Source organism: Halanaerobium saccharolyticum subsp. saccharolyticum DSM 6643 (genome assembly GCF_000350165.1).
Lineage (GTDB): Bacteria > Bacillota > Halanaerobiia > Halanaerobiales > Halanaerobiaceae > Halanaerobium > Halanaerobium saccharolyticum.
Genome location: NZ_CAUI01000023.1, coordinates 288,357 through 403,699, shown reverse-complemented (window position 1 = coordinate 403,699; position 115,343 = coordinate 288,357). Strand labels below are relative to the sequence as shown.

Below are 115,343 nucleotides of genomic sequence, written 5' to 3'. Positions count from 1 at the left end.
TTGGCGGGTATATTTTGAAGAAGGTCTTTTAGTTAATGAGGAGCAGCTGATTTTTTATCCGGCAGAAGGAGAGGCATTTATCTTTGAGACAGAGGCTGAACCGAAGATTGAAACTGGGATTAATCTGCCGCCAACAGCTATGTTTTATAATGAGCTTTCTCATTTTGTTAACTGTGCAGAAAAAGGTGTTTATTCAGACAGAATAACTAAAGAACAGTTAATTACAACTGCTGGAATTTTAGAAGAAATTGCCGGCTTATAATTTAGCTTATTATTAAAATTAGCTTTTGAATTTTCATTTAATATGGCATCAACAGCGGTTTTGATTTTTAAACTGCTGCTTAAGTTGTAGATTATAGTCAACTAAAATGAGGAGGAAATTTTTTATGAGAAAATCTTTAGTTTTTTTAATTATGGTTTCCCTGCTGTTAACTCTTGTTTTTGCCAGTGGAGTCAGTGCTCAAGATAAGCATAAGGTTGGGATTTTAGCGCCTGCAGTTACTCACGGTTGGGTAGCAGCTGTAGCTTATCATGCTGAAGCACGGGCGGAAGAGCTTTCTGATCAAATTGAATATAGAATTCAGACCAGCAGTAATGCAGCTGAGATGACTTCTCAACTTGATGATCTAAAAACCTGGGGAGCAGAGGCAGTAGTTGCTTTTCCTCAGTGGACCGGGATGGAAGTACCGATAAGAATGGCTATTCAGGATGGTATTGAAGTAGTCAACTTTGATATTGAAATTGACGTAGATGGTGTTTATCGTGTTGCTGGTGATAACTATGATATGGGAGTTCAGGGAGCTCATTATATTTCCGATAAAATTGGTAAAGAAGGAACAGTTGTTATTCTCGAAGTACCAACAGCTGGCTCAGTTTCTGAACTACGGAAAGAAGGATTTTTAGACACCTTAGATGAAATTGGTGCTGATTATGAACTCCACACCTATGCAACTCAATTTACCAGAGAAGCAGGATTAAATGATATGTCAGATATTTTAATTAGACATGATCACATTGATGCTGTATATTCCATGGATGATGAAACTTCAATTGGAGTAGTAAAAGCAATAGAAGAAGCCGGCCGTGAAGATATTAAGGTAGTAACTGGTGGTGGCGGAATGCAGGAGTACTTCGAAATGATGCCTAAATATGATGACATCTGGCTGCAGTCAGCTCTCTATTCTCCAGCAATGGTTAAGGATGCAGTTGATGTAGCAGTTAAGTTATTAGATGGTGAAGAAGTACCTCAAGAAACAATTATTCCTACAACAATAGTTGATCGCACAAATTATAAAGAATTCTTAGATCCAAATTCTCCATATTAAAAATGATTTCTCAAATTAATCTAATGCAGATTAAATGTTTATAATTGAGAAATTAAATAGACAACAAATTCAGAGGTTATGGTTTCCATAGCCTCTGATTTGAATTGATGGGATGTGATTTGATGAAAATAGAAATGAAGAAGATCTATAAAAGCTTTGGTGCAATTGAAGCTGTTAAAGATGTCTCTTTTTCAGTTGAAGGGGGAGAAGTCTGTGCCCTGATCGGTGAAAATGGTGCTGGTAAATCTACTCTGATGAATATCTTAGGTGGAGTCCTGCCTGCTGATAAGGGAGAAATATTAATTGATGGACAAAAAGTAAGCTTTGAGCAGCCAGCTGATTCTTTGAGTTCTGGTATAGCTTTTATTCATCAGGAATTGAATTTGATCAATGACCTTCCAATTTATGAGAATATGTTTATCGGCAGGGAGTTAAAGAAAAAGGGTGGAATTCTAGATTTAGAAAAGATGATTGAAAAAACTCAAGCGGTTTTTGATGAGATGGAAATTGGATTGGATCCTAAAACAATGGTCAGAGATCTTGATACTTCTTATAAACAAATTGTTGAGATTTCGCGGGCTATTATGATGGATGCTTCTATTATTATTATGGATGAACCGACAACTTCGCTTACTGATCAGGAAATTGAGCGAGTTTTTGAAATGATGGAAACCTTAAAAAGACAAAATGTAGGTATAGTTTTCATCTCTCATAAATTAAATGAGGTAATAGAATTTTGTGATTGCTATACAGTTTTAAGAAATGGAGAGCTGGTCGCTGAAGGAATGGTCAAAGATGTTGATGTAGATCAATTGGCCAGAGATATGGTTGGCCATGAGCTGACACAAAGATCTTTAGAAAGAGAAACGCAGCCGGGAAGGGAAGTACTTAGAGCAGAGAATTTAAGCTATAATAATGATTTTAAGGATATTTCATTTGCCGTTCATCAGGGAGAAATACTTGGAGTGACAGGTCTTTTGGGAGACGGTAGAAAAGAACTATTCCAGGCTATATTTGGCAGGGGTGAAATTGAATCTGGGAAATTATATTTAAATGAGCAGGAGGTTAAAATTAAAAATACTACTGATGCTCTGGAGAAGGGAATCGGTTATTTGCCGAGAAATCGAAAAGAAAATGGAATAATAAAAGATATGGACATTTTTGATAATGCTTCAATAGTTACCTGGCCTCTTTTTGATCAATGGGGAGTTATTGATCAGGAAAAGCAGGAACATAAGTTTGAGGAACAGGTAGAAAAACTCAGAATTGTAATGGGTAAGAAAACTGATTCCATCAACAGTTTATCTGGTGGAAATCAACAAAAGATTGTTTTAGCAAAATGGTTAACTGCTAATCCAGACATTTTTATTTTAGATAATCCGACTCAAGGAGTTGATGTTGGAGCTAAAGAAGATATTTATGATATTATTTTAAAACTGGCAAAAGAAAATATAGCAGTTGTGATTTTATCAAGTGAGGCTAAAGAAATAATTAGAATTTGTGATCGAGCTTTGGTAATGTATCATGGAATAATTCAGGGAGAACTAAGTCGAGATGAAATGACAGAGCATGAGATTATGCGGCTGGCAACTGGTGCCAGAGCAAATTCAGGTCAGGAGGGGGCATAAGATGCAGAATAAAGAAAAAGAAAAAAATATAGGATTTAAGGATTGGTTTCTAAATAATTGGACAAACAAGCCAATTTTTAGCACCAGTATTGCCTTATTAGTAATGATAATATTACAGACCTGGAGTCTTGGTTTTGATTATGACTCTGTTGGCAGCTGGTTTTTTACCTGGACTAATAACTGGATAAATATTTTGAGAAATAACGCTGGAGTTGGTTTAATTGCTCTAGGAATGTCTTTTGTTATTATGTCAGCGGGGATTGATCTTTCTGTTGGATCAACTATGGTTGCTGTTGGAGCAGCTTTAATGATGCTGCTTGATAGAGGCCCCAATGGGCTCTTAATAAATTTAGGAATCGAAGGTATTCCAGCAATTTTAATTGCAGTTTTGCTCTCACTGGCTTTTGGCTATTTTTTAGGTAATTTAAATGGCTTATTAATTACCAGAGGAGGAATTCCTCCTTTTGTAGTAACCCTGGCAACTATGAAACTGTACCGCAGTGTGACTCAGCATTTTATGCAGGGTTATAACCCCAGAGTACCGTTAGAGTTTTTGCCGATTTCTAATTTTCAGATCGGACCTTATCGAATGATGCCAATTATTTACTGGCTTTTAATTGCAGCTGTATTATATTTTATGTCAAAAAGAACAACCTTTGGCCGCCAAATTATTGCTGTCGGCTCTAATGAGCGTTCAGCCAATCTTTCGGGAGTTAATGTCAAAAAGGTAAAGCGCAGAGTTTATGCAATCACCGGTTTTTTAGTTGCCTGTGCAGCAATCATTCAGGTTTCTCGCATTGGTTCTATGGATTATGCCAATGCCGGCAGCGGTTATGAGATGGAAGCAATTGCAGCTGCTGTTGTTGGTGGAACCAGTATGAGTGGTGGCCGGGGAACAGTTATCGGTACTTTGCTTGGAGTTTTAATTATTGCAGTTATGAATAATCTGCTTAACTTAATGGGAGTACCACCATTCTTAAGAGAGGCTTTTAAAGGCTTAATCTTAATTGGAGCTGTTCTAATGCAGAAAAAACAAAAATCAGTGTAAATTTTTTATAGAATAAAAGAATAAATGAAAATGGAAAAGGAGTGGTTTGATGGCTAAATTAAAAGCAGGAGTCATTGGTACTGGTTTTGTTGGCGAAGCTCATGTTGAAGCTTTAAGAAGGTTGCATAATATAGATGTTAAAGCTGTTGCAGCCAGCAGCCTCGAATCTTCAAAAAAAGCTGCAGCCAAATTAAATGTTCCCAATTATTATGCTGGTTATGAGAAAATGCTGGCTCAAGAAGATTTAGATGTAGTTCATAATTGTACTCCAAACAAGCTTCACTTTCCAATTAACAAAGCCTTTATGGAGGCTGGAGTTCATGTTTTTTCCGAAAAGCCCCTAGTGATGAATAGCAGTGAAGGAGAAAAACTTCTAAAAATTGCTGCAAAAAATAATGTATATACAGGAGTAAACTATAATTATCGCCATTATCCTTTAGTTAAAGAAATGCAGAATAAGGTGCGGCAGCAAATTGGACAACTTTTTCATATCCGTGGTTACTATCTGCAGGACTGGATGCTTTTTGATACTGATTACAGCTGGCGCATTGATCCAGAAAAGGGTGGTAAATCTAGAGTTGTAGCAGATATTGGTTCTCACTTTTGTGATTTGCTGCAGTATTTAACAGGTCAAAAAATTAGCAGATTAACAGCTGCTACAAAGATTGTACATCCAGAGCGCAAAAAACCAGTTTCAGAAACCAAAACCTTTACTCAGAGTGATCAGAATCAAGAATATGAAAAATATGAAGTTGAAACTGAAGACTATGCTGCGGTACTTTTTGAACTGGAAGACGGAACAGCAGGTAGTTTTACAGTTTCGCAGGTTGATGCCGGCCACAAAAATGATCTATTTATAGAAATCAGCGGCAGCGAAAATAGTTTAAGCTGGTCCCAGGAAAATGCCAACCAATTATTTATCGGTTATCGAGATCAGGCAAATCAGAATTTAACTCGTGATCCTGCTCTTTTAGAAGGAAAAGCAGCTGAGCGCTGTTATTATCCTGGTGGACATATTGAAGGCTGGTCAGAGGGATTAAAAAATTCAATTAAAGATTTTTATGATTGTATTTTACAAAAAGGAGATCCAGCTAATTATGATTTTGCTACTTTTGCAGATGGCCAGCAGGAAGTTAAAATTACAGAGGCTATTTTAAAAAGCTCTCAAGCAGAAAAATGGGTTGAAGTATAAAATTTTATTTAAAGGGGTGTAGAAAATGGGTCGAAAGGTAACTATTTTTACAGGACAATGGGCAGATTTATCCTTTGCAGAAGTGGCTCAAACAATGGACAAAATTGGTTATGATGGTTTAGAGATTGCCTGTTGGGGTGATCATTTAGATGTTAAAAAAGCAGCAGAAGATAGTTCTTATGTTGAAAAAAAGCTTGAAATATTAGCTGAAAATAATTTGCAAGTTTGGACTATTGGTAATCATCTTGCCGGTCAGTGTGTTGGTGATCGCTATGATCCCAGACTTGATAATTTTGCTCCAGAAAAATATGCAGGTCAGCCTGATGAAATTAGAAAATGGGCGATAGAAGAGATGAAACTAACGGCCGCTGCTGCTAAAAATTTAGGAGTTGAGGTAGTAACAGGATTTACTGGTTCACCAATTTGGAAGTTTTTTTATTCATTTCCTCAAACTACAGAAGCAATGATTGAAGAAGGATTTGATCAAATAGTAGAACTCTGGAATCCTATTTTAGATGTTTTTAAAGAAAATGGGGTTAAATTTGCTTTAGAGGTTCATCCAACTGAAATTGCCTTTGATTTCTACACTACAAAAAAGCTTTTAGATAAATTTGACTGGCGGCCTGAATTTGGGATTAACTTTGACCCCAGCCATTTAATCTGGCAGGGAATGACTCCCTATTTATTTTTAAGAGATTTTAGTCAAAGAATTTATCATGTTCATATGAAAGACGCTGCTGTAAGCTTAAATGGACGGGAAGGAATCTTAGGTTCTCATTTACCCTTTGGTGATCGCCGTCGGGGTTGGGATTTCAGGTCTTTAGGACATGGAGATATAGATTTTGATGAGATTATAAGAGAGTTAAATAAAATGAATTATACTGGCCCCCTTTCTGTTGAATGGGAAGATAGTGGGATGGATAGAATGTATGGAGCTGAAGAAGCTCTTAACTTTGTTCGTAATGTTGATTTTGCGCCATCCAATCTGGCTTTTGATGATTCTATGGAAAAATAATCAATTAGTATTATAATAGGTAAAATTTAAATTAGAAGTTTTAAACTCTGGCTGTTTCTTAAATAAGAAACAGCTTTTTTCTAGTTTGCTTTAGCTAAGATAAATAATAAAATCACAAAAAATTATAAAAGTACTGAAAATACAGCTGTATACATGTATACTTTTCTAAATTAAATTGATAATTCCTTGACTCTAAACTTAATAAGTTCTAAAATATTATCAAGAATCATTAAATAATATGTAAAATTTGAAAGAGGAGGTGAAGAAAGTTATTAGTTTTAAAGTTAGACTTAAAGTAGAAGTTAAGCAAAATTAGCTAAACTTTTAGGTAATTATTTTTTAATTATTAAAAATATGAGAAGTTAAAGAATTGAGGAGTGTTATTAAGATGGCAAAAAATAAAGAAAAGCAAGCAGAAATTAGGCAGGGAAATGATTTTAATTCTTTTTTAAAATTATTTATCTCAGTGCTGCTGATTGTTGCAGCGACTGAGCTTTTCGGCACAAAAACCTTTAAGCTTGGACCTGGTCAGGTAGTCTTACTGCCAATGTTATTTGCTGTGATTATTGGAATGTTAATTACACCTGATCTTTTAGGTAGTAAAATTAAAGCTCTTAAAAAAGTTATTTCGATGCAAGAAGTTGAGAATGCAGGCACATACGTAATGATAGCTTTATTACCTTTAGGAGTAAAATATGGAACCCTTGTAGGACCAAATATTGTGGAAGTAGTAAAAGCTGGACCTGCATTCTTACTGCAGGAGTTAGGTAACTTAGGTACAATATTTATTGCTTTACCTCTGGCTTTGCTTTTAGGAATGAAAAGAGAAGCTGTTGGTGCTACTGCCAGTATTTCCCGCGAACCTACCCTTGGGGTAATTGGAGAAAAATATGGAATTTCATCTCCAGAAGGTACAGGAGTACTCGGTACTTATTTAATGGGAACAGTTTTTGGTACAATTTTCTTCGGCCTTTTAGGTGGTATATCAGCAGCAACAGGTCTTCATCCTTTAGCACTTGCAATGGCAAGTGGAATGGGAAGTGGATCGATGATGGCAGCTGCTTCTGGTGCACTTGCGGAATCAGTACCAGCAATGAAAGATGAAATCTTAGCTTATGCAGCTACCAGTAATATGCTGACTGGAGTAACTGGATTATATTCTGTTATATTCCTGGGACTACCGTTAGTTAATTTCCTTTATGATAAGCTCAGTCCTATTTTGTCCAAAAAAGATAGAGGTGATGAATAATGAGCCTTAATTTTGATAGAAGTTTAGAATATTTAAAGATGCTGATTGTTGTTGGAGTCCTAATCTTAATTGGTCAGAGACTGGGTTATGGAATTCCTATTTTACCAGCCCTACCGGGAATGGTATTAGTTATTTTAATTTCTTTTTTAGCACTGACTATTAAAGATAGTTTTCCTAAGCTGCAGTTTCCGGCATTTGCCTGGGCATCATTAACTGCTTTAATTTTAAGTATGCCTTTTATGCCAACAGCAGACCTGTTTTTAAAGTATACAAACGAGGTTAATTTTTTAGGTACAACAACCCCGATCTTGGCTTTTGCAGGGATTTCTGTTGGAAATAAGATTGAGAAATTAAAAAAATTGAGCTGGAAAGTATTTATTATTGCTATTGCAGTATTTATTGGTACATATTTTGGTTCTGCAATCGTAGCCCACATAGTCCTTAAAATGCAGGGTATTATTTAATTAAAGTTAAAAAAGGAAGTGTTAACTTTGCAGAAAAACGAAATAAAAGCAAAGATAATCGAAACTATTGAAAATAATCGCAGTAAAATTGTTGAGCTCGTTGATGAGATTTATAAAAATCCAGAGCTTGGCTATAAAGAAGAGAAGACCACTAAAATAATAGCAGAGGCTTTTTCTGATTTAGAAATTGATTTTAAAGAACATCAGAATTTAAGTGGGATTAATGCTCTACTGGAAATGGAAAATCCGGGGCCTAAAATTGCTGTTCTGGGAGAACTAGATGCAGTTACTTGTTCAGAACATCCTGATGCCGATCCAGAAACTAATGCTGTCCATGCCTGTGGTCATAATATTCAACTGGGAGTAATGTATGGAGTTGCAGCTGCTTTTAAAAAAGCAGGAGTAGAGTCTGAACTAGCTGGTACTCTTAATTTTATCACTACTCCAGCCGAGGAATTTATTGAACTGGAATACCGGGATCAACTTAGAGAAGCAGGTAAAATAAATTACTTTGGTGGTAAACAGGAATTAATAAAAAGAGGTAGTTTTGATGATGTAGATATCTCAATCATGATGCATGCTCTTGATTTAGGTTCCAAAAAGGCTTTAGTTGCTCCTAAGGGAAATGGCTTTGTCGGTAAAAACATTAGATTCATTGGTCAAGAATCTCATGCAGGCTCAGCTCCGGAAAAAGGAGTCAACGCTTTAAATGCTGCTGTTTTAGCAATGAATAATATTAATGCCCAGCGAGAAACTTTTGCTGAGGCAGATAGAGTTCGAGTTCATCCAATAATTACTAAAGGTGGAGATATAGTTAATATTGTTCCGGCAGATGTGAGGATGGAAAGTTATGTTCGGGCTCGAAATATTGAAGCCATTAAAAAAGCAAATGAAAAGGTAGATCGTTCTCTTAAAGCAGGAGCAATGGCAGTTGGGGCAGATGTAAAAATTACTGATATCCCTGGTTATCTACCCCTTTTAAATAATGAAGGCTTAGATTCAATTTTAGAGTCAAATCTTTTAGAGTTAGTAGATGAAGCAGAAATTACAGTTGGTGGTGATTTTACGGGTTCCTTTGATTTTGGAGACGTATCGCATTTAATGCCTGCTCTACATCCATTTTTCGGTGGAGTAGCTGGAGATCTTCATACCAGGAACTTTAAAACTAAGAATAAAGATGATGCCTATATTTTACCAATTAAAGCTCTGGCAATGACAGTTGTTGATCTTCTTTATGATAATGCTGCTGAAGCTAAAAAAATAATTAAAGATTTTAAAGCACCACTAACAAAAAAAGAATACCTTGAATTAATGGAAGAGTTTACAGAAGAAATAATTTATAAAAATTAATAATAAAATTTAAGAGCAGTTAGCTGATTATTTTGCTAGCTGCTTTTACTATCTAACTTCAAATAAGCTTTAAAGTAAAAGTTAATTGTGCTAGATATTAGAACTACAGGATAAAAATAATTAATTAAAGGATATTTCATAAATTTAGTGAATTATATAATGATAAGGGAATTTAGGTTGATAACGTCAAACGAAATTATTTTAAGATTGGAGTTTTTTTTATGCATAGACTTTTTAATAAATTAAAAAATATTTTTGCTATAATCATTGTTATAATAATTTTTGCATCTTATTTTGGCGTGTATATTCCTTTAAAAAATGAATTAGAAGATTCACTACATCAAGGTTTTAAAAATATGGTTTCTAATGCTGAAATCACTTTAGAAAATCATTTAAATAGGGCTTTAGAAGGTGCAGAGAGTTTATCAAGCAGGACAATGATTAGAAGAGAGCTAGAAAAATATCAGGCGGGGGAAATTAATTATCAGGAACTCCAGGAATATACTCAGCCTAAATATGAGGATGGAGCTGCTATTCATAAACATTTACTTGCAGCTTATAGATTTGTTGATGGTAGAATTTTAGCTAATTATGGAGGAGATTATTTAGAGCTGCTGGCTAATAATGGCTTTCTAGAAAGTGAAGCTGATAATTTACTGGTCACCGCTGATCAAAGATATATTATTGTTAAGTCATCTATCTTAACTGATGCGGGAAATCGACTGGGTAGTGATTATATAATTTATGATTTAAATGCTATACTTTCAGAATTAAGACAGTTAAATCCTGAAGAAATAGACTATAATATTCTAAGGGGAGAGCCTGTACTGAATAGTGGAATTAAAGCAGATAAGATCATTGAAATAAGAGAATTAAATAACACTGATTATTTTTTGCAAGCAGAAACTTCCGCTTCTTTGATTTATGATACGATTGGTAGAATCTCATATAAGATAATACTTGTGGTTTTATTAACTGTTTTGGCGATTGCATTTCTTGTAACTAAAGTATTGCATAATACATCTAAAAATATAGTTAAAAATTTAAGAAAAGAATTAAAAGAAAAAACCATCTTGTCAGAAACCGATAAAATGCTTGGAATTTATAACAGAGCTAAATTTAACCAAGAATTAGAAAGAGAAATAGACCGGGTTAAAAGATATAAAAGCAAGCTATCTTTAATAATGATTGACATTGATTATTTTAAAGAATTTAATGATAATTATGGTCATCATGTAGGAGACCAAATCTTAAAAAAAATAGTATCGATAGTTGAAGAAAAGATTAGAAAACATGATATTTTAGCTCGTTATGGTGGAGATGAATTTATGATTATCTGTCCTGAAACTAGTTTAAAAGATGCTGAAAAGCTTGCTCAAAGATTAAATGAAGCTATTGATTATTATAACTGTAGTGAAGATAATAATTTAAGCTGTAGTTTTGGAGTGGCAGAATATCAAGATGATGAAGATGATCTAATGTCTTTAATTAAAAGAGCAGATCAGGCTTTATATCAAGCCAAAGAAAATGGACGCAATCGAGTCTGTAGAAATATTAATTAATCTCAAATAGATTAAGGGGCTGATATGTTGAAATTAAAAGAAGAAGTTAAGATAGTAATGATTTATTTGCTGATTGGCTTTGGCTGGATATATTTTTCAGATAAAATTTTGCTGCTTTTTATTGGAGATAGTGTTCAACTAAATCAGCTGCAGACATATAAAGGTATTTTCTATGTAATTGTTACTGCTATTATATTTTACTTTTTATTTAAAAAATATTTAAATGATCTAAGAAAGCAGCACCAAAAACTAGAAGCAAAAAATAAAAAATTAATTGAATCTAATAAAAAAATAGATACTATAAATCAGGAACTTGATGCTTCCTTAAAATCTTTAGAAAAATTAAATAAGAGATTTGTTAAAATGATTAGTTTTGTTTATAGTTTGAATGAAAAATCAAATTTAAATGAAGAAGAATTTTTATCAGACTTACTGTATAATATAATCGAAATTATACCAGAGGCAGATTATGGAAAAATATACCTGATCGAAAATGGACAGTGCAATTTTATAGAAGCTGTTGGTCATGATATAGATGCTCTGAAGCAAATTAATATTTTTGAAAAAAGTCTTTTGGATTTTGATAGTGAAGGCGTTAATTTTTCAAAAAATTATTCAGTGAATATTGATGATTTAACTTCAGCTAAAAAAAAGGATTTCAAAAAAGCTCTAAAAAATATTAAAGAATCAATGTATATTGATATTAAAGTAAAAAATAGAGTTGTAGGTAGGATTTCACTTGATATTGCTGAAAATAGTGAGCAAAATTTTAATCAGGGAACTACTCATATTTTAGAATCATTTTCAACTCTCGCTTCCTCCTTTTTTGCTTATAAGAGATTTGATCGACTGCAGGGGAAGTTTACTAAAGAGTTGATTTCTTCTATTATAAAAATTTTGGAAATCTATGATGAATATACTAAAGGTCATTCCGAAAATGTCGCTAATTTATCAATGCTAATTGCAGAAGAAATGGGTTTATCCGAAGAAACTGTACTTGATACTTACTGGGCCGGTATGGTACATGATATCGGTAAACTGCTGGTACCAGTGCAAATTTTAAATAAGACTGAGCGGCTTGAAGAATTTGAATATGATATTATAAAAAAACATCCTGTTTGGAGCAGTAGAGCCCTTGCTGACTCTGAAACTTTAAAACATATTTCTAAATATGTGCTCTATCATCATGAGCGCTGGGATGGATACGGTTATCCAGAAGGTTTAGCTGCTGAGGATATTCCGCTTGTCTCTCAAATTATTGCTGTTGCTGATGCCTGGGATGCAATGACTTCTAACCGTTCTTACAGAGATTCACTTTCTAAAGAAGCAGCAATAAAAGAGATTAAAAATAACAAAGGAAGTCAGTTTTCACCTCGGGCTGCTGCGGCTTTTTTAAGACTTATTGATAAAAAGGAATTAGAGGCTGTAAAAAATAAATATGAAAACTATAAAGGAATGATTTGATTCCTTTTAAATAAAAATTAATTAACATAAAAATTTAGAGAGTAGAGAGGAATGATAAAAAAATGGACGAGACGAAATCGACAATTTGGCAGTTCTATAAATCAAAACCACTTGTTTTGAGAATAGGTATTGCCTTTATTTTAGGGTCACTTTTAGGATTGTTTTTAGGAGAATCAGTACTTGTTTTAGAACCACTGGGAACACTTTTTATTAAACTATTAAAAATGATTGTAATTCCAATTGTTTTTTTAACTCTGGTTGCTGGAATGAGAAGTTTAACTCCTTCCAAGTTGGGTAGAGTTGGAGGCCAGACTGTTGCTTTATATTTAATAACAACAGCTGTGGCAATTGTTATTGGTTTAATTACCGCAAATATAATAGCACCAGGTATTGGTCTTACTTTACCACTTGAAGCAGAGATCATGACAAAAGAGGCACCATCTTTAGCAGAAGTTTTTATGAATATCGTGCCTGACAATCCGTTTTCAGCCTTTGCCGAAGGTAATGTGCTGCAGACAATTTTCATTGCCATAGTCTTTGGGCTGGCGCTAGCAGTTTTACAGGAAAAGGCTGAAGGTAGTGTCAAAGCTGGAGTGGAAAGTATTTTTAATATTGTTGAAGCTGGTGCAGAGGCAATGTTTAAGGTTGTTTGGGGAGTTATGGAGTATGGAGTTATTGGTGTTTTTGCGCTGATGGCCTCGGTTTTTGCTAAAACAGGTGTTGATGCCTTGATACCCTTTGCTAAATTAATATTAAGTTTATTTTTAGCCGTTATTATTCATATAACTATTACCCATCTTTTAATTATAGTTAAGGGATTTTTAAAACAGAAACCTACAAGCTTTCTTTTGGGAATAAAAGATGCAATGATTACAGCTTTAAGTATTAGATCAAGCAGTGGAACACTGCCAGTTTCGATGGCAAATGCTGAAGATAATCTTTGTATAGACGAAGAAATTTACAGTTTCACTTTACCATTAGGAGCTACAATTAATATGGATGGAACAGCGATGTATCAGGGAGTAGCGGCTGTTTTTGCTGCTAACTTGATCGGACAGACATTAACTATTGCTCAACAAGCAACAATTGTTGTAACTGCTGTGCTGGCAAGTATTGGAACTGCTGGTGTACCGGGTAGTGGGCTAATTATGCTGACACTTGTTTTAACTCAACTTGGTTTACCACTTTCGGTTGTTGGTTTTGTAGCAGGAATTGATCCTATTTTAGATAGATTTAGAACAGTAAATAATGTTACCGGCGACCTTGCTGTGACTGCTTTAGTCGCAAAATGGAATGATGCAATTGATTTCAGCAGGGGAAGCTGGAAAAAATAAAGGGTGATGCAGCTTGAGTCAAAAATATTATAGAGAAAAAATAGATAATATAGTCAAAGATTTTGATACAGATCTTAGTCAGGGACTTACTCAAAATGCTGTAGAAAAAAAGAAAGAAGAATATGGGAAAAACAAGCTGAGTGAATCTCGAGGAGTTTCATTCTGGCAGATTCTATTAAATCAGCTTAAAGATCTAATTATTATTATTTTGATAATTGCAGCTGGACTGGCTTTTTTAATAGGTGACAATTTAGAAGGCTTTGCAATACTTGCTGTGATAATCTTTAATACAATAATTGGTTTTGTGACCGAATATCAGGCCCAAAAAGCCGTAGCTTCTTTAAAAAATGTTTTAAGTAAAATGGCATTAGTTCTGCGCTCAGGGACTAAAAAAGAGATAAAAGCAGAAGAATTGGTACCAGGAGATATCATCTTTATTGAAGAAGGAGATCAGATCCCGGCTGATGCAAGACTTTTTGAATCTACTAATCTAACAGTTAATGAGGCTTCTTTAACAGGGGAATCCGAAAGTGTAAGTAAAGATGCTGCAGCTAACTTTGAAGAAGAAAAGACCTTGGCTGAAAGAACTAACATGGTTTATATGGGAACAACAGCAGCCCGCGGTAAAGGGAAGGCAATTGTTACTGCTACTGCTGAAAAGACTGAGATCGGTAAAATTGGAGAAATGCTTGATGAAACAAAAGAAGGGAAAACACCGCTTGAGAAAAGACTTGATAAACTTGGTAAATCTCTGGTTAAAATTACTTTAGTAGTAATTGCAATTTTAACTGTGCTGGGTATTGTCATGGGAAGACCTGTTTATGAAACCATTAAAACAGGGATTGCCCTTGCTATTGCAGCTGTGCCTGAAGGACTGCCAATTATTGCTACTATTACTTTAGCAATCGGGATGCAGAAGATGGTTAGACATAAGGCGCTTGTTAGAGAATTATTAGCAGTTGAAACTCTGGGCTCAGTCACTACTATCTGTACAGATAAAACCGGAACAATTACCGAAAACCAGATGACTTTAAAAAAAATATATTTAGATAATCAAGAAATAGAGATAAGTGGTACCGGCTATCAACCAGAGGGAGATTTTTCTAAAGCTGGTGATAAAATTGATTTAAGTAAAGCTGATGATTTAAAATTGACTCTTAAAGCTTCTCTGCTCTGTACTTCTGCAGAATTAAAACAGGAAGATGGAGAATATACTGTTCTCGGAGAAGCAACCGAGGGCGCTCTTTTAACAGCCGGGAGAAAAGCTGGATTTTCAAAAGCAGGTCTAAAAGAAGAGGGTTATCAGAAACTGGCTGAAATCCCTTTCAGTTCAGAAAAAATGTACATGGCTGTTGCTTACAGCACAGCTGAAAATAAGGAACATCTTTATTTGAAGGGCTCCCCGGATGTTGTTTTAGAAATGTGTAATTCAATTTTGTCAGGGGGAGAAATTAAAGAGTTAACCGCTGCTAAAAAAGAAGAAATAAAAGAAGAAAATAAAAAAATGGGAGAAGAAGGCCTTAGAATTTTGGGAGTTGCTTTTAAAACAGGTGAAAATCTAAATTCTGAAGCTGAGATTAATAATAATATTGAAGAGGGATTAACTTTTTTAGCTCTAACAGCAATTATTGATCCTCCCAGAGAATCAGTTAAAAAGGCCATTGAAGAGACGAAAAAAGCAGGTATTAAGACTAAGATGATTACTGGAGACCAGATGGATACGGCGGCAGCTATTGCAAGAATGGTCGGAATAACTGGTAGTGATAATGTCGTCAGCGGTCAGCAGATTTCAGCTGCTTCTGGTTCTGAATTAAAGGAATTAATTAAAAGTAATTCAGTTTTCTCTCGAGTTACACCGGAAAATAAACTGCAGATTATCAATGCTTTAAATCAAGAAAAGGAAATTACTGCAATGACGGGTGATGGAGTTAATGATGCTCCTGCCCTTAAGAAAGCTGATATTGGTGTTTCGATGGGCAAAAGGGGAACTTCAGTGGCTCGTGAAGCTTCGGATATGATCCTGCTTGATGATGATTTTGCTACAATTGTTACAGCAGTTAGAGAAGGAAGAGTTATTTTTGATAATATCCAAAAATTCATTTATTATCTTTTTTCTAATAACTTAAGTAAGATAATATATATTTTTCTAGGTATAATTTTCAATTTACCCTTACCTTTAATTGCAATGCAGATTCTTTGGATTAACGTTGTAATAGATGTTTTTCCAGCGTTATCATTAGCCTGGGAACAAGAAGAAGATAAGATTATGGAAGAAAGAGCTAAGACTGAGCGTAATATTATGGATAGATCTTTTAAAAAGAAGGTTGCAGTTCATAGTATTATTTTAGCTGTCGGACCAATGTTATTATATGTCTGGGCTTTAAAAAGTGGTTATAGTTTAGAACTAAGCCGAACCTTAAGTTTTTCAGTTTTAGCCTTTACTCAACTTTTCCATGTATTTAATGCTCGCCGTAAGTCAGGTATTGCTTTTGATAAAACAGTTTTTGAAAATAAATATCTCTGGCTTGCAGTTGGAATCGGTTTTATTTTTCAACTGGCAGCAATTTATTTACCAGCACTACAGGGGATTCTTTCTACTGTTCCAGTTCAAGCCTCACTCTGGCTGCCTGCAGCTGTCGCAGTAGTTATTCCAATGGCTGTAATCCAGATTCACAACTGGAAAAGTTATAAGTGAATTTAATAGACAATATTTTAGCCCATTCTATTTTTAAAATATAGAATGGGCTTTTTAAAATTTACTCAAAATCAAGTTCCATGCTCTTAACTTTAACGCCTTCAATCTCTGTTAATGCTTCTTGCAGTTCAGCAACTTCTGCTTGAGAACCAACAAGGTCTAAGATAATCATGCCTTCTTCAGCACAGCTGCTGCTTTCATGCATTCCCAGCCGGGTTGAAATTAAACAGCCATTATCAGTCAAAACTTTCTGGACTTCAGGTGCTGCATCAGTTCTTTGATCAATCAAAATCGCCATAATTGTAGAATGTTTCACAATATCACTCCCTAATTTAATGTAGTTATTATAATATTTATTCATAATTTAAAATTATCCTTTAAAAATAAGTAAATTATATATTTATCGTTCATTTGCGATTAACGATAAATGTGTTATAATATCAATAGTAGTTAGTATTAGATGCATAATTTTAATATAGGGGGGATTGATTATGGCAAACAAAGATTTAGAAATTAAAGATAAGGTTAAGAAAAATTATACAGAAGTAGTAACTAGAAACCAAAGTGGTTGTGGCTGCAGCTCGTCCTGTTGTAGTGGTTCAGATAGTAAAGAAGATAAAGCAAAAGAACTGGCAGCAAAAATGGACTACAGTATTGAGGAACTTGAATCAGCTTTTGCAGAAGCAAATTATGGTCTGGGATGCGGTAATCCAGGGGCTATTGCAAATTTAAAGGCAGGAGAAACAGTTCTTGATTTAGGCTGTGGAGCCGGCTTTGATGTTTTTTTAGCTGCCAGACAAGTTGGTGAAAATGGAAAAGTTATAGGTGTTGATATGACAGAGGCTATGATAGAAAAGGCCAGGGCTAATGCAGTTAAAAATGGGATTAATAATGTAGAATTTATACTAGGGGAAATCGAAGAGCTGCCGCTGGCTGATAATAGTATTGACGTTATTATTTCAAATTGTGTGATTAATCTTTCTCCAGCTAAAGCAAAAGTTTTTGCTGAGGCAAAAAGAGTATTGAAAAATGGAGGTCGACTTGCTATTTCTGATATATTAAAGGCTAAAGATTTTCCAGCAGCAATTAAAGACAATCTTGATAATTTTAGCAGCTGTATAACAGGAAGCATTGAAAAAGATCAATTGCTCTCAATTTTAGATGAGTTGGAATTTAAAAATATCGAAGTTGAAAGAAAAAATAATAGTGCTGAAATAGTGGAGGATTGGATTTCTGGAATAGATATCAATAATTATATTTATTCAGCCTATATTAGAGCAAAAAAATAAATGCAGCAATTTGGAGTGGTTAGAATGACTAAAAGTATTAGAGCTGAAGAGTTAAACCAACTATCTGAACTGGCAAAAGGGTTGAGTCATCCCCACCGACTTAGAATAATAAAGATCTTGGCTAAATTACCCTCAGATAATCAATGTATGGTCAGCAGTATAGTTGATCAACTCCCAATCGCTCAATCAACTGTTTCTCAGCATCTTAAAATCTTAAAAGAGACTGGTTGGATAGAAGGAAGAATCGATGGCCCTAGAGTCTGCTATTGCATCAGAGAAGATGTTTTTGCTAAATATAAAAAGGAACTTGAACAATTATTTGAAATTTAAATAATTTGCTACCAATAATTTGGTACCAGATATCAAAGAAATTTACTGTATTCGGTACCAATAAATATATTAAAGAAAGGGTGAAATTATGGATGGAAATAAGAGAACTAATATCAAAAAAGGTTTAAAGGTTAAAGTAGTGAAAAAGAAGGATCAAAGAAGCGGTAAGCTGACAGAAGGTACAGTTAAAAGAATTTTAACTAATTCAGCTAATCATCCCCATGGAATAAAAGTAATGCTCGAAAGTGGAACGGTTGGTAGAGTTAAAGAAATAATTAAATAATAATTCTTCAATTAATTAGGCTTAGTTATAAAATTACCTACATTAGAATTATGTAGGTAATTTTTTTGTTTTTTAGATAAAAAGGTAAAATTAATAAAAAAATAAAAATTTAATTAAAAAGTTAAAATATAAAAAGGGATTTAAATATTAATGTAGAAATATTTAAGTATAATATTGAAAATTTTCTTAATTTTAAAACAAAAATAAAGTTATAGCAATTTTTTTTTGGATGGAGGTGGTATAATTTAACGGTATATTTTTTTTAGTATGAGATTCATTAAAAAACGGGAGGGATTATTTTGAAACTTAAAAAACAATTTATTACTGGATCAATATCTTTAATTTTATTAGCTGTTTTACTTTTAACTGTTGCTGTTTCTGTGCAGGCTCAGGAAAATTGGGAAGAAATTGTTGCAGCTGCTAAAGAAGAGGGAGAAGTAACAATTTATTCAACAACAAGTCGTGTGTATGATGCAGCAGAACTTTTTGAAGCAGAGTATGGAATACAAGTTGATGCTCATCGCTTAAGTGAAGTTGAGTTAATCGAAAGAGTGAGAGCAGAATCCCAAACTGGTCAGCAAAATATTGACATAGTAATTATTGAAGATTTAACAACTATGCGCGAACTCTTAATTAGACCAGGATATCTAGTAAATTATATTCCACCAGAAGCTAAAGCCAATATTCCAGAAAAATATCATGAGCCTTTGGTTTTAGGTTATATAAATAGAGTTTACGGATATAACACTCAAGTGTATTATGAAGAACCAATTGAAAATATCTGGCAGTTTACTGATCCTGAGTGGGCTGGACGTTTTATGATTCGTGATCCACAAATCACCGGTGAACACTTAAATTATTTCTCTGAAATAGTAAGACGTTCTGATGAAATGGCTGCAAGCTATGAAGAATTTTATGGTGAGCCCTTAGAGATTACTGAAGACAATGCAGGTTTAGAATTTATTAAGCGCTTAGCACAGAATGATCCAGTGGTAATGGATAGTGACACCAGGATTTCTGAAGCTGTAGGTACTAGAGGTCAAGAAGATCCTCCTCTGGGTTTTACTTATGTATATTCAAAGCATAGAGATATAGAAAATAAAAATCTTGCTTTAGATTATATGAGGAATATTGAGCCTAATCTTGGTTACTATTACGGGCTTTATGTGCAGCTTGCAGGTGAAGCAAGAAATCCAAATGCAGCTAAAGTTTTAGCTAACTTTTTAGTTGGCCCTGAAGGATTTTCTCCTTGGGCTGATGATATTGGTGTCTATTCAATGAATGAAAATGTTGAATTTCACCCAATGGATAAGCCTTGGGGTTACTGGGAAGAACGCTTATGGACTTATGATCCTGATTTTGCCGCACAGCAGAGAGGTATTATTACTGATGTTTGGCAGAGAAGTATTCAGTAAAATTAGTTTTAGTTTAAACTTAATAGCCCCGTTTAATATTAGACGGGGCTATTAATAAATTATATTGTTGTGAGGTGAAGATAATTTGAAATTAAAATCTATAGTCAAAGATCTTTTGTGGAAAATAAAATTAAATTTAAATATGACCAATGTTTTTAGTGTTATTATAATTGGTTTTCTGATTTATACTGTATTATATCCATTATATATTATGTTATCTGAAACATTTATTGTTCATCCAATGGAGCGCTTTCGAGTTGGAAAAGAGATAGGTTCTTTCACTTTCTTTCACTGGATTTATAACTTTTTTAGTGAGATGTCGATGACAGCTTTTTATAAACCATTTCTTAATTCCTTAATTATTGCTACGGCTATTTCGCTGTTGGCCTTAATCATTGGTGGGGTACTGGCATTTTTAGTTGTTCGAACAAATATGCCTTTTAAAAAAATGATTTCTAATGCAGCTCTTCTGCCATATATTATGCCTTCCTGGACTTTAGCTCTAGCCTGGATGACAGTATTTAAAAATCCTAGAGTTGGAGGAACTCCTGGTATTTTTCAGAGTTTGACCGGATACATATTACCAAACTGGTTTTCTTTCGGTATTTTACCAATAATTATTTGTCTTTCCCTCCATTATTTCCCCTTTGGTTTTATGCTTTTAGGTGGTGCTTTAAATAGAATTGATACCCGCCTTGAAGAATCAGCTGAACTACTGGGAGCAAGTAGAGTTACAATTATTAAAAAGATTATTATTCCACTTTTAACGCCTGTAATTTTTTCTACCATTCTTTTAACTTTTACCAGAGGATTAGGAACTTTTGGGGCACCGCACTTTTTGGGTGGACCTGTAAATTTTTATGTGCTTTCAACCAGGTTAGAGTCTAGTTTGGTTGGACAACGAGTTGGTTCAGCCTATATTGTTGCTTTTATTATGATTTTAATGGGGATTTTAATACTTTATATGGATCAAAAGGTTATTGGAGCTAGAAAAAGTTTTGTTACTGTTTCTGGAAAAGGTGGAGATAGTAATAAAATTGACCTGGGGAAGTATAAAAATCTGATAGCTGTATTGGCTTTGATTTTTGTTATTGCAAGTTCTGTAATTCCAATTAGCATTTTAGCTATTGATTCCTTTATGTTGATCCCTGGCCATTATGAACTTTCAAATTTTTCACTGCATAACTGGATTGGGGAAGCAACTAGAGAATTTGGACTGGCGACAGGTGAAAGAGGAATCCTCTTAAATTCAAGATTTCAAAGTGCAATGTTAAATACACTGCAGTTAGGTTTTATTACAGCTATTATCACAGGTATTATTGGGATTTTAGTCGGACACACTGTAGTCAGACTCAGAGGAACTAAATTTGCCAATTTTTTAGATCAACTTTCTTTTTTACCATATATGATTCCAAGTATTGCTTTTGGTTCAATAATTTTAGCTTTATTTGCTGTTCGCAGAGGACCTATTCCAAGTTTATATGGAAGTTTTTGGCTCTTAGTTGTAGCCTGTGTGGTTAAATATCTTCCTTATTCAACTAGGGCAGGAATTGGTGCTATGAGGCAGATTGGACCTGAGCTTGAAGAATCAGCAATTTTATTTGGAGCCAACTGGTTTACCCGCATGAAAAGAATTATTTTTCCACTGCAGAAACATTCATTTTTTTCAGGCATGTTATTGCCTTTTATTTCTGCTATGAGAGAATTAAGTCTTGTTGTTTTACTTGTATCACCAGGAAATCAAGTAATTACTTCAATTACAGTAATGTATACTGAGCGTGGCTGGTATCCGATTGCTAATGGAGTAACTACTTTATTAATCTTAATTATAATTATGTTGGTTAGTTTAAGTCGTTTCCTTATGGGAACAGATTTATCTAAAGGACTAGGAGGCTAATAATGGCAGAAATAGTATTAAAAAATATCACAAAAAAATTCGGAGATGTTACCGCTGTTAAAAATCTTGATTTATCTATAGATGCAAAAGAATTTACAACTTTATTAGGGCCTTCAGGCTGTGGTAAGTCAACAACTCTAAGAATGGTTGCAGGTTTAGAAAGACCAACAGCTGGAGAGATATGGATTAAAGATGAATGCGTATATTCAAAAGAAAAAAATATCTATGTACCACCAGGAAAAAGAAAATTGGGGATGGTTTTTCAAAGTTATGCGCTTTGGCCTCATCTGACAGTTTTTGATAATATTGCTTTTGGGCTGCAGATAAATAATAAGCCGGATATTAAAGCAAAAACAAAGAAAGTAGCAGATATTCTGGCGATTGCTGATCTTTTAGAAAGATATCCAAATGAGCTTTCTGGTGGACAGCAGCAGCGGGTAGCTATTGCCAGAGTTTTAGTTATGGATTATGATATTCTTTTGTTGGATGAACCGTTATCTAATTTAGATGCACAGCTTAGAATGGATATGCGAGCTGAGTTAAAAAGACTGCACAATGAATTAAATTCTACAATTATTTATGTAACTCACGATCAGTTAGAAGCTCTGACAATGTCCAGCAACATAGCAGTAATGAATTCTGGTTTGCTGCAGCAGTATGCTGGGCCGATGGATGTTTATGATCAGCCTGCAAATTTATTTACGGCAAAGTTTATTGGGAATCCTCCAATAAATCTATTTGAGGCAGAGTTAAAAATTGAAACTGGAGTTAGAAAAGCAAAGCTGTCTCAAAAGCTTGAACTTTTACTTGCTGATAAAAAGTTTGATGCTCTTGAAGCTGGAGCAGAAATTAATATCGGGATTCGGCCTGAGGATATAGAAATTAGGCCAATAGCTGAAAGTCCAGATGCTAAATATAAAGGGGAAATTTATTCAGTCCTACCGGCTGGCTCAGAATGGTATTTTAAGGTTGTGTGGGAAGATAAAATTATTACTGTTTCTGAACATTCAGGAATGGATTTAGAACAGGATGATCAAGTAGCTATCAATATTGAAGCAGAAACAATTAAGCTCTTTGATAATCAGGGTTTATTAATTAAATAATAATTAGCACTTAATAATTACCCATATTAGAAAGATGTGGGTAATTTTTTGTTTTTTAGCGATATTTTATTGTAATAAGTCGGAATAACTTGTATCATTAAATTATAAGATTATTTAAATTTCTTAAAATGTTGATACTAAAACTTAAAAAAAGGATGATAAAATGTTAAATAAAATTAAAAACTTTATTCAAGAAATCAAAGACAAACGAGCTTACAAAAAGGAATCAAAAAATTAGATGAGGGATATTATAAAGAAGCAGAAGAAATTTTGTCTGAACTAAAGGACAGTCAATTAGTAGATAGAGAAATGCTCTTTTTTAATTTAGGTGGCGCTTTGATTGGACAGGATAAGCTGCCGGAAGGAGAAAAATATTTACACCGGGCTATTGAGATTGAGTCTGAGCATGATTATATCTGGGCTACCCTGGCAGAAGTAAACCTGCTGCAGCGAAAATGGGATGAAGCTGAAAAAGCTATTAATAAAGCTATTGAAATTGAGCCTGAAAAAGATTTTTATGAGCTTAAAAAAGAAGTGATTTGTGGTAGTGATGAATTAAAAGAAAATTATTTAAAACATTTTGAGCTGCTTAAAGAAGCTATTGAGGAACAAAAAAATGAAAACTGGCAAAAAAGTATTGAACTTTTAAAAGAATCTTCAGAGTACTACAGTAAAACTGGTTATATTTATAATCAAATCGGGGCAATTTACAACAATAATCTTGGGAATTCAGATTTAGCAGCACAATTTTTCAAAAAAGCAATTGAAAAAGAACCGGATAATGAGATTTTTCAGCGAAATTTAAAACAGGTATTGAAAAAATAATTGATGATTTAATTTAACACTGCAATTTAAGAATTTAAAATGATTTAATATATTAACTAAGATTAATTGCTCATATTGTAAAAGGTATGAGTATTTTTTTTGTTTAAATGTCAAATTGTTATTAATCTTTGGTCAGCAAAGTTCTGGTAAAGATAAAATAAAAAAGTATTTGAAGCTTCTAAATCTGAAGTTGATGCTTGTTCTCTCCAACTAAATATAATATAATAAAATATAGACTTGAATTTGGAGCCTTTAATATGGAGGATTTAATATGGATTTAGATCTTGATTATATCAAATCATTTTTAATAGAAGAGCTGGAGGCTGAATTGATCTATCTTTTTGGATCCTATGCTGTCGGTAAAACGAGAGATGACAGTGATTTGGATCTGGCTTTTTTATCGTCGAAAGAGATTGATGATTATCAGCGTTTTTTAACAGCTCAAAAATTAGCCTCTAAATTAAATATTGACATAGATTTAGTTGATTTAGCTAAGGCTTCTACAGTATTTAAAACTCAAATCATTCAAGGGGATTTACTTTTTGCAAAAAATGAGCAGCAGAAACAGCAATTTGAACTTCTTACTTTAAAAAAATATGCTCGTTTAAATGAGGAAAGAAAAGAAATTATAGAAAAAATTGAAAGAGGTGCTGGAAATGGATGATATTTTAATTAATAAAAACGAAACAGTTAAACGCTGTCTAAAAAGAATTAATGAAGAATATCAGAATAATCCTGCAAATTTGAAGAATTATACAAAACAGGATTCGATTATTTTAAATATTCAGCGTCTCTCAGAAGCAGCAATCGACATTGCAATGCATGTGGTTGCTGAATTAGAATTGGGAGTTCCCCAAAGCAGTAGAGATGCTTTTCAATTTTTAGTTGAGAATGATCTAATTGAAAATAGGACTGCTGAAAAGCTTAAAGCTATGGTTGGTTTCAGAAATATTGCCGTTCACGAATATCAAAAGTTGAACTTAAAAATTGTAGAGGCAATAATAGAAAATGAAATTGAGGAAGTTAAAAACTTTTCTGAAAAGATGCTTAAAAAAATGGTTGAAAAAAGTTAACAAAGCAGGAGCTGAAAGAATGAGCAGCAAAGAATTCATTAAAAACTTAGTTTCAAATAAAATATATCAGCGTGGAATTAATTATTATAATCGCGGTCGGGTTCTGCAGTATAGGATTAATAAAGTTAAGCCAAATCATTATCAGATTTCAGCTCGAGTTTCAGGTACCAAAAAATATGAGGTGAATTCTGAAATTAGATTAAGAGAAAAAGGTATAGATATTGACAGCAGCTGCAGCTGTCCCTATGATTGGGAAGAGTTTTGCAAACACGAAGTTGCTGTATTTTATAAATTTATGGAAGAAGATTATCGTTCTCCTAAAGTAAATTATGAGCCAAAAGCTGTTCAAGAAGTCGAAATTACAGAAGAAGAAGCAGCTAAAAATAAAGTTGAAACTGGAATTGTTGAAAAAAGAATTGCTGATCGCAGTTTTAAAAAGCTTTTGGAGATTACTAAAAACTATGATGAAAGTGAAATGCCAAAATTAGAATATAGTATTAAGGGTATTTCAAATATGGAACTTAAAAACTTTAAAATTATTTTTGATACAGATTATCTAAGTCAGCAGGAGCTTGAAGAAGTGGTTAGATCATTAAATGAAGATAAGCAGTATGCCTACTATAAAGAGAGTCTGCTGCAAAAATATTTTTATGGTAAAGAATTAGAACTTTTAGAAAAACTGTCAGATCTAAAAAAGAGTAAAGGCAGAGGCTGTTCACTGCGCTTAAATAAAAACACAGAAAATCTTGACTTTATTTTAAACTTAAGTCAGAAATTCGAATTAACTTTAGAAGAAAATGGGATTATAGTTAAAAAAGGAAAAACATTGCGGCCGGAACTTAAATTGGAAGGTAATTTAGATGAAATTAGCATTGATTTAAAAGAAGATGACTTTCCTATTTATCAGGGAGATGAAAAAAGCTGCCGTTGGACAATGATTGGAAATACGATTCATAAGGTTGATTTTTATAATTTTTCTGAACTTCCAACTAACTTTATAATACCTAAGCAGAGGCAGGGAGAATTTTTATTTGAAATAATACCAACCTTAGAGAAAAACCTTGAGCTTGATCGTTCAGAAGAACTGGAAGGTTATGAACTAATTAAAGAAAGTCCTAAAATTGACTTAAAACTTGATTATACTCAGCAAAAAATAAGCTGTCAGTTAGAAGTTGAATTTGCAGGTGAAAAATACAGCAACACCGAACTGCTGGGGATTAACACTGATGAAAATATTTATAAAAAAGATTCGGAAGATCCAAAGCTCTGGTATGGAAGAGATAATAAAGCTTTAGCAGAGGTTATTAATTTTTTAGAAGACTATAATTTTAAAGTTAGACCCGAGCATTTTATTATCAAAGATAACAATGAAATTCAGGAATTTATCACTGATGGAATGACTCATATACCTGAGGATTGGAATGTTGAGCGCAGCGAAAGTTTTGATCAGATAGAAATTAAAGAGGTAAAATTAGAGCCGATCATTGAAATTGAAGACAGTGAGGGAATAAACTGGTTTGATTTCAGCATCAGCTACAATCTTGGTGGTAAAACATATACCCGGCAAGAACTGCAGCAGCTAATCTCTTATAATAAAAATGGAGAAGCTTATGTTAAACTTGATAATCACTACTATATTTTAGAAAGTGGTGCTCAGGAAGAAAAGGTAGAACAGATGCTAAAAGATGCTGAAACACAGGCTGATGGTTATCGAGCCCCCTATCATAATCTGCTTTATTATAAGAATTTAGTTGAAAAAAGCGGTATTAATTTTAAAGGTAATAAAGTTTTTAATGAATTAGAAGATGAGATTAGTGGTCTAAATGTGGTTAAAGAAAGAAATATACCAGCTGAAGTTAAAGATAAGCTGCGTGATTATCAAAAAAATGGCTATAACTGGCTGCGGTTTCTGCATAAATATCATTTTGGCGGTATTTTAGCGGATGATATGGGTTTAGGAAAAACACTGCAGATGCTGACACTTTTAAAAAGCGTTGAACCAGAAAAACCGGCACTTGTGCTCTGTCCTAGAACTTTAATTTACAACTGGCAGGAGGAATCAGATAAATTTTTCGATAATTTAAAAACCCTTGTCTATTATGGAACTCCGGCAGAGAGAGAAGAAATGCGCCAGGATTTTAGTGATTATGATTTAATAATTTCTTCTTATTCGACTATCAGCCGAGATGTAGTAGAGCTAGATCAAGAAAATATAAGTTTCTCTTTCGCAATTTTGGATGAAGCTCAGCATATTAAAAATCACCGGACAAAAAGGGCTAAGGCTGTTAAAAATATTCAGGCCAGTTCTCGCCTTGCTTTAACAGGAACCCCGCTTGAGAATTCTATAGAGGAACTCTGGTCGATTTTTGATTTTTTGATGCCCGGTTATTTAGGAAATTACAGCTATTTTAAGAAACACTTTTTAAATCCAATAAATAAGAATAATGAGAAAGAAAAGATGACAGAGTTAAAAGAAAGAGTCGCACCCTTTATTTTAAGGCGCCGCAAGGATCAGGTTTTAAAAGAACTTCCCGATAAAATAGTTAATGTCCACCCTGTAAGTATGACTCAACTTCAGGAAGACAGTTATCAGACTGTGCTCGAGGAAGTAAGGGGGGAGCTCTATCAGACAGTTGAAGAAAAAGGTTTTAATCGCTCGCGGATTAATGTTTTAGCTGCTTTAACAAAACTGCGCCAAATCTGTAATCATCCTGCTTTGATTTTGGGAGAAGATGCGAAGGCCCATAATTCAGGTAAACTTGATGCTTTAAGAGAACTGTTATCAGATGCCTTAAGTGGAGGCCACAAAATTATTGTCTTTAGCCAGTTTGTTAAAATGCTTAAACTAATTAGAAATGACTTAGATCAAGATGGAATTAACTATCTCTATTTAGATGGCTCAACTCGAAAAAGAATGGAGAAAGTAAGAGAATTTAACAGTAACGAAGAGGTTAAAGTCTTTCTAATCAGTCTAAAAGCAGGTGGAGTAGGCCTAAATCTAACTGCTGCTGATATGGTTGTTCATGTTGATCCCTGGTGGAATCCAATGGTAGAAAGGCAGGCAACAGATCGTGCCCACCGATTGGGCCAGGAAAATAGAGTGATGGTCTATAAGTTAATCACCAGGGGCACGGTGGAAGAAAAGATGTTGAAACTGCAGCAGAAAAAACAGGATTTATTTGATAATATAATTGAAAATAATGTTAATCCAATTAAAGCTATCAGCTGGGATGATATACAGGAACTTCTTGCTTATTAAATTATTTTAGAGCAGTTTTTGTCTAATTTAAGTTTAAATAATAAGAATAACACAATAGGAGAGATATAAGATGAATCAGTCTAGGATGACTAAAGAACTAAAATCTGAACTTTATCAGACAATCTATAAACGCCAGTCAGTCAGAAAATATGAGCAAGCAAAGCTGAGTCAGGATCAGCTGCAGGATATTGAAGATTTTTTAAATAAGGCAGAGCTTTTAGATCCAGAGATTAAATTTGAAACCAAAATTGTTGATTCTGAGGCTGTAAAAAGTTTAATTCCTATTAAAGCCCCTCATTATCTTCAGTTTTTTTCGGAGGCTAAAGGTGATTATCTTTTAAATGCAGGTTTTGTTCTGCAGCAGCTTGATTTATATCTTTCAAAAAATGATTTAGGAAGCTGTTGGTTTGGAATGGCTAAGCCTAAAAAAGAGATAATAGCAGAGTCAGATTTAGAATATGTGATAACTTTAGTCTTTGGTAATTCTAAAGCAGAAAACCACCGTGATTCAATTGAAGATTTTGATCGTAAATCTCTTTCAGAAATAAAAAAGGGTGAAACGCATTATGATCTCTTAGAAGCAGTCAGGCTGGCACCATCTGCAACAAATGGACAGCCCTGGTATTTCATTTCAGAAAAAGACCAGATTCACTTATACCAGGTAGAGCCCAACTTTATTAAGAAATTTTTCTATGAAAAAATGAATAAAATTGATATGGGGATTGCTCTGGCTCACCTCTGGCTGGCTGCAGATCATCAGCAGCAGGATTTTAAAGTTGAAAAATTAAGTGAAAGCCCGGCTGAAGTTGAAGGATATAACTATCTGACTACAGTTAAATTATAGCTGGTCAAATCTGACTGGATAACGCTGCTTGGGGCAGGTTATAAATATATTAATGATTAACAGGAGATGATTTAGTGAAAAGAAAAATAATAATAGATACAGATCCCGGAATAGATGATGCAGCAGCACTGGCGATTGCCTTAAATAATTCAGAACTAGAAGTAGAAATGCTGACTACGGTTGCCGGGAATGTTAATTTAAATTATACAACTGAAAATGCTAAAAAGATTTTAGATTTTTTTGAGAAAGATACACCTCTGGCCCGGGGGAATTCTCTACCTCTTTTAAGAGAGTATGAGGATGCAAGTCAGTTTCACGGGGAAACAGGAATGAGTGGTTATGATTTTCCCGAAAGCAGCAGGCAGCTGCTGTCCGAACATGCTGCAGTTGAGATGAAAAATAGAATTTTAGCTGCTGCTGAAAAAATAACTCTGGTTACAATCGGTCCCCTGACAAATGCAGCTTTACTTTTAAGCATGTATCCCGAAGTTAAGGATAAAATAGAAGAAATTGTGATTATGGGTGGCTCCACAATCGCCGGCAATACTAATTCTAGTGCTGAGTTTAATATTAAAGTTGATCCTCATGCAGCTCAGATGGTAATTAACTCAGGGCTGCCAATAACTATTTTTGGTCTGAGAACAACCAGCAAAGCCGTTTTAAATAAAAACGATATAGAAGAAATAAAAACTTTGGGTCAGGCAGGAGAAATGCTCTATTCTTTATTTACCCACTATCGCGGTGGCAATTTAGAAACTGTTGGTTTAATGATGCATGATATCTGTACGATCTGCTATCTTTTACGCCCAGAAATTTTTGAATTTCAAAAAACTTATTTAGAAGTGGCGCTTGCTGGCCCGGCTGCTGGAACTACAGTCGCCGATTTAGCAGCTAGATATACAGCTGAAAAAAATGTGAAGCTGGCAGTAGGAATTGATCAAAAGCAGTTTAGAGATTGGGTTGTTGAAGAGATGAAAAAGTTAAAATAATTTTTTAGGAGGGGAGTTTTGGCAGATGGACGAATATAAAAATATTGGTATTTTGTTGATAATACTCGCTCTTATAATTGCTTTAGTTGGAGCAGTAATTTATTTTGCCGGAGCTTCATTTTCCTGGTTTGGAAATTTACCAGGTGATTTAAAAGTGGAGAGAGAAAATTTTACTTTCTACTTTCCAATGGCCACAATGCTGGTTTTAAGTATTTTTTTAAATATTATAATTAGGTTAATACTTTATTTTTTTAACTAATAAATTAAGCCCCGTTCTTCTTTTAAAGTGTCTATTTTTTTTAAAGCACTTAAAAGGGAACGGGGTTTTAAAATAGCTTATTAATTTAATCAAAACTAATTATTTTTGTTATACCTATAAATAGACTGATATACTTTCTCTAAATCATATTTTTCAGCCGAGAAAATATACTCTGTGTTACCTAAAAAGAAATAGTAATCCTGATTTAAAACAGAAAGAAACTTTTTTATCAGCTGATCCTTCATGTCTTTTGTCAGGTAAATAAAAAAGTTGCGGCTTAATATAAGATCCCAGTTTCTATCAAATCTACCATTAATCAAATCCTTTTCTTCAAAATTAACGAGTCTTCTAATTTTAGAATCTAAAACAAAAAAGTTATCTTTTTCCGGATGGGGCTTAAAATATTTCTGCCTTAACTTAGTCGAGACATTTTTTAATGAATTTTCTCTGTAAATACCACTTCTAGCCTGATCTAAAATGCCGGGATCAAGGTCACTTGCATAAATCTCAAAACGATTTGACGCCAGACCTAGTTCTGTTAAAATAATTGCTAGAGTATAGGGCTCGCAGCCGTTAGAACAGGGGGCACTCCAAATCCTAATCTTCCTTTTCTTTTCTGCTAATTCTGGTAATATATCATTTTTTAAAAATTTAAAGCTCTCTGGATTACGAAAAAATTCGGAAGTGTTAATAGTAAAATGATTTAAGTAGGCTTCTTTAAAAGCTGTATCATTTTTAATTAAGCTGATACATTCATCAAAATCATTAACATCATATCTGCGCATTAAACTTTTAGTTCTTCTTTCGACCCTATCCAATTTATAGCCATCTAGATCAATATTTAAAACCTCTTTTGCCTGATTCTTAAAGTCCGAAAATGTTAAACTCATTTAATTTATCCCTCCACAATTTCGATTAATCTTGCCGCTATATCATTAATATTTAAGATTTCATCATAGGCACCCTTAGCTGCTGCCGCTGATGGCATACCATAAACTAAGGCACTTTCTTTAGCTTCTATTATACCATAAGCACCGTTATTGGTCAGTTCCTCCATACCTACAGCCCCATCACGTCCCATTCCAGTTAGGATAACAGCAGTTATGCGCTCAGCATTATAATTTTGAGCCAGGCTTTTGAGCATATAATCTACTGAAGGACGAACACCGTGTTCTTTGGGATTTTGATTTAATTTAACCTGACCATTATTATTAATTTCTAAGTGATAATCTCCGGGCGCTAATAGTGCATGTCCCTTTTTCAATTTATCTCCTGCCTCAGCTTCTTTAATACTTAAACCAGAGATGCTGTTTAACCTATCTGCCAGGGTTTTAGTAAAACCAGCAGGCATATGCTGAACAATAACAAAGGCGGCAGGGAAATTATTGGGAATGCCGCTTAAAAGTGTTGATAAGGCTCTAGGTCCACCAGAAGAAGTTCCGATAGCAACTATCGGAAAAGATTTAATTCTTTTTCTAATTTTCACCGGTTTAGTTACTCTTTCTTTTTTAGATTTGTGAGCAGCTTTAAGTTTTGTTATCAGTTCTTCTTTGATAGAATCAATATTTAAAGAAATTGAACCTCCTGGTTTAGGTATAAAATCAAAGGCCCCGATATCCAGAGCTTTGAAAACTGTTTCGCTGTTGTCTAAAGCACTTACCATGATTACCGGTATCTCCGGATATTTTTCTTTAACTATTTTAAGAGTCTGAAGACCATTAAGTACCGGCATTTCTATATCAAGCATCAGTAAATCTGGTTTTTGTTTTTTTAATTTATCTAATAAATTCTGTCCGTTATAGGCTGTATCTATTACAGTAAGTTCCGAATCAGCCTCAACTGTATCGGAAAATATTTTGCGCATAAAGGCCGAATCATCGCAGATCATAACTTTTAGCATTTTAAAAACCTCCTGCTTTTTTTGGACTATATAAACCATATTCTTCAAAGATGGTGCAAAACCTTTTTGAAAAAATATTTTCAAAACTCTTTCTAAAATGATACAATATATTTGATTTCAATAAAAAAGTCGAATTTTGTATTAAATAATATTCTATCAAATTAATCTTTAAAATAACAGGGGGATTATAAATGAATTTAATTAACTGTCAGGAATGTGGGAAAGTTTTTGCTTCTGCAGGACAGAAAGTTTGTCCTAACTGCAGGAAGAGCGAAGAAGAAAAATATGAACTGGTAAAAGATTACCTCTGGGATCATCCTAACTCTACAGTAAAGACAGTATCGGAAGCTACGGGTGTAGAGGAAAAGCTAATTATTAAATTTATTAAAGATAACCGACTTCAGAGTGATGGTCTAGCAATTGACTACAGCTTAAAGTGTAAAATCTGTGATAAAGAGATAGCAGCTGGAGTTTATTGTGAAAGCTGCCGCACTAAGATGATTAACGATTTAAGCTCTAAACCCAGTCAGGAAACTGAAAAAGATAAAAATAAGGGGAAAAAGAGTGACAAGATGTTTATAAGTGACAGATTTAAGAAAAAAGAAAGATAGAGAAAGAGCTAGTAAAAGCAGTTATAAGTTATTTAATTCCGCCTGAGAGTGTTTAAAAGCATTCAAAAGGCGGTTATTTTTTTATTAATTTATCTAGAGTCTTATTTAGGAGCTATAATTAGATAATTGAGTTTAATAGATTAAAATAGCTATAAATCAGCTTAGAATAAATTTAATAAATATCAGCAGCTGACGATAATAGTAGTAGAAGATAAAAAAACTTTGATTTAACTGGAGGGGAAAGCTGTGAAGATTAATAATATTAAAGCAGGAAAAATAGAACAGTACTATCAGCAGTTAAAACAAAAACAGAATAAAGCTGCTAAAAACTCTAAAAATGATCAGATTAAAATTTCTTCGCAGGCTAAGGGTATTTTAACTGCAAAGGCTGAGTTGAAAAATAGACCTCAGATCAGAACAGATAAAGTAGCTGATTTAAAAGCGAAGCTTGAAAATGGTAACTATCAAATAGACAGCAAAAAAATTGCTGAAAAGATGTTAAAAAATATTAAGTAGGTGAAATATTAATGCAGGGTGAGCTAAAAAATAACTTATTAGAATTACTAAAAGAAGAAAAAGAACTTTATCAAGAACTTTTTGAAATAGCTGAAGCCAAAAATGAAGCTTTAGTTGAAAATGATACAGAAGCCTTAGCTGAAACTTTAAAACGTGATCAAAAAGTGATAGAAAAGATAGAAGCTAAGGAAAAAGAGAGAAAAGAAATAATAACTGAAATCAAAGAAAAATTTGAGCTAAAACTTGAAAATGATAAATACAGTGATTTCATTAAAAAGCTTCCTGCTGACTGGGGAGCAGACTTAAATAGTATCAGAGAAGAATTAATAGAACTTACAGATAAATTTTACAGTTTAAATGATCAAAACCAGGAACTGCTCACAAAGGCATTAGAGCTTAACACTTTTTCGATAGAGACTATTTTAAACAGCATAAAAGATAATGAAAAAAACACATATAGTAAAGATGCTAAAGAGAATAAAGGTCAGCCGAGGTTATTAAATAAACAGGTTTAAAGGTGGTTAAATATAATGAATAATATATTCAGCGGCCTCCATGTCGGGTTAAGAGCGTTAGAGACTCAGCGTAAATCTCTCGATGTGACAGGACATAATATAGCAAATGCAAATAATGAAAATTATAATAAACAGCGGGCAGTACATAAAGCCTCTTATCCTTATACAGCTCCTGGGCTATCCAATAACGGAGGAGCCGGACAGTTTGGGACTGGAGTTGAGATTGAAAGTGTGGAGCGAGTTAAAGATCAGTTTATAAACTCTCAAATTTTTAATGAAACTCAAACTACAGGTTACTGGACTGAAATGCAGCGGGGTTTGGAGAAGATAGAGTATATTTTTAATGAACCTTCTGATTCCGGAATAGACACTGCGATGGACCAGTTCTGGAATTCACTCCAGGATTTAAGTAATAATCCCAGTGATGACGCAGCCCGTAACATGGTCAGAGAAAACGCCCGTAATCTAGTTGATTCTTTTCAGAGTGTAGAAAATCAGTTAGTTGATTACAAGGAAAGTATAAATGAAAATTTAACAAATGCAGCTAAAAAAGTTAATGGTTTGACAACGCAGATTGCAGATCTAAATAAACAAATTGTTTCGGTCAATGGTAGTGATCAGAATCCTAATGATCTTTTAGATGAGCGAGATGCATTATATAAAGAGCTAAACTCGATGTTAGATGTACAATCCCGAGAAGATGAAGCAGGTAATTTGATAATCTCTGCCGATGGAAAACAGATTGTTAATGGCTCAGATGCTTATGAGCTAGAGATGATTGAAGATCCGAATGATGCGGATAAAATGATTTTGGGACATTCCAAAACAGGCTCACCGGTTGAAATTAAAGATGGTAAAATTAGTGTCTGGGTAGATCAAAGAGATAAAAATTTAATTAAAACTTTAGATGATAAAATAGCTGATTTAAATACACTTGCCAATGATATGGTAACTCAATTTAATGAACAGCACAAAGCTGGTTATGATGCAGAAGGAAAACAGGGTAAAGATTTCTTTGTTGAAATTACTGATTCGGATAAGGCAGTTTCTCAACTGGCTTTAACAGATGAGATTGATAATCCTGATGGTGGTTTAGATAAAATTGCAGCTGGAAATACAGTTTCTGATCTTTCAATTATAGGAATTGAAAAAGCTGACACCAGTGATTCAGAGGATAAGTTTGAAATTACAATTGGAAAAGATGGTGATGATTATAAAGTTGAAGTAACAAATCTGGAAACAGGAGATTCAATAACTGGACTTGCTAAAGAAGAGGATGATTTTAAAATTGGATTTGATATAGATCTTGGGTTTGTTGCAGCTGGTCAGGCTAATGCTGACTTTGATATAACTGCTAAAAGCAAAGGAACTGCTGAAGTAGATTTAGGTTACAGTATTGGCAATGGAGAAAATGCTAATGCTCTTTCTGATATCTTTAATCAGGATGGCAAAAATGTAAAATCTGATTTTAGAAAAATCATTACTTCTGTAGGTGCTGAATCATCTAGAGCTCAGAAAATGGTAAATAATCAGGAAGTCGTTTTGAAACAGTTAAATACTCTTGATAGGAGTATTTCTGGAGTTTCTTTAGATGAGGAAATGGCTAACTTAATTAAATATCAGCAGTCATATTCAGCAGCAGCTAAATATATTAATAAAACAGAAGAATTACTGGATTCATTAATGACAATAGTTTAAGATATAGGAGTTGAAAAGAATGCGGGTTACTAACTCAATGATGGTTAGAAATATGTTAGACCATCTACAAAATAATTTAGGAGATTTAAATGACTTAAATGAACAGTTAAGTTCAGGCAAGTTATTCCAAATGCCATCTGATGCACCAATTAAGGTAGCAGATAGCATGAATTATAAATCACAGTTAAATAGAAATAATCAGTTCCAGCGTAATCTTAATCAGACAGAAAACTGGTTAAATACTACTGAGAGTGCTCTTAAAAGTGGAACCGAGGTAATTCAAAGAGCGAGGGAATTAACAATTTATGCTGCCAATGATTCAATGACTTCTGATGATCGCAAAATGGTAGCTAAGGAAATGAAACAGCTTCGAGATGAGCTAATTGATATTTCGAATGCTAAACTTGGTGACAGTTACATATTTTCCGGTCAGAAAACAGGAGAAAAGCCATTTATACTTAATAGTGACAAAACGGATATAGATAATTATGTTGACTATCAAGGGGATAAAAATAGTGTTAAGAGAAGATTAAATGAGAATGTTGAGATGGGGGTTAACCTCAATGGACATGAGGTTTTTAAAGATAAAATTGATAAACTTAATAAAATTTATAGACAATTAGAAAATAATATACCTGGCAAAGACATCAAAGGTGAAGATCTTAGTGATAATCTTGATGAAATGGATGATTTTATTAATGATTATGCAGAATTAAGATCCCAAGTTGGTGGAAAGCTTCAGCGTACAGGAAACATTATTGATCGATTAGAAGCAAATGAAGTTCATCTTAGAACTTTAAAATCTAAAAATGAAGATGCTGATTTAGCAGAGGTAATTACAGAACTCAAAATGGAAGAAACAGTTTATAGGGCTTCTTTGGCCTCGGGGTCAAGAATTATGCAGCAGTCTTTAGTAGATTTTATTAGATAAATTTTTAGTGGCTTTTATAACTATGGTTTAATAAACTACCATAGTTGTAATGGTTACTAAAACACCGTTGCTGGCAACACTATCGGCCGAAGTGTTGCTGTGGAGGTGCTCATATAACCAAAACAAATTAGAATAACTGGCAAGGATGCCAGTATAACTACACAAAATTTCAAGGAGGAATAAATAATGAGAATTAATACGAATGTCGCTGCTTTAAACTCTTATAATCAATTGAAAAATACAAACAATAACTTAAGTAAGTCTTTATCAAGGTTGTCTTCAGGTAAAAGAATTAATAGTGCTGCTGATGATGCGGCTGGTTTAGCTATTAGTGAGAAAATGAATTCTCAAATTAAAGGATTAGCTCAAGCACAAAGAAATGCTCAGGATGGTATTTCAATGATTCAAACTGCTGAAGGTGCTCTTAAAGAAACTCACTCTATTCTTCAGCGTATGAGAGAATTAACCGTACAAGCTTCAAGTGATACTAATACTGATGCAGATAGGACTGAAATTCAAAAAGAGGTCAATAACCTTACTTCAGAGCTTAATAGAATAGGGAATACTACTGAATTCAATACTCAAGAAGTATTAGATGGAAGTATGGAAGGCGCAGGTTCTGGAGCGACTGGTGGTCAAATGACATTAGGGTTTAATTCAGTAACAGATGGTGACAAGTATGATATTACAGTGGGAGAAGATACTTGGACTGTTACTGCTAACTTAGCAGATGCTAATGATGATGCTGATAGTATAGATACATCTGCAAAGACAATGACTATTGATGTAGCTAATGGTGCTGGTGCAGATGCTGCTTTTGGAGCTGCTCTTCAGGATGCTTTTGATGATTTAGCAAATGGGACTGATAATTCTGGTGCAAATGGAACTAATACTGTCGATGAAAATCTATCTAACTTCACATTTACAGATAATAGTAATGAAATTACTATTAAAGCAAATGACGCAGGGGATTTTGCTGGTAGTGACGATGTGAGGGGAATAATAGATTCAAGTGCCACTGGTACTGGTACAATTGATGAGTTAAATGCTACTGATGGTACCGAAGGAACAGGAGGTACTGCGAAAATACAAATTGGTTCAAATATGAAACAAGCTTTCTCTGTAGATATTTCTGATATGAGATCTAATGCTCTTAATATTGCTGGTACAGCAGGAAGTACAGTTGGTTCAAATGGTGCTGCATTTACAGCAGCTAATACTGTTACTGATGGTACAAACAATACTAATGTTGAGGCAGCTTTGGATGTTTCTACTCATGATAAAGCTACAGCTGCTATTGAAATATTAGATGAAGCTATTGGAACTGTTTCAGCAGAACGTTCTAAATTAGGTGCTTATCAAAATAGATTAGATCATACAATAAATAATTTAAGCGCTTCTGAAGAAAATATTACAGCTGCTGAATCCAGAATCTCTGATGTAGACATGGCTAAAGAAATGATGAACATGAGTAAACAGCAGATTCTTTCTCAGGCTGGTACAGCTATGATGGCTCAAGCTAACCAGTTGCCACAGGGAGTACTGCAGTTACTCGGTTAATTTCTTGAAGAGAACTAAATATACAATAAAAATAAAGCCGGCCGGTTTTCCGGCTGGCTTATTTTTTAAGAAAGGGTGGAAGCTTTATGAGAACAGAAGGAGTAGACTCGCTTTCCAGCCAGCAGCTATACAATAATAACAACAATAGCAGTGAAAATATTAGAACTGAAAAAATTAAATCTAATAATAAAAAAACTAATACAAAAGCTACATCTCTTCAGGAAAAAAAGGAATACAACCAGCAAGAACTTGAAGATGAAGTTAGAGAATCTGTAAAAGATGTAAATGAAATAGTAGATCAAGTAAAAGAAGGATTATCCTTTCAGATACATGAAGATACAGAAGAGCTAATGGTTCAGGTAATTGATATTAATACAGATGAAGTAATAAAAGAATTGCCACCTGAAGAAATGCTGGATTTAAAAGCAAGAATACATGAAATGGTAGGTATATTAATAGATGAAAAGGTTTAAAGAGGAAGTAGGTGTTATATAGTATGCAACTAGATGGTTTAGCAACTGGTATGGATACTACTGCTGTAATTGATCAGTTGGTTGCCCTAGAACAGAGACCAATCTATAATTATCAGCAGGAAATATCTGAACTGGAGATGACTAAAGGTGCCTGGCGTGATGTTAACAGCAGGCTGGATAAGTTAGAAGATAGAACAACTGATTTAAAGTTATCTTCAACTTATAATTCTCGCAGTGCAAGTTCCAGTGATAAAGATATTGTTACAGCTACAGCAAGTAATGATTCTAATGAAGCTAATTATTCGATTACTGTTAATAATGTAGCTAGTACTCAAAGAATATCAGGTAACAGATTGGATGATTCTACAACAGCAATTAAGGATCTTACAGGGTTTGGGTCAATAGCCGCAGAAAATAATATTCAAATTAATGGAACAGATATTACAATTAACGATAGCGATACTTTAGCTGATATTAGTAATAAGATTAATGATGCAGAGGCTGGAGTAAATGCTTCTATTGTAGATAATCACCTTGTTTTAGAAAGTGCTGATACAGGTGAAAAAAATCAGATTGCTTTAGTAGATGATAATGATCTATTTAATAGCCTAGGTGTTCTACAGACTGGAGATAATGATAACAGTCTATCTACAAATTTAATGGAAGTTAAAGATGCTGACACTGCTTTGGGATTAACTGGAAGTTTTCAGATTGATGTAGAGGGTGGTACTGGATCTGGAGAAATCATAGTAGATGAAACCACTACATTAAACGATATTAAAAGTCAAGTAGATGCACTTGCACTTGGTGGAGACCTTTCCGCTTCAGTAACTGATGAAGCTAATGGATATTTTTCTCTATCAATAAGTAGTTCTACAGCTGGTTCAGATATTAAGCTGAGTAATACTGGAACTGAGAATATCCTGTCAGATTTAGCTTTTGGTAATCGAAGTTATCAAAATGAACTTCAGACTGCAGAAGATGCAAATATAGATATTAATGGTATTGAAGGTATTACTAGTTCTACAAATACTTTTTCAGAAGCTGTAGATGGTGTAACATTTAATATCAATCCTGATGCTGTTGTTAATGATGGAATAGATACTGCTTCTGCCAGTGTGTCTGTAAGCAAAGATACAGGTAAAGCCACTGATGCTGTAAAGGCTTTTGTTGATCAGTACAACAGTGTAATGAACTTCCTTGATGGTAAAACTGATTATGATGAGGAAGAAGAAAAAGGTGCTGTACTGCAGGGTGATTCAACTGCGATGAGGTTGCAGACAAGACTTAGAAGTCTGGTATCATCTAAAATTAAGGATACTGGAGATTTTAAGACTCTATCATCAGTTGGAATAGAAATCGACAGGGATGGAGTAATGAGCTTTGATAAATCTAAATTCACAGAAGCTTTAGATCAATCTTCAGAAGAAGTAATGTCTATTTTTAATGGTGAAAGTGATTCAGATGGATTTGATGGCATGGCTGTCAGAATGGACAGCTATCTTGACCAGTTGATGCAGTCAAATACAGGTTTAATACCTAGAAGATTGGATTTCTATGATACTCGGATAGATAGTCTAAATGATGATATAGAAGATGTGGAAAGAAAAGTAGAAATGACCAGAGACAGATATGTAGAACAGTTTGCTGCAATGGAAACAGCTATCTCTGAGATGAATCAGCAGATGAGCTGGATGCAGAGTCAGCTTTCAAGCCTAGCTGGTTCAACAAGCATGCTGAGTAGTAATAACTAATATGATAGTAATTTGTAATTTTTTGAGGAGATTGGTGAGCTGAATAGATACCGATCTCCTTTAATTGTTTTAGGGAAGGAAAATATATTATGAAAATATACATAAACGAGAATTCAATAGCAGAAGATGCCACTGATAAAAATGATATTTTAGAACTGGTAGAATCAAAGTTAGAAAATGAAATAATAGATACACTCCATTTGGATGAAGTTGAGGTCTCTTTAGAATATTTTCGGGAAAATGAACTTGATCTAGAAAGAATAGATAAGATAAAGTTTGAAAGCAAAAAAGTTGAGCAGCTAATAACTGAAACCCTTAAAGAAGCAGAAGACTACCTGCCTAAATTAAAAAATGCTTTAAATAACTCAGCAGAACTTTTTAAAAATGGTAAGGAAGCAGATGCTTCTGAGCTGCTGGATAAGACTCTAGAAGGAATTCAATGGTATCTGGAAGTCATCAATGGTATAATATCCTTAATAGATAATAAAGAGCTAAAAAATAAAGGTAATAAGATACTATCTGATTTTACCCAGGCACTAAACAGGGCTATGGTTGCTCTGCAGAATGAAAACTATGATTACCTGGGAGATTTATTAGAAGTAGAAATGGTAGAATATATTGAGAAGTTAAAAGACTTTAATCAGGAATTATTAGAAGAATACTAAAAGAGGTGACCAAAAATGTCTGCTGTAGAAAAAACCAACTCTGTACTAAGCCAAATCAAAAATTTCTTTGTCCAGAAGTTAAATCAACCCAATCAAACCGAAGTCCAACCAGAAAAAGGTGATAGATTTACTAAATCACAGCAGCCAGCCAAAGTCACCTATGACTTAGAAGATTTTGCAGTTTCTGATGCGGTTAAAAGACCGATTAAAATCAACAACAGCAATAATATCTTTTTTATTAACCACAATAACCGCAATAAAGCTGTAAAAATAGATCCGGGAGAATATAATTTAACAGAGATTCAGGCTGCCATTCAGCAGCAGGTTAACGAAGAATTTGGAATCGGTAAGGTTAGTGTCAAGATGACTGCCTCCGGTTCAGATCGTTTTATCTATGCTGAAGATAAAAAAGAAGAGCATATTCTGGACGAGCATGTTTAAAACTGATTGTCTGAATATTGGTTGACTAAATTAAACAAATAAAACTAGTTGATTAAGCCTCAGGACATATGTCCTTTATTTTTTTGGCTAAATAATTTACAATTAAGGGGATAAGATTGAATTTTAGAAAAATTATAAAAAACGATAAAAAATTTCAAAATATTTTTAAAAACATGCCGGATTCAATCATTGATAAATGGGAAGTGAAAGAATATCAGGCAGGAGAAATCATCTGTCACCAGGGAGAAATCTCAGATTACTTTTATTATATTCTTGATGGTTATCTCAGCATTTATTTAATGGCAGAAAACGGCAGCAAATATGTGCAGTCAATTTACAAAAGAGCTAACTATTTTGGTGAACTGGAAATTTTTAATCAGCAGCCTTATGTCTGCACTGTTGAAACAATTAGCAGCAGCAAAATTATTCGTCTGCAGAGAAAATATTTTATGCAGTGGCTTAAAGAAGATCAGGACTACCTGCTTTATTTAACCCGAACCCTCTGTGATAGTTTTTATAAACTTTCGCAGAAGGCCGGCGAGGATATGCTTTATTCTTTAAGATATCGGATCTGTAATTATCTGGTCTATAAAGTAGAAGCAGCCCAAAAGAGTTCAGGTAGGGTTGAACTAAAGCTCGATAAAAAGCAGCTTTCTGACCAGCTGGCAGTTACTAAAAGAAGCATTAATCGAGTTTTAAAAAAACTGAGTCAAAAAGGCATTTTAGAATTCAGCAGCCAGAGCATTATTATTAAGGATCTAAAAGCACTGAAACAGGAAGAGGAATTAAGCCGCTACCAATAAAGCGGTTTAAATATATAAAAAACAAAAAGGGAAGGTGTTATTTAAATGAAAAAATTTTTATTTTTAACATTAGCTTTAGTTTTTCTTTTTAGCTCCGCAGTTATTTTAGAAACAGAAGCTGTACAGGCAGAATCAGAGCTTAAAGTTGCACTTGTAGTTTCTGGAGGTCTGGGTGACCGCTCATTTTATGATTCATCTGCCGAAGGGGTAGAGTGGGCAGAAGAGGACTTTGGTATTGACTCCAGAGTTTTAGAATGTAGAAATGATCCTTCATTATTTAGAGATCGTCTTATTCAGGGCTCAATGTATGGAGACGTGGTAGTTGTAGTTGGTTTTGAATTTTACGATGTTGTTCAGACTGTGGCACCAGAATTTCCAGAGGTAGAATATATTTATGTAGATAACAATGTAGAAGGTTATGATAATATTACTTCTATCATCTACAAAGAAAATGAAGGTTCATTTTTAGCAGGTGCTTTAGCAGCTATGATGACAACTGAAACTGAAGTTCCAAATATTACAGCTGAAAAAACAATTGGAATGGTAGGTGGTATGGATATTCCTGTTATTAGAAACTTCCAGGTTGGTTATCAGGAAGGAGCCAAATATATTGATTCTGAAACTAAGGTAGAAACAGTTTTTGCTGGTGACTTTGAGGATCCAGCTCAGGGAAAAGAATCAGCTTTAACCCTTTTCTCTCAGGGAGCAGATGTGGTATTTGCAGCAGCTGGTAAAACAGGAGAAGGAGTTTTCCAGGCAGCAGCAGAAAACAAAAAATATGTAATTGGTGTTGACGCAGATCAGCGTTATATTAACCCCGATGTTATTATCGCTAGTGTAGTTAAGGCGGTTAATGTTTCAGTTTATGAGTCAATTGAAAGAATTATTAATGATGAGCTTGATTCCGGCAGTCTTTATACTTATGGATTAGAAGAAGAAGGAGTCTATATTGGTTATGGAACTGAAGCGATGGAGCAGATAGTTCCCGCTGAGATTAAAGAAAAGGTTCAGACTATTAAAGAAAAAATTATTAGTGGTGAAATAGAAGTTTCAACAGCTTATTAAGCTATAGCTATTAAAAACTAAAAAAGATTACTGTAAGGAGGGGTGAAAGTTGCTCCTCCTTAATTTTATTAAATTTTGATTGAGGTGAAATTTATGGCAGAAGAACTGATTCGTTTTGAAAAGATCAGAAAGGAGTTTCCAGGAGTTGTAGCAAATAATGATATTGACTTAACTATTAACAAAGGAGAAATCCACGCTATAGTTGGCGAAAATGGTGCTGGTAAAACAACCCTACTTAAAATATTATATGGGATGCACCAGCCGACAGCAGGTAAAATTTATATTGAAGGCCAAGAAGAAAAAATTGCCAGCCCCGCTCAGGCAATTAAAATGGGAATTGGAATGGTCCATCAGCATTTTATGCTGATCCCATCTTTTACAATTGCAGAAAATATAGTTTTAGGTTATGAACCGCGGCAGAAAAGTATTTTTACTGATTTTAAAAAAGCAGAAAAAATAACTGAACAGCTGCAGGCAGAATATGGTTTAGCTGTTGATCCACTGCAGAAAGTAGAAGATGTTTCAGTCGGGATTCAGCAGCGGATTGAGATTCTCAAAGTTTTATATCACGGAGCAGAAATTTTAATCTTAGATGAGCCAACAGCAGTTTTAACCCCTCAGGAGACTGAAGAATTATTTGAAGTGATTAAAACTTTAGTTAAAGAAAAAAATAAGACTGTTATTTTTATTACTCATAAATTAAATGAAGTTATGAATATTTCAGATCGAGTTACGGTAATGAGAGATGGCAAAAAACTGCAGACAATGGCCACAGAGTCTGCTACAAAAGAAAAAATAGCCGAATTAATGGTTGGCCGCGAAGTCTTACTTTCAGAGCTGGAGCGAGATTCTAAACAGGGCCAGGTTAGACTGGAAGTACAGCAGCTCAAGGCTCGGGATAATCGAAATTTAAAAGCAGTTAAAGATATTTCCTTTCAAGTACACAGTGGAGAAATTTTAGGTATCGCCGGAGTAGAAGGTAATGGCCAGTCCGAATTAGTAGAAGTAATTGCTGGTTTGAGAGAACTTGAGTCAGGGAAAATTATAATTAATGATCAAGATCTTTCAGAGAGCAGCAGTGGAGAAATTAGACGAAATGGAGTTGCTCATATTCCTGAAGATCGCTTAAAAAATGGAATGAGTAAAGAGGCCACAATTGCCGAAAATCTCTTAATGGGTAAACAGTACCAAAAAGATTTTGCCGCCAATAAAGTTCATTTAAAGCAGCAAGCAGTTAAAAAAGAAGCAGCTAATTTAATTGAAGAATTTGATATCCGAACCCCTTCAGCAGAGGTTAGTGCCGGCAGTCTTTCGGGTGGTAATATGCAGAAAATGGTTATTGCTAGAGAATTTTCTTTTGACAGCCCGATTTTACTCATTTCTCAGCCAACCCGGGGAGTAGATATTGGAGCAATTGAATTTATCCATAATGAAATAATGAAAAAAAGAAACGAAGGCTGTGCAGTGCTTTTAGTTTCGGCAGAATTGGATGAGATTATGCGGCTTTCTGATCGAATTCTAACAATTTATGAAGGTCAAATAACTGGAGAATTTGAAAACAACAAAGATTTATCTAAAAAAGAAATAGGATTATATATGACCGAAAAAAGGGGTGAAGCAAATTGATTAAAAAAGATAAATATAAACTAGAATATTTAAGCTCTTTATTCATCTCCATTGCAGCAGCCCTTTTAATTGGTGGAATAATTATGTGGCTTTATGGCAAAAATCCACTGCTTGGTTATCAGGCGATGTTTGCCGGTGCTTTTAATTCGCAATATCGTTTTGCCACGACTTTAGCTAAAATGGTACCACTAGTTTTAACCGGCCTGGCGACAGCGGTTTCCTTTAGATCGGGAATCTATAATATAGGGGGAGAAGGCCAGCTTTATTTAGGTGCTTTTGCCGCAGCTTATGTCGGGATTACATTTACTAATTTGCCTGGTTATCTTGGTATTTTGCTGGCGGTTGTAGCAGCGGCAGCAGTCGGAGCAGCCTATGCCTATATTCCAGCTGTGCTTAAGGTCTATTATCAGATTGATGAGGTTATTACCACAATTATGTTAAACAGTGTCGCTATCTTTTTTACAGGTTATCTGGTTAACTATCCTTTTGCAACCAGTCAGGGCAAAATGGGTGGAACTGATATGGTAGCAGAAGGTTACCAGCTGAGTCGGCTGGTAAGACTTTCCGATTTAAACAGCAGTATTTTTATGGTAGCCTTAATTGGAATTGCAATCTATTATCTTTTAGAAAAAACTACCTTAGGTTATGATTTTAAAATGGTGGGACAGAATAAAGACTTTGCTGATTATGGTGGAGTTAATTCTAAAAAAAGAATGATTACCGCTATGTTGATTTCTGGAGGTCTGGCAGGAATTGCAGGTTCTTTTGAAGTTTTAGGGACTCATTTTAGGTTTCTGCAGGGAATTTCACCCGGCTACTATTTTGATGGTTTGTTAATTGCTTTGATTGTTAAAAATAATCCGATTGGTATCATATTTATGTCATTTTTCTTTGCTGCCTTAAAAACCGGATCAATGTCGATGGAGATGGCAACTGAAATCCCATCTGAGCTGGTTTTAATTATTCAATCAGTTATAATCTTTTTTATTGCTGGTGAGGCAGGGATGAAAAAAATTATCAAAGGATTTTTCAAAAAGGGGGAGCAACTCTAAATGGAAGAAATATTACTTAGAATTTTTAATTTATCAGTTATTCAAAATACAATTAGAACCTCAACTCCTCTAATTTTAGCAGCTTTAGGTGGACTTTTAACAATGCAGGCTGATATTTTAAATATTGGCATGGATGGTATGATTTTAATTGGAGCTTTTTTTGCTGTTTTAGGCAGTTATCTTTTTGCAAGTTCTTTAATGGGAGTAGCTTTTGCTGTTTTATCAGGAATAATAATTGGTCTATTCTTTAGTTTTATGGTAGTTAAGTTAAAGGCCGATGAATTTATAGTCGGCATCGCAATAAATATTTTTGCTGGTGGTTTAACTGTTTTCCTTTTAAGAACTATTTTTGGAGTTAAGGGAGCTTTTTCTTCAGATCAGATCATTGCAATTCCCAGAATAAATATTCCTTTTCTAGAAAATATTAATTTTTTAAATGTAATTTTTAATAATCATTCTGTCACAGTCTATATCAGCTGGCTTTTAGTTATTCTGGTTACAATTTTCCTCTACAAAACACCATATGGAATGTGGCTTCGGGCAGCTGGAGAATATCCAGAAGCCTTAGATACAGTTGGAGTCAGTTCGCAGCTGATGAAGCATTTTAGCTCAGTTATGTGTGGTATATTTACCGGTTTAGCTGGAGCCCATCTGTCTTTAGGATATCTAACTCTATTTTCGGAGGGGATGAGCGCCGATCGTGGTTTTATTGCTCTGGCTGCAATAATTTTTGGCCGCTCCCATCCGGTAAAAACCTTTGGGGCTGCTCTTTTATTTGGTTTTTTCGATGCAGTAGGTATGAGACTGCAGGGAGTAGGAGTTCCAGCCCAGTTTAGTAAGGCGATTCCTTATCTCTTTACAGTAATTGCCCTATTTATAATTGCCAAAAGACATTTGAATAAAAAAGATAAAACAGCTCTAGAAACTGCTAACTAAATTAAAATTATTTTAGTGAAGTTGAAATATAAATTAAGTAAGAGCAACTAAAGGAAGTGGATTAATGGTTAAAGAAAAGCTTAAATATGATTTGTTAGTAATCGGTTCTGGGGCAGCTGGTTTTTATGCTGCCCGGGAGGCTGCTAGAGCTGGTTTAAAAACAGCTGTAGTCGAAAAAGCAGAATTCGGTGGAACCTCCTTTTACTGGGGCAGTCTTCCAGTCAAAATGATCGCTGATAAAATTAAGGCCTATCAAAAGGCAGTGGGCTTATTTTCAAACTTGAATGCGGAACCAAAAATTGAAGATTTTCTACTTCAGGCCTCAGATTTTAAAAAAATTGAAACCAAGATCAAAACAGATCTAACAAAGGCCGGAGCAGATATTTTTTATGGAGAAGGTCATTTTAACTCGAAGCAAGAATTTGAGCTGGCCGAAAAAATAATTAAAGCTGAACAGCTGATGTTAGCTACTGGAAGTAAAGTTAAAACGGGATCCAATTTTAATTTAGATGGGAAATATATAATTTCTCATAAAGAAGCTGTTACTCTAAAAGAACTGCCGGAGAGTATCTTAATTGTTGGAATGAATATTGAAGGAGCAGAGTTTGCTTCTATTTTTAGTTTTCTGGGGGTCAAGGTTTATATTTTAGACCAGGAAGCCAGTCTGCTGCCGGGGATTGATCAGGATTTAACTGAGCTGCTGCAGCGGGAGCTTGAAAAAAATGGAGTTGAGCTAATGGCTTCAACTCTGCTTAAAAATACTGAAATAACTGAAATTGAAGCTAAAAAAATGGTTAGAGCTGAATTAGAGTCTGTTTCTGAAAAAGGGGAAAACAAATCGTTAGTTGTAGATAAAATTTTATTTACTGCCGGCAGAGAGGCCAACTTTCCAGCTGGAATTGAAAATTTAGAGCTTGATTTTAAAGCTCAACAGCTCAAAGTTAATCAGAAACTGCAGACAAGCAAGCCCAATGTCTATGCTCTTGGCGATCTTAATAGCAGATTTGGAATTGCCAGTACAGCAATTAGTGATGCCTTAATTGCAGTTAATAATCTTAAGCAAAAAAAGGTTTTTAAAAACAAGTTGAATTCTGATCAACAGGAGCCGCTTTTAGAGTTTAAATCAGCAGCTGAACAAATTATTCCGCTAAACATTTTTACCATACCCGAAATTGGGGGTCTTGGTTTAAGTGAAAGCCAGTTAAAGTCAAAAAACATTGAATATCAAATTCAAAAATATTACTTTAAAGACTGCTGGCGCAGTTTAAACAGTAGTGATCCAGGGTTTGTTAAAATTATGCTGGCAGAAGATGGGGATCAGGTGCTTGGTATTTACCTGGTCGGAAATGAGCTTTCAGAAATCATCTCTAGTCTCTCACTAGCAGGCCAAAACTTACAACTCAAACAGCTGCTTGAAAATATTTATGTCCACCCGACAAGAAGCGAAATCTTGAGAGAAGCAGCTTTGCTTCAGCTTCCGGGAACAAAATCTTTAACTGGAAATTAATTTTTAATAGTTAATTAGTCTTATAAAATTAAGTACCGTTTGAATTATTAGATAGATTGAATTTTAATCAAGATCAAAAAGTTAGGAGTGAGCAAATGAAAGAAGCACATTTACTCTGTCAGCCGGGTGATATTGCTGAAAACGTACTGCTGCCAGGAGATCCAGAGCGAGTTTTAAGGGTGGCAGAAGAATTGAGTCAGGTAAAAGAGATTGCATTTAATCGAGAATTTAGAACAATAACTGGCAATTACCAGGGGCTGCCTGTAACCGTTACTTCGACTGGAATTGGTGGCTGTTCAATGGGGATTGCAGTCGAAGAGCTTGCTAATTGTGGTGCAAAAAATTTAATCAGAATCGGCAGCTGTGGAGCTCTGCAGCCAGAACTTAAACTGGGTGAGCTAATAATTGTCACTGCCGCTGTCAGAGAAGATGGTTTAAGTAAGACATATGTTAAAAGTGAATATCCAGCAGTTAGTGATTTCGAACTAAGCAGCTGTATTAAAAATAAGGCTCAGGCTTTAGCTTTTGATTTTAGCTTAGGGATCTGCCGCAGCCATGAGTCCTTTTATATCGATCACAACCAGGAGCTTATTGATTACTGGAAAGGCAAAAATGTTCTGGCATCAGATATGGAAACGGCTGCCCTTTTTACTGTTGCTAATCTGCGGCAGTTAAGAGCAGCTTCAATTTTAAACGTGGTAGTAAATGAAAGCCAGGATTCTTCTGCTGGCATAAACAGTTATGTGGAAAAAGATGAGGTTATTATGGAGGGAGAAAGCAGAGAAATTAAGCTGGCTCTAGAATCTCTTTTAGCCTGGCAGCAGCTGCAGGATAAAAATTAAGTTGAACTTTTTAAAGAAAGCGATAGTTAAAGATTATTTGCCGAGATTTAAACTTAGTTATATAAACCTGCAAATAGGATTTAATTCGCTTTCTATTGCTTTAATCGTCCTAAATCAGAGCTGAGGGCATTTAATAAAACAACGATTTTCAACGATTCTAGTAGTAAGAGCAAGTAACAGCTTTAATTGTATAACAAGCTTCAATTATCGTTCTTCCATTGAACTTCCGGTGATCTTCTTTTATACTCAGATATAATATGCTATAATAAATCCAGAATTGCCATAAAAAAAAGGAGTTGAAAACAATGAATGTAAATTCTGCTATGCAGAGCCAGATTGCAAGTGTGCAGCAGGCCTTAGGCATGATGTCACTGCAGCAATCAATGGGTCAGGATGGGGCTACTGTTGGTAAACTTTTAGAAGGAATGCAGGAGACTACAGAAGCTGTTCAACAGGCAGCGGGTATTAACCGTGGTCATCACCTTAATGTTCGAGCTTAATTAAAATAGATTATAATAGAGTATTTTGGACAATTATTTTAAAATAAGAAATTTATTAAAACTTGTGGGGTAGTTTATGGATAAAAATAGAGGAACAAAATTTCATTATCAAAAGGCTTTAAATTTAATCAAAAAAAATAATGTAACCGAAGCAATCAAAGAGTTAAAATTATGTCTGAAGTTTAATCCTAATGATGTTTTAGCACTCAATTTGCTGGGACTTGGTTATTATCTTAAATGCCGCTTTGATAAAGCAGAAGAACAGTGGAAGCAGAGCTTGTCTCTTAAAAGAAAAAATAATCAGGCAGCTGATTATCTCGAATTAATTACCAAAAAAGATTTTTTGGAGTTGCGACAGCAGTATAGAAAGATACTTTTTAATGATTCAGCTGCTAAAAGTAAAAAAATTAATTTTTTAAAAGAAATTATAAAAAAGCATGACGAACTAATTGAGCCCTATTTAATTTTAGGGCTATTATATAAAGAAGATCAAAATTATCAGGAAGCACTTAAATATCTATATCAGGCCTATGACTTAGATAGTGGGAATCAGAATATTAAAGATTATATTATGGAATGCGAAAACAATGAAAAAGCTTCTAAATTCTTTAATTTAGCTGAAATAGATTTAAGCCGCTTTAATTTAGATAAATTTAAAATAAGTAAATATAAAAAAGAATTGATAGCACTTATAACAGCACTCTTAGCGGTGTTTTTAATCTTTATTTTAAGTAATGGTGAGCCTTTAGAAATAATGGAAAGAAGCGAAATAGCTGATAATACAACTCAGAGTCAAAGAACAGATCCAGGTATTAATAATGAGAATAATAATCAGGCTGCAAATAATAACAATAATAATTCAGAAAATGAAAGTGCAGCAAATAACTTCAAAAAATTAGATTTAAACTTAAATTTAATGCAATATCAGGCTATAAATAACTTAGTTTCTTTAGATTTAATCAGAAATATTAAAAATAAAGAGGCTGAAAAAAATAAAGCTGAAGTTTTTGAACAATATTTTGACCAGGATCGCGAGCAGGAACTCTTTAACCATGGTCTGCAGAGATTTAGAAACCAAAGATACGAAGAAGCCACTATTATTTTCAAACAGCTTTATCAATTATCAGATGCTGATTATTTAAAAAGAGAAAGTCTTTTTCTTTTAGCAAGAAGCAGTCAGTTAGAAGAAGATTTTGAAGCAGCAGAAGAATATTATCGACTTTATATAAATAATTATCCGAACACGAATTATTATGTCGAAGCGCTATATACTCTTGGTTTACTTTTAGATGAACGGGGTAAAGTGGCAGCAGCTCAGCAAGTGCTTCAGGAACTAAGAGAGAAAAGACCAGATAGTTCTTATAACAATTCTAAAGTTTATGATATATTAAATAAAGAAAGTTAAGGAGTTCTAAGCCATGCTTAATAATTTAACTTTGAAAATTGATAATTATCCTTCCCGTAAAGCGCTTAATTTTTATAACTTGGCTGATAGAGCTAAGGCAATTGCTGATCAGGGGAATAAAACTGCAGCTGAGGCTGCATCTTTTTACGCAGCAAGCGGAGATAAGTTGGCAGATTTTGAAAATTACAAGATATCTGATCTCGGTTCTGAAATTATGTATAATGCAGAAAGAGAATTAACTTTGGTCTATAAACCGGGACCAGAAATAGATTTTAAAGCTTAAAATTTAGGGGGCAATAAAATTGGAGCTAATGACAAGAGATTTTGGTAAAATAGAAATTAAGGAAGATCAAATTATATATTTCAAAAATGGGTTGCCTGGTTTTGAAACCGCTAAAGAATTTATTTTGCTTCCCTTTGCCGAGGATTCACCATTTATAATTATGCAGTCAGTTAACAATCCGGAGCTGGCATTTATTACGGTTGAGCCGGGCAACTTAATTGAGGATTATGAATTTGAAATAAGTGATCAAAGAGAAAAAGATCTAGAAATTAAATCAATAGAGGATATTTTAGTATTAAATATCATCACTTTAAAAGATCAATTAGAGGAAATAACAGCTAACCTATCTGCTCCTATAATTATTAACTTAAAAGAAAAGTTAGGCGGCCAGATTATTCTGGACAATCATAATTTTAGTGTGCGCTTTCCAATTTTTGCCGAGCAGCAGGCAGAAAACCCTGCTCAAAAAGATGAGGTGTCAGAATAATGCTGGTTTTAACAAGGAAAAAAGATGAAAAAATCATTATTGGTCAGGATATAGAAATCACAGTTGTTGGTATTGACAATGGTAGTGTACAGTTGGGAATAAGTGCACCCAAAGAGATTGAAATATTACGCAAAGAATTATTAGAAGATGTTAAAAAGGAAAACCGAGCTGCTGCTGAAAATAAAGATTTATTAAACAAGCTGCAGCAGATAAAATTTAATGCAGAATAAATTGCTTAAAGGAGGCGATCATGATGAATAAAAATCGCGCAGAGCAGTATAAGAAAACTCAGATCAATACTTCAAGCCCCGGCAAACTATTATTAATGCTTTATCAGGGAGCTATAAAATTTTCTAAACTGGCAATTAAAAATATTGAAGCTGACGAAATAGAAGCAAGCCATAAAAATATAATTAAAGTTCAAAATATTGTTTTAGAGCTGAAATCAACATTGGATAAAGAAAAGGGTGGTCAGCTGGCAGATCAATTAGAAAAGCTATATGATTTTATCTATCAGGAACTGCTGCAGGCTAATCTAAAAAAAGATATTGAACATCTTAATAACATAATCCCTCTTTTAGAGGAACTTTATACTTCCTATAAGGAAATAGTTTTAAAGCAAAAATCACCTGAACTTAAAAGGGTTAATCTTGGAGGCTAAAATGAGTGCTTTATTTGATTTATATCAAAATCTTAAGCAAAAATTACTGAAAGAAAAAACTTTAATTGCAGCAGAAGATTTTGAAAAATTAGAAATACTATTAAAAGAAAAAAATGAAATAATTGAAAAAATAAAAAAAGATGATTCAAAAAGCTCTGTTCAAGCAGCAGAGACTAAAAAAGCTAAAACAGCAGTTAGTCAAAAAATCGAGAAACTTTTAGCTTCTATTGTAAAAGCTCAAGCTCAAAATATTGAACTTCTCTCCCAAAAAAAGGGAGAAACTAAAACAAAAATTTTAGAACTATATAGCCGCCAAAAAAGTATTAAAGGATATCATAATCCAGGCCAGCAGGAAGCGAAATTTTTTGATGAGCAAAGTTAGAATAAAATTTGAATTTTTTAGAAATTTAAGATATTATTAACTAAGTTATGAGGGGGGATTTTTTTGCAGGAGAATGAATATTTAAAGATCTTTTTTGCAGAGGCGAAGGAATATATTGAGGTTTTAAACAATGGTATTTTAACATTAGAAAACAATCCAGAAGATAAAGAAACTATAGATGCAATTTTTAGAGCAGCTCACTCACTTAAGGGAATGGCAGCTGCAATGGGCTTTGAAAAATTAACAGAACTAACCCATAAATTAGAAAATAGTTTAGATAAGATTAGAGAAGGTGAGATTAAAGTAAAGACAGAATTCATTGATCTTCTCTTTCAGGCCTTAGACAATATTCAATATTTAGTTAAAGCAGTAGAAGAGAATAATGGTAAAGAGCCGGAAGGTTTTGATTTAGATGCTTTAATTGCCGAGCTTAATGCCTATACTGAGGCCAATGATTTTAAAGAGAGCCAAACTGCAGCAGTTGATACTTCTGAAAATGTTAGAGATTTTTTAACAGAGGCTGAAAAAGAAGAACTTTTAGAAAGAAAAAAAGATAAAGAAAAGGTCTATCATTTAAAAGCTGAAGTTGTTGATGAAGAATTCAAATCAGTTAGAGCTTTTATGCTTTTAAAGAAACTAGATGAAATAGGACAGCTCTTTAAATCAGAACCTCCGAGAAATACAATTGAAAATTCTGAGGCAGATATTGATCAATTAAATATAATTGCTTTAAGCTGGCTGGAAAAGGAAGAATTTAAAACAGAAATAGAAGCTCAAAGCAGTATTAAATTAATTAGTTTAGATGAACTTCAGAGTTCAGAAATAAAAATCGATTCTGAAAAAGAAAGCAAATCAAATACTGTTCAAAAAAATAAAGTAAGCAGCTTCAACAGCAGTTCTACCGTTAGAGTAGATATCAGTAAGCTTGATACTTTAATGAATATGGTTGGAGAACTTTTAATTAATAAAAGTAGATTAGAGTCACTTGATATTAAAAAAACAAAATTTAAAGAAATCATGCCTCAGCTTGATCGAGTAACCATGGATTTACATCATATTGTGATGCAGATTAGAATGGTGCCGGTAGGAGTAATGTTTAGCCGTTTTCCTCGGATGATGAGAGATCTTGCCAATAAAATGAATAAGGAAATTGATTTTGTGATGTCCGGTCAGGAAACAGAACTTGACCGCTCAATCATTGATGAATTAGCAGATCCGCTAACTCATTTACTTAGAAATGCTATTGATCACGGTATCGAAAAACCTGCCGCAAGAAAAGCCGCTGGTAAAGATGGAAAAGGTAAAGTTGAACTTTTAGCTTATCAAAAAGGTAGTGAAATCATCATTGAGGTCAAAGATGACGGAGCTGGTATCAAAGCAGCAGCAATTGCTAAAAAAGCTGTAGATAAAGGGATTATTGAACAAGAAGAAGTTGAACAACTTGAGAAAAGAGATATTTTGGACTTTGTTTTTCATCCAGGATTTAGTACTGCTCAGGAAATAACAGATGTTTCTGGTCGAGGTGTGGGGATGGATATTGTCCGCAGCACAGTTAAAAAACTTGATGGTCAGGTAAGTATTGATTCTGAACCAGGTGAGGGAAGTACTTTTAAAATAACATTACCCTTAACTTTAGCAATTTCTCAGGCGCTGATGGTTAAAATAATTGGCGATACTTTTGCAATTCCTTTAAGCGCAGTCAGTGAAACTCTAACAATTGAAACTGAAAATATTAAAAAAATTAGAGGTAAAGATGTAATAGTCTTAAGAGAAACTACTATTCCTATTGTTTCAGCAGCAGCAATTTTTGGAGATGATGATCAAAAAAGCTTTAAAAATTCCGAAAAAGATCTTTCTGTCGTTATTTTAAAAAGTGGTGAAAGAAAGGTTGGTTTAGTTGTAGAAGAATTATTAAATCAGCAGGAAATAGTAATCAAGTCTCTGGGTAAATATCTGCAGGAGACTAGATACATAAGTGGAGCTACAATTATTGGTGATGGTGATGTTGCTCTTATCGTTGATGTTCGAGATGTTGTCAGTAGATAATATAATAAAGAGGTGAAAAAATGACCTTAGATAAAGAAAATTCGATTTCAATGGCTGCTCAGGATAGCAAATCTGATTTAAATCAGTATGTAGTGTTTAACATAGATGCTGAACAATATGGTATTAAAATCGATAAGACAAGAGAAATTATAAAAGAAACTAAAATAACTAAAGTTCCTAATACTGCTGAACATGTGATGGGAGTAATTAATCTCAGAGGTATAATTGTTCCTGTAATTGAATTGAGCAGACGTTTTGGTATTGAAGATGATATAAATGAACATTTATTTTCTGATGCTGAGCAGCGGATCATAACTGTAGAAAGTGAAGGACAGCTTTTAGGAATTCAAGTTGATCACATTGAAGGAATAGTCTGGGTTGAGGAAGAAAAGGTTGCGCCTCCTCCTGAATTAGAAAAGGGAATTAGAGAAGATTATTTAAGAGGAGTTTGTGCTAGAGCTGATAATCCTTTATTAATTCTCCTTGATCTAGAAAAAACACTTTTTGCTTAAATCATAATTTTAAAATGTTGAGGGGGTTGCTTTGCAGATGAATAATAAAACTAGTAAAGAAAAGCAGGAAAAATATATAATATTTACACTTGCTGGGAAACAATTTGGTGTTCATATTAAACAGACTCGAGAAATTTTATCAAGCAAGGAATTAACTTTAGTACCTGAAAGCCCAGATTATATAGCAGGTCTGATTGATTTGCGGGGGATGGTTGTTCCTGTAGTAGATTTACAGCTAAGATTAAATATCACTCAAGAGGCTAATTCTCAGCCGGAAAATAGCGGTGTTATTATTATAGTCGAGTTAGATGATTTAACAGCAGGGATGATGGTTGAAGAAGTAAAAGAAATTAAAGAACTGCATCAAGAAGAAATAGCTGAGCTGCCAAAACTTGCTCAAAAAATAGATCGTAAATACATAGCAGGTGTTGGTCGAACAGAAGGAGCAGAATTATTAATGCTGCTTGATTTGAAGCAGGTATTAAGTGCCGAAGAAATGAATCAACTTCAGCATTTAGACAAAAATATTGTCAGTTAATAAAGGGGCAGTTTATGAATTTAGATAAAGAAAAAAAAGACATTCTAAAAGAAATAGCAAATATTGGGGCGGGAAATGCAGCAACAGCTTTTTCTACCATGGTGGATCAAGAAACTAAAATCACAGTTCCAAGAATTGAACTGATGCCGATCGAAGAGCTCCCGGAAATAACAGGCAGTCAGGAAGATTATATTGCCTGTACACTAATCAATTTCGATGGTGAACTTTCCGGCAAGATACTTTTAGTTTTAGAGATGGACAGTGTAGAAAAGATTCTTCACCTTTTATTTGGAGAGGGGGAGCTTCCCGGAACTGAAATTCGAAATTCGGCTTTAAGAGAGCTCGGCAATATTTTAAGCGGTGCTTACTTAAAGGCGATAAATATTTTTAGTGATTTGAATTTAAGTCAGGGTTTACCCGCTGTAGCATATGATATGGCAGGTGCAGTACTAAGCAGTTCTGTTATTGACTACAGTCAAAGTGGAGATGAAATTATTTTATTGGAAACAGAATTTATTATATCTGAAAAGAAATTGGAATTATATTATTTTTTTATTCCCGAAGAAAAATCAATAGATATTCTTTTCCAGCATTTGATGGGTGATAACCTTGCTTAGTTTAGAAAACAAAAAGGAAGCAAAGAAAACAATAGTTAAAATGGCTGATTGGGCAGTTGATCAGGAAGATGCATTACTTGTTATTTTGGGTTTAGGTTCCTGTGTGGGGGTTGCTTTTTATGATGAATTTACAAAAATAGGAGGCTTAGCCCATGTTATGCTGCCTGAGAGTAAAGGAAAAAATCAAGTAAAAAGTAAATATGCCGATACTGCTATTCCATTTCTTTTAGATAAAATGATAGAAAAAGGAGCTAGAAGACAGCGGCTGCAGGCAAAACTTGTTGGTGGAGCCGGAATGTTTAAAACAGAGGCCGGTCAATCGGTGATGCAGATTGGTCAAAAAAATATTGCAGCTGTCAAAAGAGTTCTAAAAGAAGAAAAAATAAAGATCGTTGGCTCTGATTTAGCAAAGGATTATGGACGCTCAATGTATTTTAATCTCATTGATGGTAAGATTAGAGTAAGTGCCTTCAATAGACAAAATATGACATTATAAAACAAAAATATTAATTTTCTCTTGTAAATAAAATATATATTTGTTATTATTATTAATAGCAGTATAAATACTTGCTAGGAGGTAAACCTTATATGAATAGTGTTTTAATAGTAGATGATGCTGCTTTTATGCGCTTGAATTTGAAAAATATTTTAAAAGATAATTTTGAAGTTGTCGGAGAAGCAGAAAATGGGAAGGAAGCTGTAGAACTTTATCAGGAAGTAAAGCCCGATATCGTGACTATGGATATTACAATGCCGATTATGGATGGATTAGAAGCTATAAAAGCAATTCAAGATATTGACCCGTCTGCGAAAATTGTTGTTTGTAGTGCTATGGGACAACAAAAAATTGTTATTCAAGCAATTGAACTGGGAGCAAAGGACTTTATTGTGAAACCATTTAAGAAAGATAGAGTGATGGAATCCTTAGAAAAATTGCTATAACTTATTTAAATAAATATTGGCAAAATTACCGAAAGGTAATGACGCAAAACTATGGGTCTAAAAACGAAATTATGTTATGACTGCCAGGTTGCATGTTATTGAAGATAATATTGAATGTATTAATAGTAGATTTCTACTACATAATTCCATGCAATATTTTTTTAATGAGTTGCTATGTGGCCTTTAGTTAACCTAAAGGCCCATTTTTATATTTAAAATTTAATTCAGGAGGTGGCAGAGTGAATAATTATGTATCAATAATTAGTGGTGCTTTAGATGGTGCAGTCAAAAGAGGAGAACTAATTTCGAACAATTTAGCAAATATTGGGACCCCAGGCTATAAACGGCAGGATACTAATTTTAAATCGATGTTAAATAAAAAGATAAATGCTGACCAAAATAAAAACATTTCCTTAAATACCACCACTTCAAAACATATTCCCTTCCGCAAGGAATATTCTAATCCAAACACTACTGTTTCAAATAGTAATAAAAGCTACCGTAATGATCAAAATAATGTAGATGTTGATTTTGAAATGGCAGAAATGGCCAAAAATAGTATATATTATAATGTAATGACCCGTCGTGCGGCAGGTCATTTTTCGACTTTAAATCAGGTTATAAGTCAGGGAGGTAGATAAAAGTGTTTAAGGGAATTGATATCAGTGCATCTGGATTAACTGCTCAGAGGTTAAGAATGGACCTTATTTCGGGGAATATAGCCAATGCAGAAACTACTCGTGATGAAGATGGAAACACTTATCGAAGAAAAGTAGCTGTTTTTAAAGAAAAATTCTCTAGTCAAGTAAAGGCCTTAAACTCCAAGCAAAAAAGTGGAGCCAATGCAGGTGTTGAAGTAAGTGCAATTGAAGAAGATCCCTCTCCTTTTAGATTGGAATATCGTCCCGATCATCCAGATGCAGATGAGAATGGTTATTTAGAGCTGCCAAATGTCAGTGTAATGACCGAAATGGTTAATATGATTGATGCAAGCAGAAGTTATGAGGCAAATGTACAGGCAATTTCTAATTACAAAAGTATGGCAAATAGTGCCCTAAATATTAGTACCTAAGCTTAAAACGAGGTGAAAACAATGATAAATATTAATCCGATCAATATAGCAGATAATTTCAAGCTTGATCAGGGATCCAAGCAAATCGAAGAGCCTAATAAAGAAAATTTTTCCAATTATTTTAACAAAAAATTACAAGAGGTAAACCAATTACAAAAAGATTCTCAAAAAATGACCGCTGATTTCGCAGTTGGTAAAACAGATAATATTCATCAAGTTATGATCTCTGCTGAAAAAGCTAAAATAGCAGTTAACTTAACTACAGCGGTTCAGTCAAAAGCAATTGATGCTTACAAGGAAATTATGCGTCTCCAGGTTTAATTTGATAAATTTTTGTTTCATTTATAATTTTTATTTATATTTTTATTTAAAATTTTAATGCATTTTTAAAGTTAATTTTAGTAAGTAATAATGAGGAAGAGGTTTTATAATGGCAGAGATGTTTGCAAAATATAAGGAAGAACTCAGCACTTTATGGAAAAAACTAAATAAAAAAATTCAGCTTTTAATTATTGTGCTGACAGTTTTAATGTCCTTAGCTTTTGCTTATTTAATATTTAGTGGAAGTTCTGTTAACTACCAGCCGCTTTATGCTGACTTAAGCACCTCTGATTCAGCTGCAATAGTTGCAAGGTTGGACGAAAATAATGTTGACTATAAATTGGGAGGACAAGGTAATACTATTTTAGTACCAGAATCTGAAATTTATAAACTTCGACTTGATTTAGCAGCTGCTGGTTTACCTGACCAGGGGATAGTCGGCTTTGAAATTTTCGATGAGAGTGATTTTGGGACAACAGAATTTGAAAGGAAAGTCAATTATTATAGAGCGCTCGGAGGAGAATTAGGCCGCTCAATTCAGTCGATATCAGGCATTAGTTATTCGCGAGTGCAGATAACCCCACCCCAAGAAAGCCTTTTTCTTTCTGAAGAAGAATCGGCAACAGCTTCCGTTTTGGTAGAACTAGAACCGGGTTTTAGAATGAATCAAAATCAGATTGAGGCTATTCGCAATCTTGTTTCTAGTGGAGTTCAAAATCTTCCCTTAGCTGATGTTACAATTGTTGATACAAACGGTAATCTGCTCTCCAATAATAATTCTGATCTTAATCAGGGAGTTGATCCTCAAAATTTTGTTCTGCAAAAAGAATTTGAAGCATCACTTAAAAATGATTTGAGCTCGCTTTTAAGTAGAGTTTTGGGACCGAATAACTTCGCTGTAGAAATTTATGCTAATTTAAATTTTGATCAAAGACAGGCCGAAAGCAAAACCTACTCTCCAGTTGTAGATGAAAACGGAATTGTAAGAAGTGAGGAAATTAGCAGTGAAAGTCAGGAGGGCTCTCAGGGAGCTGGTGGTGCTCCAGGAACTGATGCTAATATTCCGCAATATCAGGCTGAAGGTAACAATGAAAGTTCGAGTTATGAAAATGAAAATAGAATAACTAATTATGAGATTAATGAAAGAATTGAACAGCATATTTATGCTCCCGGCAAAGTTGAAAGACTTTCAGTTTCGGTAATGGTCGATCAGTCTACAGATGAAGAAACAATTAATCAAATCAGATCAGCTGTTGCAGCGGCCATTGGTTATGATCAGGAACGGGGAGATTTGCTAAATGTTACTGCCGTTAATTTTGATAATTCACTGCAGGAAGAAGCTGAGGCAGCAAGGGAAAATCTTGCAGCTGCAGAAAGACGTAGAATGTACATTTATGCTGCTTTAATAGTCTTTGTTTTAATTGTTAGTGCAGCCTTAATTATTTATTTATACAGACGCAAGAAAAGCCAGTTTGCCACAGGTGGCAACATAGATTTGTCAGTCGAAGATGACGAAGAAGAAATGGCTTTATTTGAACCGAATCAGGAACAGAAAAAAGATGCTCATATGAAACGCGAATTAGAACAAATGATTCATTCAGATCCAGAAAATGCTGCAAAGCTAATACGCAGTTGGCTAATGGATGAATAAAATTGAAAGGAAATTCTTATGAGAGATGAACTTACAGGTAAAGAAAAAGCGGCAATCTTACTAATTTCTTTGGGTCCAGAGACTTCTTCCGATGTTTTTAAACATCTAGATGATGAAGAAGTTGAAAAATTGACCCTAGAAATTGCCAATCAAAATAAAATAGATCCCGGCTTAAAAAAGAAAATTCAGCAGGAATTTATACAGCTGCAGCAGGCAAATGACTACATTAATTCTGGTGGTATTAATTATGCTAAAAAGATTTTAGAAAAGTCTTTTGGGCCTGATAAAACTAAAAGAATAATTAACCGTCTGACCGCAACTCTACAGGTAAGACCATTTGATTCTATCCGCAAATCTGACCCTGGTCAACTTTTGAATTTTATCCAGGGGGAGCATCCTCAGACTATCGCTTTAATCTTAGCTTATGTCAATGCTGAACAGGCTTCGCAGGTTTTATCTATGCTGCCAACAGATGTTCAGAGTAAGGTAGCAAAAAGAATTGCGGTTATGGATAGAATTTCACCTGAAATAATTAAAGAAGTAGAAGCGGTAATGGAGAAAAAATTATCTGCTGTCGCAAGTAATGAATATGCTAGTGCAGGAGGTATTCAGGCAATAGTAGATGTCTTAAATCAAGTTGATCGAGGTACCGAAAAAAATATTCTTGATAAATTAGAAGAAGATGATCCAGAACTGGTTGAAGAAATCAAAAAGAGAATGTTTGTCTTTGAAGATGTTGTACTTCTGACTGATAGAGCGGTTCAGCTGGTGCTGCGTCAGGTGGAAACACATGATTTAGCTCTTGCTTTAAAAACTGCCAGTGAAGAAGTTGAAAATATCATAAAAGGTAATATGTCACAAAGAGCAGCCGAGATGCTGGAAGAGGATATTGAATTCATGGGTCCTGTCCGAATTAGAGAGGTGGAGGATGCTCAGCAAAGAATTGTTAATATTATTAGAGAATTAGAAGAAAGTGGAGAAATTGTAATTGCCCGTGGTGGGGAAGGTGAGGTAATTGTCTAAAATTATTAAGGCTTCTCAAATAATTGGTAAATACAAAATTCAAAATCAGGATAACGCCCTTTCTATAGAATCTTTAAGAGAAAAAGCAGCACAAACAAATCAATCTACAAATGGAAATAATAAAAAGCAGAATTATAGTTCAGATAGTTCTAAAAAAGCCCATTTAATTATTAAACGGGAAAAAGCAGAAAAAGAAGCCGATTTAATTATTGCTCAAGCTGAACACAAAGCTTCAGAAATGATTAAAGCTGCTGAAAAAGAAAAAAAGAAAATAGAAGCCGAAAAAGAGGAAATTTTTTCTAAAATTAAAAATGAAGCTGAAGCTGAAGCAATTAAAGCAGCTCAGCAAAAAATAGATAGTGCGGCATCAGAATTGCTTTTAACTGCAGAATCTTTTCAAGCAGAACTAAATCAGCAAAAAATTGGAGTAAAGAAAGACATAGTCAGATTAGCAGTTAAAATTGCAAGTGTGATTATAGATGTTAAGCTGGAACAGCAGCCCGAAATTATAAATAATATTATTAGTGATATTCTTTCAGAAATTGATGAAAGCCATAAAAATATTATTGTACGAATTCATCCAGATTTAGTTCCCTTTATCGAAGATAATAACCTTTATTCTAGATTGAAAGAAAAAAATCTTGAATTTAAAGCCGACTCAGACTTAAAAAAAGGTGATTGTATTGTCGAATCTAATCTCGGCGGCAAAGAAGGCAGTATTTCACATAAAATTGATTTAATAAAAGAAGAACTTTTAAAAGAGGTTGAGGCTAATGTTTGATTTACAGTTAGATAAACTCGAAGCAAAACTTAATCAGATGGAAACAACCCGCAACTTTGGCCATATTAACCGGGTTATAGGACTTGTTATTGAATCAATTGGTCCTCAGGCCTCAATTGGAGAGCTGTGTTTGATAAAAAGTGACCAGGGGGATATTCAAGCTGAGGTTGTTGGTTTTGATGATAATAAGATTTTGATGATGCCTATCGGTGAAATGGAAGGTATAAAACCTGGTGCTAAAGTAGTTGCTACAGGTGAGAAACTAAAGATAAAAGTTGGAGAAAATCTTTTAGGAAAAATAATTGATGGTAGCGGCAACATTCTTAATGGAGATAATATAAATAGTGGTACAGCAGTTGAAGTAAATCGTCGGCCACCTGATCCCTTAAGCAGGGAGAGGATTAAAGAGCCGCTTTCTTTAGGGGTTAGATGTATTGATGGCTTTTTAACCTGCGGTAAGGGTCAACGTCTTGGTATTTTTGCCGGTAGTGGTGTAGGTAAATCAACACTGCTTGGAATGGCAGCCAGAAATACGAATGCTGATATTAATGTGATTGCTCTGGTTGGAGAAAGAGGGCGTGAAGTTAGAGACTTTATTGAAAAGGATCTGGGCGCAGAAGGCTTGAAACGCTCAATTGTAGTAGTTGCAACTTCTGATCAACCAGCATTACTCAGGGTTAAAGCAGCGAATATTGCTACTGCAATTGCCGAATATTTTAGAGATCAGGGTGAAGATGTTTTGTTGATGATGGATTCGGTTACCAGAGTCGCCATGGCTTTAAGAGAAGTAGGTCTGGCAATTGGTGAACCACCTGCAACAAGGGGTTATCCACCTTCTGTATTTGCCGAGCTACCCAAGTTATTAGAAAGAACAGGAACGAATGATGTTGGTTCTATTACCGCTCTTTACACAGTTTTAGTTGAAGGTGATGATTTTAATGAGCCGGTTTCTGATACGGTCCGGGGTATACTTGATGGTCATATATCACTTTCTAGAGAACTTGCTGAATCAGGTCATTATCCTGCAGTTGATGTATTGAGCAGTGTTAGTAGAATTATGAATGATCTGGTAGAGAAAGATCACCTTAAAGCTTCTGAAAAGATACAGCAGTGGCTGGCCACTTACAATCAATCAGAGGATTTAATTAATATTGGTGCTTATGAAAAGGGCTCAAATCCCGAGGTTGATAAAGCCATTGAAAAAATTGATCAGATTAATAATTTTTTGAGACAGGGAATAGAAGAAAAAGCAAATTATGAAGATACTGTCAAACGCTTAAAAAATATTGCCTCAAGATAGGGTGACTTAGATGGCTAAATATAATTTTAAATTTGATAAAATTTTATCCCTGAGAAATAAAGAGGAAGAACAGGCAGAAAATAATTATCTTAAGTTAAAAAAAGAGCTGCAAGAATTAAACAAGCAGCTGCAAGAGCTTGAGTTTGAAAAAGAAGAAGTTTTTGATAATTTAAGAAATGATGCTGCAAATATTAATGCTCATATTGAACTGAGAAATTATTTAAAGAGATTAAGAGCTTTAAAATTGGAAATTGAAAAGAAGCAAAAAGAGAAGGCTCAGGCAGTAGAAAAGCAGTTTCAATATCTGATGGAAAAGAAAAAAGAAAGAAAAACCCTGGAAAAATTAAAAGAAAAAGAAAGTGAAAGGTTCATCAAAGAATTTTTAGCATCAGAACAAAAAGAACTTGATGAATTAGGAAGACACTATACTACAGGTGGTAGATAAAGCCAATGAAAAAAATTATATATTTTTTAATATTATTTTTAGTACTTTTTTCTATGTTAAGCTGGTCACTTGATGCACTCGATGTAATTGATGTTAAAGCAGCTTTATATAATTTAGCCAGCAGAATACCGGTTGTAAATAATTACCTTGTCAGCCGAGCAGAAATAGTCGAACTGGAAACTGAAAATATGGACCTGCAGCAGAAGATCAATTCTAAAGATACAGAAATTGCTGAACTAAATAATGAAATACAAAAACTTGAACAAGAACTTGAAGATCAGGAAGCAGTAATGGCTGAAATCCAAAAGGACTACAATGAATTGGCTGATAGCAAAGAAGATAGAGAAGCTAAACTGGAAAAGATAGCCGATATATATCGCAGCATGGATTCAGATGCTGCAGCAGCTGTAATAATGCAGATGGATCAGAAGCTGGCTTTAGAAATCTTATCACGGCTTAAAGAAGACCAGGCGGCAGCTATACTGGAATCATTGTCCCAGGATAGAGCTGCTGAACTTTTTAGTCTTCTTAGTCAATAGATAATGATGAGTTAAAAAATAATTGAAAGGGGGTGAGAAATTGAATAGAGGTGTTAGTTTAAATCAATATCATTTTAAAGCTCCGGCTCAAGAAAACATTAAAAAAGATTCTTATCAAGCAGTAAAACCTGAGCAATCATTCTCAGAAAAGATGAAAGCTTTACAAAATAAGAGAAATGATAATTCTCAATCTGCTTCTAAGAACAAAAAAGTCAAAGAAGAATCCAAGGATCTGAGAGCAGAACCAGAAGCAAAAAACAGCAAGAGTAAGAATGTCGAAGCTGATAAAAGTGATAAAGATTTAAAAAAAGTTGATAAAGAAAAAATGGAAGAAATCAAAGAAAATATTTTTGTTCAGTTAGGTCAATTGAATTTAGGTAGTGAAGCTCAGCAGAAATTAGAATCAGTTTTGAAAGAAGCTGGCTTTTCGAAAGCTCAAATTCAAGCAGTTAATAAGCAAAATATTTCAGCTGTAGACTTAGCATTTTCGGAAATGAATGAAAGTTCTTTAGAAGAACTATTTTCTGATTTAGGAACTTTTTTATCAGAATCCGAAGTTGATTTGAATGAAAATACTGAATTAGCTTCATTAATCAATTTATTAAAAGAAATTGAAAGCAGTGGAACTATATTATCCGAAAATCAATCTTTTAATGAGGTTGCTGCCAAAGAATTAACTGCTAAAAATGATGATAATCTGAAATCAGCAAAAGAAAACTCAGCTACTAAAACAGATGGGAAGTTTTTAAATGCAAAGAATTCAGCTAAAGTTGTTGAAAGTTTAAATCTTAATCAATCAGATCTAACTGGCTTAAATCAGGAACTTGATTTAGCTCAAAATGGAAATTTGAAAGAAGAAGTTCTTACTCAAATTAAGAATGATAATCAAGGTAAAACCAATCAAGAACTAAAATTCTTTAATTCCATGAGCAATAAAAATTCAGCAGAATTAAATCTGGAAGGTTTGACAAAACTGATGCAGGGTGAGTCAACTGCAAAAGGAAAAGATTCTAATTTAAATTTGATTGGAACAGAATCATTTTTAAATATGGAGCTGGAAACTAATAGCGGCGGAAGGCTTGTTAATTTAAATAATAACTCTGAACTAAAGCAAAATCTTCCTGTTAAAGACCAATTTGTCCAGAAATTTAGGGGAGAATATTCAGCTGCTAAAAATGAAATGAATCTGGAATTAAAACCTGATTCATTAGGTAAGATTGCAGTTAAACTTAATCTTGATCAAGGTAAAATTGATGCTAAAATGATTGTAGAAAGTAAGTTTGTGCAGTCTCAACTTGAAAACAGCATGCAGGAAATAAAGACTGATTTGCTAAAACAGGGAATAAATATTGAGCAGTTCAAAATTGAAACTGCAAAAAATGCGCCCAAACAGGTTGAACAGCAGAATAACTTTGATTTTAACGAACAAAATTCTGACTTTAGTGATGGCGAAACTGGTCAAAATCAGGAATATGAACAGCGACAGTTTTTTCAAGGCCAGTATTATGTTCAGAGGAATATCACAAATGATAATTTAAATAATGATGAACTCATGATGAGACAACAGGAAATTATTAATAGGGCAGCCTTTGCTAAAGGGAAGCTTAATTTAATTGTTTAAAGGAGGTAGTTAAATGGCTGATATAACAGGTGTAAGTTCGACTCAAAATACTCAGTATCAACAGGAAACTCAACGTGAGACTTTAGAAGCTAATGATGCGCTTGGTCAGGATGCCTTTTTTAAGATACTTATTACTCAATTGCAAAACCAGGATCCTCTTAATCCAATGGAAGATAGAGATTTTGTTGCCCAGATGGCAGAGTTTAGTTCGCTTGAAAAAACTGAAAAAGTCTATTCTCTTCTAGAAGATAAATTGAGTTCTAATCAGGTAATACAAAATAGTAATCTTATCGGTAAAGAAATTACAGCAAATGTCGAAGGTATTAAACTTGAAGGTGTAGTTGATGCAGTTAAATCTTCTAATGGTAAGGTGCTGGCAGTACTTGATAGTGGGTCTGAGATTAATATTAGTAATATAACTCAGGTAAAAAACATTGAGGCAGAAGAAGTATAAAAGAGGTGTTAAATATGGATAATAGACTAAAAATAAATCAACCAATACAACCTCTCAAAAGGACACAACAGCAAAAGAAAAATGTCCAGGAAAAGAAAAAATCTAATTCTCCATCGTTTAAGGATATTTTAGGAGATAAGATGAAGGGGAAGGATAAGCTTTCATTTTCCAAACACGCTAAGAAAAGAATCGATTCTCGCTCTATTCCCGTTTCAAAAGTAGAACTTGATAAGTTAAGTACCGGGGTAGAAAAAGCTAGAAATAAAGGTGCAAGAGATTCTTTAGTGATGGTTAACAATGTAGCTTATATTGTTAGTGTAGAAAACAACACAGTAGTTACAGCAGTTGATGAGGACAGTATGGATGATAATGTTTTTACTAATATAGATAGTGCAGTATTTATGAAATAGCAAGATAATTGTAAAATGAAAATATAACTGAAAAAATAGAAAAAATGAAGACTTTAAGCTGGAAAATCTAAAATTTAGCTTAAAATCGGATATGAGCTGGACCTTTTTCAGGGAGCTCTGTTCTGCTGTCGATAACAGTGGAACTCCGATAAATACTGAAGGAGGAAAATTTATATGTTAAGATCGATGTATGCGGGTGTGTCAGGATTAAACACACATCAGCAGATGATGGATGTAACAGGAAATAATATTTCAAATGTAAATACAATTGGATTTAAAAGCAGCCGGGTTACTTTTAAAGAAATGTTAAGTCAGACTTTGAAAGGTGCTTCAAGACCTTCAGATAATGGTGATAGAGCGGGAACTAATCCACAACAAATTGGACTTGGAGTAGGGATCGGAAGTATAGATAGTGATATGTCTTCTGGAAACCTACAGTCAACAGGAAAAAATTCTGATGTAGCTATTCAGGGAGATGGATTTTTTGTTCTGCAGGATGAAAATGGTAATAAATCATATTCCAGGGCAGGGAACTTTGGTTTTGATGCTAAAGGAAATTTATTTTCACTTTCAACTGGATTACAGGTAGTAGGGGCAGTAAATGAATTGGATAATAATCAAGAAAATAATCCAATTAATCTGAAGTCTACAATTAATGCAAAATCTACAGATGAAGTTTCACTTGGAGGGAACTTAAATAAAAGTATAACTTCTGGGGAAGAAAGAACTGTATCTACCGATATAATAGCTCAGGATAACTCTTCATATACTCTTGAGATGACTTATACTAAGGATACCGCTGATGATGAATGGACTGGAAAAGGAAAAATAATCGCAGAAGATAAAACAGAAACCGAATTGGAATTTTCTGGATCGACACCTGTTAATGAATTTGATATAAGTTTTTTACCAAATGGTGATATTCAGTCTGGTGAATTTCAATACACTGATAATATAGCAAGTATAATTGGAAATGATATTGAAATTGATTTGAATAATTTAACTCAAATATCTGCTAACTCGGATATTAATTTTTCTGATGTTACTGGTTATAAAAAAGGGGATTTAGAATCTTTTTCATTTGATGAAAATGGATATATTACTGGATCTTATAGTAATGGGTTATCTGAAGCATCTGCTAGGATTAAATTAGTGAATTTTTCTAATCCTGCTGGTTTAAATCGGAAAGATGGAGTCTTTACAGAATCAGTTAATTCTGGAGAGCCTCAGAACACTTTTCCTGGGTCTGGAGGTACTGGTAATTTAGCGCCTTCTACTTTAGAAATGTCAAATGCCAATCTTTCTCAGGAGTTTACCAATATGATTACTGCTCAGAGAGGGTTCCAGGCAAGTTCAAAACTTATAACAACCTCAGATGAAATGCTGCAGGAATTAGTAAATCTAAAAAGATAATTTGATTTAAATAGTCAGGCTGAAATCTATTATAGATTTTGGCCTGACATATAATAAAGGAAGTGTATGATGATTAAATTGACCAGGACAAGTGGAAAAGAATTTGTATTAAATGTTGATCTGATAGTTGAGGTGCAGGAGACTCCAGATACAGTGATAACCCTTAATAATGGCAAAAAATTGCTTGTCAAAGATTCGGCAGATGATATAATTGAAAAGGTAGTAAAATATCGCCAGAAAATTATGGGTGGAATTTCTAGAACAGGGGAGAGATCTTAAATGGATATCGCAACAATAGTCGGTTTAGCAGCAGGAGCAATAATATTTTCATTGGTAGCTATACTGGGTGGTAACGTAATAATCTTTGTTAGTGTTCAGTCTGCCCTGGTAGTTCTAGGTGGTACCCTGGCCGGTGTAATGATCAGTTATACTTTCAGTGATTTAAAAAACATTCCTAATCTGTTACGTGTTTCACTTCAGGATGACAAAATAGAGTCAGATCATATAATTGAAAGTCTTGTAAATTTTGCTGAAAAAGCAAGAAGAGAAGGTCTTTTGGCTTTAGAAGATGATGCTGCTGAAATGGATGATGAATTCCTAAAAAAAGGAGTTCAGTTAATAGTTGATGGTACTGATCCTGAATTAGTTCGAAATATTTTAGAAACAAAACTAACTTTTTTGCAGGAAAGACACGCTAAAGGGAGAGGAATCTTTGCCACAATGGGACAGTTAGCACCTGCTTTTGGTATGATTGGTACCTTAATCGGATTGGTCCAGATGTTAAGTCAGCTGGATGATCCAACTCAGTTGGGTTCTGGTATGGCTGTAGCTTTAATTACAACTCTTTATGGTGCCTTGCTTGCTAACTGGTTATTTATTCCGTTATCTAAAAACTTAGAAACACAGAGTAATCACGAAATACATGTTAAAGAAGTTATTATAGAAGGAATACTCTCAATTCAGGCTGGCGAAAACCCAAGAATTGTAAAAGAAAAATTACATGCTTTCTTATCAGAGGGCGAGAAAGAAGAGGTAGAAGCCAGAATAAATGATATGGGAGAGGTAGGTGCCAGGGAAAATGCCTCGTAATAATAACAATAATAAAAATGATGATGGTGGTGGATCACCTGCCTGGATGACAACTTTTGGTGATATGATGACCCTGCTTTTAGTATTTTTTGTGCTATTATATTCTTTTTCTTCAATGGATGTTGAAAAGTTCCAGGGTTTTATATCAGCACTTCAAAATCAACTTGGTGTTTTAGATGGAGGTCAGACAATTACTCCTAATCCCAACATAGATGCAGGTACACTTGGAGAGGATTATGCCCAGGCACCTCAAAATATTCAGCAGATAATGAGGGAGCTTGATAATTACATTAAAAGTAATGATCTTGGAGATAGAGTTGAGGTTGAAAATAAGAGAAAAGGTTTAGTTATCAGCTTGACTGGTGAGATATTATACGAATTAGGCCGGGCAAACATACGAGGACAGGGAAGAGAAGTTTTATCGATGATTTCTGATATTTTAATAGATATTCCAAATGATATTATGATTGAAGGACATACAGATGATTTACCAATTAGAACAGATGAGTTTCCTTCAAACTGGGAACTATCAACTGCAAGAGCAGTAAATGTTATAAAATTTTTAATTGAAGAAACAGACTTTGATCCTGCTCGCCTTTCTGCTGCCGGTTATTCGGAATATAGACCGGTTGCTGATAATGATAGTTCTAAAGGAAGAGCAAAAAACAGAAGGATTGAAGTTGTAATCTTAAATTCTCAATACGTTGTAAATAATGATTCAAATTCAATTCCAAAACAACAAAAGCAAAGGGAACTTGCGGAAAACAACGAGGAGAGAATTCAGTCGGAAGGGGAGGATGGCTGATATGGCAGAAAATAAAACTATAAATTATAAAATGTTAACACTGATTATTGTACTTGTTATTATTATTACAGGAGTAGCTAGTTTTACTTTTTTTACTTATTTTTCTGTAGCAGAAAATAGTGAAGAAAAAGAAGAATTTAAAATTGAAGATATTAGGTCTACCTACATGGTAGGAGATTTTGTAGTTAATATAACTGATAATAGTAGAATCAATTTTATTAGAGCAAGTCTGGTATTTGAAATTGAAGATAATAATTTAATTGAAGAACTAGAAAAAAGGAAACCTCAGTTAAGGGATACAATAATAACAACTTTGCGTTCTCAAAATGAAACTATTTTAAAAGAAGCTAATGCTCAAACTATAAAGAGTATTATTAAAAATGAGGTAAATAAAATATTAAAATCAGGAGAAATAACAAATGTATGGTTTACAGAATTGGTTGTGCAGTAAGGAGGAGTTAAGATGTCTGATGTATTAAATCAAAATGAAATTGATTCACTTCTTTCTGCAATCAGTAGTGGTAGTATAGATGTTGAAGAAGCTAAAGAACAGTCAGACGAAAAACAGGTGAAAGAATATGATTTTAAGAGACCAGATAAATTATCTAAAGAACAGATTCGTACTTTAGAAATGATTCATGACAATCTTTCCCGTATTTTCACTACTACTCTTTCGACTAAATTGAGAAGTATGGTTAATTTTGAGGTGGTTTCAATTGAGCAGCTTGCCTATTCGGAGTTTATTAACTCACTGCCGGAGCCAACAATTCTTGGGATAAATAAGCTTGAGCCGTTAAGCGGTCAGTTTATTTTTGAAATAAATCCAGAGATTGGGTTTGGTATTATTGACAGATTATTTGGCGGTTTTGGTAATCCGATTACAGATGTTCGATCTTTTACTGATATTGAAAAAGTTGTTTTGAAAAGAGTTATGAACTGGCTTTTAACAGATTTTCGTGAAGCCTGGAGTAACATTGAAGATTTAGAACCAAAACTATTAGAACTGGAATCCAATCCGCACTTTATTCAGGTAGTTCCTGATAGTGATATGACTATTATTATAACACTTGCGGCCAAAATCGGTAGTACAGAAGGCTTAATTAATATTTGTTTGCCTTATATAGTTTTAGAGCCCATAGTTAAGAATTTAAATGCTCAGTACTGGTTTTCAAGTACCAGGGAAAAGCAGACTCCTGAACATATTGCCAAACTAAAGAAAAGATTAAATGAGGCTAGGGTTGAGGTAGATGCTGTACTTGGAAGCACTGAATTAACAGTAGAAGATTTTTTATATTTACATCCAGGTGATGTAATTAGACTTGATAAAAAAGTAGAAGCAAATGCTGAATTAAAAATCGGTAATCACCATAAATATGAGGCGGTTGTTGGGACCAAGAATCGTCATAAAGCGATACAAATTGTTGGAGTAGCAGAAAATTTATTTGAGGAGAGTGAAGTCAATGACTAATGATGGTAATTTTTTGTCACAAGAAGAAATAGATGCTTTAATGAATAATCAGGATGATTCTGAAGACGAAAACGAAAATACGACCAGTCTTAATCCTGAAGAAATTGATGTAATAGGTGAAGTAAACAATATAGCAATGGGTTCCTCTGCTACAGCACTCTCCAAATTGCTGGATCAAAAGGTTGAAATAACAACTCCCGAAGTTGAATTGATGTCTTTTAAAGAACTGATAGAAGCCTATGATCGGCCTTGTGTTTTAATAAAAGTGGAGTATGTTGAAGGAATTGAAGGTTTGAGCATTCTTGTTATTAACACCAAAGATGCGGCAGTAATTGCTGATTTAATGATGGGTGGAGATGGTCTAGATGGCCTGGAACAGGAAATGTTAAACGAGATTTCGATCAGTGCAGTTGGAGAAGCTATGAATCAGATGATGGGAGCAGCGTCAACATCTATGTCAAATATTTTAGATACGCTGGTTAATATTTCTCCACCAGAAGCAGAATTTATTAACTTAGATGATGTAATAGAAGAAGGAAGAGATTGGTTTGATCCAGGAGAAGAAATTGTTGTTACTTCTTTTAATTTGAAAATTGGAGATTTAATTGATAGTACATTCAAACAGTTATCTTCTTTTAATTTTATTAAAAAAATGGCAAATTCACTTTTAAGTGGTCAGACTGGTTTAATGGACAATAGTGAAGAAGAAAAAGCAGATGATGATATTGAGGAAGCTCAAGAACTTAGCAGTGCTGAACCACAAACTGAACCGGAACCGGAGCTAGAACCTGAGAAAACAGAAACTAAAAAAGCGCCTGCTGCTAATAGGGATAAAGCTTCAAGCAGTAGAAGAGAATCTAGAAAAATAACTGAAGAAGAAAAAGTCGATATGCATACTGCCCAGTTCCCTGAATTTAATGATCAGGATACACAGCCGCTGCCAAATAATATGGAACTTATCAAAGATGTGCCTTTAGAGGTAACAGTAAGATTAGGTAAGACAGTAATGAAAATTAGAGATATCTTAGAGCTGGGAGATGGTTCGATTATTGAACTGGATAAACTGGCAGGTGAACCGGTAGATTTACTGGTTAATGGCAAATTGGTTGCTAAGGGCGAAGTAGTAGTAATTGATGAAAACTTTGGCTTTAGGGTTAAAGATATAATCAGTCCAACCGAACGTTTAAGCACTCTTTAAGTGGTGGTGTAAAAATGAACTATATATGGGAAACTTTTAAAATGGCATTTTATTTAATTTTAGTTATAGGCTTTATACTCGCCATTTATTATTTAATTAGAAAGCGGTTCAATTTTAGTTCTTCAAAAGAATTAAAAATAGTAGATAGTATGAGATTACTTAATGGTGAAAACATTTATCTAATAAAAGTTTATGATGAAATTGTAATGCTTGGTGGAAGTAAAGACGAACTTAATTTTTTAAGGAGCTGGTCAATTTCAGAACTGGATATTGAGCTAGATGAGCTGGAAAACGATAAAGAAGAAAAAACAATTTTTAAAGATAAGCTGCTAAAAATTCTTAATCAAAAGAATAATAAGCAGAAAAAGAACAAAGATAATTCCGGCAGTGATCACAATGGAAAGTAAATTTGTGGCCATTGTTCTTTTGTTTATTTTAATTATAAGTTCCATTTTCATTTTTAGTTCTGCGGCTGCCGCTCAGGAATTTAATTTACCTGAATTTTCATTTGAAATTTCAAATACAGATAACCAGGATGCAGAAGGAGAAGATCTTGTCTTATCTTTACGAATCTTATTATTATTAACAGTTCTTTCATTAGCACCCGCAATTATCGTTTTATTTACTTCATTTACCAGAATAATAATAGTTTTTTCAATTTTAAAAAGAGCTTTATCTTTAAATAATATGCCTCCAAATCAGGTTTTAATTGGAATCGCAATATTTTTAACTATTTTTATAATGGCACCAGTTTTGCAGGTTGTAAATCAAGATGCCTTACAGCCTTATTTAGAAGAACAAATATCAATAGAAACAGCTTACGAAAATACTATAACACCGGTCAGAGAGTTTATGTTTAATCAGGTAGATGAGCCATCTTTAAGTCTTTTTGCAGAATTGGCAGAAATTGAACGGCCGGAAAGCAGGCAGGATTTGCCGACTTATGTTTTGATTCCAGCATTTTTAATTCATGAGGTTAAAATTGCCTTTCAAATTGGATTTTTATTATATATACCGTTTTTGATGATCGATATGATTGTTGCCAGTATTTTGATGTCGATGGGAATGATGATGCTGCCACCGGTTATTATTTCGCTTCCATTTAAGATTTTACTTTTTGTACTTGCAGATGGCTGGCATCTTTTAATTGGATCTCTAGTTGAAACTTTTAACTAATAATTTATCAAATTTAATCAATGAAAAATATTTTATTCTAAAAAATTAGTAACTATTGATAGGAGTGGGGAAAATGGGAGAAGCAGTAGTCTTAGATATCGGCCGAGAATCTTTATATACCGTAATTTTAGTTATTTTTCCTGTCTTAGGTGCTGGATTAATAACAGGACTTCTGGTAGCAATTTTTCAAGCTACAACTCAAATTCAGGAACAGACTTTGGCTTTTGTTCCTAAAATATTTGCAGTCCTCGGTTCTATTGCATTTTTTGGTCCCTGGATTTTAACCACTGTAGTTGAATTTGTGCAGGAATTATTGCGAAATATTCCTCTTTATATAGGAGGTTGATAATTCTTGGGAGAAGATTTTTTGATAAATGAGGCTATATTTTTGTTTGCTTTAATTTTTAGTCGTTATTTGGGTATATTTTTCTTAACTCCCATCTTCAGCAGTCAGGTAATATTTTATCAGGCTAAAATTTTAATCGCACTATCCCTGACCGCTATTACAATGCCGGTTGTACTCAGTTTTTATCAGCCAATATATCCAGCCAGCGATTTACTAGTTTTAGTTAAAATTATGAGTGAATTAAGTGTTGGACTTTTTATGGGGATGGCAGTTTTTTTAGTTTTTGCTGCTGTTCAACTGGGAGGGCAGATAATAGATATGGGAATGGGCTTTAGAATTGCTAATGTAGTTGACCCTTTTAGTGGTATTAACTCACCAGTTATCGGTCAGTTTAAAAATATTTTGCTGACTTTGATATTTTTAGCTGTGGATGGTCATCTGTATTTAGTTAAACATTTACATCAATCCTTTAGAATTATTCCTCCCGGCCAAGTAAATTTTAGTTTGAAAATATGGCAGTACTTTTTTCGCCGGAGTGGAGATATGTTTTTGCTGGCAGTAAAAGTTGCCATTCCAATTGCAGGAGCCATATTTTTTATAGATTTGATTTTAGCTTTTTTAGCTCGTTCAGTTCCGCAGATGAATCTTTTCGTAGTCGGTTTACCGATAAAAATAATGGCCGGTCTGCTCTTACTCTTTGTTTTAATACCAGTTTTAAACAATTTTTATGCTGAAATAATTTTTGATATTATTAATGAAATACCACAGATTTTTAGATTGATAAGTCCCTAAATAAAAGGAGGGGAGACAATGGCAGAAGATGGTAGTGGAGAAAAAACAGAAGATGCCACTCCCCGGCGGAAAGAGGATGCTCGTAAAGAAGGTAATGTTGCTAAGGGTAAGGAAATAAGTCAGGCTTTTACTTTGCTGGCCAGTTTTTTATTACTATATTTTTTAATGCAGCAGATGTTCTTTACTATGATTACAGAAATTAGATATTACTTTACTGAATTAATAACTTCACCTTTTAGTATAGATAATGCTTATAATATTTTGTTAACTGCTTTTATGAAAGCTATTAGAGCTATTTCTCCGGTAATGGTCGTTACTGCAGCCGCTGGGGTCTTAGTTAATTTTCTGCAGATCGGACCACTATTTACTACCAAGTCTTTAGTTCCCGACCTTAAAAAAATAAATCCAATTAAGGGTTTTAAAAACATATTTTCACTTAGATCTTTAATGGAGCTTTTTAAATCACTTTTTAAGTTAGCAATAATTTCTGCAATAGCTTATAATATTTTAGTAAAAAATATAGAAGTATTTCAAAAAACTCTGCATCAGGGTTTAAGACAGTCACTTGTTGTAATCAGTGATTTAATCAGTACCATGGCTTTTTCGATAATAACTGCTATTATGGTACTTGGAATAATTGATTTGATTTACCAAAGATGGCAGCATAATAAAGATCTTAAAATGTCTAAATATGAAGTTAAACAGGAAAGAAAAGAGATGGAAGGGGACCCAATTATTAGACAGCAGCGAAAACAGAGACAGAAAGAAATGAGTATGAACAGAATGATGTCTTCTGTAAAAGAGGCTGATGTAATAATTACCAACCCAACCCATATTGCTGTTGCTTTAAAGTATGAGTTAGATGAAATGGAAGCTCCAGTTGTGCTGGCTAAAGGTGAAGGCTTTGTTGCTCAAAAGATTAAAGAAAAAGCAAGAGAATCAGAAATTAAAATAATAGAGAACAAACCCCTTGCTAGATCATTAAATTCAATGACAGAAATTGGGGATCAGGTACCGGTAGAACTTTATCAGGCTGTTGCAGAAATATTGGCTAAGGTTTTTCAAGACAAAGACAATTATTAATTGGTTTTACAAAGTTTTGGAGGGAAGTAATTAGTGGATAACAGTATAGCTTTTTCGAAAATAACTAAAAATACAGATGTGATTTTTGCATTGATGGTAGTAAGTATAATTGTAATGTTTATTATTCCGCTGCCAACGATGCTGCTTGATATGCTGCTGGCTGCTAATGTTACCTTTGCTATGGTTATTATACTTGTCAGTATTTATACAACTGAGCCCTTAGATTTATCTGTTTTTCCGTCTTTATTACTTTTTGCTACACTTTTTCGGTTGGGACTTAATGTTTCGACCACCAGATTAATTTTAGGTCAGGGTTATGCAGGCGAGATTATAATGAGTTTTGGTGATTTCGTTGTTGGTGGTAATTATGTTGTTGGTTTAATTATCTTTTTAATTATTGTTATCATCCAATTTGTTGTAATTACCAAAGGTGCAGAAAGAGTTGCCGAAGTAGCAGCCCGTTTTACTCTGGATGCTATGCCAGGTAAACAGATGAGTATTGATGCTGATTTAAATGCAGGTGTAATCGATGAGATAGAAGCAAAAAAGGAAAGAGAAAAGATTAGACAGGAAGCCGATTTTTATGGGGCAATGGATGGTGCCAGTAAATTTGTTAAAGGTGATGCTATTGCCGGTATTATAATTACTTTTATTAATATTGTCGGTGGATTAGTTATTGGTGTTTTACAGCAGGGGATGGGCTTTGCCGAAGCTGCTCAAACATATATTTTGTTAACAGTGGGTGATGGACTTGTATCACAGATACCTGCTCTTTTAATCTCAACTGCAACCGGTATGGTTGTTACTCGAGCTGCCTCTGATAATAATATGGGTAATGAAATGACAGAACAGCTTTTAAAACAGCCTAAAGCACTATTTATTGCCTCAGGTGTGCTTTTAGTTATCGGATTTGTGCCTGGACTGCCAACACTGCCATTTATGTTTTTAGCAATTTTTATTGGAGTACTAGCCTATTTAATTGTGAGAATTGCCGCAGAGCAGCCGGCTGAAGTTGAGAAGAAGCAGAAAAAACAGCGCCAGATGACAGAAGCTGAAAAACAGGAGATGAAACAGGAAGAGTTAAAACAATTGATTAAAGTAGATAAATTAGAAATTGAAGTAGGATATAATCTTATTTCACTGGTTCTTCCCGAACAGGGAGGAGATTTTTTAGATAGAGTCAGTAATATTCGCAAACAAATTGCAGTTGAGTTAGGAATTATTTTACCGCCAATTAGAATTGTAGATAATCTGCAGCTGCCACCTGACATATATAAAATAAAACTGCATGGTGTAGAACTCAGTCAGTACGAGCTTTATACTGATAAATTTTTAGCAATGGATCCAGGTAATACTTTCGAAGATATTCCAGGCATTGAAACTGAAGAGCCTGCTTTTGGGACAGAGGCCCTCTGGATTGAAGAATCACAAAAGGAAAATGCAGAATTAGCAAACTACACGGTTGTTGACCCAGGTTCTGTAATGGCCACTCATTTAACTGAAATAATAAGAGAACATGCATACGAACTTTTAGGTAGAAAAGAAGTAAAAAAACTGATAGATAATTATAAAGAAGAAAATGAAGCTGTAATAGATGAACTTATACCGGATTTAATGAAACTTGGTGAGATTCAAAAGATTTTACAGAATTTACTCTGGGAAAACATTCCTATTAAAAATTTAATTATTATTTTAGAGACTCTGGCTGATCATGCTGGAAGAACTAATGACCAAAGCATTTTGACTGAATACGTTCGTCAGGGGCTTTCTCGTCAAATAAGCAATCAGTTCACCGCAGAAGATGATACACTTTATGCAATCACTATTGATCCTGGGCAGGAAGAAAAGCTTATTAATTCAGTCGAGCAGTCTGATCAGGGTAGATTTCTTTCGCTTGAGCCTGCTGAAGCTCAGGCTTTGATTAATAAAGTTGTAAACCAGGCAAAATCACTTTTAGAAACAGGTAAAGAGCCAATACTTCTGACCTCACCAATGCTCAGAAGACCGCTTAAAGAGATGGTTCATAGAACTTTTTCTGAACTAATTGTTCTATCCTTTAATGAACTAGAATCAGATGTTAATTTACAGGTACAGGGGGTAGTAAATTAAATGCAGGTTAAAAGATATACAGGAGAAACTATACAGGATGCCATATTTAAAGTTAAGGCAGATTTAGGTCCTGAAGCAGTAATTATTGATAGAAGAAAGTATAAAGAGGGCGGAATTTTTGGCTTTTTTGCAAAAACAAAAATTGAGGTTTTAGCAACAATTGAAGTTAAAACTGAAGCTGAGAATCCTGAAGAAATAAATGCAATCAAAGAGTTCATAAATGATGTAAAAACTGAAGATAAAGATTTTAATTCGCAAAATGAGACTCAAAATAATGCTAATTTTAATGCAAAAGAAGCTGTCCAAAATAATTATAAGAATGATGACTTAAAACAGACAAAGCAAAAAAAGTTTGATTTACAAACTGAACTAGCTAATAATAAAAAAGATAATCAGGTCAAAACTGCAAAAGAAAATTTGTCTAAAAAAATTAAAAGTGTTAGAAAATCTAATAATCAAATTTCTACAGCTGATGACAATATTTATAATTATTTACTGGCTCAAGGTGTTGAATCTAGATTTATTACTAAATTTATTCGGGAACTAGAAAAAGAGGAAGATTTTACTGAAGATACTTCTTTTAAAGAAAAATTACCAAAGTTTTGTAATAAATATTTTGATTTTGAGAGTGGAATTAACTTAAACTCAAAACAGAAAGTTGTTTCTTTTATTGGACCAACAGGAGTTGGGAAAACAACAACTATTGCCAAGGTAGCAGCTATTTTTTCTGTAGAAAAAAACAAAAAAGTTGGTTTGATAACTGCTGACACTTATCGAATTGCTGCAGTTGAGCAGCTGCAGACCTATAGTGATATTATTGATCTTCCTTTTGCAGTATCATATAGTGGCGATAAACTTAAAGATTTAATTGATAATAGATTTAATGATTGTGATTTAGTTTTAATTGATACTCCAGGCAGCAGCTGGAAAGATCAATTACAGCTGGCAAGATTAAAAATGTATACAGCAGCTGATTTTATCGATGAAACACATCTGGTAGTTAGCATGAACACCAAAAGTAGTGATCTGAAAAGTATTATTAATAAATTTGGAAGTCTCAACCCTGACCATATGCTCTTAACAAAGCTCGATGAAACAGAAAGTTATGGTGACCTTATTAATTTAAAAGAAAATTATGGGCTCCCGTTTTCATTTTTGAGTTTTGGTCAGGACGTACCAGAAGATATTGAGGCTGCCAAAGCCGATAATTTAAGAAAATATTTATTTGGTGATTATTATGCGTAATCAGGCGGCTCGTTTGAAAGAAATGATGAAAGAAAAGTTGGAAGAGAAAAAGGAAGATGTAGCAGCTGCTTCTAAAACTGCTGAGTTTGAAAACACAAATACTACAACAAGAACAATAGCAGTTGCCAGTGGCAAAGGTGGAGTTGGGAAATCAACTTTTAGCAGTAATTTCGCCTATCAGTTATGTAAATTAGATAAAAAAGTTTTAATTATTGATAGTGATATAGGAATGGCAAATTTAGATATTATGCTTGGAGTTCAGCCTAAATATGATTTAGGCCATCTTTTAAGGGATGAATGTACTTTAGAAGAAGCAATTTGTGATGCTCCCGCTGGAATTAAGCTTTTAAGTGGAATAACTGGCGATGATAGTTTTATAGATGATAACACAAATTCTATAAATAAACTGCTTAATATCGGCTCTACTCTGGAAAAGGATTTTGATTTTCTGTTAATTGATCTTGGGGCAGGTGCTTCCCGGAGTATAGTTAATACTATCAGAGCTGTAGATGAACTAATTCTTGTTTTAACAACAGAGCCAACATCAATAATGGATAGTTACAGCCTGATTAAAATTCTTGCTAACCATGACTATAAAAGTCCTGTGAAAATGGTTATTAATCAGGTGAATAATGAAAAAGAAGCAAAAAAAACTGCTGAAAGAATGATTTCGACCGTTAAAAAATATTTAAATATAGAACTAACACTGCTAGGTACTGTTAGTTCAGATAATAAAATAAGTGCTGCAATTAGGAAGCAAAAACCATTTTCTGAACTTTTTCCACATCGAGATACCGCATTAGATTTTGAAAAAATTGCTAGGAAAGTAAGTGGAGAGAAAAAAAGCGCAAAAGGTGTCAAAAGTTATTTTTATAAAATGATTGGCTTTTTAAAAGGAAATAGTTGAAAAAGCTGTTGGAGTTGAGATGATGAAGAAATTAAAGATAAACCAAAAAATTGAAGTTGAATTTGAATTGGATGATTATCCAGAGATTTATCTTTCAAAAATTGCAGACTTTGTGGATGCAGGAATAGTAATCACCGGCCTTTATCAGCATGGAGCCCCTTTAGCAGTTAAAAAGAATGATATAATTTATGTTTATTTTACCACTGATAGAGCAGCTTATGAATTTAAAAGCGTCATCTTGCAGAGAATTAAAGAACCTTTGCCTTTTATCTTAATCAAAAGACCCGAAGAACTAAAAAGAATTCAGAGACGAGATTATTTCAGACTTGAACTTGATGGAATTGTTGAATTAAATCAAGAAAAAAAAGATGGTTCTATTGAAAAAAAAGAAGTTAAGTTAATGGATATTAGCGGTGGGGGTATACAAATAAAAACAAAATTAAAATTAAAAGAGGGAGATCAAATAAAAATCTCTTTTAAAAAACTAATAAAATTAGATAAATTAATTAAGGGGAAGATTGTAAGGAAAAGAAAAGAAAACTTTGAAGTTTATAAATATGGAATAGAGTTTATAGATATTAGTGATAGAAATAGAGAAATGATAATTCAATGGATTTTCAACCTGCAGAGGAAACTAAGGCAGAAAGGGTTAGGAAGATGATTTTTAATTCATTTTTAGCCGGGTTTATTTCATATGTAGTTTCAGTAATATATAATTTATTAAGTGGTAATAATTTAGAAACAGTGTTTTTAAATGGCCTTAAATATTTATTTCTTGTATCAGTTTTGGCATTGCTAGTCCAGTTATCTGTTTATTTTATTAAGACACAATCAGATAATAGTGATAGCGATGATAAAGGCGAAGAAGAGAATAATAAAGAAAAAGAAGAACCAAAAGAAACAGCTGAAGATTTTTCTCCTTTAAATCCTCCTGAAATTGAGTATGAAGATCAGAAGGAGAAGTAACTTTATCTTAATAATAAATTTACTAAAGGAAGATTATAATGCTTTTAGATGAGTCTTTGTGGGAAAAATATAAAAAAGAAGATGACGATCAGGCTAGAGAAAAAATTATTTTAGAACATATTGATCTAGTTAGATATGCTGCAGGTAGAATTATGGTGATGCTGCCCGATAATATTGAGCGGGAAGATTTAGAAAGTTATGGTATTATAGGCTTAATTGAAGCGATAGAGAAATTTGATTATAAAAGAGGCTATAGTTTTTCAACCTTTGCTTTACCAAGAATTAAAGGGGAGATTATAGACTATTTACGTCGAAAAGATTGGCTTCCTAATAATATGCGCAGTCAGTTAAAAAAATTAAAACAGGCTAAGATTGATTTAAAAGCGGATCAAGATAAAAACAGTTTATATGAGGAAGAATTAAGTAAAGTAACTAATATCAGTACTGAAAGAATAAAGACTCTAGAGTATTATCAAAACATTTCAGAAAGCATTTCACTTTCTACAGATTTTGATGGAGTAGAATTAATAGAAATTATCGCAGCTGATTTAGAGAAAACAGTAGATAAATTAGCCCGCGAAGAAGCAGTTAACTTATTAGCAAAAACAATAGATAGACTAAGCCAAAAAGAGCGTCTGCTCATTTCTCTTTATTATTACGAAGAGCTGACTCAGGCAGAGATTGCTGCAGTAATGAATATTTCAGCAGCAAGAGTCTCCCAAATACATAGTCATACAATCAGCAGACTGCGGGGGATGTTGAGCAGATCTAAAGAATATTTTTAGCAAGAATATTAACAATAATAAAATTGCATAACTAAGTTTATTATATTAGGAGGTATAGATTTGGAGAATCTGAAAATTGAAATTTCAGCTGATAAACTAAAAGCATTTTTAATTATAAATACTGAAGTTAATGATTTAGACCTAGAATTAGCAGATATTGAAAAAGTTCTTGCTGAAGAAAATATCAGTTATGGTATTAATAAAACTAAGATAAAAACAATTTTGGATAAAGATAAATATCCTAATAAAACATTAATTGCAGAAGGGAAAGCTCCGACTCCGGGCAAGGATGGGAAGTTGATTTATCATTTTGAAGAAAAGAAAAAACAAGCAGGAACTCTTCGTAAAGATGGGACAATGGATTTTCATTCATTAGATTTAATAAATAATGTTCGTAAAGGCGAAAAAATTGTTACTAAAGTCGAAGCAGAAGCTGGTAAGCCAGGTATTAATATCAAAGGCCAAAAAGTTGCACCACCAAAGATGAAAAACCCTAAACTCCCACGGTCAAAAAATGCTGTCAAAAAGGATAATAGCCTTTATTCAGCAGTAGATGGACAAATAGTTAGGGAATTTCAGAAGATTGTTATCAAAGATGTTTACACTGTCAATGGTGATGTTGATTTAAGTACAGGGAATATAAATTTTGTCGGAAGTGTCAAGATTAACGGTAATGTTAAAGAAGGTTTTAAAATTGAAGCTGATGGAGATATAGAGATTGCTGGTAATGCTGGTGCCTGCGAATTAAAAAGTACTGGCAATATTTTAATAAAAAAAGGATTTGTTGGTAGAAACAAGGGGACAGCCTCTGCCGAAGGAGATTTTTACGCAAGATTTATTGAAAACGCTTCTGTTGAAGCAAATAATGTTAGGGTTTATGAAGCGATTATGCACAGTAATATTAAAGCTAAAGATAGCATAAAAGTCACTGAAGGTAAGGGCTTAATTGTTGGTGGTAAAATTATTTCTAGAAATTTAATTGAAGCAAATTTAATTGGCTCAAGTTTAGCCACAAAAACTTTAATTGAAATTGGGATGATGCCTAAAGTCAAGCAGAGATTAAAAGAGGCTAAAGAGGAGCAGGAGAAAATAATTGACAATTTAAATAAAGTTCAGAAAAGCATTGAAATGTTGGAGAGTATGCAGGAAAAAGGGATTACACTTCCAGCAGATAAGAAAGAACTTTTAACAAAAGTAAAGCGAGCTAGTTTGCAATTAACTGTAGAAAAGAAAAAGCTTGGAAAAGAAATTAAAGAATTAACTGACGAAATCAACAATTCTCCAGCAGCAGTTGTTAAAGTTAAAGATTGTATATTTTCTGGAGTTCAAATATTAACTTCTCATGATAAAAAGATAATTCTAAATAAATTACTGGGATGTAAGTTTAAAGAAGAAAATAAAGAAATTAGACAAATATCAGATTAAGGAGGTGAAAAAATGATTAAAGGACTTTATACTGCAGCTTCTAGCATGGGAGTTTTAGAAAAGAAATCAAATATCAGAGCCAATAATCTTGCTAATGCTAATACTACTGCCTTTAAAAAAAGTGATACTATTACAAGTTCTTTTCCGGAAATGCTATTACAAAGAATTGAAGCTGACAAGCCCAGCCAAGAAATTGGCGAAATATCTACTGGAGCTTTTATGGAAAGAAGTTTTAAAGATATGAGACAGGGTGATTTTCAGAAAACTAATGCTAAATTGGATTTTGCGATTCAGGGTCAAGGATTTTTTACTATTGAAACTGAAGCAGGAAATCGCTATAGTCGTGATGGAAATTTCACTATAAATAATAATTCAGAATTAGTTACACAGTCTGGTAACCCTGTACTTGATCAAAATGGAGAGAGAATCCAGCTTATTTCTGGGGAAGACTTAAATGTAGATCAAAATGGGGTTATCTATTTTAATAACGGCTTAGAAGGAAGTCAGATTGCAGTTGTTAATTTTGAAAATTCGGAAGAGTTAATTCAACAGGGTGATAATTTATACCAAGCAGTTGAAGAAAGCAATGGTCCGATTGAATCTGAGGCAGCTGTAGTTCAGGGATATTTAGAAACTTCAAATGTTAAAATAGTTGAAGAAATGGTTAAGATGATTAAAACAACCAGACATTATGAATCAAATCAAAAAGTAATTACTAGTTTAGATGAAAGTTTATCCAAGGTAATTAATGAAGTTGGTAAGGCTTAAAATTAAAAAAATCAGCTGGACCTGTAAAGGAAGCTGAAGTGCTGCTGTTGACTGAGAGATACAGCAGATAAATTCTTTGAAAAACATAAAATTATATGGAGTGATTAAAATGATTAGTGCATTATGGACATCTGCTACAGGAATGAATTCTCAACAAACAAATATTGATGTAATTTCCAACAACCTGGCAAATGTTAATACAAGTGGTTTTAAAAAATCAAAAATAAACTTTGCCGATTTAATTTATACAAATATGAAAGATGCTGGGACCCCGAATGCTCAAGGGGCAGAAGTACCGACTGGAATTGAAATTGGTCATGGTTCAAAAGTTAATAGTACTCAGAAAATTTTCACTCAGGGAAACATTCAAAATACTGACAGTCCTTTGGACATGATTATTGAAGGCGATGGGTTTTTTAGAGTTCAGCTGCCTAATGGTAATTTTGGTTATACTAGAGATGGATCGTTTAAAATGGACAGTAATGGAGACATAGTCACTGCTGATGGTTATTATCTTGATCCACAGATTAATATTCCACCTGAGGCAACAAGTATTTCTATTACTTCAGATGGGACTGTAAGTTATAAGCCAGGTGGTTCTGATCAAATGCAGGAAGCAGGACAGATTCAGTTATATAACTTTTCTAATCCTGCAGGATTAGCAAGTCAGGGTCGTAACCTTTATTCTGTTACAACTGCCTCTGGAATGGCCAATCAATCTGCTCCAGGGACAAATGGTACTGGAACAATTACTCAGGGCTTTTTAGAAATGTCTAATGTTAAAGTTGTAGAAGAAATGGTAAATATGATTGCAGCCCAAAGAGCATATGAAACTAATTCGAAAGCCATTCAGGCTTCAGATGAAATGCTGCAGACTGCTAATCAGCTTAAAAGATAATTTGTTGAGGTGAGTTTAGTTTGAAAAAGATTATTTTTCTTTTATTTCTAATTTTAATAATGACTAATTCTGCAGCTGCTTTTGAAGTGGTAATTAATCAGGAAGAAGTAGTAAAATCAGCTAATATATATTTAGGTGAAATTGCAAAAATTAATAGATTTGATTTTGGAGAAGATGATTTAAATAAATTAAAAAATATTCAGATTACAAATTCGCCCCAGCCGGGCTATCAAAAATTTATCAATAGAGTTTTAGTTGAACTATCTATTAAAAATTTGGGTTATCAAAGCAATGACTTTAGGCTTTCGATGCCAAAAAAAGTAGTTATTCTAAGAAAAAGCAGCTTTATTGATAAATCAGCTGTCAAAACTTTTATTGAAAATGAATTAAAAAAGCAGCTGCAGGCAGATCCTGAAAATCTTTTTATTAAAGAATTGAATAATCCTGATCAATACAATATTGCTGCTGGAGATTATAAATTTCAAATTGCTTCACAGTCTAGATTTAAATTTGGAAGAAATAATATAGCATTAGAGATTATACAAAATAAAGAAGTTCAAAAAAGAATATATTATAGATTTAATTTAGGAATAAAAAGAAAAATTTATCAGGCAGTAAGAGATATTCCCTATAATTCTGATCTAAATAAGGCAGATTTTAAAGAGCTTGAACAGGTAATTTATAAAAATCCTGATCAAATAATTTCTGATTGGAATATTGTTCAAAACAAGGAACTTAAAACAAGCCTTAAAAAAGGTGATTATTTAAGTTATCAAGTTATCAAGAACCCTTACTTAGTTCAATGGGGAGATCGAGTTAGAATAAAAATCATCAAAAATAATGTGCAGCTAAGCAGTTATGTTATTGCAAAAGAACGTGGCCGAATGGGCGAGGAGATAACAGTGGAAAATGAAAATTCAGGTTATCGATTTCAGGCAGTGGTTGTATCAGAAAACGAAGTTAAGTATATATCTCCTTAAATAATACATGATTTATCCAGAGGTGGAAAAATGATTTCAAAAAAATCAATAATTATATTTTCATTAATTTTAATATTTTCTACGCTATCAGTAAGTGCTAATTCTCTGTGGAGTGATAATTCTGCAAATTTTTATCAGGATTTTCCCGAGTATGAGGTTGGCGATATTATTACTGTAGTAATCGAAGAGGATGCTAGCGCTATTCAGAGTGCAAATACTGGTACAAGTCAGGATAGTGATTATAATTCCGCAGGAGGAACTAATATTCTTGATTTCCTGCCATTCTTTGATTTTAGTTACTCAGATTCGGAATCTGCAGACGGGCAAACCCAGCGCAGTGGTACTTTAGAAGCGGATATCACTACTAAAATAATTGAAATTGATGAAAACGGAAATTTAGAAATAGAGGGCAGAAAACAGGTAAAGATTAATGGTGAAACACAGACAATTATCTTAAGTGGTGTAATTAGAGCAGAGGATGTAAACTTTGAAAATGAAATTTCTTCAAAAAGAGTTGCCTCTGCAAATGTTGAATATGAAGGTGAAGGACCTATTGGTGATAAGCAGGAATCTGGACTTTTGACCAAATTATTTAATTTTATTTTTTAAATAGGGAGCTAAATGACATTGATAATGTAAGATTATTTGTTTAAATGGAAATCCAGCTATTATTGAAAGAAGGGGTATCTTGTTTAATTTAAAGAAAACTTTATTAAAAAAAATAATACTATTAACTTTAATATTTTTGCTTTTTCCATTTATGCTGGAAGCAGCGGAATATACAGAGGTTGAAATAGGTAATATTACTCGACTTAAGGGTGTTAGAGAAAATCAATTAATTGGTTATGGAATTGTTGTTGGTTTAAATGGAAGTGGTGACTCTAGTCGGAGTCAGGCAACTGTTCAAAGTGTTGCTAATATGCTGCAGAATTTTGGAGTTAATGTCGATGCTAATCAGGTGAGTAGTGGAAATATTGCTGCAGTTATGGTGACAGCTTCTTTACCTCCATTTGTTCATAGCGGTGATCAAATTGATATTGCTGTTAGTTCTCTGGGGGATGCAGATAGTCTTCAAGGTGGAACACTCCTGCTGACGCCTCTTAAGGCACCTAATGGTGAAATTTATGCTTCAGCTCAGGGACCAGTTTCTATTGGAGGCTATAATGTTAGTGGTGGTGGAAATACTCAGCGTCAAAATCATCCAACTGCGGGCAGGATACCAGGTGGAGCAATGGTAGAAAAAGAACTTGCTGGAAAAATTGATTCGAATAATTTAACGTATATTTTAGAAAATCCAAATTTTGAAACAGCAAGTCAGATTGCAGCCAGAATTAACAATAATTTAAATTCTTCTGCAGCAGCAAGAGCGGTTGATTCGGCAACAGTGAATGTCTCAGTTCCTGATAATTATTCGAATAGAGTTGTTGAATTTATTGCTGAAATTAATCGAGTTAAAGTTCGTCCCGGTCTAAAAGCCAGAGTAGTTATTGATGAAAAAACAGGGACTGTAGTTTTTACTCATAATGTTAAAATTTCAACAGTAGCTGTTGCGCATGGTAATCTTTCAGTCAAAATAAGCACCAGTACAGAAGTATCTCAACCTCCTCCGTTTAGTGGAGGCGAAACTGTTGAAACTGAAGAAACTCAAATTGAGGTAGACGAAGGCGAAGAGAGCAATTTAGTGGTTGTCCGGCAGGAAAATGCAATTGAAGATCTCGTTACAGCTTTAAATGCAATCGGTGCTACTCCACGTGATATTATCTCAATTATTCAAAAAATTAAGGCTGCAGGGGCTTTACATGCAGAACTGGAATTAAGATAATAATAGTTTATTTAGGGGGTAATTATAATTAAGATCAACAGTATGAATAATAATCTGGCTAGACAGCAACTGGATATGCAAAAAAACAATTTAGATGAAAATCAAATTAAAAAATTAAAGGCTAATTTAAAAAATAAAGCTACTAAGACAAATAATATAGAGCAAAAAAAAGAAAATATAAAAGAAATTGAAAAAGAAGCAGAGAAATTTACTGCTATATTTTTAGAAAAGATGTTTTCATCAATGAAAAAAACATTACCTGAAGAAAAAATGTTTGATGGTGGTTATGCTGAGGATGTTTTTTCAGATATGTTAACAAAGGAATATAGTCAGATGGCTGGCAAACAGGGTATTCTAGGTGAATTAAATAGAGCTCTAGTCAATCAGCTTAAAGATTCCTGATTCTGAAAGTAAAATATATTAAAATTATCTAAGAGCCAATAAAACTGGCTCTTTTTCTTTTGCTTTAATTTTTTTGATGAATTTTTGATAATCCTTATCATTAACTGCTATTTTGAGATAAGCCTGTAGTGCATGATATTTAAGCCAGGGATTGCTTTCTTGATTAATAATTTCTTTGAGCAGATGAGAAATATCTGCAGCCTCAACTGCAAAGGCTCCTAATATATCTAACAAAAAATACAGGGTTACAGAACTCTGATTAAATTCGTTTCTTTTTATTAAAGTGTTTTTAATTGGGATTAAAATTAAAGGGCTTTTAAGTTCTGCAGCAAGTTCTGCAGCTTTTTTCTTCTGCGAATAATCACCATTAAAAATTATAGAGAGTATTTCAGCAATTATATAAAATTGATATTCTTTTTTTCTTGCAGTTAAATCTAAATTTGAAGCTATTTTTTTAACCGTAATTTTGTAATTTAATGATTTGTTTACAATCATTTTTAGAGGCGGCTTTTTAAAATCTGCAGCAATTTTTAGATAAAAGTTTATTTTATTTTGAGAACTGCTTTTTCTAAGCTTGTTAATAATAAAACTTTCTATTTTTGTAATGCTTTTTGTGTTTTTGTCAGTTAACGCATTTTTAATTTTATTGTTTATCTGTGCTTTTAGCTTATCATTTAAATAAGGGGCCAGTTTAAGGAGTAGATAAAAATTATCAGTTTTTTTGAGATAAAGAGCGGTGATCTTTAAAAATAAGAGGTATAGAAGGGTGAGGCTTAAAAAGAAAAAACTAATTTTGGAAATCCCAAATTTATAATAAATGACTAACAAAAATGGTTGGATTAAAAAAGTAGTGATTGAAATTGTTATAAAAATAAAGACACCGCTTAGAGAATATTTATGCCAGCAATAATAAAGGATTAGAAGAGCAGCCGTAATCAAAGAAGAATAAAGTGCTAACTGCAGCCAGAAATAGTAAGCGTTAGCTCTGCTTAAAGCTTTAAACCTATTAATTCGACCGGAGCCAAGTTTGTTTTCTGCAAAAAGAGGATCATTTATATTTTCAGAGGTGTTTTTAATGATTTTTAGAGCATCTTCAATTTTGAGCTCAGGCTGTAAAGATAATAGATCAGCTAATAGGGCACTAATCTGAGGTGCTGCAAAAGAGGTACCGCTTAATTTGTAGCTTCGGCTGAAGTTTAGAGCAGGCAGGTAGTGTCTCTGTGTTATTTTTATAATTCCAGAGGCAGCGAGATCAATTTCTGGGCCGTAATTAGAAGCTGGCATTTTTTTATCATTTTCCAGTGCTGCAGCTGCAACTACCTCTTCCAATCTAGCAGGATAGGCGATATTCTCACTATTATTATTACCCGCAGCTGCAACTATAATTATATTATCCAATGTATTAATATCTTTGATAATATCTGCCTGTGATTCAGCTTTTTCAAAACCAAGACTGATATTAACAATTATAGTTTCTTGAGGATGAACTGCTGCATAATTTTCAACTTTTCTTAAAGCACTCAGATAATTTTTTTTATCAATACGGCCAATGATGTTTTCAGCAGAAAGAGTTTTAATATCAGCACGACTCTGACTGCGGATTACTGCAGCAACTTTACTGCCGTGACTGCTATCTGAACTAATTTTTAGAGCTGGACTACTTAAAAATTCTGACTCAACTTTAGAATCTATAATAAAGATTTTAATTGAATTATTTTTTAACATTTCCTCTTTAATATGAAAGGAAAAAACAAATATTATCAAAAACAGAAATATTAAAACTAATGCTTTTTTGATAGCAGGTCCTCCTTTTTGATTTATTGTTAAATTTATTATAACATAATTAAAGCTTTCAGCTAAAAAATAATTTTATAAATATTTAACTTAATGATAAATAAAGAAATTTAAAATTTAAACAGGAAATTAAATTATATTCTATAATATATTAATAAGAAGAAAAACTTAAAAAATAAAAATTCTAAAAATAGTTAGATTTGAGTTAACGACATATCCAAAAGGAGGAATAAAATGATTCCAACACGTAAATTAAAGACTGGTGACGAGATTCCTGTGATAGCATATGGAACCTGGGATATTGCTGAAGAAAATGTAGGCGAAAATGTAGAAATCGCCTTAAAGGCAGGCTATAATCACATTGATACTGCTGAAGGTTATCATAATGAAGGGGGAATTGGTGAAGTTTTAGAAAATTATGATCGAGATGAACTATTTATAACATCCAAAGTTTTACCTTCTAACTTAAATTATGAAAGCGTTATCAAAGCCTGTGAGCGCTCTTTAGAAAAATTAGGTACTGATTATCTTGATCTCTACTTAATTCACTGGCCAAACCCTGCAATTTCTTTAAGAGAAACCCTGCAGGCAATGAAATATCTTCGCGATCAAGGTCTGGTTAAGAATATTGGTGTTAGTAACTTTTCTGCTTATCAATTAAATGCTGCTTTAAAAATTACACCGGTACCAATTACAGTAAACCAAATAGAATTTCACCCATGGTTATATCAAAAAGAACTACTTGAACTCTGTAAAGAAAATGATGTAGTATTAGAAGCTGCTGCACCACTGGCAAGAACTGAAGTTTTAGAAGATAATACAATTGTTGAACTGGCAGATAAATATGATAAATCTCCGGCTCAAATTGTTCTAAAATGGGAGCTTCAAAAAGATGTTGTACCTCTGCCAAAATCGAGAAGCAAAGCCCATATAGAAGAAAACTTAGAACTTTTTAATTGGGAACTGAGTTCAGAAGATATGGCGAAAATTGATAATATTGATCAGCAAAAAAGAATATATAGGATTGATTTTGATGACGAAACCTATGGAATTAGTTCTTAAGTTAAATAGAGTACTTCAATTTAAACAGCCTCTCCCTTTCGGAGGGGCTTTAATATGGGATAAAAGAAAGGGGTAGATTGAGAATGGAAATACCTGCAAAAAGATGGTATCAGGCAGTCAAAGAGCGAAATTCAAGACGGCAGTTTAATTCTAAAATTATTGAAAAACGAAAAATTAAAAAATTGAACAATCTAATCGAAGTGTTAAACAATGATATTGAAGGATTGAGAATTATTTTGATTCAAAAAGAAGTGGAAGAGATATTTACTGGAATAATTGGAAGTTACGGTAAAATTACTGGAGCACCAGCTTATCTGGCTTTTGTAGGCCGAGAAGATATTTCTAATATGGAAGAAAAAATCGGTTATGGAGGAGAAGCAGTTATATTAGAGGCCACCGCTTTAGAGCTCGGAAGTTGCTGGGTTTCTGGTACCTTTAAATCAGATAAAGTACTGGCTGATTTAAATTTAAATCAAAAAGAAAAACTCTATGCTATTTCTCCTATTGGTTATCCGGAAGCTAAGCCAACTATTTCAGAAAGAGTTTTAAAAAAAGTTATAAAAAGTAAAAAAAGATTAGATTTAAAAAAATTAATAGTAAATAAAAATAATTTAGAAAAAATACCTGAGTGGATGATTACTGCTCTTGAAACAGCAAGATTAGCTCCATCAGCACTGAATCGCCAGCCCTGGCGTTTTAAAATTGAAGGAAATTCTATAATTATTCAGCTGGACAATAAAGAAAAAAATGAGGAGCGCTCAAAAAATATTGACTGCGGAATTGCTATGCTGCACCTGGAAATTGGTGCCATGAAAGCTGGATTTACTGGTAAGTGGCAGTATCTTAAAGGAGACAAAGTTGCCATATTTTCATTAGACTAAATGAGCATAGTCATCTTTATAATTTTCAGAAAAAATCTTAAAAAAAGAAGGGTTTGCACCTCTTCTATTGAATAAAAATAATAAGGACACATCAGTCGTCTGACAAACAAAAATTTTAAGGAGGAATTAAATTTATGTTTAAAAAGTCCAAAAAATTAATGTTAGTAGCTTCATTGTTCTTAGTTTTTGCTTTGATATTTACTGCAGCTGCCCAGGCTGAAGTTAAAAATGTAATTTTATTGATAGGTGATGGTCTGGGAATTGGCCAGATTGATATGACACGCTATCTTGCTGGGGATAAAGACCATGAACTTGAATTAATGAAACTACCTGAAACTGGTATTATGATGACCAGTTCTACTGAGGGAGTTACAGATTCAGCTGCAGCCGGTACTGCAATGGCAACAGGCCATAAGGTATATAATGGTGCAATTGCTATGAATAAAAATGGTGCTGAACTGGATTCTGTATTAGACTTTGCTCAGGTTAGAAACAAAGCTACAGGTGTAATCAGTACAAATACTGTAACTGATGCAACTCCAGCTGCCTTTATTGCCTCAGTTGAAGATAGAGGTATGGGTGGAGAAATTGCCAAGCAGGCTATTAATAATGGTGTAGATGTAATGCTTGGTGGTGGCCGTGAAGACTTTATGGAAGAAGAAGCTGGCGAAAATTTAATCGCTAAAGCTAAAGAAAACGGTTATCAGTATGTATCTGATAAAACTCAATTAGAAAAAGTTATTGCCATGGATGGAAAGCTTCTTGGTTTATTTAATGATTCATATATGAACTATGTTAATGATCGTGATGATGTTGGTTCTAATGAACCTTCAATGGAAGCAATGACTAAAAAGGCTCTAGAAGTACTTTCTGAAGATGAAGATGGATTTTTCTTAATGGCAGAAGGTGCCAGAATTGACCATGCATCTCATGCAGCAGATATCCCTGGCGTTGTAGCTGAAACTCTTGATTTTGATGCCAGTGTAAGAGCAGCAATGGATTTTGCTGAGGAAAATGGAGATACTTTAGTTATTGTAACAGCTGACCATGAAACTCTTGGTTTTTCAGTATCTGAACCAATTAATAAAGAAGCTTTAATGAACATTGATGTTTCTCCAGAATATATGGCTGCACAGATGACAGCTAAAGAAAATGGGAATGGATTTACTGTAGAGAGTGTTAAGTCAGTATTTGAAGAATATGCAAATATTTCTTTATCCGATACAGAAGTTGCCAGTTTCAATGAGAAAGTTGTAGATGAAGAAGGTAATCTCAAGTATACCTATCTTGTAGGATGGGAGATCGGCTCTGTTATTGCTCAAGAGTATCAGGCAGGAGTTCTAAGTTCTCGCATTAGAGCTAATTCCTCTACTGGTGGACACACACTTAACTCAGTACCAGTCTTTGCTTATGGTGAAGGAGCAGAAGCATTTAATGGAATGATGCAGAATACTGAATTCTCAGATCTGCTATTTGATTCAATGCGTCCATAAGTAAATAACTGAGAGAAGAATAAATAATTAAAATTGAATAAAATTAATATAAATGGTGGTAGGTCATAATAGGCTTACCGCCATTTTTTAATGTCTAGAAAATCAAAACCTAACATTTTGTAATTTTCAATTCACCTTTTTAAATATTTACCAAAAATTACTTGATTTTAATTTTCAAGCTGATATAATTAAATCAAATAAGAATTAACCTGACAGAAAAGGGCAACTCAATCCGAAAGGATAGAGGCGCAAAGTTTTCAGACCTAATGTTTTCAAACAATGGTTGTGAAACTACCTGGCAAGGGGCAAGCTTGACCTGTCATTTAATATATGACAGGATTTTTATTTTTCAGCCCTCTTTTAAAGGGTAAAACTGCTTTGAGGCAGTGACACAAAGCTAAGGATCTCAACTTGAGATAGCCGGCTGCTAAAAGGAGGAAATAATGAAATTTAACTTGAGAAGTACAGGGTTAAGGATTTTTGTCTTTTTACTCTTAATTTTTAGTGTTTTTTCGACAACTAATTTTGTTGAAGCTGCTGCTGATAATGAGGATCAACTTAGGCGTGAAGCTAGAGTTTTAGTAAGAGCAAAGATTCCTATATTTCAACGTCTTGAAATTATTGAAGAACCCAATATAAATTATTCATATTTAATGAGTAATTATAATGGCAGCAAAGAAATTGTAATTGAAGAAGCTTTAAAACTAAATATTTTAAGTAATACAAAATGGCATTTGCGTTTGAATAATAAAAATTTGAATTCTAAAATAATGATTAGGAAAAGTAATCAAAGTGATTATGAATGGCAGAATTTAAATTCTACTACAGCAAAATTTAGCGGTAAAAATGGTGTGCAGCAAATAACTTTTGATTTGAAATTTATTTTAGATCAAAGTTCTAGAACTGCAATTGAAAACTTAGCTTTGGATTTAAGACATAGTCTTGTTCCAGAATTATATTAAATTTAAATAATAAAAAAAGAGCTGATTAATTTCAGCTCTTCTTATTTTTAAGTTTATCTAACAGGCTGCCGACTCTTTTTTCGGCGGCTTTTTTTTCGTCTTCGTTTAATTCAAAATTCATTTCTAAGATACTCCCTTCTGCAGTCCCTTTTGGCAGTTTAGCTAGGGGCAAATAGAATTCTTCTTTTTCATCAGGGCGAATTAAAAGCCTTGCCTTATCATTTTCAATTTTATCAACTGTTACTTTCATAAAACCATCCTTTCATATTTTTATGTGTTTTAAGTACAATACCTTTTCAGTACCGGGTATAAGTTAAAAAGTTTCACTCAACAGTAATTTTATCATGCCAATGGTCAAATTTGCCATCATCAATTCCATCAACATTTTTAATTTCTTCAAGTTTTTCAAAGGGACCATTTTCACTTCGATACTCAATAATTTTATTAGCAGTAGCAGGCCCTATTCCCCAGAGTATATCTAAAGTTGAAGCATCTGCAGCATTAATATTAATTAACTCTTTTTTTACTTTTTTTGAATAATTTTGCTTTTGACTAATATTTTTGTCAGACATTATGTTATTAGCAATTTTATCTATTTTAACAGTATAATTTTTGCCATCAGCAGTAATTACAACATTTCCATTCAAATCATTTCTATATACCTGAGCCCCTTGATTTTGATAAAGTTTAATAACCGTTGCTGCTGGATGTCCATAATGATTTTCTCCAACCTGGATTACAGCTATTTTAGGCTTTAAAACCTTGACCCAACTTGCTAAGCTGGAAGTATCACTCCCATGGTGAGGAACCTTTATAATATCTGCTTTTAAATTAGGATTTTCAGCTAATAATTCTGTTTCAACTTCTTTTTCGATATCTCCGGTAAATAAAAAATTTTGCTGACCATACTTTAGTACAAAAACCAGCGAAGAATTGTTTAAATCATAATTATCAAGTTTTTGGTCTGGATGTAAAAAGATAATTTCACTTTTGCCAATTCTAAATTTATCTCCCTGCCTGGGAGTATCAAAGGCAATGTTTTCTTGATCAATTTTAATTAAATAATTTTCATAAGTCATAGAACTGTGAATTTTACCACTATCCCATATTTGTCCGATTTCAAAGTTGTTAATAATATCAACTAATCCTCCTATATGATCTGCATGAGGATGAGTACTAATTATGTAATCTAACTTTTTAATATTTTGGTCTTTTAAATAATTAATAATTCCAGCTGCAATTTCATCAGCGCGATCACCACCGTCTACCAAAATATTTTTCCCACCAGCTTCTTCAATTAGAATTGAATCTCCCTGGCCAACATCAATGAAATGTATTTTTAAGTTTTGAGCAGTTGTATTGAAAGAAAAAAATATCAAAATTGCTGCAATTAAAATTAAAAATATGATTTTCTTTTTATTCATAATTCCTTTTTTCACCTTCTTTGATAAATTTATATTTTTAATTAGCTTAAATTATAACTTCTCGATTATAACTGATAATCCTTTTTGTGGATTGGAAAACTTTAACTTTATAATATATACTTGATATAAAGAACTTTAAGCAGGAAATCGTATTTTTTTAGAGAATTTAATAATTTAGAAGCAACTTATTTGTTTAATGATTTAAAGTAACTAAATTGAGGTGAATTCAATGTCTAAAAATTTAGAAATAACAATTTTAGCAGAAAATAATGTTGAAAAGAGGGATTTGTTGGCTGAACATGGTCTTTCCCTTTATTTTAAATATAATGGCAAAGAATATTTATTTGATACCGGTCAGGGTAAAGTGCTTTTTGGTAATGCTAAAAAATTAGGTATTGATTTAAAAGAAATTGACACTATATTTTTAAGTCATGGGCATGATGATCATACAGGTGGTTTAAAAGAATTATTAAAATTAAAACCTGAGCTTAGAATTTTTGCTCACAGTGAAGTTTTCATGGGGAAATATAAAAAAACCGAAAAAGAACTTGAATTTATTGGTACAGCTCTTCAAAAAAGTGAGTTAAAAAATTTTGAGGCTGCTGAAAATAATTCAATGGCGGCTCCAGGAATTTATAATACAGGAGTTATTCAGGCTGATCCTAAAAATTATACAAATCCCAGATACGTAGTTAAAGAAAATGACAAAGAAAAGATTGATCTTTTTAATGATGATACTTCTCTATATTTAGAAAGCGAAAGTGGTCTTGTTATTTTGTTAGGCTGCAGTCACAAAGGAGTTAAAAATATTATTGATCAAATAATAGCTGAAGTAGGAGATAAAAAAATTAGAGCAATTATTGGTGGTATGCATTTAAAAAGAGCCGGCAGCGATAAGATTGAAGACCTGATAAAATATTTTTCTCAAATTGATTTTGAGCTTTTGGTACCCATACACTGCACCGGTCGTGAAGCTGCCGTCAAATTCAAACAGGCATTTGGGGAAAGAGTTAAACTTGGATCAGTTGGCGATAAATTCAAATTTTAACTTTGGAGGCAGGATAATGGAATTTAAACAGATAAAAAACAACAAAGTTTATGAGCAGATTATTGCTCAAATAAGAGAGTTGATTTATGAAGGAGAGTTAAAAAAAGGAGATAAGCTTCCTTCAGAGAGGCAGTTGAAAGAAGAGTTGGGTGTTAGTAGAGCTTCAATTAGAGAAGCTTTTAGTGCTTTAGAAATGATTGGTTTAATTGAGAGTAGGCCAGGAGAAGGCACATTTATTAGAGATTCCTTTGATGAAGAAGTTTTTAATCCTCTATCTTTAATACTACTTTTAAATGATAATGTAGCATCTGAACTGCTTGAAATGCGAAGAGTTTTAGAAATTGATTGTGTTAAATTAGCAGCAAAAAGAGCAAGTGATTCTCAAATAAAAGAAATGAAGCGATATATTGATGATCTGCTAGCAAGTTCAGGTTATGAAGACAAAAGCATTAATGCAGATAAGATGTTTCATTATACAATAGCCAGATCAAGTGGCAATAAAGTACTTCTCTTTTTTATGCGCTCAATTTCGGAAGCTATGGATTTTCATATTAAAAATACAAGAACAAAGCTGGTTTCAACAGAAAAAACAATGCAGGACTTTGCTCTTCAGCACCAGCAAATTTTTAAGGGGATTAAAGATCATGCTCCGGAAAAGGCAGCAGCAGCAATGAAAGCGCATCTTGATTATGTTGAAAAATTGATTAATAAAGAAATACATCAAGAAAAATAAAACACAGTCGGCATCTATTGAAACATCGTGAACCTCTCAATCTAAATTAAATATTTAAAAAAGTAGAATCTGCCTTAATTGGCAGGTTTTTTTATTTGAAACTGCCAAGAAAACTCCATCCAAGCTATGCATTGGGTGGAGATGAATTGGCTATTTACTTTGATTTTCAATATATTTTTTGATTATCTCAATAGTAGCACCACCCGTAGATACAATACAGTAGCTCCTAGACCACAAAGCAGACTTCCAATAATATTTTTTCAAATATTGTTCATATTGCTTTTTGATAAGTCTTGAAGATACAGTTTTTAATGTATTGACTAACTTAAATAATTGTTATTTAAGTCTCTATTCATAAAAATTAAAACTCCATTTTTTCTTTTACATACAAACATATGTATGGTATAATTATAGTAGAATGGAGGTGAAAAATCAATGCGGTTATCATTTAAATTTAAGCCTAAATTAAACCATAAGCAGTTAGTGATAATTATGAAATTAGCCTGGCATTGCTCTAAATTATATAATACAGTTAATTATAAAGTAAAAAATAATAAAGAGCAAAAACCTGTCTATACTCAATTAGAAAAACAGTTTAAAAATAACTGGCATAATGAATACCTTCATTCTCATAACAGACAGCAGGCATTAAAACAGTTAGCTCAGGACTGGAAAAGTTTTTTTGCTTCTCTCAAAGATTATAATAAGAATCCTCAAAAATATAAAGGGCAGCCAGGACCACCAAATTTTAAACATCTAAACAGCAACCCCTGCGAAATAATATTTACCAACTTAGCTATTAGAATTAGAGATGATAAATTGCTTTTGTCCTTATCTAAAAAGATACAATCTAAATATAATGTGAAGGCCCTTAATTTTGAGCTGCCTGAAGCAGTTCAAAGCATTGTAGATTTAGATGCTGTTCAGCAGATAAAGATCAAGCAGGATCACATCTCTAAAAAATGGTATCTTTTAATTATCTACAAAGTTAAAGAAGCAAAAGAAAGTAAGAAATCCAACATGATGGCAGTAGATTTGGGGCTTGATAATTTAGCTACCTTAACATTTAAAAATAATTCTGAGTGTTATATTATCAATGGCAAAACTATTAAATCTAAAAATGCTTACTATAATAAAAAAATTGCAAGACTGCAGAGTATTAGAATGAAACAGCTTGGTACCAGTAAAATTAAAGATACTAGCGAGATAAAAAGACTCAGATTAAAGAGAAGAAATTATATTAGAGATTATCTCCATAAAGCAAGTTGGAAAATAGTTGAGCTCGCAGTTGAAAATAAGGTTTCTGCTATTGTAATCGGAGATATAAAAAATATTAAGCAAAGCAGCAAGCTTAAATCTTTTGTCCAAATACCAATCCAAAGATTAAAAGAACTAATTGAATATAAAGCTAAATTAAATGGTATCAAAGTTGTTAAAATTAATGAAAGTTATACCTCTGGCTGTAGTGCAATAGATCTAGAAAAAACAAATAAAAGCAACTATAATAAATCCAGAAGAATTAAAAGAGGTCTCTTTAAAACTAATCAAGGTCTATTAATTAATGCAGATCAGAATGGCAGTCTTAACATTCTTCGCAAATACCTAAAAAATAAATGTATTCTCAGACCTATTAAACAGGCGAGAGATAATGGATATGTGGCCAATCCTTCAAGATTAAGGGTATCCTAATAACTTAGGAGGCGACTTAAAAACCAAACATCTTGTAAACTAACCTAGTAATATAGGTTGAGTTTTAATCTATATGAAGTAGTTAGAAGCGCCATCTAAATCTATGATTTAGGTGGTGAGGTTCATGTGAAAATCACCTTAAAGAGTAGTACAATTAGTTTTTGTGATTTATTTATTTTTTATAATATTGAAAAAATTTAAAAATTAAGCAGGAATCTAGATTTTCATCTAGAAAAGAGTTAATAGAGTACTGATGGTCTGACCATCATAAGATTAGTTAAATTTATGAAGGAGGTGTATAAAAATAATGAAGATTTTTAGGCAATTTGTAATTGTGGTTTTAATAGCTTTTAGTGGAGAGATTATAAATCATTTCTTTAAAACTCCTATTCCGGGAAATGTTCTGGCAATGATTTTATTATTAGTATTGCTTACTACAGGGTTAATTAAAATAAAAATGATTGATCGAGTTGCAGAATTTATGTTAAATCATCTAGCACTGTTTTTTATTCCACCAGGAGTAAGTTTGATACAAAATTTAGACCAATTAAAAGAAGATTGGTTTGCTATTTTAACAATAGTAGTCACTTCTACAATAATTATAATGGCGGTTACAGGTTTAACTATTCAGTTTATTATGAGGAGGGAAAATTAATGGAAGAATTAATAAGTACGCCTTACTTTGGGCTTATTATTTCTATTTTAACTTTTGAGTTAGGAATTTACTTGAATAAAAAGACAAATTTATCTTTGTTTAATCCATTATTAGTTAGCATAGTTTTAACAATATCTATTTTAGTAGCTTTCAATATTGATTTGGAAATATATAATCAAGGCGGAGATTTATTATCTTTTTTCTTAGGGCCAGCAACTGTAATATTAGCAGTCCCGCTGTATAACAGACTTGAACTTTTAAAAACAAACTATAAAGCAATTTTGATTGGGATTACTACAGGTACTTTAACTGGGATAGTATCTATAATATATTTAACAAAATTATTTAAATTAGATGTGGGAGTTGGATTAGCAATGATTCCTAAATCAGTAACTACTCCAATAGGTATGGAAATTTCAAAACAAATTGGTGGAATTTCATCTATTACAGTAGCTGCAATTATTTTAACTGGTATTTTAGGGGCTGTAATTGGACCTTTTATTTGTAATTTGTTTGGTATTAAAAATAAAGTAGCAGTAGGAATTGCTATTGGAACATCTTCTCATGCAGTGGGGACTTCTAGAGCTATCGAGTTGGGAGAAACAGAAGGTGCTATGAGTGGATTAGCTATTGGGATTGCAGGGTTAATTACTGTTTTTCTTGTTCCTATATTATTAACAATATTTTAAATCATTAAACTTTTGTTAGTCTTATTTGATTAAGGAAAGATAAATACTGTTATTTAGACTATTTAAAATTTAGAATATAAAAAAGTATTATGTATAGGAGTGGAAATTTTTATGGAAAAGATCAGTTTTCCTTTCGGGAGAAAGGAATTAGATATTGAAATTGAAAAAGATCAGCTGCAGGGGGTTTTAGTTTCTAAGGCCCATCAATTTAAAGCTGAAAAGTCAGAATTACAAATTGTAAAAGAAGCCCTGGATAATCCAATAAATAGTCAGAAATTATCAGAATTAGTTAAAAACAAAAAAGAGGTTGTTATTATCTCCAGTGATCATACTCGTCCAGTTCCGAGTCATATTACAATGCCTTTAATTTTAGAAGAAATTAAAAAGGGTTCGCCAGAGGTAGAAATTACTATTTTAGTAGCAACTGGTTTTCATAGAGCCTCAACTGATGAGGAGCTGAGAGACAAATATGGGGATGATATAGTTGAACTTGTAAATATTGAAATGCATGATAGCCGTGATCAATCACAGATGGTTAATTTAGGTAAATTACCTTCTGGTGGTAATCTGCTTTTAAATAAAAAAGCAGTCGAAGCTGATTTATTAATTGCAGAAGGTTTTATTGAGCCTCACTTTTTTGCAGGGTTTTCCGGTGGACGTAAAAGTGTACTGCCAGGAGTAGCGAGTAAAACTACAGTTTTAGCTAATCATTGTGCAGAATTTATTGCAAGTGCCAATGCAAGAACAGGTAATTTAGAAGCTAACCCAATGCATCAGGATATGCTTTATGCAGCTGAGGCAGCCGGACTGGCTTTTATTTTAAATGTAGTAATTGATGCAGAGAAAAAAGTAATTAATGCCTTTGCAGGCCACAGAGAAAAAGCGCATCTAAAAGGCACAGAATTTGTTGATTCTTTAGCTGGAGTGGATGCTTTACCAGCGGATATAGTAATTACCAGTAATGGTGGTTATCCACTTGATCAAAATGTTTATCAGTCAGTAAAAGGAATGACAGCAGCTGAAGCCACCTGTAAAGAAGATGGTGTAATAATTATTGCAGCTGAATGCTCTGATGGTCATGGAGGAGAAGAATTTTACCAGACTTTTAGAGATGCAAAAAGTGTTCAGCAGATTATGGATGACATACTTGCTAGAGGCCGCAAAGAAACAGTGCCTGATCAGTGGGAAACTCAAATTTTAGCACGGATTATGCTTAAATTTAAAGTTATTATGATTACAGATCCTGCTAAACAAGATATGATTGAAGAAATGGGGATGGAGTGGGCAGAGAATTTAAATTATGCAGTTAAAAAAGCTAAAAAAATTCTGGGGAAAGCTAAAGCTTCTATAACTGCAATTCCAGATGGAGTTTCAGTAATAGTTAGACAATAATATTTAAACACTTAAAGATTGTGAATATCTCTTCCCTAAACAAGATATTTAGGAGGAGTCTTCTTTGGTAAAGTTTTGATAAATTTTACAATAAATCTAAGCAGGAGTTAAGGCGAGCAGTTCATTTTAACTGTTCGTTTTTTCTTTGGTTTTAAAATTAAACTGCTATCTAAAATATCGATAAGCAATTGTGTTAAGAAATTACTTTTCATCAAATTAATTATCTGATATGATTATAGCGAAATGGAATTATGATTTTAGAGCTAGGAGGAGTTTAAGTGATCAATAATTATAAATTGGAAAATCGTATGCGTTATTTATCGCTAATACTTTTTCTGGCATTTATTTTAAAATATAATTACTTGATGCTGCAGGTTTTTTATGCACCTTCGATAACAGCATTGATTATCAGAAATTTATTTTTTGTAGCTTGTTATTTAAAATTTGTTGAGCCTCTGCTTATTTCGAAGAAAATAAGACAGAGGTTGTTTTTCATGCTCTTTATTTTCACTTTTTTCTTTGTGATTAATTACTGGTATAATCGTTATTTTGGGAATTTCTTAAGTGTCAGTGATATCTTTGCTGGAGAAGGTACTGGAACATTTTCTATGTATCAAGTTTTGTTTACTCATATTTTTAAATTTAGAGATATAATAATTATTCTGGATCTGGCACTTTTAGGTGTTTTTGGTTTTAATTCATTACCTGATTTAAAATTATCAGATAGTTGGGGTTTATGGAACTTCTACTTTAAAAAGTCAACTATAAAAAATACAACAGTTTTTGTATTAATTATCTTAGTTTTAGTTATCCAGGTTTTTGCAGGAAGCCTTATTATGGGAGAAGTAAGTCCTGTTAAGCTTTATCAATCAGGTAGTTCTTATCTGGCTTCGGTATATGGGATTTTACCTTTATATACTATGGAAGCATATAGTTATTTTCATCGAAGTGAAAAAAAGCCTAGACCAGAATTAGATGATATACCATATTATCAAAAACAGAAGCAGTTAAGTGGAACTAAAACTTTAGCTAAAAATACAAATGTTATTTTAATTCAGGTTGAATCACTTGATGCTAAAATAATAGATTACAAGCAGCAGGGAAAACAGATTACACCATTTTTAAATGATCTCAAAGAAGAAAGTCTTTATTTTGAAAATTTTTATGCTCAAAAAGTAAATGGTAGTTTTGATGCTGATTTATCAACTTTAACTTCACTTTATCCAGTTAACAGAAGTTATGTTTTTAGAGATATTGATTTAAGTCGATTTCATTCTCTGCCACTACTGCTTAAAGACAAAGGATATCAGACACTGGCTTTTCACAATAATGACCGTAATTTTTTTAATAGAGCTGAAGCCTATCCAGATTTAGGCTTTGATCATTTTTATAGTCAACGATATTTTAAAGAAACTATTTTTCCAGTTCCCAAAGATAGAGGGTTGGGAATTAATGATTATGATTTTTTTGATGCTTCAGCTGGATTGATTAAAGAGGCAGCCCAGCAAGAAAAACCTTTTTTTGCTTACTTAATTTCGTTAACAAGTCATACTCCTTTTAATTTTTATCCACAAACGGCAGTTGAAAATTTTGCAGAAGTTGATAATAATTTGGTACAAAATTATTTTAAATCAATAAGTTTTCTTGATAAATCTTTAAAGAATTTTATTTCCAAACTTGAAAAAGCTGGGATTATGGAGAATACACTTTTAGTAATTTATTCTGATCATGAATCAGAAATTAAAACAATGGAATATGAATCAGGCAGAGATTTCACTCTCTGGCGTAATGTTAAAACTCCATATCATATTCCATTGTTTATTAATCATCCCCAACTTAAAAATACAATTTATGAACGTGAGGGAACCACTACCGATATTGCACCAACTATTCTTGATTTGTTAGGATATCAGAAACTGCCAAAGCAGTTTGTAGGTAAATCATTATTTTTAGAACAGGAAGATCCAATCTTGTTTTTACATGAAACTCCACAATTATTAAAAGATGGCCAGCTTTTTATTAAAGAGATTGAAGAATTGCTAAAAGTGGGACATCTAAAAGATCAGAAAAAAGAAATAGAAATACCTCAAAAAAAATTAGAAGAATTAAATGAAATAATTGCTTATATGCGTAGTATTTTTATGATTAATCAGGGGGATATTTTTAAGGAGGTGGAATAATTAAATATTTTATAGTTATTTCAATTATAATATTAATTTTTTCATTTATATATTTTGAATTCTATTATTTAATTCGACCTTCTAAACTTGGTAAAAAAATTATAGAAAAATATAATTTTGATTATCCAGTACTTGTAGCTCACCGAGGCTCCTCATATACTGCGCCAGAGTCAACTGTACCTGCTGTTAAAAAAGCAGTTGAAAGCGGTGTTGATTATATTGAGCTTGATATACAGCGGACAAAGGATGGAGAATTAGTGGTTTTTCATGATACTAATTTATTGCGTTTAACAAATGCAAAAAGCATGTTCCCAGATCGCGAAAACTATGAGCTTCAGAATTTCACTTTAAAAGAACTTAGATTATTAAATTATGGTGCCTGGTTTAATGTTAAATATCCGGCAAGGGCTAAAGATGCTTATAGTCATTTAACCATAATGACTTTGGAACAGGTTTTAGAGTTTGTAGAACCAGTTGAAACTGGGGTTGGGCTTGCATTAGAATTAAAAAGTTCTTATCTTTATGAAGGAATTGAAAAAGAAATAACAGATCTGTTAGCAGATAAAGAAATATTTGAAATTGAAAATAAAACACCTTATATACTGTTTTTTTCATTTTCTCCAGCAAGTTTAAAAAGACTCTCAGAATTACGCCCGGATTCACCTAGAATTCTATTGACTAAAAGAAATTTTGTATCTCCAAGACGTTGGCGAGGATGGCTTGAAATCACCGAAGAAGTTGCAGATGGAATTGCTCCTAAAGGACATGTTAGCTTTCCCTGGTACATTGGTACTGCTCATAAAAGAGGCTTATTTGTTTTTCCTTATGTAATTAATCGTTCCTGGCAATTAAAAATTTTTTCTTGGTTCAGTGCAGATGGCTATATTACAGATCGGGCAGAGATGTTGGCTAACTTCTTTGACAGAGTTCAGGAATTTGGAGAGAACATCGAAGAATTTGGGGATAACATTTTAGAAGATGAAGCAGAAAATACAGAAGAAAATAGAGGTCAAGATTTTAATAATAAAAAAAATAATAATTAATTCTTGTATTTAATGGAATTATACAAAAAGATTATGATATAATTTAAGTGATAATCATTTATAAATATAAATATTTTTAACTATTTAATTTTAAGAAAAAGTGGTAAATTTAATTATAAGCTTCATTAATTAGAGTTTTTAATCTAATAGGAGGGTTTATTTATTATGCAGAATTTCACTTATCAAAATACGACTAAGATAGTTTTTGGTAAAGGTAAAGAAGAGGATGTAGGAGAATATACGGCTAAACATGGTTCTAAAGTATTATTACATTATGGTGGAGGCAGTATCAAAAAATATGGAACCTATGATAAAGTTATAGAATCATTGGAAGCAGCAGGGGTTGAATATGTAGAATTAGGTGGTGTTGAGCCTAATCCTAAATTATCACTTGTTCAGGAAGGAATTGAGCTTGCTAAAGAGGAAAGTGTTGATTTTATTTTAGCTGTTGGTGGTGGAAGTGTTATTGATTCTGCTAAAGCAATTGCTGTCGGTTATTTTTATGATGGAGATGTCTGGGACTTTTACTATGGCGATGCTGAAATTACTGAGGCATTACCGGTTGGAGTGGTATTGACAATTCCAGCAGCCGGCAGTGAATCAAGTACCAGCTCAGTTGTAACTAAGCTGGATGGAATGTATAAAAGAAGTATTGACTCTAAACTAATTAGACCTAAATTTGCAATTATGAATCCTGAAATAACCTTTACTCTTCCAAATTATCAAACTGCCTGTGGTGCAGTTGATATTATGGCCCATATTATGGAAAGATATTTTACAAATACAGATAATGTTGAATATACAGATAGATTATCAGAAGCATCATTAAAGACAATTATTAATAATACACCTAAGGTTCTGGAAAATAATGAAGATTATGCAGCTAGAGCTGAGATTATGTGGGTTGGAAGTAATGCTCACAATGGTCTATTGGGTACGGGTCGTGAAGAAGATTGGTCTTCACACGGTATGGAACACGAATTAAGTGGAATTTACGATGTTGCTCATGGTGCTGGTCTAGCCGTTGTATTTCCTGCCTGGATGAATTATGTTTATCAGCATGATTTAGAACGTTTTGCCCAGTTTGCTCATCGAGTCTGGGATGTAGATCCTGATTTTAAAGATTTAGAGTGGACTGCCCGTCAGGGAATTAAAAAGACAAAAGAATTCTTCAGTCAGATCGGAATGCCTGTAACTTTAAAAGAACTTGATATCCCAGCTAAACGTTTGGAAGAAATGGCTGAGAAAGCAACGGAAAATGGACCGATTGGCAGCTTTGTTGAATTAGATACTGAAGATGTTTTAACTATTTATAATAATGCTTTAGAATAATGTTCGGAGGTGCTTAAATGCTGCAGAAATTATCTGCCTTTAGTTTTTTAATGATTGTATGGTTTATATTTGCAGGAAAAATAACGGTAGATGTTTTAATAATAGGTAGTGCAGCTTCACTTTTAGTAACATTATTTTTTAGTGATATGTTATTCAGGGAAGTTCACCGAAAACTTCCCTGGTATCACTATTTAAGAAAGCTGTTTCTCTTACTATTATTTGTTCCTGTATTTTTTTATGAAGCAATTACAGCTGCTTTAAAAGTTTCAAAACATGTTTTTGAGAAAAATCCTTCCTTTAACCCGGGAATTGTTAAAGTCAAGACTGAACTAACAGATATTACTGGTTTAAGTCTTCTAGCCAATCTGATTACACTAACTCCGGGAACATTAACTCTCGATTATGATAGAAACGAAAAATCTTACTATATCCACTGGATTGATGTAGAAACAGTTGAAGAGGCTGAACTGAAAAAGAAAATAATTGCTAGATTTGAACGCTGGGTAGGAGTGATCTTTAGATGATAATTGGACTTGCTATATTTTTTACTATACTATCTTTTATTGTGTCATACAGAGTAGTAATTGGTCCTACCATTACAGATAGATTAATCGGTGCCGATACAATTGGGATTTTTATGTCGATGGTGATGTTAATGATTGCCCTAGAATATGATATACTTTTATTGATAGACATTGTACTTGCATATGCAGTTTTGCTTTTTATTGATATGTTAATTTATGCTAAATACTTTGAACATGGGGAGCTGTATAGATAATGACAATTAGATTAATAGTTGCATATTTTTTTATGGCAGCTAGTTCAGCCTTTGCAATTGTAACTGTTTTAGGACTGCTGCGGTTCCCTGATGTTTATACCCGGATGCATGCTGCAGCTGTTGTACTTACAATGTCTGCAGTTTTGATGACAATAGGAACTGCAATTTATGTCTGGGAGTTTTTCTTAAGTGCTAAAATTGTTTTAGTTGGAATATTTTTCTTATTTTCTAATCCAATGGCAACTCACGCCATCGCAAGAGCGTCTTATAAAAGACAAATTGCTTTACCAAAAGAATATGAGATAGATGCTTATTCTGATTATTTAGGGAGAGATAAAGATGGCCATTCTTGAGATTATACTAATTGTGTTTTTAATTTTTTCAGCTGTAATGGCTGTTCGTTTTGATGAGGAATTGATATCTATAATCTTTCTATCAATATTTTCTTTAATTTTAACATCATTATATTTACTGCATAAAGCAGCAGATGTTGCTTTAGCAGAAGCAGTAATTGGTGCTGGTTTGAATACAGCAATTTTTATGAGTGCTATCAGTCAGATAAGACATGGTGATTCCGACTGAAAAGTCAGCCGGGGGTGAAAATTATGAATAAATTAATTAAAAAAACTTTAATTTCGACAGTTTTAATTGCTGTTACTTTTGCTCTTTATCACAATTTTGCTTTAATGCCCGAGTATCAAGGCTTGGATGAGGGGATCTCAGATTATATTATTACATATGGTCTAAATGATACTGGATCTCTAAATTTAATTACAGCAGTTTTATATGATTATAGGGCTTTTGATTCACTGGGAGAGAGTACAGTTATTTTTGGGGCAGTAAGTGGTATAGTTTTAATTTTATCTCGCAAAATGCTGCCTGTATCATCTAAGGGGCTTTCCTTTATTGTAAAGAGAACTTTAGGGATTATGACTCCTTTTATCGCGCTTTTTGGTTTCTATGTAATTTCTCATGGGCATTTATCCCCAGGTGGAGGTTTTCAAGGAGGAGTAATTTTAGCAGCTATTTCAATTATTTTTAGTATTGTTTATGGTAGTGCTTTTGATTACAGACGTTATAGTCCACAGACAAAAACTGTTTTAGAAACAGTTGGTGCCATGACTTTTCTTGGATTTGGACTTGCTGGAATTGTTATGGAAGGTGCCTTTTTAAATAATCTTGGTTTTTTAACTGCAGAAAAAGGAACCTTAATTTCTGCTGGAAGTATTCCTTATATAAACATAGGTGTTGGTTTTAAGGTAGGGGCCGGTCTGGCAATTATCTTTTATAGTATGATTCAAAAAACTTTTGAGGAGGATTTTTAATGTTTAGTAATTTGATTTTTATTATCCTCTTTATGCTGGGCTTTTATGCTTTAATTATGAAGACAAATTTAATCAAAAATGTAATTGGACTAAATTTAATGGAGGCAGCCGTCTTTTTCTGGGTTATTTCATTTTCAGATATTGGAGGCGAAATTTCTATTCATAAACTGGGAGAGACGATGGGAGAATTTAATGATCCTGTGCCTCAGGCTTTAACTTTAACAGGAATTGTAATTGGAGCTAGTACAGCTGCTCTGTTATTAACATTAATAATAGAATTAAATAAGTTCAGTGGAACCATTGAACGAGATGAAATAGAGGGGCTGAATGACTGATGAGCTTAATGAATGTTGAATTAATTCTTTTAGTAGCACTTCCTTCTCTAATTGCTGTTTTGATGTATTTTAGCAATAATTTTAACCGACGAGCTCGGAATTCAATAGCAGTTACTGGAGCCGGAATTGAATTGTTTTTAGTCTTGTCTTTATTCATTTTAAATTTTGAAGCTGTTAAGAATTCTAATTTTTTTCTGCAGTATACTTTAGGCTATACTGATACGCCATTTGTTATTAACTTAGCTATGGATAATTTGAGTTTGCTTTTTTCCTTAATAGTTACTGCAGTAATATTTTTTATAGTTATTTTTTCAACTCAATACATAAAAGAAAAAGAAAATACATATTTTTCTCTTTTTTTTCTAGTGCTTGCTTCAATACAGGGGAGTATTTTAACTGCAGATCTGTTTACTTTATATCTTTTTATCGAAGCAATAACAATCTTTACTACTCCGCTGATTTCTTTTGAAAAAACAAAGGAAACAACAAGAGCTGCAATGCAGTATTTGTTTTATGGAATTACAGGTGGAGTATTTTATTTCATCAGTATGATTTTAATTTATTTTAATTTGGGGACTTTAAAAATGGCTGCAGTTGCTGAGTCTTTTGCTTTAATCTCAACTCCAATGCAGTTGACAATTATAATCTTCTTTTTACTTGCTTTAATAATTAAGCTTGGTATTTTCCCGATTCATTTCTGGCTGCCAAGAGCACATAGTGCTTGTCCAGCGCCAATTAGTGCTCTTTTGTCAGGTGTATTATTAAAAGTTTATCTTTATATATTTATGAGATTATTCTGGACAATGATTGCTTTTGATTTTTTAGTAGAACTTCATTTAAGTGCTTTTGTGCTTGATCTTGCCTTAGTTTCTAGTTTAATTGGGCATGTTTTTGCACTGCAGGCTGATGATTTAAAAAAAATGCTTGCTTATTCCAGTATCGGTCATATTGGGATGATCCTGGCTGTACTTCTTTTAAATTCAGAAGCTGCTTTTTATGGAGGTCTGCTCCATATTATTGCCCATATGATGATGAAATCTGGACTGTTTTTAAGCAGTGGATTTTTGCTACAGACAACTCTCTCACATCACATTGATGATCTTAGAGGAATAGGACATAAAAATCGCTTGGTTTTTATTTCATTTATTGTTATCTGTCTGGGAACAATCGGGATGCCACCACTGATTGGTTTTGTTAGTAAATGGTATGTGCTTTTAGCTTTTTTGAAAGCAAGGCATTTTTTCGGAGCTTTTGTGGTCGCTGCTGGAAGCTTAATTGCTTTAGTTTACTATCTACGATATATTTCTCATGCTTATGAAACAGTAAAAGAAGAAGGGAAAACAATTAGAGAAGAATTTCTTTCTTTAAAAGGATTTTTTCATTCTGCTAATACAATGAAAAGTATAATTTATATTTTTACTATTTTAATTATTGTTTTTGGTCTGGGTTTCAAAATTTTTGAAATGCCTGTTAATACAGCAATTTTTGAACTTTTAAATCCAGCAAAATATATTGAACTTGTTCTGGGAGGTTGATTGATGGATATTAAAATTTTATTTCTGATTTTAGTACCTCTGGGTACGGCCTTTTTAATACCATTAATAGATTTGATTAATGCAAAATTAAGGCGTTTTTTCGTTCTGCTTGGAATTATACTAGAATCATATTTGATTATTACTATAATAACAAATAATTTTCAGCGCCTTAAAGATGGCGATTTTTTTCTGCAGTACTATTTAGGCGGCTGGCACCCACCATTAGGAATAACTTTAGCAATGGATGGTTTGAGTCTTTTATTTGTTGTGATAACTGCTTTAAGTCTTTTGTTGATAGTTATTTATTCAATTGGCTATATAGGTCATCATGAAGGCAAATATTATGTTCTTTATTTTTTAATAGCAGCAGCTTCGATGGGATCTTTATTAACTGCTGATTTGTTTAATATTTATGTTTTTATAGAGATGTTGACCATAACCTCTGGAGCTTTAATTGGTTTTAAAAGAAATAAAGAGGCAAGTGCAGCAGCTATTAAATACTTAATTTATAATGTTCTGGCAGGACTCTTATTTTTTCTTGGAGTATTAATAGTCTATTTTAATCTGGGAACTTTAAATATGGCAGCAGTATCTCAGGGTTTTGCTTCATTAGAAAGTGGAATTCAGTTATTTATTTCTGCTATCTTTTTAACATCGATTTTAATTAAAATGGGGATTTTTCCGTTTTTATTTTGGCTTCCTAAAAGTTATGATTCAGCGCCATCACCGGTTACAGCTGTTTTATCAGGTATTTTATCAAAAGTTTATTTATATATTTTTATTAGAGTTTTTTGGACTGTTATAGGTTTTGATACAATTATGGCCTTAAATTTAAATATTCTTTTGCTTGATATAGCTTTGTTTTCATCTTTTTTAGGCCATGTTTTTGCACTGCAGTCAAACAATATTAAGCGGCTTTTAGGTTATTCAAGTATTGGTCATATTGGTATGATCACAGCGGTTATTTTGTTAAATACTGAAGCTGGTTTTTATGGTGGAATACTGCATATTATCAGTCATATGTTTATGAAAGCAGGCTTATTTGTTGCTTGTGGTTATTTACTGCAGTATACTCGCTCTCATGCCTATAGAGATTTTAAAGGAGTCGGACTAAGAAACAAATCAGTTTTCATTGCTTTTATAGCTTTATTATTAAGTATGATTGGAATGCCACCATTACTTGGTTTTGCAAGTAAATGGTATGTTCTAATGGCATTTTTGGAAGCGCGCAGCTATTTTGGGGCTTTTATTGTGATTTTTGGTAGTTTAACAGCTGTTATATATTATCTGCGCTATATAGCAAAAGGCTTTGAAGAAATAAAATTAACCGAAGATGATCTAAAAGAAGAGGTTTTTAGTAGACCATTACTTTCTGTTTTATACAGAGAAAAAATTGTTAGTTTTATAACCTATGCTTATACTGCAATTATCATCGGCTTTGGACTTGGTTTTAGATTTTTTGATTTACCACTTAAAATGGCAATTGATAGTATTATAAATGTAGAAAGATATATAGAATTAGTATTAGGAGGTTAAAATATGGCTGTTATCTGGCAGCAGTTTCTTGCAAGTTTTCAATTTGATAGTTTTTTTCCACTGCTGGCTGAAGTAGGAGTTATTTTAACTCTAATGACAGCTCTGGCAGCCTGGAATTATATTAAAGAAAATAAATTTTGGTATTATGCTTTAACTTTGCTTTACCTTTTGAGTGCTTTAGTTGCAATTTTAACTACTGATTGGTTTTTCTTTCTTTTTGCCTGGGAGCTTGTAACTCTGGCAACAACCTTTATGCTTGCCTGGAGTGATTGGAAGCTTGTTCGCCAATATTTTGTGATTCAATTCAGCGGCAGTAGTATTTTGCTTTTTGGTGCTTTAGCTGCTAACGCTTTTGGTTATTCCCAGATTGGGGTAATTAACTCAGTTCCACTTCAGTTTATATTGATTTTGGGAATTGGAATGAAAAGTGGTCTCTTTTTATTTCATTTTTGGCTGCCCCCAATTCATTCGGAGGCTCCAGCACCTGTTAGTGCAATCTTATCAGGTTGGGTAGTAAAACTTGGTTATATATTTTTACTTAAAATAATTCCAATGGAAACCGGAAATACTTTTCTTTTTTTACTAGGACTAGCAATGATTGTTTATGCTGGCTGGCAGGCGCTTCGTTCTGCTGACTTAAAAATAATGCTTGCTTATTCTACTGTAAGTCAGTTAGGCTTTATTGCTTTGGCCATTGGTACAGGCGGTAAATATGCTTTTTATGGAGCCGTATTACATATTATTGCTCATGGATTTGCAAAAACCACATTATTTATCAGTAGTGGTATCTGGCAGAAAGAGTATGGTACTCGAATAATTTACGATTTTAAAGATGCAGCTGCCAGGAGGCCAATTACTGCTCTAGCAACAATTTTGAGTTTTGCATCTTTAGGAGCTGTAGTTTTTACGGCTGGTTATAATAGTAAGTATTTAATTAAGTCAGCCCAGACTCCTGGTTTACTGGCAACTCTAGTTTTCTTTTTGCTTGGTCTCTTAAGTTTCTTATATGCAGCTCGAGTAGTTTACTGGCTTTTTATTAAAGATCAGGATTACAGCAGTTTTTTTGCTGACTTAAAGCAGGGTTTTAACCATTATCATATTTATACAGCAGATATTCTGGCTTTATTTACTGGAATAATCGGTATTATCGTTGTTGGTTTCTGGCCAGAAATGCCCGGTAATGTCCTGGGAACATTAGCTGAAAAAGACTTTCACTTAATAAGTGGTTTAAGAGATACATTAATATATTTTGCTCTGGCAGCTTATCTATTTATTAACAACAATGCATTTAAAATTGAAGCAAGGGCTAATTTATCTTTAGAAAATTATCTGCAGGTTTTTTTAAATTTTGTTTATGGTTTAAGCCGTAAAAGTGTTAAATTTGATACTGAGAAAATATTTGAAACATTTTTCTATAACGCAATTTTTAATGCTTCTAAAAAAATTCATGATTTTGTATATCAGGATTTCACGTTACAGCTGCTTTGGATTCCAGTATTTATGACTGTACTTTTATTTTGGCAGCAGCTTTACAGCTATTTTTAAACCTGACAGAGTAAATTTAAAGTATATAGTAGAAAATGAGGATGATTAACTAATGAATAAGATGACTATAAGACAAAAAATATTGAATAAAACAGCAGAAATTGAGTCTAAAATAATTGAAATCAGACATCAGATTCATCAAAATCCAGAATTATCTTTTGCAGAAACTGAGACAGCTGCCTTGGCAGCCACTGAGATGCGCAAGCTTGGTTTTGAAGTTAAGGAAAATATATTTGGAACTGGAGTTTTAGCTACTTTTAAAAATAGTAATCAGCCTGATTCCAAAACTCTCCTTATTAGAGCAGATATGGATGCCTTACCTGTCCAAGAAAAAAATGATTTGCTTTTCTCTTCCCAAAAAGATGGGGTAATGCATGCCTGCGGCCACGATGGTCATACAGCAATTTTAATTGGTACTGCTTTGGTATTAAAAGAATTAGCTGCTGATTTTAATGGAAACATCAAGTTTCTTTTTCAACCAGGTGAAGAAACATCTGGTGGTGCTGAGGGCATGATCAAAGAAGGGGTTCTTAAAAATCCTGAAGTTGATGCCGCTTTGGGGCTTCATCTGTGGGGGAGCACTCCTGAAGGAGTAGTCGAGTATAAAAGTGGTCCTTTTATGGCTTCACCAGACCATTTTGATTTGAAAATAATTGGTAGAGGTGGACATGCAGCCAGGCCTCATAATACAATTGATCCGATACCAATTGGAGCAGAAATTATTTCAGCCTTGCAAAAAATTATAAGCCGCCGAATTGATCCTTCAGAATCAGCAGTTATTTCTGTCTGTAATTTTGAAGCAGGAAGTACTCATAATGTTATTCCAGATTCGGCAATTCTTAAAGGGACTGTGCGCTCTTTAAAATCTAAGATCAGAGAACAACTGGCTGACAATATTGAAACAGTAATAAAAAATATTTGTAATATTTATGGAGCAGAGTATGAATTTGATTATGTATTTGGTTATCCACCTGTAATTAATAATTCGGAGATGACTGAGCTCTTAGCACAGGCAGCCGCTAAAATTTTAGGTGAAGATAAAGTTAGGGAAAAAGAAAAACCTGAAATGGGTGGAGAAGATTTCTCTTTCTTTGGAAAAGAGCTACCATCAGTTTTTTATTTTCTGGGGATAGCACCAGAAGGTAAAATTATTAATCATCATCAATCGGACTTTAAATTTAATGATTCAGTTTTAAAAGATGGAGTTGCGGTGATGGTGCAAACTGCCCTAGATTTTTTTGTAAAGGAGAGCATATGAATAAAAAGACCATACTAATAGTAGATGACAGCAAATTAAATATAGAAATTTTAAGTGATATTTTAAAAGCAAAGTTATATAGAATTGTAGTAGCTAAAAGTGGTAAAAGGGCTTTGGAATTTGCAAAAATTAAAAAACCTGATTTGATTCTGCTTGATATAATGATGCCTGAAATTAATGGCTTTGAAGTTTGTAAATTT

123 protein-coding genes, 1 pseudogene and 3 riboswitches (2 of these 127 cut by a window edge) are annotated in these 115,343 nt (G+C 33.3%); of the genes and pseudogenes, 117 read left to right on the top strand and 7 right to left on the bottom strand.

The window, feature by feature from the left end; genetic code table 11:
- The 13 genes from HSACCH_RS12070 to HSACCH_RS12010 form a co-directional block, all read left to right on the top strand.
- Positions 1-262: the 3' portion of a Gfo/Idh/MocA family protein gene (locus HSACCH_RS12070; protein ID WP_005490148.1), read on the top strand. It extends 707 nt beyond the left edge of the window; 262 of the gene's 969 nt are visible here — the last part of the coding sequence; its start codon lies off the left edge, out of view; its stop codon occupies positions 260-262.
- A 124-nt stretch (positions 263-386) separates the two neighbouring features.
- Entirely contained in the window at positions 387-1,325 is a 939-nt protein-coding gene (locus tag HSACCH_RS12065; protein ID WP_005490146.1) for an ABC transporter substrate-binding protein, read from the top strand.
- Positions 1,326-1,447: 122 nt separating this feature from the next.
- A complete protein-coding gene (locus tag HSACCH_RS12060) occupies positions 1,448-2,953 on the top strand; it encodes a sugar ABC transporter ATP-binding protein (protein ID WP_005490145.1) in 1,506 nt (501 codons plus the stop codon).
- A gap of 1 nt (position 2,954) precedes the next feature.
- Complete coding sequence (locus HSACCH_RS12055) at positions 2,955-4,001, top strand: ABC transporter permease (RefSeq protein ID WP_005490143.1); 1,047 nt, start codon at positions 2,955-2,957, stop codon at positions 3,999-4,001.
- 49 nt (positions 4,002-4,050) lie between these two features.
- Positions 4,051-5,193, top strand: coding sequence for a Gfo/Idh/MocA family protein (locus HSACCH_RS12050; RefSeq protein WP_005490142.1), 1,143 nt, complete (start codon positions 4,051-4,053; stop codon positions 5,191-5,193).
- Between the two features lie 25 nt (positions 5,194-5,218).
- Complete coding sequence (locus HSACCH_RS12045) at positions 5,219-6,208, top strand: sugar phosphate isomerase/epimerase family protein (protein ID WP_005490141.1); 990 nt, start codon at positions 5,219-5,221, stop codon at positions 6,206-6,208.
- Between the two features lie 388 nt (positions 6,209-6,596).
- A complete protein-coding gene (locus HSACCH_RS12040) occupies positions 6,597-7,457 on the top strand; it encodes a DUF3100 domain-containing protein (RefSeq protein ID WP_005490140.1) in 861 nt (286 codons plus the stop codon).
- The gene (locus tag HSACCH_RS12035; protein ID WP_005490138.1) at positions 7,457-7,921 is read left to right on the top strand and encodes a hypothetical protein; all 465 of its coding nucleotides are present in this window, start codon (positions 7,457-7,459) and stop codon (positions 7,919-7,921) included. Before HSACCH_RS12040 ends, HSACCH_RS12035 begins: the two co-directional genes overlap by 1 nt.
- Before the next feature lie 27 nt (positions 7,922-7,948).
- Positions 7,949-9,271, top strand: coding sequence for an amidohydrolase (locus tag HSACCH_RS12030; RefSeq protein ID WP_005490137.1), 1,323 nt, complete (start codon positions 7,949-7,951; stop codon positions 9,269-9,271).
- Positions 9,272-9,492: 221 nt separating this feature from the next.
- A complete protein-coding gene (locus HSACCH_RS13620; RefSeq protein WP_005490135.1) occupies positions 9,493-10,833 on the top strand; it encodes a GGDEF domain-containing protein in 1,341 nt (446 codons plus the stop codon).
- 24 nt (positions 10,834-10,857) lie between these two features.
- The gene (locus tag HSACCH_RS14055; RefSeq protein ID WP_005490133.1) at positions 10,858-12,297 is read left to right on the top strand and encodes an HD domain-containing phosphohydrolase; all 1,440 of its coding nucleotides are present in this window, start codon (positions 10,858-10,860) and stop codon (positions 12,295-12,297) included.
- A 62-nt stretch (positions 12,298-12,359) separates the two neighbouring features.
- Positions 12,360-13,631: a dicarboxylate/amino acid:cation symporter gene (locus tag HSACCH_RS12015; RefSeq protein ID WP_040477493.1), complete on the top strand. Its 1,272-nt coding sequence runs from the start codon at positions 12,360-12,362 to the stop codon at positions 13,629-13,631.
- Positions 13,632-13,644: 13 nt separating this feature from the next.
- Positions 13,645-16,326, top strand: a complete 2,682-nt coding sequence (locus tag HSACCH_RS12010; RefSeq protein WP_005490131.1) for a cation-translocating P-type ATPase — start codon at positions 13,645-13,647, stop codon at positions 16,324-16,326.
- Positions 16,327-16,387: 61 nt separating this feature from the next.
- Here HSACCH_RS12010 and HSACCH_RS12005 read toward each other — a convergent pair whose 3' ends face one another.
- Entirely contained in the window at positions 16,388-16,642 is a 255-nt protein-coding gene (locus HSACCH_RS12005; RefSeq protein WP_005490129.1) for a hypothetical protein, read from the bottom strand.
- A gap of 175 nt (positions 16,643-16,817) precedes the next feature.
- On the opposite strand from HSACCH_RS12005, the gene arsM reads away from it, so the two are divergent.
- The 13 genes from arsM to HSACCH_RS11940 all read left to right on the top strand — a co-directional run bounded on the left by arsM (position 16,818) and on the right by HSACCH_RS11940 (position 29,892).
- Positions 16,818-17,615, top strand: coding sequence for an arsenite methyltransferase (arsM, locus tag HSACCH_RS12000; protein ID WP_005490127.1), 798 nt, complete (start codon positions 16,818-16,820; stop codon positions 17,613-17,615).
- 24 nt (positions 17,616-17,639) lie between these two features.
- Complete coding sequence (locus HSACCH_RS11995; RefSeq protein ID WP_005490125.1) at positions 17,640-17,945, top strand: ArsR/SmtB family transcription factor; 306 nt, start codon at positions 17,640-17,642, stop codon at positions 17,943-17,945.
- Between the two features lie 88 nt (positions 17,946-18,033).
- On the top strand, positions 18,034-18,228 hold the full coding sequence (locus HSACCH_RS11990) for a YwbE family protein (RefSeq protein ID WP_005490124.1): 195 nt from the start codon (positions 18,034-18,036) through the stop codon (positions 18,226-18,228).
- 299 nt (positions 18,229-18,527) lie between these two features.
- Positions 18,528-19,643: an ABC transporter substrate-binding protein gene (locus HSACCH_RS11985; protein ID WP_005490123.1), complete on the top strand. Its 1,116-nt coding sequence runs from the start codon at positions 18,528-18,530 to the stop codon at positions 19,641-19,643.
- A gap of 85 nt (positions 19,644-19,728) precedes the next feature.
- Positions 19,729-21,540 carry an ABC transporter permease gene (locus HSACCH_RS11980; protein ID WP_005490122.1) on the top strand — a complete coding sequence of 604 codons (1,812 nt, stop codon included), beginning with the start codon at positions 19,729-19,731 and terminating at the stop codon, positions 21,538-21,540.
- 2 nt (positions 21,541-21,542) lie between these two features.
- Positions 21,543-22,643, top strand: coding sequence for an ABC transporter ATP-binding protein (locus tag HSACCH_RS11975; protein ID WP_005490121.1), 1,101 nt, complete (start codon positions 21,543-21,545; stop codon positions 22,641-22,643).
- Positions 22,644-22,913: 270 nt separating this feature from the next.
- Positions 22,914-23,468, top strand: coding sequence for a tetratricopeptide repeat protein (locus HSACCH_RS11970; RefSeq protein ID WP_005490119.1), 555 nt, complete (start codon positions 22,914-22,916; stop codon positions 23,466-23,468).
- A gap of 271 nt (positions 23,469-23,739) precedes the next feature.
- Positions 23,740-24,132 carry a type VII toxin-antitoxin system MntA family adenylyltransferase antitoxin gene (gene mntA / locus HSACCH_RS11965; RefSeq protein WP_005490118.1) on the top strand — a complete coding sequence of 131 codons (393 nt, stop codon included), beginning with the start codon at positions 23,740-23,742 and terminating at the stop codon, positions 24,130-24,132.
- On the top strand, positions 24,125-24,541 hold the full coding sequence (gene hepT, locus HSACCH_RS11960; protein ID WP_005490117.1) for a type VII toxin-antitoxin system HepT family RNase toxin: 417 nt from the start codon (positions 24,125-24,127) through the stop codon (positions 24,539-24,541). The genes mntA and hepT overlap by 8 nt, the downstream gene beginning before the upstream one ends.
- Entirely contained in the window at positions 24,528-27,800 is a 3,273-nt protein-coding gene (locus tag HSACCH_RS11955) for a DEAD/DEAH box helicase (protein WP_235044022.1), read from the top strand. Before hepT ends, HSACCH_RS11955 begins: the two co-directional genes overlap by 14 nt.
- Before the next feature lie 70 nt (positions 27,801-27,870).
- Positions 27,871-28,644: a nitroreductase family protein gene (locus HSACCH_RS11950; RefSeq protein WP_005490114.1), complete on the top strand. Its 774-nt coding sequence runs from the start codon at positions 27,871-27,873 to the stop codon at positions 28,642-28,644.
- Positions 28,645-28,718: 74 nt separating this feature from the next.
- Positions 28,719-29,633, top strand: coding sequence for a ribonucleoside hydrolase RihC (gene rihC, locus HSACCH_RS11945; RefSeq protein WP_005490112.1), 915 nt, complete (start codon positions 28,719-28,721; stop codon positions 29,631-29,633).
- 25 nt (positions 29,634-29,658) lie between these two features.
- Complete coding sequence (locus HSACCH_RS11940; protein WP_005490111.1) at positions 29,659-29,892, top strand: DUF2905 domain-containing protein; 234 nt, start codon at positions 29,659-29,661, stop codon at positions 29,890-29,892.
- Between the two features lie 95 nt (positions 29,893-29,987).
- Here the strand turns inward: HSACCH_RS11940 and HSACCH_RS11935 are convergent, their stop codons facing one another.
- Both HSACCH_RS11935 and HSACCH_RS11930 read right to left on the bottom strand, forming a co-directional pair.
- Entirely contained in the window at positions 29,988-30,782 is a 795-nt protein-coding gene (locus tag HSACCH_RS11935) for a CheR family methyltransferase (RefSeq protein ID WP_005490110.1), read from the bottom strand.
- A 5-nt stretch (positions 30,783-30,787) separates the two neighbouring features.
- Positions 30,788-31,792 (bottom strand): protein-glutamate methylesterase/protein-glutamine glutaminase, encoded by a 1,005-nt coding sequence (locus tag HSACCH_RS11930; RefSeq protein WP_005490109.1) that lies wholly within the window; start codon positions 31,790-31,792, stop codon positions 30,788-30,790.
- Positions 31,793-31,983: 191 nt separating this feature from the next.
- Between HSACCH_RS11930 and HSACCH_RS11925 the strand changes: the two genes are divergently transcribed.
- From HSACCH_RS11925 to HSACCH_RS11595, 67 genes are all read left to right on the top strand, one after another.
- Positions 31,984-32,403, top strand: a complete 420-nt coding sequence (locus HSACCH_RS11925; RefSeq protein ID WP_005490108.1) for a hypothetical protein — start codon at positions 31,984-31,986, stop codon at positions 32,401-32,403.
- A 246-nt stretch (positions 32,404-32,649) separates the two neighbouring features.
- Positions 32,650-32,919 (top strand): flagellar biosynthesis anti-sigma factor FlgM, encoded by a 270-nt coding sequence (gene flgM, locus HSACCH_RS11920; RefSeq protein ID WP_005490106.1) that lies wholly within the window; start codon positions 32,650-32,652, stop codon positions 32,917-32,919.
- Positions 32,920-32,930: 11 nt separating this feature from the next.
- Positions 32,931-33,434, top strand: coding sequence for a flagellar protein FlgN (locus HSACCH_RS11915; protein ID WP_005490105.1), 504 nt, complete (start codon positions 32,931-32,933; stop codon positions 33,432-33,434).
- Between the two features lie 15 nt (positions 33,435-33,449).
- Positions 33,450-35,132: a flagellar hook-associated protein FlgK gene (flgK, locus tag HSACCH_RS11910; protein WP_005490104.1), complete on the top strand. Its 1,683-nt coding sequence runs from the start codon at positions 33,450-33,452 to the stop codon at positions 35,130-35,132.
- Between the two features lie 19 nt (positions 35,133-35,151).
- Positions 35,152-36,063, top strand: coding sequence for a flagellar hook-associated protein FlgL (flgL, locus tag HSACCH_RS11905; protein WP_005490102.1), 912 nt, complete (start codon positions 35,152-35,154; stop codon positions 36,061-36,063).
- Between the two features lie 186 nt (positions 36,064-36,249).
- Positions 36,250-37,623, top strand: a complete 1,374-nt coding sequence (locus tag HSACCH_RS11900) for a flagellin N-terminal helical domain-containing protein (protein ID WP_005490100.1) — start codon at positions 36,250-36,252, stop codon at positions 37,621-37,623.
- 86 nt (positions 37,624-37,709) lie between these two features.
- Positions 37,710-38,096, top strand: a complete 387-nt coding sequence (locus tag HSACCH_RS11895; protein WP_005490098.1) for a flagellar protein FlaG — start codon at positions 37,710-37,712, stop codon at positions 38,094-38,096.
- A gap of 11 nt (positions 38,097-38,107) precedes the next feature.
- On the top strand, positions 38,108-39,850 hold the full coding sequence (fliD, locus tag HSACCH_RS11890; RefSeq protein WP_152416040.1) for a flagellar filament capping protein FliD: 1,743 nt from the start codon (positions 38,108-38,110) through the stop codon (positions 39,848-39,850).
- Positions 39,851-39,939: 89 nt separating this feature from the next.
- A complete protein-coding gene (locus HSACCH_RS11885) occupies positions 39,940-40,515 on the top strand; it encodes a hypothetical protein (protein ID WP_005490095.1) in 576 nt (191 codons plus the stop codon).
- 15 nt (positions 40,516-40,530) lie between these two features.
- On the top strand, positions 40,531-40,956 hold the full coding sequence (locus HSACCH_RS11880; RefSeq protein WP_005490093.1) for a hypothetical protein: 426 nt from the start codon (positions 40,531-40,533) through the stop codon (positions 40,954-40,956).
- A 116-nt stretch (positions 40,957-41,072) separates the two neighbouring features.
- A complete protein-coding gene (locus tag HSACCH_RS11875) occupies positions 41,073-41,759 on the top strand; it encodes a Crp/Fnr family transcriptional regulator (protein ID WP_005490092.1) in 687 nt (228 codons plus the stop codon).
- A gap of 45 nt (positions 41,760-41,804) precedes the next feature.
- On the top strand, positions 41,805-42,824 hold the full coding sequence (locus tag HSACCH_RS11870) for a BMP family lipoprotein (protein WP_005490090.1): 1,020 nt from the start codon (positions 41,805-41,807) through the stop codon (positions 42,822-42,824).
- Positions 42,825-42,917: 93 nt separating this feature from the next.
- Positions 42,918-44,450, top strand: a complete 1,533-nt coding sequence (locus tag HSACCH_RS11865) for an ABC transporter ATP-binding protein (RefSeq protein ID WP_005490088.1) — start codon at positions 42,918-42,920, stop codon at positions 44,448-44,450.
- Positions 44,447-45,502: an ABC transporter permease gene (locus HSACCH_RS11860; RefSeq protein WP_005490087.1), complete on the top strand. Its 1,056-nt coding sequence runs from the start codon at positions 44,447-44,449 to the stop codon at positions 45,500-45,502. Before HSACCH_RS11865 ends, HSACCH_RS11860 begins: the two co-directional genes overlap by 4 nt.
- Positions 45,503-46,438 (top strand): ABC transporter permease, encoded by a 936-nt coding sequence (locus HSACCH_RS11855; protein ID WP_005490086.1) that lies wholly within the window; start codon positions 45,503-45,505, stop codon positions 46,436-46,438.
- A 64-nt stretch (positions 46,439-46,502) separates the two neighbouring features.
- Positions 46,503-47,945 carry a dihydrolipoyl dehydrogenase family protein gene (locus HSACCH_RS11850; protein WP_005490085.1) on the top strand — a complete coding sequence of 481 codons (1,443 nt, stop codon included), beginning with the start codon at positions 46,503-46,505 and terminating at the stop codon, positions 47,943-47,945.
- Positions 47,946-48,040: 95 nt separating this feature from the next.
- On the top strand, positions 48,041-48,787 hold the full coding sequence (locus HSACCH_RS11845; RefSeq protein ID WP_005490084.1) for a nucleoside phosphorylase: 747 nt from the start codon (positions 48,041-48,043) through the stop codon (positions 48,785-48,787).
- A 305-nt stretch (positions 48,788-49,092) separates the two neighbouring features.
- Positions 49,093-49,287 (top strand): hypothetical protein, encoded by a 195-nt coding sequence (locus tag HSACCH_RS11840; protein WP_005490083.1) that lies wholly within the window; start codon positions 49,093-49,095, stop codon positions 49,285-49,287.
- Between the two features lie 76 nt (positions 49,288-49,363).
- Complete coding sequence (locus tag HSACCH_RS11835) at positions 49,364-50,692, top strand: tetratricopeptide repeat protein (RefSeq protein ID WP_005490082.1); 1,329 nt, start codon at positions 49,364-49,366, stop codon at positions 50,690-50,692.
- 13 nt (positions 50,693-50,705) lie between these two features.
- Positions 50,706-50,975, top strand: a complete 270-nt coding sequence (locus tag HSACCH_RS11830) for a DUF6470 family protein (protein WP_005490081.1) — start codon at positions 50,706-50,708, stop codon at positions 50,973-50,975.
- A 28-nt stretch (positions 50,976-51,003) separates the two neighbouring features.
- Positions 51,004-51,462 carry a flagellar assembly protein FliW gene (gene fliW / locus HSACCH_RS11825; RefSeq protein WP_235044027.1) on the top strand — a complete coding sequence of 153 codons (459 nt, stop codon included), beginning with the start codon at positions 51,004-51,006 and terminating at the stop codon, positions 51,460-51,462.
- Complete coding sequence (csrA, locus tag HSACCH_RS11820; protein WP_005490079.1) at positions 51,462-51,692, top strand: carbon storage regulator CsrA; 231 nt, start codon at positions 51,462-51,464, stop codon at positions 51,690-51,692. Before fliW ends, csrA begins: the two co-directional genes overlap by 1 nt.
- Positions 51,693-51,715: 23 nt before the next feature.
- The gene (gene fliS / locus HSACCH_RS11815; RefSeq protein WP_152416039.1) at positions 51,716-52,123 is read left to right on the top strand and encodes a flagellar export chaperone FliS; all 408 of its coding nucleotides are present in this window, start codon (positions 51,716-51,718) and stop codon (positions 52,121-52,123) included.
- 1 nt (position 52,124) lies between these two features.
- Entirely contained in the window at positions 52,125-52,505 is a 381-nt protein-coding gene (locus HSACCH_RS11810) for a hypothetical protein (protein WP_005490077.1), read from the top strand.
- 63 nt (positions 52,506-52,568) lie between these two features.
- On the top strand, positions 52,569-54,551 hold the full coding sequence (locus HSACCH_RS11805; protein WP_005490076.1) for a chemotaxis protein CheA: 1,983 nt from the start codon (positions 52,569-52,571) through the stop codon (positions 54,549-54,551).
- 20 nt (positions 54,552-54,571) lie between these two features.
- Positions 54,572-55,063, top strand: coding sequence for a chemotaxis protein CheW (locus tag HSACCH_RS11800; RefSeq protein ID WP_005490075.1), 492 nt, complete (start codon positions 54,572-54,574; stop codon positions 55,061-55,063).
- A 37-nt stretch (positions 55,064-55,100) separates the two neighbouring features.
- Entirely contained in the window at positions 55,101-55,601 is a 501-nt protein-coding gene (locus HSACCH_RS11795; protein WP_005490073.1) for a chemotaxis protein CheW, read from the top strand.
- A gap of 14 nt (positions 55,602-55,615) precedes the next feature.
- Positions 55,616-56,218, top strand: a complete 603-nt coding sequence (locus HSACCH_RS11790; protein ID WP_005490071.1) for a chemotaxis protein CheC — start codon at positions 55,616-55,618, stop codon at positions 56,216-56,218.
- Positions 56,211-56,714, top strand: coding sequence for a chemotaxis protein CheD (locus HSACCH_RS11785; RefSeq protein ID WP_005490065.1), 504 nt, complete (start codon positions 56,211-56,213; stop codon positions 56,712-56,714). Before HSACCH_RS11790 ends, HSACCH_RS11785 begins: the two co-directional genes overlap by 8 nt.
- Before the next feature lie 92 nt (positions 56,715-56,806).
- Positions 56,807-57,160, top strand: a complete 354-nt coding sequence (locus HSACCH_RS11780) for a response regulator (RefSeq protein ID WP_005490063.1) — start codon at positions 56,807-56,809, stop codon at positions 57,158-57,160.
- Between the two features lie 8 nt (positions 57,161-57,168).
- Positions 57,169-57,256: riboswitch (cyclic di-GMP riboswitch) on the top strand.
- A gap of 143 nt (positions 57,257-57,399) precedes the next feature.
- Complete coding sequence (gene flgB, locus HSACCH_RS11775; RefSeq protein ID WP_005490061.1) at positions 57,400-57,801, top strand: flagellar basal body rod protein FlgB; 402 nt, start codon at positions 57,400-57,402, stop codon at positions 57,799-57,801.
- A gap of 2 nt (positions 57,802-57,803) precedes the next feature.
- Complete coding sequence (gene flgC / locus HSACCH_RS11770) at positions 57,804-58,232, top strand: flagellar basal body rod protein FlgC (RefSeq protein ID WP_005490059.1); 429 nt, start codon at positions 57,804-57,806, stop codon at positions 58,230-58,232.
- Positions 58,233-58,253: 21 nt separating this feature from the next.
- Positions 58,254-58,553 carry a flagellar hook-basal body complex protein FliE gene (gene fliE / locus HSACCH_RS11765; protein WP_005490058.1) on the top strand — a complete coding sequence of 100 codons (300 nt, stop codon included), beginning with the start codon at positions 58,254-58,256 and terminating at the stop codon, positions 58,551-58,553.
- Positions 58,554-58,662: 109 nt separating this feature from the next.
- A complete protein-coding gene (gene fliF, locus HSACCH_RS11760) occupies positions 58,663-60,204 on the top strand; it encodes a flagellar basal-body MS-ring/collar protein FliF (RefSeq protein ID WP_005490056.1) in 1,542 nt (513 codons plus the stop codon).
- Between the two features lie 18 nt (positions 60,205-60,222).
- On the top strand, positions 60,223-61,227 hold the full coding sequence (gene fliG / locus HSACCH_RS11755; RefSeq protein WP_005490054.1) for a flagellar motor switch protein FliG: 1,005 nt from the start codon (positions 60,223-60,225) through the stop codon (positions 61,225-61,227).
- Positions 61,220-62,008 carry a FliH/SctL family protein gene (locus tag HSACCH_RS11750; protein ID WP_005490053.1) on the top strand — a complete coding sequence of 263 codons (789 nt, stop codon included), beginning with the start codon at positions 61,220-61,222 and terminating at the stop codon, positions 62,006-62,008. Before fliG ends, HSACCH_RS11750 begins: the two co-directional genes overlap by 8 nt.
- Entirely contained in the window at positions 62,001-63,308 is a 1,308-nt protein-coding gene (gene fliI / locus HSACCH_RS11745) for a flagellar protein export ATPase FliI (RefSeq protein ID WP_005490051.1), read from the top strand. The genes HSACCH_RS11750 and fliI overlap by 8 nt, the downstream gene beginning before the upstream one ends.
- 10 nt (positions 63,309-63,318) lie before the next feature.
- Positions 63,319-63,753, top strand: a complete 435-nt coding sequence (fliJ, locus tag HSACCH_RS11740; RefSeq protein ID WP_005490049.1) for a flagellar export protein FliJ — start codon at positions 63,319-63,321, stop codon at positions 63,751-63,753.
- A gap of 5 nt (positions 63,754-63,758) precedes the next feature.
- Positions 63,759-64,292 carry a MotE family protein gene (locus HSACCH_RS11735; protein WP_005490048.1) on the top strand — a complete coding sequence of 178 codons (534 nt, stop codon included), beginning with the start codon at positions 63,759-63,761 and terminating at the stop codon, positions 64,290-64,292.
- Positions 64,293-64,332: 40 nt separating this feature from the next.
- Positions 64,333-65,913, top strand: coding sequence for a flagellar hook-length control protein FliK (locus tag HSACCH_RS11730; protein ID WP_005490047.1), 1,581 nt, complete (start codon positions 64,333-64,335; stop codon positions 65,911-65,913).
- A 13-nt stretch (positions 65,914-65,926) separates the two neighbouring features.
- Positions 65,927-66,367, top strand: a complete 441-nt coding sequence (flgD, locus tag HSACCH_RS11725) for a flagellar hook assembly protein FlgD (RefSeq protein ID WP_005490046.1) — start codon at positions 65,927-65,929, stop codon at positions 66,365-66,367.
- A 14-nt stretch (positions 66,368-66,381) separates the two neighbouring features.
- A complete protein-coding gene (locus tag HSACCH_RS11720; RefSeq protein ID WP_005490044.1) occupies positions 66,382-66,777 on the top strand; it encodes a TIGR02530 family flagellar biosynthesis protein in 396 nt (131 codons plus the stop codon).
- Positions 66,778-66,951: 174 nt separating this feature from the next.
- Complete coding sequence (locus HSACCH_RS11715; RefSeq protein ID WP_005490043.1) at positions 66,952-68,190, top strand: flagellar hook protein FlgE; 1,239 nt, start codon at positions 66,952-66,954, stop codon at positions 68,188-68,190.
- Between the two features lie 69 nt (positions 68,191-68,259).
- Positions 68,260-68,469, top strand: coding sequence for a flagellar FlbD family protein (locus HSACCH_RS11710; protein WP_005490041.1), 210 nt, complete (start codon positions 68,260-68,262; stop codon positions 68,467-68,469).
- Positions 68,470-69,279: a motility protein A gene (locus tag HSACCH_RS11705; protein ID WP_005490039.1), complete on the top strand. Its 810-nt coding sequence runs from the start codon at positions 68,470-68,472 to the stop codon at positions 69,277-69,279.
- Positions 69,257-70,084, top strand: a complete 828-nt coding sequence (locus tag HSACCH_RS11700) for a flagellar motor protein MotB (protein ID WP_235044021.1) — start codon at positions 69,257-69,259, stop codon at positions 70,082-70,084. The genes HSACCH_RS11705 and HSACCH_RS11700 overlap by 23 nt, the downstream gene beginning before the upstream one ends.
- A 1-nt stretch (position 70,085) precedes the next feature.
- Positions 70,086-70,535 (top strand): flagellar basal body-associated FliL family protein, encoded by a 450-nt coding sequence (locus tag HSACCH_RS11695; protein WP_005490036.1) that lies wholly within the window; start codon positions 70,086-70,088, stop codon positions 70,533-70,535.
- A 12-nt stretch (positions 70,536-70,547) separates the two neighbouring features.
- Positions 70,548-71,552 carry a flagellar motor switch protein FliM gene (gene fliM, locus HSACCH_RS11690; RefSeq protein ID WP_005490035.1) on the top strand — a complete coding sequence of 335 codons (1,005 nt, stop codon included), beginning with the start codon at positions 70,548-70,550 and terminating at the stop codon, positions 71,550-71,552.
- A complete protein-coding gene (gene fliY, locus HSACCH_RS11685; RefSeq protein ID WP_005490034.1) occupies positions 71,545-72,750 on the top strand; it encodes a flagellar motor switch phosphatase FliY in 1,206 nt (401 codons plus the stop codon). The genes fliM and fliY overlap by 8 nt, the downstream gene beginning before the upstream one ends.
- A 14-nt stretch (positions 72,751-72,764) precedes the next feature.
- Positions 72,765-73,157 carry a flagellar biosynthetic protein FliO gene (locus HSACCH_RS11680; protein WP_005490033.1) on the top strand — a complete coding sequence of 131 codons (393 nt, stop codon included), beginning with the start codon at positions 72,765-72,767 and terminating at the stop codon, positions 73,155-73,157.
- The gene (gene fliP / locus HSACCH_RS11675; protein ID WP_005490031.1) at positions 73,147-73,926 is read left to right on the top strand and encodes a flagellar type III secretion system pore protein FliP; all 780 of its coding nucleotides are present in this window, start codon (positions 73,147-73,149) and stop codon (positions 73,924-73,926) included. Before HSACCH_RS11680 ends, fliP begins: the two co-directional genes overlap by 11 nt.
- A gap of 73 nt (positions 73,927-73,999) precedes the next feature.
- The gene (fliQ, locus tag HSACCH_RS11670) at positions 74,000-74,272 is read left to right on the top strand and encodes a flagellar biosynthesis protein FliQ (protein WP_005490029.1); all 273 of its coding nucleotides are present in this window, start codon (positions 74,000-74,002) and stop codon (positions 74,270-74,272) included.
- A 6-nt stretch (positions 74,273-74,278) separates the two neighbouring features.
- Positions 74,279-75,064 carry a flagellar biosynthetic protein FliR gene (gene fliR, locus HSACCH_RS11665; RefSeq protein ID WP_005490027.1) on the top strand — a complete coding sequence of 262 codons (786 nt, stop codon included), beginning with the start codon at positions 74,279-74,281 and terminating at the stop codon, positions 75,062-75,064.
- 18 nt (positions 75,065-75,082) lie between these two features.
- Entirely contained in the window at positions 75,083-76,147 is a 1,065-nt protein-coding gene (flhB, locus tag HSACCH_RS11660; protein ID WP_005490026.1) for a flagellar biosynthesis protein FlhB, read from the top strand.
- 33 nt (positions 76,148-76,180) lie between these two features.
- Entirely contained in the window at positions 76,181-78,256 is a 2,076-nt protein-coding gene (gene flhA, locus HSACCH_RS11655; protein WP_005490024.1) for a flagellar biosynthesis protein FlhA, read from the top strand.
- Positions 78,257-79,501 carry a flagellar biosynthesis protein FlhF gene (gene flhF / locus HSACCH_RS11650; protein WP_005490022.1) on the top strand — a complete coding sequence of 415 codons (1,245 nt, stop codon included), beginning with the start codon at positions 78,257-78,259 and terminating at the stop codon, positions 79,499-79,501.
- Positions 79,494-80,408, top strand: coding sequence for a MinD/ParA family protein (locus HSACCH_RS11645; protein ID WP_005490020.1), 915 nt, complete (start codon positions 79,494-79,496; stop codon positions 80,406-80,408). The genes flhF and HSACCH_RS11645 overlap by 8 nt, the downstream gene beginning before the upstream one ends.
- A gap of 22 nt (positions 80,409-80,430) precedes the next feature.
- Positions 80,431-81,069 carry a flagellar brake protein gene (locus HSACCH_RS11640; protein ID WP_152416037.1) on the top strand — a complete coding sequence of 213 codons (639 nt, stop codon included), beginning with the start codon at positions 80,431-80,433 and terminating at the stop codon, positions 81,067-81,069.
- The gene (locus tag HSACCH_RS11635; protein WP_005490018.1) at positions 81,066-81,374 is read left to right on the top strand and encodes a hypothetical protein; all 309 of its coding nucleotides are present in this window, start codon (positions 81,066-81,068) and stop codon (positions 81,372-81,374) included. The genes HSACCH_RS11640 and HSACCH_RS11635 overlap by 4 nt, the downstream gene beginning before the upstream one ends.
- A gap of 38 nt (positions 81,375-81,412) precedes the next feature.
- Positions 81,413-82,159: a sigma-70 family RNA polymerase sigma factor gene (locus HSACCH_RS11630; protein ID WP_005490016.1), complete on the top strand. Its 747-nt coding sequence runs from the start codon at positions 81,413-81,415 to the stop codon at positions 82,157-82,159.
- A 60-nt stretch (positions 82,160-82,219) separates the two neighbouring features.
- The gene (locus HSACCH_RS11625) at positions 82,220-83,584 is read left to right on the top strand and encodes a DUF342 domain-containing protein (RefSeq protein WP_005490015.1); all 1,365 of its coding nucleotides are present in this window, start codon (positions 82,220-82,222) and stop codon (positions 83,582-83,584) included.
- 12 nt (positions 83,585-83,596) lie between these two features.
- Positions 83,597-84,352 carry a flagellar basal-body rod protein FlgF gene (gene flgF, locus HSACCH_RS11620; protein WP_005490014.1) on the top strand — a complete coding sequence of 252 codons (756 nt, stop codon included), beginning with the start codon at positions 83,597-83,599 and terminating at the stop codon, positions 84,350-84,352.
- Positions 84,353-84,461: 109 nt separating this feature from the next.
- Positions 84,462-85,250, top strand: a complete 789-nt coding sequence (gene flgG, locus HSACCH_RS11615; RefSeq protein WP_005490012.1) for a flagellar basal-body rod protein FlgG — start codon at positions 84,462-84,464, stop codon at positions 85,248-85,250.
- Between the two features lie 20 nt (positions 85,251-85,270).
- Positions 85,271-86,230, top strand: a complete 960-nt coding sequence (gene flgA / locus HSACCH_RS11610; protein WP_005490011.1) for a flagellar basal body P-ring formation chaperone FlgA — start codon at positions 85,271-85,273, stop codon at positions 86,228-86,230.
- A gap of 30 nt (positions 86,231-86,260) precedes the next feature.
- Positions 86,261-86,839 (top strand): flagellar basal body L-ring protein FlgH, encoded by a 579-nt coding sequence (locus tag HSACCH_RS11605; RefSeq protein WP_005490010.1) that lies wholly within the window; start codon positions 86,261-86,263, stop codon positions 86,837-86,839.
- A 79-nt stretch (positions 86,840-86,918) separates the two neighbouring features.
- Entirely contained in the window at positions 86,919-88,052 is a 1,134-nt protein-coding gene (locus HSACCH_RS11600; protein ID WP_005490009.1) for a flagellar basal body P-ring protein FlgI, read from the top strand.
- A gap of 42 nt (positions 88,053-88,094) precedes the next feature.
- Positions 88,095-88,454 carry a rod-binding protein gene (locus tag HSACCH_RS11595; protein ID WP_005490008.1) on the top strand — a complete coding sequence of 120 codons (360 nt, stop codon included), beginning with the start codon at positions 88,095-88,097 and terminating at the stop codon, positions 88,452-88,454.
- A gap of 24 nt (positions 88,455-88,478) precedes the next feature.
- Here HSACCH_RS11595 and HSACCH_RS11590 read toward each other — a convergent pair whose 3' ends face one another.
- On the bottom strand, positions 88,479-90,179 hold the full coding sequence (locus tag HSACCH_RS11590) for a S8 family peptidase (protein ID WP_005490007.1): 1,701 nt from the start codon (positions 90,177-90,179) through the stop codon (positions 88,479-88,481).
- A gap of 303 nt (positions 90,180-90,482) precedes the next feature.
- Between HSACCH_RS11590 and HSACCH_RS11585 the strand changes: the two genes are divergently transcribed.
- The 4 genes from HSACCH_RS11585 (at position 90,483) to HSACCH_RS11570 (ending at position 94,646) form a co-directional block, all read left to right on the top strand.
- Positions 90,483-91,310: an aldo/keto reductase gene (locus HSACCH_RS11585; RefSeq protein WP_005490006.1), complete on the top strand. Its 828-nt coding sequence runs from the start codon at positions 90,483-90,485 to the stop codon at positions 91,308-91,310.
- A gap of 83 nt (positions 91,311-91,393) precedes the next feature.
- Entirely contained in the window at positions 91,394-92,191 is a 798-nt protein-coding gene (locus tag HSACCH_RS11580; RefSeq protein ID WP_005490005.1) for a nitroreductase family protein, read from the top strand.
- 134 nt (positions 92,192-92,325) lie between these two features.
- The gene (locus HSACCH_RS11575; protein ID WP_005490004.1) at positions 92,326-93,684 is read left to right on the top strand and encodes an alkaline phosphatase; all 1,359 of its coding nucleotides are present in this window, start codon (positions 92,326-92,328) and stop codon (positions 93,682-93,684) included.
- Positions 93,685-93,895: 211 nt separating this feature from the next.
- Positions 93,896-93,983, top strand: a riboswitch (cyclic di-GMP riboswitch).
- Between the two features lie 57 nt (positions 93,984-94,040).
- A riboswitch (cyclic di-GMP riboswitch) is annotated at positions 94,041-94,116 on the top strand.
- Between the two features lie 11 nt (positions 94,117-94,127).
- Entirely contained in the window at positions 94,128-94,646 is a 519-nt protein-coding gene (locus HSACCH_RS11570; RefSeq protein WP_005490003.1) for a hypothetical protein, read from the top strand.
- Between the two features lie 31 nt (positions 94,647-94,677).
- On the opposite strand, the gene HSACCH_RS11565 is transcribed toward HSACCH_RS11570, so the two are convergent.
- On the bottom strand, positions 94,678-94,896 hold the full coding sequence (locus HSACCH_RS11565) for a DUF3006 domain-containing protein (protein WP_005490002.1): 219 nt from the start codon (positions 94,894-94,896) through the stop codon (positions 94,678-94,680).
- Positions 94,897-94,969: 73 nt separating this feature from the next.
- A complete protein-coding gene (locus tag HSACCH_RS11560) occupies positions 94,970-96,070 on the bottom strand; it encodes an MBL fold metallo-hydrolase (protein WP_005490001.1) in 1,101 nt (366 codons plus the stop codon).
- Positions 96,071-96,299: 229 nt separating this feature from the next.
- Between HSACCH_RS11560 and HSACCH_RS11555 the strand changes: the two genes are divergently transcribed.
- Both HSACCH_RS11555 and HSACCH_RS11550 read left to right on the top strand, forming a co-directional pair.
- Positions 96,300-97,118 (top strand): MBL fold metallo-hydrolase, encoded by an 819-nt coding sequence (locus tag HSACCH_RS11555; protein ID WP_005490000.1) that lies wholly within the window; start codon positions 96,300-96,302, stop codon positions 97,116-97,118.
- Positions 97,119-97,134: 16 nt separating this feature from the next.
- A complete protein-coding gene (locus HSACCH_RS11550; protein ID WP_005489999.1) occupies positions 97,135-97,851 on the top strand; it encodes a FadR/GntR family transcriptional regulator in 717 nt (238 codons plus the stop codon).
- 150 nt (positions 97,852-98,001) lie between these two features.
- Here the strand turns inward: HSACCH_RS11550 and HSACCH_RS14325 are convergent.
- Positions 98,002-98,169: pseudogene (locus HSACCH_RS14325) on the bottom strand (transposase); the annotation flags it as partial.
- A 117-nt stretch (positions 98,170-98,286) separates the two neighbouring features.
- On the opposite strand from HSACCH_RS14325, the gene HSACCH_RS11545 reads away from it, so the two are divergent.
- The 18 genes from HSACCH_RS11545 to HSACCH_RS11460 all read left to right on the top strand — a co-directional run.
- Positions 98,287-99,540, top strand: a complete 1,254-nt coding sequence (locus HSACCH_RS11545) for an RNA-guided endonuclease InsQ/TnpB family protein (RefSeq protein ID WP_005489998.1) — start codon at positions 98,287-98,289, stop codon at positions 99,538-99,540.
- 307 nt (positions 99,541-99,847) lie between these two features.
- Positions 99,848-100,195: a CidA/LrgA family protein gene (locus tag HSACCH_RS11540; protein ID WP_005489997.1), complete on the top strand. Its 348-nt coding sequence runs from the start codon at positions 99,848-99,850 to the stop codon at positions 100,193-100,195.
- On the top strand, positions 100,195-100,884 hold the full coding sequence (locus HSACCH_RS11535; RefSeq protein ID WP_005489995.1) for an LrgB family protein: 690 nt from the start codon (positions 100,195-100,197) through the stop codon (positions 100,882-100,884). Before HSACCH_RS11540 ends, HSACCH_RS11535 begins: the two co-directional genes overlap by 1 nt.
- A gap of 111 nt (positions 100,885-100,995) precedes the next feature.
- A complete protein-coding gene (gene larA, locus HSACCH_RS11530) occupies positions 100,996-102,276 on the top strand; it encodes a nickel-dependent lactate racemase (protein ID WP_005489994.1) in 1,281 nt (426 codons plus the stop codon).
- A gap of 278 nt (positions 102,277-102,554) precedes the next feature.
- Positions 102,555-104,456 carry an LTA synthase family protein gene (locus tag HSACCH_RS11525; protein WP_005489992.1) on the top strand — a complete coding sequence of 634 codons (1,902 nt, stop codon included), beginning with the start codon at positions 102,555-102,557 and terminating at the stop codon, positions 104,454-104,456.
- Positions 104,453-105,499 (top strand): glycerophosphodiester phosphodiesterase family protein, encoded by a 1,047-nt coding sequence (locus tag HSACCH_RS11520; protein ID WP_327049775.1) that lies wholly within the window; start codon positions 104,453-104,455, stop codon positions 105,497-105,499. The genes HSACCH_RS11525 and HSACCH_RS11520 overlap by 4 nt, the downstream gene beginning before the upstream one ends.
- Positions 105,500-105,664: 165 nt before the next feature.
- On the top strand, positions 105,665-106,831 hold the full coding sequence (locus tag HSACCH_RS11515; RefSeq protein WP_005489990.1) for an iron-containing alcohol dehydrogenase: 1,167 nt from the start codon (positions 105,665-105,667) through the stop codon (positions 106,829-106,831).
- 17 nt (positions 106,832-106,848) lie between these two features.
- Positions 106,849-107,355: a Na+/H+ antiporter subunit E gene (locus HSACCH_RS11510; RefSeq protein ID WP_005489989.1), complete on the top strand. Its 507-nt coding sequence runs from the start codon at positions 106,849-106,851 to the stop codon at positions 107,353-107,355.
- Positions 107,352-107,609, top strand: a complete 258-nt coding sequence (locus HSACCH_RS11505) for a monovalent cation/H+ antiporter complex subunit F (protein WP_005489988.1) — start codon at positions 107,352-107,354, stop codon at positions 107,607-107,609. Before HSACCH_RS11510 ends, HSACCH_RS11505 begins: the two co-directional genes overlap by 4 nt.
- On the top strand, positions 107,609-107,962 hold the full coding sequence (mnhG, locus tag HSACCH_RS11500; protein ID WP_005489987.1) for a monovalent cation/H(+) antiporter subunit G: 354 nt from the start codon (positions 107,609-107,611) through the stop codon (positions 107,960-107,962). Before HSACCH_RS11505 ends, mnhG begins: the two co-directional genes overlap by 1 nt.
- On the top strand, positions 107,949-108,191 hold the full coding sequence (locus tag HSACCH_RS11495) for a Na(+)/H(+) antiporter subunit B (RefSeq protein ID WP_005489986.1): 243 nt from the start codon (positions 107,949-107,951) through the stop codon (positions 108,189-108,191). Before mnhG ends, HSACCH_RS11495 begins: the two co-directional genes overlap by 14 nt.
- A gap of 23 nt (positions 108,192-108,214) precedes the next feature.
- Complete coding sequence (gene mbhE, locus HSACCH_RS11490) at positions 108,215-108,934, top strand: hydrogen gas-evolving membrane-bound hydrogenase subunit E (RefSeq protein ID WP_005489985.1); 720 nt, start codon at positions 108,215-108,217, stop codon at positions 108,932-108,934.
- Positions 108,934-109,269, top strand: coding sequence for a sodium:proton antiporter (locus HSACCH_RS11485; protein ID WP_005489984.1), 336 nt, complete (start codon positions 108,934-108,936; stop codon positions 109,267-109,269). Before mbhE ends, HSACCH_RS11485 begins: the two co-directional genes overlap by 1 nt.
- A gap of 8 nt (positions 109,270-109,277) precedes the next feature.
- A complete protein-coding gene (locus HSACCH_RS11480) occupies positions 109,278-110,804 on the top strand; it encodes a complex I subunit 5 family protein (protein ID WP_040477571.1) in 1,527 nt (508 codons plus the stop codon).
- 3 nt (positions 110,805-110,807) lie between these two features.
- Positions 110,808-112,340, top strand: coding sequence for a Na+/H+ antiporter subunit D (locus HSACCH_RS11475; RefSeq protein WP_005489981.1), 1,533 nt, complete (start codon positions 110,808-110,810; stop codon positions 112,338-112,340).
- Positions 112,341-112,343: 3 nt separating this feature from the next.
- Positions 112,344-113,885 (top strand): complex I subunit 5 family protein, encoded by a 1,542-nt coding sequence (locus HSACCH_RS11470; RefSeq protein WP_005489980.1) that lies wholly within the window; start codon positions 112,344-112,346, stop codon positions 113,883-113,885.
- A 52-nt stretch (positions 113,886-113,937) separates the two neighbouring features.
- Positions 113,938-115,143, top strand: a complete 1,206-nt coding sequence (locus tag HSACCH_RS11465) for a M20 metallopeptidase family protein (protein WP_005489979.1) — start codon at positions 113,938-113,940, stop codon at positions 115,141-115,143.
- Positions 115,140-115,343, top strand: partial view of a GGDEF domain-containing response regulator gene (locus tag HSACCH_RS11460; protein WP_005489978.1) — the beginning only. 711 nt of this gene lie beyond the right edge of the window; only the first 204 of its 915 coding nucleotides appear in the window; its start codon is at positions 115,140-115,142; the stop codon falls past the right edge of the window. Before HSACCH_RS11465 ends, HSACCH_RS11460 begins: the two co-directional genes overlap by 4 nt.

Bases quoted from the DNA above. Each gene is read 5' to 3' on its own strand.
- HSACCH_RS11510 (WP_005489989.1), top strand. From the start codon at position 106,849: ATGCTGCAGAAATTATCTGCCTTTAGTTTTTTAATGATTGTATGGTTT.
- HSACCH_RS11475 (WP_005489981.1), top strand. From the start codon at position 110,808: ATGGATATTAAAATTTTATTTCTGATTTTAGTACCTCTGGGTACGGCC.
- HSACCH_RS11630 (WP_005490016.1), top strand. From the start codon at position 81,413: ATGCTTTTAGATGAGTCTTTGTGGGAAAAATATAAAAAAGAAGATGAC.
- HSACCH_RS11930 (WP_005490109.1), bottom strand. From the start codon at position 31,792: ATGCTAAAAGTTATGATCTGCGATGATTCGGCCTTTATGCGCAAAATA.
- HSACCH_RS11575 (WP_005490004.1), top strand. From the start codon at position 92,326: ATGTTTAAAAAGTCCAAAAAATTAATGTTAGTAGCTTCATTGTTCTTA.
- flgK (WP_005490104.1), top strand. From the start codon at position 33,450: ATGAATAATATATTCAGCGGCCTCCATGTCGGGTTAAGAGCGTTAGAG.
- csrA (WP_005490079.1), top strand. From the start codon at position 51,462: ATGCTGGTTTTAACAAGGAAAAAAGATGAAAAAATCATTATTGGTCAG.
- HSACCH_RS11780 (WP_005490063.1), top strand. From the start codon at position 56,807: ATGAATAGTGTTTTAATAGTAGATGATGCTGCTTTTATGCGCTTGAAT.
- HSACCH_RS11915 (WP_005490105.1), top strand. From the start codon at position 32,931: ATGCAGGGTGAGCTAAAAAATAACTTATTAGAATTACTAAAAGAAGAA.
- HSACCH_RS11895 (WP_005490098.1), top strand. From the start codon at position 37,710: ATGAGAACAGAAGGAGTAGACTCGCTTTCCAGCCAGCAGCTATACAAT.
- fliI (WP_005490051.1), top strand. From the start codon at position 62,001: ATGTTTGATTTACAGTTAGATAAACTCGAAGCAAAACTTAATCAGATG.
- HSACCH_RS11925 (WP_005490108.1), top strand. From the start codon at position 31,984: ATGAATTTAATTAACTGTCAGGAATGTGGGAAAGTTTTTGCTTCTGCA.
- HSACCH_RS11590 (WP_005490007.1), bottom strand. From the start codon at position 90,179: ATGTTAAAAAATAATTCAATTAAAATCTTTATTATAGATTCTAAAGTT.
- HSACCH_RS14055 (WP_005490133.1), top strand. From the start codon at position 10,858: ATGTTGAAATTAAAAGAAGAAGTTAAGATAGTAATGATTTATTTGCTG.
- flhF (WP_005490022.1), top strand. From the start codon at position 78,257: ATGCAGGTTAAAAGATATACAGGAGAAACTATACAGGATGCCATATTT.
- HSACCH_RS11935 (WP_005490110.1), bottom strand. From the start codon at position 30,782: ATGAGTTTAACATTTTCGGACTTTAAGAATCAGGCAAAAGAGGTTTTA.
- HSACCH_RS11835 (WP_005490082.1), top strand. From the start codon at position 49,364: ATGGATAAAAATAGAGGAACAAAATTTCATTATCAAAAGGCTTTAAAT.
- fliE (WP_005490058.1), top strand. From the start codon at position 58,254: ATGATAAATATTAATCCGATCAATATAGCAGATAATTTCAAGCTTGAT.
- HSACCH_RS11855 (WP_005490086.1), top strand. From the start codon at position 45,503: ATGGAAGAAATATTACTTAGAATTTTTAATTTATCAGTTATTCAAAAT.
- HSACCH_RS11605 (WP_005490010.1), top strand. From the start codon at position 86,261: ATGATTTCAAAAAAATCAATAATTATATTTTCATTAATTTTAATATTT.
- HSACCH_RS11465 (WP_005489979.1), top strand. From the start codon at position 113,938: ATGAATAAGATGACTATAAGACAAAAAATATTGAATAAAACAGCAGAA.
- HSACCH_RS11790 (WP_005490071.1), top strand. From the start codon at position 55,616: ATGAATTTAGATAAAGAAAAAAAAGACATTCTAAAAGAAATAGCAAAT.
- HSACCH_RS11810 (WP_005490077.1), top strand. From the start codon at position 52,125: ATGAGTGCTTTATTTGATTTATATCAAAATCTTAAGCAAAAATTACTG.
- flgG (WP_005490012.1), top strand. From the start codon at position 84,462: ATGATTAGTGCATTATGGACATCTGCTACAGGAATGAATTCTCAACAA.
- HSACCH_RS11845 (WP_005490084.1), top strand. From the start codon at position 48,041: ATGAAAGAAGCACATTTACTCTGTCAGCCGGGTGATATTGCTGAAAAC.
- HSACCH_RS11470 (WP_005489980.1), top strand. From the start codon at position 112,344: ATGGCTGTTATCTGGCAGCAGTTTCTTGCAAGTTTTCAATTTGATAGT.
- HSACCH_RS12050 (WP_005490142.1), top strand. From the start codon at position 4,051: ATGGCTAAATTAAAAGCAGGAGTCATTGGTACTGGTTTTGTTGGCGAA.
- fliG (WP_005490054.1), top strand. From the start codon at position 60,223: ATGAGAGATGAACTTACAGGTAAAGAAAAAGCGGCAATCTTACTAATT.
- HSACCH_RS11645 (WP_005490020.1), top strand. From the start codon at position 79,494: ATGCGTAATCAGGCGGCTCGTTTGAAAGAAATGATGAAAGAAAAGTTG.
- HSACCH_RS11550 (WP_005489999.1), top strand. From the start codon at position 97,135: ATGGAATTTAAACAGATAAAAAACAACAAAGTTTATGAGCAGATTATT.
- HSACCH_RS11680 (WP_005490033.1), top strand. From the start codon at position 72,765: ATGAACTATATATGGGAAACTTTTAAAATGGCATTTTATTTAATTTTA.
- fliP (WP_005490031.1), top strand. From the start codon at position 73,147: ATGGAAAGTAAATTTGTGGCCATTGTTCTTTTGTTTATTTTAATTATA.
- HSACCH_RS11900 (WP_005490100.1), top strand. From the start codon at position 36,250: ATGAGAATTAATACGAATGTCGCTGCTTTAAACTCTTATAATCAATTG.
- HSACCH_RS11555 (WP_005490000.1), top strand. From the start codon at position 96,300: ATGTCTAAAAATTTAGAAATAACAATTTTAGCAGAAAATAATGTTGAA.
- flgD (WP_005490046.1), top strand. From the start codon at position 65,927: ATGGCTGATATAACAGGTGTAAGTTCGACTCAAAATACTCAGTATCAA.
- HSACCH_RS11800 (WP_005490075.1), top strand. From the start codon at position 54,572: ATGACCTTAGATAAAGAAAATTCGATTTCAATGGCTGCTCAGGATAGC.
- HSACCH_RS11720 (WP_005490044.1), top strand. From the start codon at position 66,382: ATGGATAATAGACTAAAAATAAATCAACCAATACAACCTCTCAAAAGG.
- HSACCH_RS11565 (WP_005490002.1), bottom strand. From the start codon at position 94,896: ATGAAAGTAACAGTTGATAAAATTGAAAATGATAAGGCAAGGCTTTTA.
- HSACCH_RS12035 (WP_005490138.1), top strand. From the start codon at position 7,457: ATGAGCCTTAATTTTGATAGAAGTTTAGAATATTTAAAGATGCTGATT.
- fliY (WP_005490034.1), top strand. From the start codon at position 71,545: ATGACTAATGATGGTAATTTTTTGTCACAAGAAGAAATAGATGCTTTA.
- HSACCH_RS13620 (WP_005490135.1), top strand. From the start codon at position 9,493: ATGCATAGACTTTTTAATAAATTAAAAAATATTTTTGCTATAATCATT.
- HSACCH_RS11865 (WP_005490088.1), top strand. From the start codon at position 42,918: ATGGCAGAAGAACTGATTCGTTTTGAAAAGATCAGAAAGGAGTTTCCA.
- HSACCH_RS11870 (WP_005490090.1), top strand. From the start codon at position 41,805: ATGAAAAAATTTTTATTTTTAACATTAGCTTTAGTTTTTCTTTTTAGC.
- HSACCH_RS11480 (WP_040477571.1), top strand. From the start codon at position 109,278: ATGAATGTTGAATTAATTCTTTTAGTAGCACTTCCTTCTCTAATTGCT.
- HSACCH_RS11705 (WP_005490039.1), top strand. From the start codon at position 68,470: ATGGATATCGCAACAATAGTCGGTTTAGCAGCAGGAGCAATAATATTT.
- fliF (WP_005490056.1), top strand. From the start codon at position 58,663: ATGGCAGAGATGTTTGCAAAATATAAGGAAGAACTCAGCACTTTATGG.
- arsM (WP_005490127.1), top strand. From the start codon at position 16,818: ATGGCAAACAAAGATTTAGAAATTAAAGATAAGGTTAAGAAAAATTAT.
- HSACCH_RS11695 (WP_005490036.1), top strand. From the start codon at position 70,086: ATGGCAGAAAATAAAACTATAAATTATAAAATGTTAACACTGATTATT.
- HSACCH_RS11540 (WP_005489997.1), top strand. From the start codon at position 99,848: ATGAAGATTTTTAGGCAATTTGTAATTGTGGTTTTAATAGCTTTTAGT.
- HSACCH_RS12065 (WP_005490146.1), top strand. From the start codon at position 387: ATGAGAAAATCTTTAGTTTTTTTAATTATGGTTTCCCTGCTGTTAACT.
- fliM (WP_005490035.1), top strand. From the start codon at position 70,548: ATGTCTGATGTATTAAATCAAAATGAAATTGATTCACTTCTTTCTGCA.
- HSACCH_RS11545 (WP_005489998.1), top strand. From the start codon at position 98,287: ATGCGGTTATCATTTAAATTTAAGCCTAAATTAAACCATAAGCAGTTA.
- mntA (WP_005490118.1), top strand. From the start codon at position 23,740: ATGGATTTAGATCTTGATTATATCAAATCATTTTTAATAGAAGAGCTG.
- HSACCH_RS11885 (WP_005490095.1), top strand. From the start codon at position 39,940: ATGAAAATATACATAAACGAGAATTCAATAGCAGAAGATGCCACTGAT.
- HSACCH_RS11850 (WP_005490085.1), top strand. From the start codon at position 46,503: ATGGTTAAAGAAAAGCTTAAATATGATTTGTTAGTAATCGGTTCTGGG.
- mnhG (WP_005489987.1), top strand. From the start codon at position 107,609: ATGACAATTAGATTAATAGTTGCATATTTTTTTATGGCAGCTAGTTCA.
- HSACCH_RS11840 (WP_005490083.1), top strand. From the start codon at position 49,093: ATGAATGTAAATTCTGCTATGCAGAGCCAGATTGCAAGTGTGCAGCAG.
- HSACCH_RS11635 (WP_005490018.1), top strand. From the start codon at position 81,066: ATGATTTTTAATTCATTTTTAGCCGGGTTTATTTCATATGTAGTTTCA.
- HSACCH_RS11995 (WP_005490125.1), top strand. From the start codon at position 17,640: ATGACTAAAAGTATTAGAGCTGAAGAGTTAAACCAACTATCTGAACTG.
- larA (WP_005489994.1), top strand. From the start codon at position 100,996: ATGGAAAAGATCAGTTTTCCTTTCGGGAGAAAGGAATTAGATATTGAA.
- HSACCH_RS11495 (WP_005489986.1), top strand. From the start codon at position 107,949: ATGGCCATTCTTGAGATTATACTAATTGTGTTTTTAATTTTTTCAGCT.
- HSACCH_RS11975 (WP_005490121.1), top strand. From the start codon at position 21,543: ATGGCAGAAATAGTATTAAAAAATATCACAAAAAAATTCGGAGATGTT.
- HSACCH_RS11585 (WP_005490006.1), top strand. From the start codon at position 90,483: ATGATTCCAACACGTAAATTAAAGACTGGTGACGAGATTCCTGTGATA.
- HSACCH_RS11560 (WP_005490001.1), bottom strand. From the start codon at position 96,070: ATGAATAAAAAGAAAATCATATTTTTAATTTTAATTGCAGCAATTTTG.
- flhB (WP_005490026.1), top strand. From the start codon at position 75,083: ATGGCAGAAGATGGTAGTGGAGAAAAAACAGAAGATGCCACTCCCCGG.
- HSACCH_RS12055 (WP_005490143.1), top strand. From the start codon at position 2,955: ATGCAGAATAAAGAAAAAGAAAAAAATATAGGATTTAAGGATTGGTTT.
- mbhE (WP_005489985.1), top strand. From the start codon at position 108,215: ATGAATAAATTAATTAAAAAAACTTTAATTTCGACAGTTTTAATTGCT.
- flgL (WP_005490102.1), top strand. From the start codon at position 35,152: ATGCGGGTTACTAACTCAATGATGGTTAGAAATATGTTAGACCATCTA.
- HSACCH_RS11515 (WP_005489990.1), top strand. From the start codon at position 105,665: ATGCAGAATTTCACTTATCAAAATACGACTAAGATAGTTTTTGGTAAA.
- HSACCH_RS11880 (WP_005490093.1), top strand. From the start codon at position 40,531: ATGTCTGCTGTAGAAAAAACCAACTCTGTACTAAGCCAAATCAAAAAT.
- HSACCH_RS11580 (WP_005490005.1), top strand. From the start codon at position 91,394: ATGGAAATACCTGCAAAAAGATGGTATCAGGCAGTCAAAGAGCGAAAT.
- HSACCH_RS12040 (WP_005490140.1), top strand. From the start codon at position 6,597: ATGGCAAAAAATAAAGAAAAGCAAGCAGAAATTAGGCAGGGAAATGAT.
- HSACCH_RS11595 (WP_005490008.1), top strand. From the start codon at position 88,095: ATGAATAATAATCTGGCTAGACAGCAACTGGATATGCAAAAAAACAAT.
- HSACCH_RS11570 (WP_005490003.1), top strand. From the start codon at position 94,128: ATGAAATTTAACTTGAGAAGTACAGGGTTAAGGATTTTTGTCTTTTTA.
- HSACCH_RS12015 (WP_040477493.1), top strand. From the start codon at position 12,360: ATGGACGAGACGAAATCGACAATTTGGCAGTTCTATAAATCAAAACCA.
- HSACCH_RS11795 (WP_005490073.1), top strand. From the start codon at position 55,101: ATGAATAATAAAACTAGTAAAGAAAAGCAGGAAAAATATATAATATTT.
- HSACCH_RS11990 (WP_005490124.1), top strand. From the start codon at position 18,034: ATGGATGGAAATAAGAGAACTAATATCAAAAAAGGTTTAAAGGTTAAA.
- fliW (WP_235044027.1), top strand. From the start codon at position 51,004: ATGACAAGAGATTTTGGTAAAATAGAAATTAAGGAAGATCAAATTATA.
- HSACCH_RS11505 (WP_005489988.1), top strand. From the start codon at position 107,352: ATGATAATTGGACTTGCTATATTTTTTACTATACTATCTTTTATTGTG.
- HSACCH_RS11830 (WP_005490081.1), top strand. From the start codon at position 50,706: ATGCTTAATAATTTAACTTTGAAAATTGATAATTATCCTTCCCGTAAA.
- fliJ (WP_005490049.1), top strand. From the start codon at position 63,319: ATGGCTAAATATAATTTTAAATTTGATAAAATTTTATCCCTGAGAAAT.
- HSACCH_RS11535 (WP_005489995.1), top strand. From the start codon at position 100,195: ATGGAAGAATTAATAAGTACGCCTTACTTTGGGCTTATTATTTCTATT.
- HSACCH_RS11950 (WP_005490114.1), top strand. From the start codon at position 27,871: ATGAATCAGTCTAGGATGACTAAAGAACTAAAATCTGAACTTTATCAG.
- HSACCH_RS11710 (WP_005490041.1), top strand. From the start codon at position 68,260: ATGATTAAATTGACCAGGACAAGTGGAAAAGAATTTGTATTAAATGTT.
- HSACCH_RS11940 (WP_005490111.1), top strand. From the start codon at position 29,659: ATGGACGAATATAAAAATATTGGTATTTTGTTGATAATACTCGCTCTT.
- HSACCH_RS12060 (WP_005490145.1), top strand. From the start codon at position 1,448: ATGAAAATAGAAATGAAGAAGATCTATAAAAGCTTTGGTGCAATTGAA.
- hepT (WP_005490117.1), top strand. From the start codon at position 24,125: ATGGATGATATTTTAATTAATAAAAACGAAACAGTTAAACGCTGTCTA.
- fliQ (WP_005490029.1), top strand. From the start codon at position 74,000: ATGGGAGAAGCAGTAGTCTTAGATATCGGCCGAGAATCTTTATATACC.
- HSACCH_RS11640 (WP_152416037.1), top strand. From the start codon at position 80,431: ATGAAGAAATTAAAGATAAACCAAAAAATTGAAGTTGAATTTGAATTG.
- HSACCH_RS11715 (WP_005490043.1), top strand. From the start codon at position 66,952: ATGTTAAGATCGATGTATGCGGGTGTGTCAGGATTAAACACACATCAG.
- HSACCH_RS12045 (WP_005490141.1), top strand. From the start codon at position 5,219: ATGGGTCGAAAGGTAACTATTTTTACAGGACAATGGGCAGATTTATCC.
- fliS (WP_152416039.1), top strand. From the start codon at position 51,716: ATGAATAAAAATCGCGCAGAGCAGTATAAGAAAACTCAGATCAATACT.
- HSACCH_RS11485 (WP_005489984.1), top strand. From the start codon at position 108,934: ATGTTTAGTAATTTGATTTTTATTATCCTCTTTATGCTGGGCTTTTAT.
- HSACCH_RS11735 (WP_005490048.1), top strand. From the start codon at position 63,759: ATGAAAAAAATTATATATTTTTTAATATTATTTTTAGTACTTTTTTCT.
- flgF (WP_005490014.1), top strand. From the start codon at position 83,597: ATGATTAAAGGACTTTATACTGCAGCTTCTAGCATGGGAGTTTTAGAA.